Origin of the sequence: Enterococcus florum, from assembly GCF_004309355.1 — a bacterium.
GTDB classification, from domain to species: Bacteria; Bacillota; Bacilli; order Lactobacillales; family Enterococcaceae; genus Enterococcus_A; species Enterococcus_A florum.
In genome coordinates this window covers 1-115,343 of sequence record NZ_BJCC01000034.1, presented here as the reverse complement: position 1 = coordinate 115,343, position 115,343 = coordinate 1, and the positions used below count along the sequence as shown (strand labels likewise).

Below are 115,343 nucleotides of genomic sequence, written 5' to 3'. Positions count from 1 at the left end.
CCCTGGGAAATACCGGGTCAAAGAAGTGGCTGCGCCAAATGGTTATTTCGTGAATAATCAAGAATTCAACTTTACCATTCAAGGTGACGCCAGTGATCAAGCACCTGTCCCCCTTCAGTTGAATACCCAAGACGATCCGCTGATCGATTATTTAGGCAATGCTCGTTTTAGAAAAATCGATGGAACCGTCAGCGATGTCGTCGGATTAGCGGGTGCTAAATTCCAGTTGTATGAAGCGGATGGAAGCACTACGATCGGCAATCCTGTTACCACAGATGTCGACGGGTATTTTGGTTTTGAAGATTTAAAGGCCGGAGAAACATATGCCATCAGAGAGACCCAGGCACCAGGCGATTTCATTATCAATGATACATTGATTCGCTTTACGATGCCGACTTCGATCAGCAGTAATCCAACCTTTATCACGGATGAAACCGAAAAGCTGGTGTACGATGAACAAACGCCAGTGAAAAATTACAGAGAACATGTTCGCTTCCAAAAGCTTGGACAATCTGATCCAAGAGATAATCAACGAGAAGCTTTAGCAGGAGCGAAATACCAGTTGTTTACAGCAGACGGAGAGGATTGGAAGCCAGTTGACGATCCGCAGCAGTATGGCGCGGATGCGGATGGCAATTTTGTTTCTGAACTGGACGGCTACGTTCGGGCAGGTGACTTAGGACCGGGTTCTTACAAGTTTGTAGAGGCGGATGCACCAGCAGGCTTTATCAAGAATACTCAGGAAATTCCGTTTGCAGTTCCGAACAGTGGAATCGGTGATCCGGGCATTTTAGATATCGATATCTCTGGGGATGCCAACGTCAACTACCAAGGGGCCGCCGAGCTGACGAAGACGATAGAAAATGGCGATCCGCTTGAAGACGCCGTTTTCGGAGTCTATACTCAGGACGATCAGAAAGTCTCTGAAGTGAAGAGCGATTCGAATGGAATAGTCTATGCCAGCGGGTTAGCTCCAGGAAATTACTATTTCAAGGAGTTAAGTACTGAAGGAGATACCTATATCCTAAACAGTCAAACAATTCCATTCACGATCATTTCCGAAACTAGCAGCAAACCGGCAGTAGTGACTGCGAATAACGCCGGACCTTTGGCCATGACCAATTATTTGGGCGCAGCTGAACTGAAAAAGGTTGATCAAGACGGCAATGGTCTTCCGGGTGCAGTCTTCAAGATTTACGATGAGGACAATCGCTCGGTCCAAGATGACACCACATTTACCACGAACCCGCAAGGAACCGTTCGGATTGATGAGTTGTCACCAGGACGCTATACCTTTGAAGAGGTGCAGGCACCTGCAGGCTATATTTTGAACAGCACGCCAGTAGCCTTCACAATCGAAAAGACAGCAGACGGCGAACCTGCTATGGTTACTGCGAACAGCGAAGGCGATCTGCAATTGACCAACTATCAAGGCTCTGCTCGTATGACCAAGCAAGATGAAGCCGGCAATGGATTGGCTGGTGCCAAGTATAGCTTAGAACAACGAAATGGCAATCAGGACTGGGCGACAGTTCCAGCCTATCAGGATGATGCGGATTGGATGACCTCCCAATCAAATGGCGAGGTCACTGCGGAAAATCTGGCGCCTGGCACCTATCGTTTTGTTGAAAAGGCTGCACCAGCAGGTTATCTTATGAACACGACCAATCTGCCCGCTTTTGAAATCACGGCTACGAACAGCGGAGCATTGCCTGTTGTTACGACCGATACAATGAACCAACCATTAGCTGCGATCAATTACCAAGGGACTGCTCATTTAAAGAAAACCAATGCGGACAATCAGCCATTGGCAGAAGCGACCTTCAAGTTGATTTATGCCTCAGGAGAGAATCAAGGGGCGACCGTTTCTGGACAAGAAAAGCTAACGAGCAATCAGGATGGAATCGTCACTGCGGTCGGCTTAGCACCGGGAGAATACCGATTTGCAGAAACGGCCGCTGCACCTGGCTACGTGTTAAATACTAAACCATCATCAGTCTTTACCATTGAAGCAGAAAATGCAGGCAAGCCGCAGCCTGTCGACGCAGGCCGCTTCCTGAACTATAAGGGAAGTGCCCGTTTAGAGAAGACCACTCAAGCAGGAGACCCATTAGCCAATGCAGTCTTTACTATTTATACTAGCGACGATCAGAAGGTGGCGGACGCACAAAGTGATAAAGATGGAAGTGTGTTGGTTGAAGACTTAGCACCTGGGAGCTATTACTTCCAGGAAGTCAGTACTGAAAATGACGAATATCTTGTCAATCAACAGAGAGTGACGTTTACGATCGCTGCAGAAGCCAGCGGCAAGCCGACAGTCGTCGCATCGAACGAACAAGGGCCGTTGATGCTGACTAATTACCTTGGCTCGGCTCAGCTGAAAAAAGTTAATCCAGAGGGACAAGGTTTAGAAGGCGCGATCTTTGAGATTCGTGATGCACAAGGCGAACTAGTCCAAGCAGATCAAACCTTTGAAACCACTGATGAAGGAATCGTAACCGTGGATCAACTAGCACCTGGTGATTACACCTTCGTAGAAGTTCATGCACCAGGCGGCTACTTGATCAATACGACACCGGTTCCGTTCACGATTGTGAAAACGGCGGATGGAGAGCCGACAGTCGTCGATGCTGGAACTCTGACCGATTACCAAGGTTCGGCAAAATTGATCAAACAAAATGAAGCGGGCGATCAGCTGTTAGCCGGAGCAAGCTTTAACCTGGAAGTACAGGATGCTGATGGTGACTGGGGACCAGTCGCTGGACAAGCAGATCGGACAACTGAAGAAGATGGTGCGGTGACCTTTGATCGATTGGCTCCTGGTACCTACCGTTTTGTTGAAAAAGCGGCACCAGAAAACTATATTTTAAACACAGAAGACCTGCCAGCCTTTGTAATTCCAGCAGCCCATGAAGGCAGCTTGGACACCGTAACGCAATTCATTGATGCCAGCGGGGAGGAGCAAGTCTTGACCGCAACCAATTATCAAGGGACTGCCTTACTGCAAAAGACTGACGATAACCAAGAACCAAATCCATTGGAAGGCGCGACCTTCAAGGTGGTCTATGCAGACGGCGATCAGGCTGGGAATTCTGTCGTTGAAGGGCTAGTCAGCGATGCAAATGGAATTGTTACAGCTTCAAACTTGGCACCAGGCGAGTATCGATTTGTTGAGACTGAGTCAGCACCGGGGTACATGTTGAATGAAACACCGTCCACGGTCTTTACGATCGAAGCGGAAGCTTCAGGTAAGCCAGAAGCTGTGAAAGTCGGCACCTTTGTCAACTTTAAAGGTACTGTCAAGATGGAGAAAGTCGGCGAAACCAAGGGCAAACAAACTCCGCTGGCCGGCGCTGAATTTGAACTGTACGATGTGACGGATGATTCTGAAGGCCAGCTTGTGACGACAAGTACACCGTTGATCTCTGATGAGGACGGAGGTATTACGATCACCGGATTGTCTCCAGCCGATTACGAGCTGAGAGAAGTTTCGACCTCCGATGGATTTATCGTGAATACCGAACCGATCGATTTTGAGATCAAATCTTCTGCACCGCAACAAGAAGTCAAGGATCTTGGCAAGTTCGTCAATTACAAGCAGCAGATCACCTTGACCAAGCAGGATCAAGAAGGGAAAGCGTTGGCTGGCGCCGAGTTTGAACTATTGAGTCAGCAAGGCAATCCAGTGCCAGGCTTTGCAAAAGTCACAGCGGACGAACAAGGAATCGTCAGTATCACAGACATTCCTCAAGGAAACTATCGTTTGAAAGAAACCAAAGCACCGGAAGGATATCTAATCAATACACAGCCTGTTGACTTTGAGATTTCCAGGCAGCACCAAGGCCAGCCGGATGTGATTGATCTTGGGACCTTCGTCAATTACCAAGGCCAGCTGCGTTTGACGAAAGAAAATCAAGAAGGCGACAAGCTGCGAGATGCGATTTTCCAATTGCTGGATAAAGAAAGCAATGTGCTGGAAATGGCTGTCGGTACCGACCGTAACGGTGTGATTGAGTTAGACAAGCTGGCACCGGGCACGTACTATTTCAAAGAAACGATCGCACCAAACGGCTATCAAAAAGAAGACAAACGCTATGAAGTAACGATCCCGGAAAAAGCTGCAGGAGAACCAAAAGAGGTAGAGATTCAGGTCGTGAATAAGCGGATTCCGCCAAATTCGTCTCATACACCAAACACACCGAATGCTCAAACACCAGGTTCCTTTGGCAGCAGGTACCCGAGGACCAATGACCGTCCGCAGCCATGGTTGATGGGACTAGGTACATTGATGCTCGTTGGGGCCGGCTGGATCGTTTGGAAACGCAAGAAGCACCAAGAATAAGAAAGAAAAACTGATCTGCAATGCTGCAGGTCAGTTTTTTTTATAAGCTTTTAAAAAAACTTGCTTTTGAGTGTACTTCAACGGGTACAATAGAAGCGAGGTGAAGAAAATGAAAAAGACACTTTATTTGATGCGGCACGGGGAAACCCTGTTCAATCAGCTGCATAAGATTCAAGGCTGGTGCGATTCGCCGCTGACGGAACGCGGGATTCGACAGGCGAAGATTGCTGGAGAGTATTTCCGGGAACAGGAGATCTTGATCGAAGCGGCCTATTGCTCCACTTCCGAGCGGACTTCAGATACATTGGAGCTGATCACTGAGCTGCCTTACCAGCGATTGAAGGGCCTGAAGGAATGGAACTTTGGAACGTTGGAGGGAGAAAGTGAAGAAAACAATCCGCCTTTGCCTTATGGAGATTATTTTGCGGATTTTGGCGGGGAAAAGGAGCTGGAGCTGCGCCATCGAGTAGCTTCAACTTTGCAGCGTGTGATGGAGGAGACTACTGCGCAAACTGTTTTGGCGGTTTCCCATGGGGCGTCTTGCCGTCAGTTTATGCGTCATTGGGAACATACTAGTGAGATAACCCACGAAGGCCGCCTGCAAAATTGCGGAATATTGATCTTTCATTACGAAAACCAAGCGTTTTCTTTGCAGGAAATCGTGCTTCACGATTTTCAAGCATTGGTGTAAAAGAAAAGAGGAAAGGCTATGAACATTGCGGCAGTTAGTAAAAAATACGGGATTCCTTCCGACACGCTGCGCTATTATGAACGCGTCGGAATTATCCCGCCGGTCACTCGGGATGAAAAAGGCTATCGGACATTTACAGAGTATGATCAAAATTGGGTCTTTTTTGCCAAAGTGATGCGCAAAGCTGGAGTTTCCGTGGAAGCATTGATCGAGTATGGAACGCTGTTTCGTCAAGGGAGAGAAGAATCACAAGAGGCGCGGACCACACTTCTAGTGGAGCAGCGGGAGTTGCTGACGGAGCGGATCAAGGAGATGCAGCAGACTTTAGAATATTTGAATTATAAAATCGAAGGCAACCCAGAACACTTAAAGGAATTTGAGAAAAAGCTGGAGCAGCAACAAGACAGAAAAGAGGTTCGTTGATGGAGATACGATTGTTGCGCTATTTTTGGACTGTTGCCCAAGAAGGCACTATTACGAGAGCGGCAAACGTCTTGAACATCACGCAGCCGACCTTGAGCCGTCAGATCAAAGAGCTGGAGGAAAGCTTAGGCACGGCACTGTTTGAGCGGAAGAACAATCGGCTGCAGTTGACTCAGGCGGGGCTTTTCTTAAAGGAACGGGCAGAAGAAATGCTGCAGCTGGAAGAGGCCTTTCTAGCGAAGAAGCATCAGCAGATCAGCGGCAACTTCTTGATCAGCTGGAAAAGGGATTATTGGATCTGGCGATGTTGATCGAGCCTTTTGCTTTGACCGATGTGACGTGTTTGAAACTGCCGAGAAAGGAACGTTGGGGGTTTCTGCTGTCACGAGAATGGTTTCTGTCACAAAAAGAGCAGATTACGCCGGCTGATTTGACTGGCTTTCCGATCCTAAGCTCCAGTCGGTCTGAAGTACAGCAGCTCTTGGCGGATTGGGCAGGAACATCTTTGGAGGGATTGAATATCATCGGTCATTACAACTTGATTTTCAATGTCTTCTCTCTGGTAGAAAGCAAAGTTGGGGCAGCTTTTGCGATTGAAGGAGCGCTCAGAGGGAGGCGCTTGGAGGACTTGATCTTCCTGCCTTTGTCACCAGCAATCAGTACTCACTGTGTGCTGGTTTGGAAAAATCGGGTGCATACGCCGGTTGTAGAAGAATTGATTCGACGATTTAAACATGCCTTTCAGGCATAGAACTATGACAGAATAGGTATTAGACATAAAAGGAATCGAGTTGTAGGATGGGCTTATCAGCAATCCTGCAGCTTTTTTTGTTGCAGAGAAGGAGGACGAGTGATGAAACAGGCAGTCATTTATTTTTCACGGAGCGGCGAAAACTTTTTAAACGGTCGACTGACGGAGCTTGAAAAGGGAAATACTGAAGTGATAGCAGAACAAATCGCCGCTAAATTGAATGCGTCGTTGTTCGAACTGATGCCGCAGCAGGCGTATCCCGAACAGTACCAAGCGGCAGTCGATGTGGCAAAACAGGAGAAGGAACAAGCGGCTTTGGTTCCTTATACGCTCGAGGATCTAAAACTTTCTGATTATCAAACGATCTTTTTGGGTTTTCCAAATTGGTGGGGCAGTTTTCCACGGGTCGTCGCCAGCTTTTTAACGGAACAGGATTGGCAGAATATAACCATTTATCCGTTTTGTACCCATGAGGGCAGTGCGTTTGGCAGTAGTTTGGAAGAGTTGAGACAGACCTGTCAAGGCGCGAGAATCATGAAAGGATTGCCCGTGAGAGGGTCACGGGTAACGAAGGCCGCAACAGCGATCGACAATTGGCTTTTACAACACACAATGGAGGAGTAGCATGTGGCAAAATTTGAAGAAGTAAAACACGGCATCATCTTTTCAGCAGGAGAAAAAAATGAAGCTTTTGCGGATTTTTTTATCGGACATAGCTACCTGAATACCTTAGTATCAGACCCTGAGATCTCAGTAGGTGTCAGCAACGTCACCTTTGAGCCAGGCTGCCGCAACAATTGGCACATCCATCATGACGGATTTCAATTATTGCTGGTGACTGGCGGTGCAGGCTGGTATCAAGAAGAAGGACAAGCGGCTCAGTCATTGAAAGCTGGTGATGTGATCGTCACTCATGATGGGGTTAAGCATTGGCATGGTGCCGCAAAGGACAGCTGGTTTGAACACATTGCCATTACTGCTGGCACGCCTGAATGGCTGGAGCCAGTATCGGGTGATGTATATGATCGATTGGAGGAAAAATAATCATGGTAAAACAAACAGCAGGTCGAGACAATTTAGGAGAATTTGCGCCACAATTTGCAGTGTTAAATGATGATGTTTTGTTTGGGGAGGTCTGGGGCCGTGAAGGTGAAATGTCCGCACATAACCGCAGCTTGATCACTTGTTCGGCACTTTTAGCGATGGGGGCGCCGCAATTGGAGGCCCATTTGAAGATCGCCAAAGCCAATGGTGTGACCAAGGAAGAAATCGTTGAATTGATCACACATTTAGCCTTTTACGCAGGTTGGCCGAAAGCATGGTCGGCCTTTACCTTAGCGAAAGAAACTTTTGAGGATGCTTAGTGTTAAAAGTGGCATGAAGATTTAAGTCTTTCATAAAAAGTCTGGTTACCTTTCTAATAAGGTAGCCAGACTTTTTACGTCTACTCACGTAATTTTTGAGTGCACTCATAAAGACAGTTTATTTGGTTTCCATAAATCTCACTAAACATGCTTCAGCAAATTCGTTTCTTCTTTCTTTACATAGTCGATGAATTTTTTTACTGCGGGTGATTTGTAGCGCAGCGGGTTTTGAGCTAGATAGATGGTTTGGCTCAAAAAGGTCTCTTTGATATAGATCTCGCGAACACCAAAATTTTTCATGATACTGGATTTAGGGAAGATCCCAATGCCTAAATTTTTACTGGTTAAGCTGAGTAAGGTCAAATCGTCCAGCACTTCGTAGGTAATTTTTGGAGACAAATTTTTTCCTGCAAAGAAGTGATTAATGAGCGGCCGCAGCGTGCTTGGCTCGTGAAAGGTTATAAAGTCATAGGCTAACAGCTCCTCGATTGAATAATACTTTTCGCTGGAAAGCGGTGAGAGCTGGCTGACAATAAATACCACAGGTTGAGTATGAAATGTTGAAACGGCCAGATCAGAAAACTGCTCAAGGTCAGGGTGTTTGTTGTTGCCTGTAAAAAAGACGACGTCGTATTTTCCTTCCTGCAACTGAAGCAGCAAATTCATCGTATTATTTTGATTTCCCCGAACTTTTAAATGGCTGATCTGTGAGTATTCTGCCAGCAGATTAGGAATAAAGATAGGTCCTAATGAATACACGAAGCCAAGATCGATACGGCCATTTTCCGCATTTGTAAGTGAATAAAGCTCTTCTTTTCCAATATCTAATTCATTGATGGCGCGATGAACGCGTTTTCTATAGAGGACACCAAATTTGTTTAATTGTATATTCCGACCGACACGGTCAAAAAGTTTCGTTTCTAAGCGCTCCTCTAAATTACTGATAGATTTGCTTAGCGCGGGCTGGCTGATAAATAGTTCGTCCGCGGATTGCTGCATGTTTTGAGTATTGGATAAGTGGAGAAAATAGCGCAACTGCTGTACATTCATCGTGGTCGCTCCTTTTTTGTTTTCAGTATAGCTTATTTCAATAACTAAAAGTTATTAAAAATAAAAAAAACGGTATTATCTTCTATAAAGTGATCGAGCTATGATAAAGAAAAAGGAGGCGACGTTTTGGATAAGAAACAGTCTAAACTAATGTCTGCAGAAGAGGCAGTCATGCTGATCAAAGACAACGACACCGTTGGGTTTTGCGGCGCTGGCGGAGGCATCACGGAACCAACAAAGGTCATACTTTCATTAGCAGAGCGATTTAAAGAGGAGCAGCACCCAGCGGATCTGACATTGATTCATGCGACAGGTCTGGGGGATAGAAATGACCGCGGCATGTCCCCGTTGGCACAACGCGGAATGGTGAAGCGAGTGATCGGTGGTCATTGGGCGCAATCTCCAAGGTTGGCAGAAATGGCGGAGCGAAATGAAATCGAAGCCTACAACTTTCCGCAAGGCGTCATTAGTCATTTGACACGGGCCGCTGCCTCGAAGCAGCCAGGAATCTTCACACATGTTGGCTTAGGGTCGTTTATTGATCCTGACCAGAGTGGTGGTAGATTAAATGAAAAAACTGTGGAAGAATTAGTGAAAAAAAGCACAATCGATGGGAAGGAGTATCTTTTTTATAAAACGACACCGATCGATGTGGCGGTTATTCGCGGGACCACTGCGGATACAGACGGCTATATCTCGATGGAGGATGAAATCATTTATGGCGATGCGTTGGTCTTCGCTCAAGCGGCACATAACAATGGAGGAAAAGTCATCGTGCAAGTGCAAAAAGTTGTGAAGGCTGGTACGCTGCATCCGAGACAGGTAAAAATTCCCGGGTTTTATGTTGATGCAATCGTGGTGGATGAGGACCAATCACAACTGTATGTTGGTGGAAATAATCGATTCCTTTCAGGAGATTATACCTCTTACTTGGACTCTACGGAGTTAATTCCCTTAGATCAACGAAAAGTCGTTGGTCGCAGAGCGCTGTTTGAGATCTCTTCTGGAAATGTCGGCAACGTTGGTGTCGGGATCGCAGATGGGATCGGGATCATCGCCAGAGAGGAAGGGATACAGGACGCCTTCACACTCACGGTTGAAACAGGAGCTGTCGGCGGTGAGTCGGCTCAAGGGATTTTCTTTGGGGCTACGTTGAATAGTCGGGCGTTGATGGATATGCCTGCTCAATTTGATTTTTATGACGGCGGAGGCTTAGATGTCTGCTTCTTAAGCTTTGCGGAAGTGGATGCAGCAGGCAATGTCAATGTTCATCGCTTCAACGGAAAGATCGTCGGAACTGGCGGCTTCATCGACATTTGTCAAAATACCCAAAAAGTCGTTTTCTGCGGCACGCTAACGGCGGGCGGCTTGAAGACGGCAATTCATGATCAGAAGATCACGATCCAGAAAGAAGGGCGCTTTAAGAAATTTATTGAGAAGGTCCCGGAGATTACCTTTAATGGCAAAGAGGCCATCGCACGCGGCCAAGAGGTCTATTACGTAACGGAACGCGCCGTTTTCAAATTGACAGCGCAAGGGCTGGAACTGATCGAGATCGCACCCGATATGGCTATTGAAGAAGACATTGTACAGCAAATGGGTTTTCGCCCGATTATTTCAGACAAGCTTCAGGTGATGGACGCGCGTTTATTCAGTGAAGCGATCATGGGCATCAAAGAAGAATGGTTAGATAACCAATTAGGAGGAAAATAAAATGAAAGAATTGCCTTTAAAAGTTAACGATACGTGTTCTTACACCAAAACAATCAGTGAATCGGATGTGTATTTGTACGCAGGGATTACAGGAGACTTTAGTCAAATGCATATGAACGCAGAATTCATGAAGACGACGCCATACAAAGAACGGATCGTCCATGGGGTCTTGACCTTCTCCTTCGGGTGTACGGCATCGACATTGATCCAGCAGCAAGCAAAAGCAGAGATCCCGAGTGTATCCTACGGGTATGATAAATTACGCTTTATCAAACCCGTCTTCTTCGGAGATACAGTGACGGCGAAATATACCGTAAAAAAAGTAGATGTAGACGCGATGAAAACCTACTCGGATGTGGAGATTTTTAATCAGAAAGGGGACATCTGTGTGTATGCACAGCACATTTTAAAATTTATTCCTGAAGAGGAGATGACCGAATGAAAATCTGTTTCTTAGGCGCGGGGGCTCTAGGAAGCTCCATCGGAGGGACGTTGGCGTTGCATGGTAAGGAAGTTTACTTGGTGGATCAGTGGCAGGAGCATGTCGATGCCATCAATCAAAACGGACTGATCTTTATAGAAGTGGACAAAGAAATCCGTGTGCCTATCAAAGCCGTCACGAGTCCAGCCGAATTAGATAAAATGGATCTGATCATCGTATTGGTCAAGTCCTTCGCAACAGAGGCAGCCATTCGACAGGCACTCCCGTTGATTGGAGAAGAAACCGTCGTACTATCCTTGCAAAATGGGCTAGGTAACGAAGAGATCATCGAAGAACAAATCGGATCCGAAAAGATCATTGGCGGAAAAGCCTACGTTGGCGGGGTAATTCAGGCTCCGGGGAAAGTCATTCCTGGTGTGAAGGGCAAAGAAATATGTATCGGCGAGATGGATGGCAGCAGTACCAAACGAATCACAGCCATTGCAAGAGAATTGAATGATGGCGGTATCATTACAAAGGTCAGCAAGAACATCAAGGGAATGATCTGGGATAAACTGCTGATCAATGTCGCTACAGGTGCACTGGCAGGGATTACTGGACTTGGCTACGGAGACCTGTACAAGATCAAAGAAATCGAAGAAACAGCCTTTGCGGCGATCGAAGAAGGCATTGCGATCGCCAAAGCCAACAACATTTCTTTAACAACCGAAATTCCTCTTCAAGTATGGACAAAAGCGGCTGTTGGCTTGCCCTATGAATTCAAGACATCGATCCTGCAAAGCCTAGAGAAAAAGCAAAAAACGGAAGTTGATTTTATCAACGGTGCGGTCGTTCGCTGGGGTGCGAAAATGGGAATTCCTACCCCCGTAAATAGCGCATTAACTGCGTGTGTGAAGGGCATCGAACTGAAAAACGAGGTGATGAAAAATGACTAAAGCCTATGTTGAACATGTTGCTCTTTTCGTTACTGACATTGAGTGGTACATCGATTTTTTCCAAACGACCTTAAACTGCACCGAACGCATGAGAAAAGAAGAACCCGGTCAGCCGCGGCAAGTTTGGTTGTATGGAGGCATTCAATTAATTGAAAACACGGACCCGCAGCCAACAGGAAAACTTGGCCATTTAGGAATCATGGCCGACAATCAAAAAGCGGCATTGGAAAAAATCAAAACCTACGATGTCAAACCGCTGCCTCAGGGTGAGAACTGGTGGCAATTGCCAGACGGTCTTTGTATTGAAATTTTACAAGCAAATCCGGGCACCGTAAAAGACGTTTTAGACATTGTGCCTTGGCAATAGTAAAGGAGAACCCAGTCATGAAAAAAATACTAATGCTTCACGGAGTCAATCATAATATGTTTGGTCACCGCAACCCAACGCACTATGGAACGGTGACGTTAGACGAGATCAATGCCAACATGGCGGCACTCGCAAAAGAATTAAACGTGGAAATTGAAAGCTATCAAACCAATGATGAAGGCAAAATGGTCGACCGTATTCATCAAGGCTACAAAGACCAGGTGGACGCGGTGATCATCAATGCAGGAGCATGGACCCATTATAGTTACGCCATTCGAGATGCGTTGGAAATTCTGGAAGTTCCCTTTATTGAGATGCACATGTCCAATGTTCACGCACGGGAGGATTTTCGCCACCATTCTGTCTTATCAGAAAAAGCCCGTGGTGTCATGGCAGGATTTGGATTTGAAACCTACCAATTAGCCCTGCGCGCAGCCGCAACGATGACAAAATAGGAGGCCAGCGATGCGATTTGGTGCCTGTTTTAATTTTATTGCTCTTGGAAAAGAAGCGATCAGCCTAGAAAATATCAGAACCATTGCCGAATGCGGGTATGACTACCTTGAACTCCCTTTATCAACGGTCATGGAGCTGTCAGAAGAAGCATTCGATGCGCTGCAACAAGAAATCGCCAAAACAGGGATTCACTGTGAAGGCTGTAATGGCTTCTTGCCAGCAAGCCAGCGAATCACTGGAGATACAGTCGATGAAGCAGCTGTTTTACACTATGTCGAGAAAGCCTTTCAACGTGCAAACCGTTTAGGAGCCACATTCGTTGTCTTCGGCAGTCCAGATGCGAAAACAGTCCCAGCAGAATTTCCGCCAGAAAAAGGTCGTCAGCAGGTCGTCGATTTTTGCAAAAAAATCGCCCCCTTGGCCCAAAAGCACGCGCTAACACTCGTGATCGAGCCGTTGAATAAAGGGGAATGCAACATCATCAATACCTTTGAAGAAGGCTGTCTGATTGCTGATCACGTCCGCCACGAATCAGTCAAAGTATTGGTAGATTACTACCATCTGATGCTGGAAAAAGAACCCCTAACGCATCTGAAGGCGTACGGACCAGAACACTTGGCGCACGTCCATTTTGCAAAAATCCAAGGACGCAGATTTCCTGTATCAATGGCGGAAGATACCCATTACGCACCTTTTATCCAAACATTAAAGGCAATCAACTATCAAGGAAGAGTCAGCATTGAAGCCTTTACAGACGATCTTTCTAACGATGCTGCTCAGACGTTGACGTTTTTCAAGGAGGCTTTTGTATAGTTTCGAGAAAGTTTATCGATTATGTGCAGGAAACATAGTTTTCGTTTACGAGAAATCAAAAGAATCATTCAAAAAACCCAATCATCTATTCATGATGATTGGGTTTTTTGCTATCAAATGGACGATAAAGGCACCTTACTAGTTGAATAAGACGATATAAAGCTGTTGAATGTATTGAAAATAGTGTATACTTGTAAAAATAAGTATATACAATATTTTGTGGCAATCATTGAGTGTGCTGATGTAAGATCAACTACCCTAAACAGTAAATGAATAAAACAGAAAAAGGTGAATAAAATGAATGTAAGATTTCCAAAAAACTTTTGGTGGGGAGCAGCGACATCTGGACCACAGAGTGAAGGGCGTTTTAAGAAAAGACATGCAAATGTCTTTGACTATTGGTATGAAGTAGAGCCAGAGAAATTTCACGATCACGTAGGTCCGACTACAGCTTCCAATTTTTATAACAGCTACAAAGAAGATATTCAATTAATGAAAAAAATTGGTCTAAATTCTGTAAGAACCTCCATTCAATGGACGCGTCTAATGGACGATTTCGAGAAAGGTACGGTGAATAATGGCGCAGTCACTTTTTATAATCAAGTTATTGACGAATTTTTAAAAAACGGTATTCGGCCAGTTATCAATTTGCATCATTTTGATCTTCCGATTGACCTGTATCACAAATATGGCGGCTGGGAATCAAAATATGTTGGGGAGTTATTTGTAAAATTTGCGGAAAAGTGTTTTGAATTGTTCTCAGATCGTGTGACCGACTGGTTTACCTTTAATGAACCGATGGTCATCGTGGAAGGAGAATACCTTCACCAATTCCATTATCCGAATGTCATTGACGGACCCAAAGCTGTTCAGGTCGCTTATAACTTACAGCTTGCGTCTGCTAAAACAGTGAAAAAATTTAGACAAAACAACCGTAACCCAAAAGGAAAAATAGGGATTATTTTAAATTTGACACCACCCTATCCCGCATCAAATTCAGTGGAAGATCTAGCCGCTTCCAACTACGCAGATAGATGGTTAAACCAATTTTTTATGAAGGCTTCTACAAACGGCCACTTCCCAGAAAAACTCATCGAAGTATTTAAGAAAGATGGTGTGATGTTTGATTGTTCCTCTGACGAATTAACACTCATTAATGAAAATACCGTTGACTATTTAGGATTGAATTATTACCATCCTCACCGGGTAAAAGCCCCGGAAATTTCTCCCAACAGTTTAACGGTCGACTGGATGCCAGACAAGTATTATGATGAGTATGAGATGCCGGGTCGAAGAATGAACGTAGATAAAGGGTGGGAAATATACCCGAAAGCCATTTACGATATAGCCATGGATGTGAAGAATAATTATGGCAATATTGAATGGTTCGTTTCAGAAAACGGCATGGGCGTATCGAGAGAAGAACGGTATATGAATCCTCAAGGAAGAATCGAGGACGATTATCGCATCCAATTTATTCAAGAACACTTGTATTGGCTGCACAAAGCCATTGCAGAAGGGGCGAATTGTTTCGGCTATCATTTATGGACACCAATCGATTGTTGGTCTTGGGGGAATGCTTATCGGAATCGGTACGGATTTATCTCAAACAATATTCATACACAAGTGAAAACGATCAAAAAATCAGGCTATTGGTTCGCCGAGGTGTCAAAAACGAATAGGGTAGAAATTGAGGAAAGAATACTTCAAATGTATAAATAAATGAAAGAATGGAAAGGTTTTATGCTGCTATTTGTATAGTGCATTTACAAATCATGTTCAATCTATTAGTATATAAGTATATACTAATTTTGGAGGAAGACAGTAATGCCCAAATATAAAGAAATCGCGATTGCTTTAAAGAAAAAAATCGTGGAAGGCGACTTTAAAGAAAGTGAGCTATTGCCCGATCAAGAAACATTAGCAAAAATGTATAGCACGAGTCGAGTAACCATTAGAAAAGCCATTCAATTATTGATCGATGAAGGGTTGGTATACACTAGACGAGGGTCAGGAACATATGTCAGAAGCAATATCAAAAAGAATGATACGAACGTGACACAAATCAATAGCGTTTTTGGGACATCTTTGCAAGAAGGTGCAGAAGTAACCAGTAAAATTATTCGGTTTGATGTTCGTTTTCCGACGGTCTCTGAATCTGAGGAATTGAAGATAAAACACATTGATCCTGTTTATGATATCAAGCGTGTCAGATATGTGAATGAAGAAGCCAGGAGTATTGAAACCTCCATTATGCCACTGAAGTACATTAAAGATTTAGATGAAACAATTTTAATGGGCTCTATTTACAATTATATAAGAGAAGAACTAGGCTATGTGATCAGTGCAGCACAGCGTGTGATTCTCGCTTCGAAAGCCAATGAATTAGACAGTGAGGAATTCGGTATCGAGGTGGGCGACCCGATTCTGGAGACGAATCAGGTGGTCTTCTTTGATGATGGAACGCCATTTGATCTATCTAAGACAAGATACCCGTACACGTCGGGAAAAATCGTGGCAGATATAAACTAAAACCGATAAGTAGAAAGAATGTACAAGACCGTTTCGTACATTCTTTTTTTCTTCTAATTATTAGTATATACAAATTTTATTTAAGTGTTTACAAAATTTATTTCAAGTGCTATCATATATGAAAAGTTAGCGCGCAGCTGTAAAAAATTTGGAGGTACAATGAATGAGTGAGGATAAGAAGCAAAAAAGAGAAGCTTTGATGGGGAAATTTGTTTTAACGGCTCAAAAGATCGGAAATCAGATTTATTTAAGAACTTTGCGAGATTCATTTGCGACGATCATGCCATTATTTATTTTAGCAGGTATTGCGATTTTAATTAATTCGGTCGTACTCGATCCCTCAGGATGGTTTAGAAACATCATTAGTGCCAATACGATGTCAACTTGGCAAGGTTGGGGAAATATCATCACAAACGCGACATTAAATATTACTGGCATCATCTTAGTTATTGCAATCGGCTATTTCTTAGCCAAAAACAGAGAGTATGACAATCCAATTGGCGTAGTGATTGCTGTTGTTCCGGCCTTTTTGACATTGCTTCCGATGATGATCGAAGTCACACCGATTGACACAGAGACGGCTGTCAAAATCAATGGTGTGATCAGTTATGGAAATATCGGGTCAAAGGGTGTCTTTGCTGCAATCATTACTGGATTATTAGCAACGGAGTTGTATATTCGCCTCACGCGTTCCACACGATTGAAAATCAATTTAGGGGATAGTGTTCCGCCAGCAGTAGGAAAATCATTTAATACAATGATCCCATTGATTCTTGTCGTGTCATTATTTGCCTTCGCTTCCTTTTTGATCCAATTAACTGGAAATGATTTCATGACGATGATCGAACGATTTATTCAAGAACCTTTGCGAGGAGTGGGGACATCATTAATTGGCTATCTATTCTTGGTTTGCCTTGGAAACTTGCTCTTCTCGTTTGGAATTCATCAGTCGGTGATTACAGGGCCGATTCTAGATCCATTATTGATGGTAAACATGAACGAAAATATGGATGCGGCAGCGGCGGGCCAGCACGCGCCCCACATCATCAACTCCGCTTTTCACCAAGTATACGGTGCTTTAATGGGAGGAACGGGATCAACGATTGCTTTGGTCATAGCGATTCTTCTTTTCAGCCGGTATAGAGCTTACAGAGATTTATCAAAACTAGCTTTGGGACCTAATATTTTTAACATCAATGAGCCAGTGATCTTTGGCTTGCCAATTGTGTTCAACTTACCAATGATCATTCCATTTGTATTATCTCCGATCGTCGGGACTGTTATTGGGTATGTTGCTACAGCAGGAGGTCTTGTTGATCCCTGCATTGTAACGATTCCCTGGACAACACCACCATTTTTGAGCGGCTTTTTAGCAACAGCGGGAGACTGGCGCGCTATTATTGTCCAGGCGATCATCATTGTTGCGTTGGTATTTTTCTACTTGCCATTTTTAAAAATCAGTGAACGCGTTGCTCGAGCGAGTGTTGAGAATAGGGTCTCCTAGTTCGCAAAGTGACCGTCTATAGTTTGTAAACAGAAGAAATAAGATTGGAATGAGACAATGGTAGATAAAACGTTTTTTTGGGGAGATTCGTCATCGAGCATGCAAACAGAAGGTGCATGGAATGAAGGTGGAAAGGGAGCATCTGTCTACGACATTCGCGAGGCTACTGAGACGACTTCCGATTGGAAAGATGGGATCGATCGTTATCATCGATATGAAGAGGATCTCGATTTGCTGCAAGAAATGGGCATGAATTTCTATCGCTTTCAGACTTCGTGGGCGCGAATCAATCCCTTGGGAAATGGTGCATTTAATGAAGAAGGGTTTCTCTTTTATGACCGTTATATTGATGCGATGCTGGCACGAAACATCGAGCCTATGCTATGTCTCTATCATTTCGACATGCCCCTTCATTTAGCGCAAAAATATGAAGGGTTTATGAGTAAACACGTGGTTGATGCCTTTGTGGAATATGGCAAGAAAGTGGTGGATCGATACAAAGACAAGGTTAAGTATTGGGTCACGTTCAATGAGCAGAATTTATATTCCACCCCACTGGCGTTAATTTACGGTGGGACATTAGAGACAGAAGATACCGTAGAAAATATTCATCAAATTGCTCACAATATCATGGTGGCACATGCTAAGATCGCGAATTATATTCATGAGACGACGAATGGTAAAATCGGCGGAATGTTGGCCTATTCGAAGATCTATCCTGAAACAAATGATCCTAAAGATGTCTTAGTCGCAAGGGAATGGGATGAGTTCGTGAATCAGAATCTATTGGACGCTTTTTGCGGTCGAGGATATTCTAAGCAAGTCCGTACTTTTGAAGAGCGCCATTTGAACTTAGAGGTATCGGAAGCAGAGCTTACGGAAATTGAAAAAGTAACCAGCGATTATCTGGCTTTTAGTTATTACTGTACGGGGTCTATCAGTCATAAAGGGATTCCAGCAGGGACTGCGCCGAATTATTATTTAACCTTTGGCGAGGTCGAAAATCCATACGTCTTAAAAAATAAATGGCATCTTGGAATCGACCCTTTAGGTTTTAGAGACATTATCAACAGTATGTATCAAAAGTACCGTGTGCCGATTTTCCCGGTAGAAAATGGGATAGGGACAAACGAAGAGTGGGATGGCGTTAATCAAATCCAAGACGATTACCGTATTTTTTACCATAAGCAACACATCCAAGCGATGGAAGATGCGATGACTATCGATGGGTGTGAGGTATTAGGATATCTTGGATGGGGGTTGATTGATCTGCCAAGTTCAAAAGGTGACATGGAAAAAAGATATGGCATGATCTATGTAAATAGAGGAAATCATGATCTTAGGGACATGAGACGTATTCCTAAGAAAAGTTTTTATTGGTTCAAAGATTTTTTGAAAAAAAAGGATAAATGACGGGGATGAATGACATGAGAAAACTGCTGGTGATAGATATCGGAGGAACATCCGTCAAGTATGGTATTTGGAAGAAAGACACATTGGAGAAAACAGCTTCAGCAGCAACTCCAAAATCTTGGATAGAAATGAAAGAGCTTATTTTACAGTTAAGTAAACAAATAGATGAAGAAATCGAAGGGGTTGCGATTTCCTGTCCAGGCGCGGTGGACACGAAGAGCGGTACTATTTATGGTGCAAGTGCCATTGACTACATCCATCGATTTCCGATACGTGAGGAATTGTCAAAATGGGTTGGACTTCCGGTTTCTATTCAAAATGATGCGAATTGCGCCGCGTTAGCAGAAGTTTGGTGCGGAAACGCGAAGGAGGCAACGAGCTCGGCCTTTCTGATCATTGGTTCTGGCATCGGAGGAGCGATTGTCATAGACAATGAACTGAAATCAGGAGCGCACTTATTTGGCGGAGAATTTGGATTTATGATCATTGATAGTAAAACCAATCAAACGCTAAGTGAAGCTGGATCTCCAGTAACAATGAGCAGCCACTTTTCCGAAGAGAAAAAGGATGGCCGATCATATAGCGGTTTAGATGTCTTTGCGCTTGCTGAAAAAGGCGACGAATTAGCGAAAGAGTCTGTTGATCGCCTGCTTCAAGCCATTGCGATTGGTGCATTCAACTTGTCGGTAACATTTGATCCAGAAGTTCTTTTGATTGGCGGCGCTATTTCGCAAAATACCCATGTGATTACAGAGATTACCGCTCGACTCAAACAATTGACCAAAGATAAAGGGGCGGATGGACTGTCTCCGTGCGTAAAGCCGTGCCAATATTTAGATAAAGCAAACATGATAGGAGCAGTTTATCAGTTCAATTTAGAGCATTAGCTCCAAAAAATCTTTTTATAAAACACCCTATCAGTTCAACTGTGATAGGGTGTTCGCTTCGTTTAAACGTGAGAACAAATAACACAAAAAGTACTCGATTTCACGAGATAATTGCTCCTCGGAATAGGCGGTCAGTAAATGACTCTTCTACGTTACTGGGATCCAGCAGCCAAAAGCCATAATCACTGACATGGATCAAAACGAGAGTATGACCGATCGTAGTGAATATCCCGGGTCTCGCTGCGACAAGAATCGGAATATTCTTCTCTACATAAGACACCACAGTCGCTTGAATGTTTGTGCCTAAGCCCTTGTAGCGATCGTCGTTGGCTTCCGCAAAATCCTTGTAGCTCCTCAGAAAACAGCCGTCCAAAGCCCTTTTCCAGGAAAGGAGGACAGCTGTAAAAGAGTTAGTCGGCTAGTTCGATCTGCTGGTCAGCCACCCGATCGAGAAACCGCCGATCATGCTCGATGATCAGCATGGCAGGCTTGATTCGCAGCAGCAGTTCTTCCAACTGTTCTTGATTGAAGACGTCCAAATAATTCAATGGTTCGTCCCACAGATACAGCTCAGCTTCTTGAGAGAGCGATTTCGCAAGCTCCACTTTTTTGCGTTGGCCCATGCTCATTTCCTCGATCCGGTTCTCAAACACATTCCGTTCCATCCCGAGCTTGCGCAGGTTATTCAAAAAGGCAGAATAGTCTAAGTGATTCTTTTCAGCGAAGCCTCGCAAATCCCCGCGGTTGTCTTCATAATTTTGGCGGACGTAGCTGACGGTCAAGATTTTCGGCTGCAATCGAGTTCCTTGTGATATCCCTTCAAATTGCTCCAGCAGGAAAGCAAACAAACTGGATTTTCCCGAACCGTTGGCGCCGCGGATGGCGATGATCTCGCCTTTATTGACTTCCAAAGACAAAGGCGAGAACAAGGGTGTCTGATAACTAAGCTGCACGTCTTCAAGCTTTAACAGCTGCTGGTGGTGGGTCGGTCGATAGTTCATGGTCAGCTGATCGACTTCTTCAATGTCCTTTAACAATTGTTCTTTGGCTCGTACTTGATCCTGCATGCGCCCTTCGATCTGTTTGGAGCGTTTCATGACCCGCGCAGCTCGTGCGCCGATAAAGCCAGTATCGTTGATGGCTCCGCTGCCTTTTTCTGAAGGTCGGCCATATTTATCTTTTTCTCTGGATCGCGACCATTCAGCCTTTTCAGCTGCGGTCTGCTTCAAGCGGCTGACCTCTTTTTTCAGCTTAGCATTTTGAGCTTGTTCAGTGGCATCGCGCAATTTTTTTTGTTCTTCGTAAATCGTAAAATTCCCTTGATAGAGAACCAGCTGGCTCCTCTCAATCGCCAAGATATGATCGACAACATCATCGACAAATTGCCGGTCGTGACTGACGACGATAAAGCCGGTCTTTTTTTGCAAATAACTGGCGACATGCTTGCGCGCTTTTACGTCCAAATGATTTGTGGGTTCGTCCAAGAGCGGGTAACGATTTTCTTGTGTAAACAATAAGGCCAGCAACGCTTTCGTTTGTTCTCCGCCAGATAGGGTAGAAAACGGCTGCCACAAAAGCTCTGGATTTAACCGAATCAAGTTCATTTCCCGCTCCAGCTGCCACAGCTCAAAAATCTCGACATCGGACAAAACCTCATAGGTCAGCCGATCAGTCTTTCTGACCTTGGATGGGAAATAGACCAGCTCAAGTGGGGAGTCAATCGTTCCCCGATGAGGGTAAGTGCCCAACAACAGCTGCAATAGGGTCGTTTTGCCTCGTCCGTTACGTCCGATCAATCCTAGTTTCCAATGTGTATCTATAGACAAATCAGCATTTTCAAATAAATAGGTGCCTTGTTTATCAAAGCCAAAGCTCAACTGTTCGATTTTTATTGTTGACATAAAAATCCTCCTCTATAAAAAGACCTTTCCTATTTTCAGGAAAGGTCTGGATTCGATTGGCAAGACACAAAAAGAGACCTCGCCATGAACACCAAGTCAATCCTGAAAATCTGCCTACTGAGCCCTTCTGTTTCTTAGAAGTGTTCAGGATAAAAGACAGCTTTCCAACATTCACTTAGTTTTTCAATGGCAGGATCCCTCGTTTCTTATCATAAAATAGGTTATCATCAAAAAGGTGGACGTAGCTGCTTCCCCTACAGACTACGCCCAGGAGTGATCCTCGCTAAATCAGCGAGTAGAAGATTGAGCATCCTCTACTATTATAATAGCACAAAAAAGCAGAATCTTCTTGTGAAAACGTACGAATTGTGAATGGTGGATTTTTGAAAGCCTTTTTTGGTAGAATAGAATGGAAAAGAGGTGGTTATGTGAATCAAGCAGCGGTTTATCATCGGCCGGAAAGTGAGTACGCTTTTTTGTACACGCCGGAAACGATGCGGATACGCTTGAGAACAGCAAGGAATGACATCAAGAAGGTCGAATTGATCAGCGGTGATCCATACTTGTTGACGAAGGAAAAATGGTATTTAAATCGGCAACCAATGAAAAAAATCACAGCGACCCTTGATCATGATTATTGGCAGATCGAGGTATCGGCGGACTATCGTCGACTCGCTTATGGCTTTTATTTGACCGATCAGGAGGGAAGAGAAGCTTTCTATTGTGATCAGGGCCTTTTAGAGGATCAGCAAATGGATGTGACGCAGGACAACATCTATTTTCGGATGCCTTACTTCCATGAAATTGATCGTTTCAAAGTGCCGGACTGGGTACATAAAACGGTATGGTATCAAATTTTTCCAGAACGTTTTTCCAATGGCGATTCTACCAATGATCCGGAAGACTGTCTGCCGTGGGAAAGCAAGCTGCCAGACCGAGAGGACTTTTTCGGCGGAGATCTGCAAGGGATCATTGACCGGTTGGATTACTTGGAAGAGCTGGGAATTAACGGTCTCTATCTTTGTCCGATCTTTTCGGCTCCTTCAAATCATAAATATGACACGGTGGACTATTATGAGGTGGATCCGCACTTTGGAGACAAAAGGGTCTTCAAGGAGCTGGTACAAAAGGCGCATGAAAGAGGCATTAAAGTAATGCTGGATGCTGTCTTTAATCATTTAGGCAAAGATTCGAGACAATGGCGGGATGTTTTGAAAAATGGTCAAGATTCAAAATATGCAGATTGGTTTCATATTCATTCTTTCCCAGCGACCTATCAGCCCATCCCGGACTCGGAGTTTGGCGATGCGATCACTTATGAGACCTTCAGCTTTGTTCCGACTATGCCGAAGCTGAATACAGCCAATCGAGAGGTGCAGGAGTATTTGCTGGATGTGGCCGCCTATTGGATCCGCGAGTTTGACATCGATGGCTGGCGGCTAGACGTTGCCAACGAGGTGGATCATCATTTTTGGAAAAAATTCCATGAAACAGTTTTAGAAGAAAAATCGGAACTGTATATTTTGGGTGAGATTTGGCACTCTTCCCAGCGCTGGCTGCAAGGAGACGAGTTTCATGCCGTGATGAACTATGCGTTCACGGAGAGTCTGAAGGATTTTTATTTGGATCAGTCGATGGATGCGAAAGAAATGATCGACCGCATGAATCGGCAGCAGATGCTGTATTGCGATCAGGCCAATGAAGTCAGCTTCAATCTGCTGGATTCTCATGATACTCCACGGATGATGACCTTATGCAACAACGATCAGCAGTTGTTGAAAAGCGCTTTTGCTTTCATGTTTCTGCAAAAAGGCACACCTTGTCTTTATTATGGAACAGAAGTTGGCTTGGCAGGTGGTCCTGACCCAGATTGCCGACGCTGCATGCCATGGGAAAAACAAGATGAAGCCTTGAAAGAGTTTTTTAAAAAACTGATCGCTTTGCGAAAGCGGTATGCGAGTCTTTTGACCTTTAGCGAAGATGATTGGGTCGTGCTGGAGGAACGAGTGATGATTTTCCAGCGGACGTATCAAGGGGTCACCTTACGCTGTACCTTTAATGGAAGTGACGAGTCTTTGCGTGTTGCTCAAACAGGCGTCGAACTGCTTGGCGCAGGAGTAGAGCGAGACCAACAGTTATCTGTTGGACCGAGTGGCTTCTTGATCGAGCAAGTAGCAGAGAACTAAAAACAATTCAATAGATGCAATGAGGGGCAATCGAGAAATCGACTGCCTCTTTTTGATATGCGATGCAAAAAGGCATACGATCTTTAATTAATTGAATAATAAGTAGATCATTTCTTTTATAATACACATATTGACATTATATATGTATCGTATTACACTATTATCAGATTAAATAAAAATTTAAAGGAGAAGCACATGACAAAATGGGTATATCTTTTTTCAGAGGGGTCAAAGGAACAAAAGGGATTACTAGGAGGAAAGGGTGCCAATCTGGCCGAAATGACCAAACTGGGACTTCCTGTACCGACAGGTTTTACAGTAACGACGGAGGCCTGTCTGGACTATTTGAGCCATCAGAATCAACTGACCGATGAAATGAAAGAGCAGGTGACCCAAGCTGTAGAAACCTTGTCTGAAAAGACCGGCAAACGTTTTGGCGATTTGGATCAGCCTTTGCTGGTGTCTGTGCGCAGCGGATCAAAATTTTCAATGCCGGGCATGATGGACACGGTTTTGAACCTCGGGTTGAATGACCAGACCGTCGCAGCGATCGCAAAGAACAGTCAGGACGAACGGTTTGCTTATGATTGCTACCGCCGTCTGCTGCAAATGTTTGGTGATGTGGTGATGGGCATCGACAACCAGAAGTTCGAATCACGCATCACGGCGTTGAAAAAGCTTCACCAATTGAATTATGACAATGAACTAACTGCTGAGCATTGGAAGACCATTGTAAGCGAATACAAAGAAATCTATCGTCAGGCGATCCAGCGTGAGTTTCCGCAGAATCCAATCGAACAGCTGCATCTAGCGATCGAAGCCGTCTTCGGCAGCTGGAACAATGCACGAGCCAAGACATATCGACGCTTGCATGACATTAGTGACGATCTGGGGACCGCCGTAAACATTCAGGAGATGGTCTTCGGCAATTTTGGGGATTCATCGGGGACTGGGGTGGTCTTTTCAAGAAACCCTTCTACCGGAGAGCCCGGATTATTTGGAGAATACTTGATCAATGCACAAGGAGAAGATGTCGTAGCTGGTGTCCGCACACCGAAGCCGATCCAAGTGTTGGCCGAAGAGCTGCCAGAGCAATTCCAGCAGCTACAATCGATCTTAGAGAATTTAGAGAAGCACTATCGAGACATGCAGGATGTCGAGTTTACGATTGAAAACGGCAAGCTGTTTATTCTTCAGACCCGTAATGGAAAACGAACCTCCAAGGCGGCCTTAACGATTTTGTTGGATTTCTTCAGAGAAGGGATTATCACCGAAGAGGAGCTGATTGAACGAATCGAGGCCAAGGATCTGGAAGCCTCGCTGCATCCAAGCTTTGACGAAACAGTGATCAGTAATCGGGTACCATTCCTATCTGGCTTGGCAGCCAGCCCTGGTGCGGCGGTTGGTGCAGCTTACTTTACTGCAGAGGCTGCAACTGAGGCCAAAGCCAGAGGTGAAAAAGTAATTCTAGTGAGAGAAGAGACTTCTCCAGAAGATATTGAAGGGATCGCTGTCAGTGAAGCAGTCGTGACGGCTCGTGGCGGGATGACTTCTCATGCGGCGGTGGTAGCCCGCGGCATGGGTATCTGTTCAGTCGTCGGCTGTGAGGCATTGACCATGGAAGAAGACGGCGGTGTTGTTGGAAAAGAGACCATCAAAGAAGGAACGATTCTATCTGTAGATGGCACGTTAGGCAATGTGTATTTCGGTGAAATTCCGTTAGAAGAGTTGACCAATACAGTCGCACTAGATGAGCTGCAAAGTATTTGGGATCAACACGCAAAATTCCAAGTTCGTGCCAATGCCGAGACACCGAAGGACATCGAGACGGCGATGGCTCTAGGTGCAACAGGAATCGGCTTGGCAAGAACGGAGCACATGTTCTTTGAAAGAACACGGCTGCTGCAATTTAGACGATTGATCTTAGCAGATACATTGGACGAACGTCTGGAGGTACTGAAGGACTTGAAGGACGTTCAAAAGCAAGACTTCAAATCCATCTATCAAGCAGCTGGAGGCAAAGCGACCACCATTCGCCTGCTGGATCCGCCGCTGCATGAATTTTTACCGAAAAACAACGACGAATGTCGCGAAGTAGCCAAAGCATTGAACAAATCCTTTAATGAAGTCAAACGGAAATCCGACAATCTGGCTGAAGTCAATCCAATGTTGGGCTTTAGAGGGCTGCGTTTAGGAGTGGCTTATCCAGAAATATACCGTATGCAGGGAGAAGCAATCGTTGAAGCAGCAAGTGAGGTAATCAAGGAACGCGGGTATGAAATCCAACCGGAGATCATGATTCCTTTTACAATCGATGCGCAGGAATTTGCCAAAGTCCGTTGTTCGATCGAGACAGCGATTCAAGATTTCTTAGCAGTCTCTAATCAAAAAATAACCTATCAGATCGGAACCATGATCGAGATTCCGCGAGCGTGTCTGGTGGCAGATGAAATTGCAAAATATGCTGATTTCTTCAGCTTTGGAACTAACGACTTAACTCAGATGGTGTTGGGGCTCTCTCGTGATGACTCTCCGCGAATCATCAATCAGTATGGAGAAGCAGGGATATTTGAAGACGATCCGTTCCAAGTACTGGATGAACACGGTGTAGGCGCAATGATGAAGATCGCCATCGAAAAAGGCCGTCAGACGAAGCCTAACCTGAAAATCGGTATCTGTGGAGAGGCCGCCGCGCATCCGAAATCACTGGTATTTCTGAATACACTGCCGATCAATTATATCTCTTGCTCGCCGTTCAGGATCCCTCAAGCCAAGATGACTTTGGCGCAATATGGCGTTACCGGTCTAAAAAAATAATAACAAAAAAATTGAATTTTCTAAAAATTTAATAAGCTTTAAACCATGGGTCTGATAATAAGAATCAGATTCATGGTTTCTTTTTGTGAAAAATGAGTTAGCAGAGAATCATTGATTTATGATAACAAAATGATGAGAATGAAGGACGCTGGATGATAGACTTATTATTTGTAAACGGATTCAGTATTCGTTATAATTTCTTGTGAGATTCCCGAAAGTGATTCTCGGCCTTTGAAAACCCTGGTTTTCCAAGGATAACATTTTTTTGTTCAGAAAGTATAAATATTTTTACTAAATTTTCAGACAATTCACAATTAACGCTGGAAAGTTTTGAGGTATAATGTCTGATTAGGAGGTGGAAAAGATTGTTTGGCATTTGGGATAGAATAACGAATTTCTGCTTGAAAAATTTTCACTTATTCGATGTTTATAAGTCGTTTCATTACTATTTTAAAAAAAAATCGGGTATCCTTTTACTAGGTAGAAATGAGTGTTCTAACGTCGAAAGCCCAATGTTTAGACATGAACTTTCTAATGGTATCTAACAGATTCGTCTGTTAAGAAAATAAGGAAGCAGGGAGATAGACATGACAATTGATTGGCAGAAAGAAGTCGAAGCACGCAAAGACGATTTGATGAACGATTTGAAAGAATTGCTTCGTATCGACAGCGTGCGTGATGTGGAACATGGAACGAAGGAAGAACCTTTAGGACCTGGACCTGCAAACGCATTGCGCAAAGTCTTGGAAATCGGCGAACGCGACGGCTTTGTTACGAAAAACATCGAAAACGTTGCTGGACACATCGAGTACGGCGACGGCGAGGAAATGTTTGGACTGTTAGGCCATGTTGACGTGGTTCCAGTGGATGATAACTGGGATACCGATCCTTTCGAACCAGTGATCAAAGATGGCAAATTGTATGCTCGCGGCTCAGCAGATGACAAAGGGCCATCGATTGCGGCTTACTATGCAATGAAGATCATTAAGGAATTGGAATTACCAATCTCTAAAAAAATTCGTTTCATTTTCGGAACAGACGAAGAAAGCGAATGGGTAGGGATCCATCGTTACATGGAAGTCGAAGAAATGCCAAAGGTGGGATTCTCGCCAGACGCAAACTTCCCAATTATCAATGGTGAAAAAGGGATTCTTTCTTATGAAGTAACCTTCAAGGATCAAGGTGCTGAAGCAGGCGATTTCACGTTGGTAAGCTTCAAAGCCGGCTTGCGTACCAACATGGTGCCTGGCGATGCTGCAGCTGTACTTGACGTACACGATCAAGACAAGGCGGCAGAGCTAAAAGCAGCGTTTGAATCATTTATTGCTGAGCAAGACGTGGACGGCGAAGTCAAAGAAGAAAACGGCCAAATCATCCTGACAACGATCGGTAAAGGAGCGCATGCGCAAGAACCTAAATTCGGAATCAATGCAGGAACTTATCTGGTAACCTTCCTAGTGGATCACAACTTGGACGCAAATGGTATGAACTACGTGACGACTATTGCGAAATACATGCATTTGGATTACAACGGCAAGAAATTGAATGCTTACACCAAACACGATGTGATGGGAGAAACCACTTCATCAGCGAACTTGTATGACTACTCCAAAGATGGCGACAAGAAAGTAACCTTAAATATCCGCCATCCAGAAGGTATCACCAAAGACGATATTTTAGCGAACATGCAAGAAGTCTTAAAAGATGCTGGAGTGAGCATCGAGATCATCGGTGATGTGAAGACCCCTCATTATGTCCCTGGAGACGATCCATTGGTGAAAACCTTGCTGGATGTTTATGAAGAACATACGGGCAACAAAGGCGAAGAAATGTCTATCGGGGGCGGTACGTACGGACGGATCTTAGAAAGCGGCGTTGCGTATGGCGCAATGTTCCCTGGAGAAGAAAACGTCATGCATCAGCCAAACGAATTTATGCCGATCGACAGCTTGTATAAAGCGACAGCGATTTACGCTGACGCGATCTATCGTTTAGTGAAATAGTCTAGAGGGGATGAAGGGGTCCTTTCTAGGATCCTTTCATCCTTATGCTTTAGGGAAAAGAAGGTAAGAGAGGAATTACACTATGAAAAAACTGTCGAAAGATGCTTTTGGCGGAATATCTGGGAGAGACTACGTACCATACGTAGCAGATAAGCCGAAAAAGTCTGGATCTGGAATTATTCTGACGTTAGGGATCATCCTAGCAGCGGTCTTTGCTGCATCTACTGCTTATTCAGGGATGAAAGCCGGTCTGACCGTTGCCGCAGGGATCCCAGGAGCAATTATTGGTTCTGGTTTAGTTAGCATTTTTGTCAAGCCGCGCACGATTTTAGGGAAGAACTTGCTGCAATTGATGTCATCCGGCGGGGAATCAGTCGCCAGCGGAATGATTTTCGTGCTGCCTGCTGTAGTATTGGTCGGCGGAAAAATTAACTTTTTTGAGGGCGTTGCCTTAGGGATCGGTGCAGTACTTTTGGGAGTTGGCGTATTCTCACTGGTACAAGATTATATGTTGATCGATGAACATGGTAAACTGGTTTATCCAGAAGCAATGGCCATCTCAGAAACCTTAGTGGCTTCTGATACCGGCGGGCAATCCTTGAAATACATGGGGATTGGATTCGGTATTGGTGGAATCATCACAGTGTTGACCGGTTCTGTCTTAGGAATCTTGAACAATGTGATTAGTTATGTAAACGAAAGCTTTTACAAATGGAAATTTGAAACCGAAGTAAACCCATTGTTGGCCGGAATCGGCTTTATCGTGGGGATGGATGTATCTTTGCTGATGTTTGCCGGATCAATCTTGGCAAACTTTGCGATTGCTCCGTTGCTGGGCTACTTTATGGGTATGGCCGGCAGTGATGCGTCTGTTTGGGACAATGCTGGGCAGCTGTTGAACACTGCAGACTTTTCCGTGATTTCAGGCTCTTATGTACGTTATATCGGTGCCGGGATGATGATCTCAGGTGGATTGATTGGTGCAATCAAATTGATTCCAACCATTATTTCTTCCATTTCTGCAACCTTAAAAGGCCGTAAAACGGAAGGGGCTGACAGTGAAGGGGGCGGTGCGATCTTGCCATTGCTCATTGGTGCGGTCGTAGCGATCGTGATGGGCTTCATCATCACTGGCAGTGTCGCAATGGCGCTGGTTGGCGGTATCTTGTCGATCGTATTAAGCTTGCTGTTTGTTATCGTGGCTGGTCGTTTGACTGGTACGATCGGGACCTCAAATTTGCCGGTATCCGGGATGACGATCGCTTCTATGGTGATCTTGACCTTGGTGTTTGTGATGATGGGCTGGACTTCTGCTGAAAACACACAACAGCTGTTGATGTTTGGTACATTTATCGTCTTGGCGATCTCTGTTGCTGGCGGATATTCGCAATCACAAAAAGTAACGTTTGTCATGGGCGGTAATTTCAATGAAGGTCGTCGTTACTTTATTATCTCAAACATCATCGGTGTGGTGATCGTTACAGGGATGATGGTAATCTTGACGCCGCAACTGCAGATCACTGGCTCAAATCCTCCATTTGGTTTGCCGCAAGCAAACTTAATGGCGACTTTAACTTCAGGGATTACCTCAGGCAGCTTGCCATGGCATATGATTATTGCCGGTATCGTGATGGGGATCGTGCTTCAATTGCAAGGCGTATCAATTATGACCTTTGCGATCGGATTCTACTTGCCGATCTCTACAACATCGATCATTTTAGTCGGTGCGTTGATTCGTTTGTTCATTGAAAAAATGAACCAAAAAGAAACAGAAGAAGTGGCAGAAGAACGGATTACGTTAGGTGTCAGCTTGTCCTCTGGCTTGATTGCCGGCGGGTCGATCATTGGCTTGATTGGGATCATTCTTCAAGTTTCCGGCATCGTCACACCAGGTACTCCAACTGGATTCCTAGGCAGCAATACCATCGCCTGGATCTTGCTTGCCGTCCTAGTGGTAGCAATCGTTGTGCCATTGTTAAGTGTAAAGAATGTGAAATCAAATGATAAATAAAACCACAACGAATGAGGAAACCGCTCGTCTTCTGCAGCGTGTTTACCGACTGAAGGCTGGGCTTTTGTATGAGGTCCGCGACGGAATCGTGTTCGTGATCAAGAAACAAGATGCGTGGGTCCAACGGGTCCTTCGCAAAATTCGCTACCACATTCCTGAAAAAAGTGAAATGGAATTGGACGAATACGGCAGTTTCATTTTCCAACAGATCGATGGCAGGCAAACCGTTGAAGAAATCGGTGAAAAGCTGGCAGAGGCTCACGAAGAGGCAAGCAATCAATTGTATGATCGCCTGCTGCTGTACCTCAACCATCTAGAAAAAAATGAACACTATATCGAATTGATTCAAGAATAGATCGGAGAGGATACTTCACGGTATCCTCTTTTTTGTGCGGTGAGACAATCCCTTAAGTAGTCAATCAAGGAGTTATAAAGCAAGATATCTAAAACGACAACCATTCTCATCACGGCGGCTAGGACGTGTCTGAAAAGTAAAAGGAAATATGTTATGCTCTGAAAAAACGAATGATTCAAGATGACAAATGCATGATGCTGTTCCAGCGATACCGCTGTTAGAACAAATTGAAGTTGTAAGGAGCAATATTTTAAATGATCAGGCGTACGAACCAGAGCCGATTCGTGAATGGTTTTCTGACCAAAGTGGTACCGATAAAATGCCAGCAAGAGAGAATGCCAAAAGGGCAAGGAAAGTCGATTGGGTTTTATATAAAGAGCGCCATCTAGCAGAGTGCTTCTTCAACATGATCAACCGCTTCCCTCGTGTCGCTACACGATATGACAAAGTAGCAAGGTCTTTTTTTTCGGGTTCAAATCATCTAGCTACAACAATCATCCGGCCGCTAGTCTCTTCATAAGGCGTTCGCTGATAGTCCCCAAAAATCTGTACCTCTTCGAAGCCAGCCTGCTGGAGCAGTCGCCGGTAATCCTCGTCTAGCAGGATGCGGTAAACAATGTCGTACTGATTATTTTCTGACCGCTGCGGAGAATGAAACAAATCCAGTACGTGGATCGTTTGAAACTGGTCATCGTGTTCTTTGACGAAAATGCGTGAGAAGTCTTCGCGATTTACTACCACCTCAATCGCCGGCAGTGACAAGGTATAAGGGGTCGTTCCTTGTGTCAGAACCAACAATCCGCCCGGGTTCAAGCGATTCTTCATCGAGGTCAGGGCAGTGAGTAGGTCTTCATCACTGTGCAGGTGGGGCAAAGAAGTAGACAAACAAACGATCGCATCAAATGTTTCAGAATGTGCCTGCTCTAAAAAACGAAAATCTGCGTGACGTAAAGGAAGCTCCAGCTGATGTTTTGCCAAATGGCTGGCAGCAACCTCCAGCATGGACTCAGAAAAATCTGAACCGGTCGCTTGAAAGCCTATTCGAGAAAACATGAACAGATGCTGTCCGGTTCCGCAGGCACAATCCAGCACAGTTTTAACTGAATGCTCGTCAAATAATTCCTTAAAAAAAACTTCTTCTTCGCCCAAATAGCTTTCGATTGGTCCAAATTCATCATAATCATGAGCAAACTTGCTGTAATAATCCTTCATCCTCATCACCCTTTCTTGAATGTTCTTACTAGTATACCAAAGTCGGGGAGAGAGGTCAGCTTTTTATAGAGACTGATCCTTCTAAATGTAACGTGAGACAAAAGAAGCTTAATGCTGCAGCATTAAGCTTCTTCGTCCTCCTCTTCCATCATTGGTTCAGGGATTTCTTCCTCGCCAGAATCGGATTGGATATTTCCTAAACTGATTCCAAAGGTCAGATGCGCATTCATCGGCACATATTCACCATAACGGCTCATCTCGATCACGGTTCCTTTTGGTTTCGAGGAATCTACATAATAAACATCGTAAGTAATGCTGGCGCCCTTGGCCGCATAAGTCTCAAAGAACAATTTCGGCAGGTCGCCCTCCATCATGCTGTTTCGAAGATCCTTCAAATAAGGACGACCTTCGGAATAAATAACTTCGACCGTTGGCGGTTCACCATTTTCATCGAATTCGGTTCCCGGAGTGACGTTTTGGCTGATGAAACGACCGTAGGGAACGGTTTCGGAATAGACGCTTTTGATCACCGCCGAAAGTTTAGTAGACAGTTCTTGTGCTTGTTCTAGTGTGTAGTTTTTGTAATCAGGAACCACTAAGGCCTTGCCTTTAGACACTCGAATCGTGAAGCTGTCTTGTTTAGCGATCTTTGCTCCAGCAGCGGTGCCTTGAGAGATGACACCTTCTGCGTTGACGGATTGTGAGAAGACTTTTTCGGTCACCAGTTTGATATCATTGGTTTTGGCCCACTCAGTGACATCTGTCAAGGTCTTGTTTTTGAAATCTGGCACATCAATGTTTTTTTCAAAGGTTTCTTTGCCCTTGGAATAATAGACCATCATGCGATCTTTACGCTTATAGTTTTTAGCCGTCAGTTCTTTGTCCGCAAATTCTTGCTTGACGAAGCCGCCTTTTTCAACTTTGTTATCGTATTGCTCAATCAAAGAAAGATTTTCAGCCTTATTGGCTTCGATCCAGTCACGGGCTTCGGTCAAACTAAGGCTTTTGAAATCCGGAAGGTCCAGCTGTTCGTCAGGGTCAGGGCCTAGACTGACGGTTAAGGTCAGTGTTTTGCCTTTTTTGATCTTGTCTCCTGCTTTAATGCTTTGCTTAGTGACTTGATTGACCTCGGTATCAAAATCAAAGGAACTGTTGGTTTTCAAAACCACGCCTTCTTCAACAGCCCACTCGCGGGCTTCGGCGATCTCCTGCTTGAGAAAATCGGGAACGGCCACATGACTGAACTGGTAATAGGCGAAAAAGAGAACTGCGACCAAAAGCACGCCCGTGATTGAAAACAACAGGAGCTTGCGTTGCCGTCTTTTCTTGTACGTTGGATCAATCTCGACCTCGTGTTCGCCTGTTGATTCGACGACAGGAGGTGGCGCTTTTTTCTGGCTTTGCCGAGGTGCTTCAGCAGGCGCTGGCCTTTTCTCGGCCGCTGGTTTTCGAATTGGCGGCTCGATTTCCTCCTTTGGTTCGTGCTTGCTGGTTTCCTGGCTTGGTTTTTTCTCTGGATCGGTATAATTGTTGTTCGTAAAATTAGACAAAAAATCACTCATAGTAACTCAACACACCTTTGCGTAATTCCAGAACTTCATCGGCTTGGCGGGCGATCTCGCTAGAGTGGGTGACCAGAATGACACATTTTTGGTGTTGATGCGCCAGTTCTTTGAAGATGTCCACAATTTCTTGTTCCAACTCTTCATCCAGATTCCCAGTAGGTTCATCCGCTAGAATAATGTCGCCGTTCATTGCCAGCGCACGGGCGATCGCCACGCGTTGCTGTTCGCCCCCGGAAAGCTGGTTGACCTGACGATTGGCCTTGTCCTCAGTAATGCCGATGTAGCTTAGCAGGTTGTAGGCAACCTCCTTTTTCTCCTTCGGCAGCTCGTTTTCCGTGATCGCCATAGGAACCAGCACATTTTCCACCGCAGAAAGGTAAGGGATCAGATTGTAGCTTTGGAACACGATGCTGATGTCGTTGCGGCGAAATTTTTCGTGACCGATTGCTGCGATATCCTTGCCATTAAACAGAATCTGTCCTTCTTTCGGCGTATCCAAGGCGCTGATCAGCGAAAGAAAAGTCGTTTTTCCTGACCCGGAACGCCCTAAAATACTGTACAGTCGGCCTTTATCAAAGCTGACAGACACATTTTTTAAAATAAAGCGGCGTTGATCGCCATCTTGAAAGTAGTAATCAATGTTTTTTGCTTCTAAGATTGTCATCCTCTGTCCCTCCTTACATCATGATCTTCTTCGGATTCAAGCGAAGAATATATACCAGCGGCAAAATTGCGGAGACGAGTACAGTCCCAATGCCTACCAATAAATAAGTCACTATATAACCGAGACTAAAGCTTACTTTATAAGCTTCCTGTATGTCGGTAAAGGACAGGTCGCTTTGCATCAAATGACTGGCAGAGTAAAAGCTCTCTATTTGATTGGTGTTGGTGATCCAATCGGATTGAATCAGGGAACGAGACAAGGCACCGCCTAATAAATTCCCAGTTATCAGTGAAAGTACCAGTGCAACGACACTGATCATCAAAAGCTCCAGTACGATCTGAGTGATGACCTTGCCGCGGCTTTCTCCAAAGGACAAATAGATACCCAACTCGTGTTTGCGATCTCTCAAGAATAAAAGCACGACCAAAGATAAAATTAGCAGGGTGGCAGCTACTGCGATGATCACGACGTATTTTGAGATCGTGTTCAATTTAGTCAGACCGCCGGCGATGGTCTCGTATTGATCCGTCGAAGCCACTACATGGTAGTATTCCGGCAGCAGTGCATTTGCATCTTCACGGAAAGCCTCGATCTCATCAGGAGACTTCAACACATAGGTCGCCTGGTACATCAAGTCATCTTCAAACGGCTCATCACTCATGTCGGAATAAAATTCTTCCTGCATCTTTTTCAGCAGATCTTTGGCTGCACCCTCGGTAGTATAAATCGTGTTTAGCTGCTCAGAGGCCCGCCATTCTGCTTCCGGATCAGCTTCATCAGGATTTTTCCGGGCATCCGGATCTTTTTGTACCACTTTAAAGATCCCCGCAACCTTCATTGGAAAGTTGAAGGACTTCGGCTTGGAGGAATTGCTGGCGTCTTCTTCAGAGTCAGCGGGTTCTGCCGGCATGTCCGAGACGGCATCAACGACAAAGGTGTCACCGACAGACAAGCTGTTGGCTTCAGCAACGCCCTGACTGATGATCGCGGCATTTGTTCCGTTTTTAATATCCTTGTCGGTAAAGCCCTTGCCTTGATCAATCTTGACCAGGCCTTCTGTCAGATCCAAAAAGTCTTTTTGATTGAAGCCTTTAACATAGAAAAACGAGTTATAGTGGCCGCCATAGCTGACGCTGTCTTCTCCTGTGGCAGCGTTCTTCAATTTGGTGGTGCCGGTGGTGGCATTGATAAACAGATCATAGCGCTTAACTGAGCTGAGTTTGCTGATCTTCTCGTAATCCTTGCCAGTAGGGTGTTTGAGGGTCTCCAAAATATCCGGTGAATCAGTCATCGCCTTTTCGTACTTTTCGTAGTCCATATCGATGCTGGCAACGGCGCCCATTTTTCGTTTGGTTTCCTTTTCGACGTTGACTGTCGACTGCTGGATCGACACGGCTCCAGCGATCACATTGCCTAAAATAAAAATCCCGAGGAACAAGATGAGCGTTTTTCCCTTGCGCCTAGTGATACTTTTAAGTGCTCGTTGTTTGAAATCCATCTATTATAACACCTTCTCATTTTTATCTAATTATTCCACAATCATCAAACGTTGACAACACAATCTTTTCTATTAAATGCTTGTCAAATCGGGTATTTATTGTCAGATAAAGGGTGAGAGCGTTTTGTCAAAATTTAGATATTTTTATTGAATAATTGGGTTTTATAAATAATAATCGTAATCACCGTTTTTTCGATAAAATGGCGTCAGATATGGCTTTTTTTCTTTTAAAAGTGAAATTTCGAACAAAAATTTTAACAAAATGAATAAAATGCTGTGATTTGAAGTATTTTGGTTATTTTATAGTTGTTTATCCCGTTTTTAGTTCGCTTTGACAAAATAACTTTTTCACATGAATGAATAAACATATATTTTGAAGCTCAAAATGATTGCAGTTATTTATCAGAGACATACTTATCATTTAGAGGTTATTTTTTAAATTTTGAGCAATTTCATGATTGCATAAATTCAGACAATTTTGATAATTCAATCAAATTATCGAGTTATTTAAGTGGATTGCGAGACAAATAAATTGATTTTTAAACGAAAACTCATTAAACTGCTCTTCATATTCAGAAAACGCTAATTAATCTGAAAATTTAGATAAAGGGGAAGTTCGAATGAGGAAATTAGCTACATTTGGTGTTATTGCATTCAGTGCTGTATTACTGGCAGGATGCTATGGGGGAAACGACGATCAAACGGGTGACAGTGGTTCTTCGTCAGGCGGCGAAAACAGTCAAGCAGGCGTGTTCAATGTCATCGTCCCTCAGGAAATCCCTAGTGCGGATCTTTCACAGGCCACAGATACAATCAGTTTTACTGCCTTGAACAATGTCTACGAAGGTATTTATCGTCTTGATGGGAACAGCGAACCAAAACCAGCAGGTGCTGCTGAGATGGCGAAGGTCAGTGAAGACGGGTTGACTTATACCATTAAATTACGTGATGACGCTGTCTGGTCCAATGGCGATCCAGTTACCGCCGAGGATTATGTTTATGGCTGGCAGCGAACAGTTCGACCAGAAACCGCTTCACAATATGCGTATCTATATGAACCTGTTGAAAATGCCGCAGCGATTACTTCTGGCGAACAGGAACCAGACACGTTAGGCATCACCGCAGTCAATGAGCATGAATTAGAGATCAAGCTGGCAAAACCAACCCCATATTTTCAGTATTTACTGGCCTTTCCATCGTTCTTTCCGCAAAAACAGGAAGTGGTCGAAGAATATGGCGATGCGTATGCCACTAATAGCGACAATGCAGTATACAATGGCCCATTCACTTTAGAAGACTTTGACGGTCCGGGAACGGATACGGAGTGGACTTACAAAAAAAATGAGGATTACTGGGATAGTGACGCAGTTGAACTTTCTGCCATCAATGTCAGTGTCGTTAAAGAAGCTTCAACAGCCTTGAACCTGTTCAATGATGGACAAGCAGACGATGTCATTTTGACTGGAGAGCTGGCACAGCAAAATGCCAATGATCCGAATTATCAATCATTTAAAGAAGCTACTACCAGCTATTTAGAATTAAATCAACGCGATGCAGATTCGCCGTTTCGCAATGAGAACCTGCGCAAAGCAATCGCGTATGCGATTAACCGAGAAGCATTAGTGACCCAGATCCTAGGTGATGGCTCCGTCGCAGCCACGAACTTGGTGCCTTCTGAATTGTCCAAAAACCCAGAAACTGATGAGGATTTTGTTAAGGAAGCCGGCGAACAGATCGCCTACGACCCTGAGCAGGCCAAAGAATTTTGGGACAAGGCCAAAGAAGAACTGAACATTGATACATTGAACATGAGTATTCTGTCTTCTGACACCGACTCTTCCAGAAGAGCAGTGGAATACTTGCAAAACAGCATTCAGGAAAACCTGGAAGGTGTCACGGTCTCACCAACGCCGGTTCCATTTTCTGTGCGCCTGGATCGTTCGATCTCTGGTGATTTCGACTTAGTATTAGGCGGCTGGGGTGCCGATTATGCGGACCCAAGCAGCTTCACCGATTTATTCACCAGCGACAATTCCCAAAATAATGGGCGCTGGAGCAATTCGGATTACGACAAGGCGGTTGAAGAATCTGCAACCACCAATGCCAATGACGAAGAAGCCCGTTGGAAAAACTTGCAGGATGCTAACCGGATTATCGCAGACGATGCAGGGATCATCCCGATCTACCAAAAGGCTGAAGGACACCTGATCAGCGATCAAATGGAAGGAATCATCCATCATGCTGCTGGAGCTGCCTGGGATTACAAGTGGGCTAGCAAAAAATAAAAAGCCCGGTATGTACCGGACTTCTTAAATCAGATCGATCAGCAGAAAAAGGATCGAGGTTCCGATCAGTTCCGACGCTACGGTCAACCAGAGAAATTTGCTGGTACCCACGGAGGAAAGCGGGACAAACGACTTTTTCTGCTGTTTGCTTCTTGCACGAAAGGAAGCTTGAAAGTGGTCGAAGAAGCCGGAGGAAAAGACCCAGAACCATCCGCCAATGATTAAAAACGGCAGACCGATCATAAACAGGCGATTCGACAACTGCAACCAGCTTACACTGCCATCAAGTAGCGAGAAGAACAGGACCGCTACAACGATCAGCAGTGCGATCGCATGCGGTAACAGATTTTTTTTCATAAAAGAGAGACTCCTTTTTTGTTTTAGCTATACATAGAATGATGGATATTCCAGGCAGCAGTGCTACGGGAAGCAACGAGTACTGCGATCTTTCTTATTCAATGTAGCGAAATCAGCGAAAGATGTCAAAGAACACGGAGGCGACCGAATTGAACAATTATGTAAAGTATTTATTGAACCGCGTTTTTTTCATGTTGATCACACTTTGGCTGATTGCCACAGTGACCTTCTTTTTAATGCAATTATTGCCCGGGACACCCTATACCAATCAGCAGCAGCTGAGTCCTGAAACGATCGAGCAGCTAAACCGCCAATTGGGGCTGGATCAGCCAGTCTTAGTCCAATACGGTCTCTATCTATCCAACCTCGTTCAAGGTGATTTCGGGATTTCCTTCCAATTTAGAAACCAGCCGGTTGCTGCCCTGTTGGCAGGACGTATTGGACCCTCGCTGCAATTAGGCTTGCAGGCGATCATTTTCGGGACCCTTGTCGGCATTTTGCTAGGCACGATCTCAGCAATGAAGCAAAATACTTGGGTCGATACTTCGTCGACCTTAGTGGCGATCCTAGGACGATCAATCCCGAACTTTGTCTTTGCGGTGCTACTGCAATATGTATTTGCTATCCAGCTAAAGGTCTTGCCGATCGCGCGCTGGGATGGTTTTTTGTACACGATCTTGCCGACGATCGCTTTGGCGATGTCGCCGTTGGCCGACTCCGCCCGTTTTATCCGAACGGAAATGGTGGAGGTCCTACACAGTGATTATGTCGAATTGGCTCGGGCAAAAGGATTGAGCCGCGCACAGGTCGCGTTTCGCCATGGCCTGCGTAACAGCTTGATTCCCTTGATGACCTTATTAGGACCCTTGGCCGTAGCATTGATGACCGGTTCACTGGTGGTGGAGAACATTTTCGCCATTCCGGGGATCGGAGAGCAATTCGTCCGTTCGATCACCACCAATGATTACCCGACGATTATGGCTGTCACAATCCTGTATTCATTCATGCTGGTCGTCATCATTTTAGTGGTCGATCTTTTGTACGGTCTGGTCGATCCACGCATTCGTTTATCAGAAGGGAGCCGCAGCTAATGGAATGGCCCAATGAAAACCACAACATCAGTCAAATTCCAGCCAGTGACTTTTTACCGCTGGAAAAAGCAACGGAAGAAAAAAGAGAAGAAATCGCTGCACCTTCACTGAATTTTTTCCAAGATTCTTGGCGTCGATTGAAGAAAAACAAAGCCGCGGTGATCTCGATTAGTCTGCTGGGGATCATTATTTTGGTCTCGATCGTGACGATCTTTGTTTCGCCTCACGATCCAACTGCTCAAAACATCAACTATATCAACTTGCCGCCACGAATTCCCGGCATTAATATCGATGGGTTGAACGGGACTGCAGCGGTCGGTGGACAAATGGTCGATCGCTACAACCAAGCCAACGTTCCCAGCGACGTAAACTTTCTTTTAGGAACAGATGGGTTGGGACGAGATGTATTGAGCCGTCTCTTCATGGGGACTCGAATCTCTTTGTTAATCGCTTTTATCGCCGCTTTATTTGATATCACAATTGGTGTGATTTACGGCTTGATCTCCGGCATGATCGGCGGCAGAGTCGATAATGGCATGCAGCGTTTTTTGGAAATCTTATCCGGTGTTCCGAATCTAGTCGTTATGATTCTGATGCTAGTGGTATTCGAACCAGGGATCTTCTCGATCGTCGCTGCAATGGCGATCACCAACTGGATCCCAATGGCTCGAATCGTACGAGCCCAAACTTTGAAGCTGAAGGACCAAGAGTACGTCCTTGCCAGCAAGACCATGGGGGAACCACGCTGGCGAATCGCTATGAAGCACATTTTGCCGAACATCAGCAGTGTGATCATTATCCAAATGATGTTCAGTATTCCGACAGCGATTTTCTTCGAAGCTTTTTTAAGCTTTATCGGATTAGGGCTAATCCCGCCGAATGCTTCTTTAGGAACTTTGCTGAATGAGGGCTACCGCACCTTCTTGTATTTGCCGTATCTGATGTGGGTTCCAGCGGTCACAATCTCTGTGATCATGATCTGTTTCAATCTTCTGGCAGACGGCTTGCGTGATGCCTTTGACCCTAAAATGAAAGAGTGACGACAAATGAACAATTTACTTGAAATCAAAGACCTAACCATCTCATTTGATACCTTTGCCGGCAAAGTTCAAGCAATCCGCGGTGTTGATCTAGAACTGGCAAAAGGGGAGACTTTGGCGATCGTCGGCGAATCCGGCAGCGGAAAATCAGTGACCAGCCGTTCGATCATGAAGCTGCTTTCCAGTAATGCCAGCATCGAAAAAGGCCAAATATTGTTTAAAGGTCAAGATTTAGTCCAGCATTCTGAACGTGAGATGCAGAACATCCGCGGCAAGGAAATAGCTATGATCTTTCAAGATCCGATGACTTCTCTCGACCCGACGATGACCATCGGCAAGCAGGTAGCAGAATCACTGCGAAAGCATCAAAAAATCAGCAAACAGGCTGCCATGAAAGAAGCACTGAATCTGCTAGAACTGGTCGAAATCCCTGAAGCAGAAAAACGTCTGAAAAGCTATCCTCATCAGTTTTCCGGTGGACAACGACAACGAATCGTGATCGCTATCGCGCTGATCTGTTATCCGGAAATATTGATCGCCGATGAACCAACAACTGCATTGGATGTCACGATCCAGGCTCAAATCTTAGAACTGTTAAAAGAAATCCAAACCAAGGTAAAAACGTCGATCATTTTTATTACCCATGACTTAGGTGTGGTGGCCAATGTCGCTGACCGTGTTGCTGTGATGTACGCCGGTAAAATTGTCGAAGTCGGTACCGCTGAGGAAATCTTTTTTAATCCGCAGCATCCTTATACCTGGGGACTTCTAAGCTCGATGCCGACACTAGATGATGCCAATGATCGACTTTATGCGATTCCGGGCTCGCCGCCAGATCTGCTAAATCCGCCAAAGGGCGATGCCTTTTATCCTAGAAACAGCTATGCGATGAAAATCGATGCCGAGCAGGAGCCGCCGTTTTTCGCCTTGTCAGAGACTCACAAAGCAGCGACTTGGTTATTGGCGCCACAAGCTCCAGCTGTTACCCCGCCGCAGGAGATCCTGCGAAGATGGGAACAATTTAACCAGCACAATCTTTCTTCTAATGATATAAGCACCTCATTAGGCAACTAAAGGACGAAGCAAAACGAATCAGGAGGAACCCAAATGGCAGAGGTCTTACTAGAAGTCAAAGGACTCAAGCAATATTTTAATGTCGGCAGCAAGAACCAAGTCAAGGCAGTCGACGACATCAGTTTTACTATTCATCAAGGCGAGACCTTTGGATTGGTGGGCGAATCCGGCAGTGGGAAATCCACTACCGGTCGTTCGATCCTGCGCCTGACCCAGCCTACAGGAGGCCAAATCCTCTTTGAAGGCCAAGATATTATGACTATCAAGGACAAAGCAGACAACACTCGCTTTCGCCGAGACGTGCAAATGATTTTTCAAGACCCTTATGCTTCTTTAAATCCCAGAATGAAGGTCAAGGATATCATTGCAGAAGGACTGGACGTCAATCACTTAACAAAATCCAGTCAGAAGCGCAGCGAGCGGGTTAATCAGTTGTTAAAAACTGTTGGACTAAATCCCAATCATGGTACCCGTTACCCCCATGAATTCTCCGGGGGGCAGCGGCAGCGGATCGGTATAGCCAGAGCCTTGGCCGTTGATCCACGATTCATCGTCTGTGATGAACCCATTTCCGCACTGGATGTCTCGATTCAGGCACAAGTGGTGAACCTGCTGCAGGATCTCCAAAAGGAACGCCAGTTGACCTATCTGTTTATCGCCCACGATCTCTCGATGGTCAAACACATCAGCGACCGTATCGGGGTGATGCACAATGGCCGATTGCTGGAGATCGGCACTAGCGATGGCATTTATTATTCCGGCGTTCATCCCTACACCGAAAGCCTGCTGTCGGCCATCCCGATGCCCGATCCCATTTACGAACGCCAACGCAAACGAATCAAATACCAAGTCGAACCCAACGACGGGCAGCACCGTCAGCTGCAAGAGATCGCTCCTGGCCATTTTGTCTATGCGACAAAAGGAGAAGCGGCTTATTATGCCAAGAAGCTGGAGCGGAAGAAGCAGGTGGGAGTGCTTGGGTAGGTAAAGATTTATTTTATGATTGAGGAGCATTCAAAGCAGGTATGATTTCTGTTTTGGATGTTTTTTTGTTTGGAAAAAGGCGGAACAGCAGTGTATGCTGTGAATCAAGAGAACTATTACAAACTAAAATGGATTTAGACAGTAGTGGGACTTAAACCAATCGGGCGGAAGGCACTTTATGTTCCAAGAATCTGTATCAAGAATTTGATCGCAGCAAACGTCTGATCGAGGATCAGGTAGGTTATCGAAGCCAGTAGGATGATTATTGAAGGTGCAGCATCTTCGTGTCAGGGAGTATGGCACTACTACCGGACGCTTTATCCAGCAAGCACAAGACGAAAGAGAGTCAACGCTCACCTTCATCGGTTCTGTCTTAGTTGCTTTTGCTTTAGGTTCAGGCATTTATGCCTTCCATACGTAGTTAACTGTTAGGTTGATCCATGCGGCATCCTTTTCTGATCATGAGATTGCTTTTTCTAAAGTGTGAGTAAAACACGGCATTCGGCTTTATCGATTGCTGTTTTTTGCTATTTTTGATACCGTAGCTAACAAATAGTATTTTTGAACAATGAGGAGGCTTTTTTATGAGTCTATTAATTAAGGATGTCGATGAAACAAACTGGCGTAAGATCGTTGCCCTCTCCGTCTCAAAAAATCAGCAGGATTTTATCGAAAGCAACGCACAATCGTTATTGGAGGCCGCTTATGATGTATCACTCCAATGGCGTCCACTCGCGTTATATGATGACGCTCAGTTAGTGGGGTTTTCCATGGTTGGTGCTAAACGAGGCAAAGAGATGTGGCTGGATCGAATCATGATCGGTACGGACTTTCAAGGAAAAGGATACGGCACTAAATTTATTTCTTTATTAATGGACTTTATGAAGGAGCATTATGGGATCAATCGCATCTATTTAAGTGTGCATGACAAGAATAAAAAAATCATTCCCTATTACCAACGATTTGGTTTTATTGATAGTCAAAGATATGATCCAGCAAACGGCGAACGACTCATGTATTTTGATTTTTAAAAAAGTGTGGTTGCCTTTTCATGCGTTTGTTGCTAGAATGGAGAGAAATTATGAAGAACTTTTAGCAAAATCGCCGGGTTTTGTTTTTAGTAGCAGTCTACCCCATAGGCCATAGGAGGGTAGGATGCTATTTTTTTGTGGAGGGAATATCAAATGAATGAGATCAAAGGGTATGTAACACGCAGCGTTTTAAGCACACTAGGGTTGTCACTGTATATTTTAGCGGATACGTTCTTTATCGCAAATGGGGTGGGTGTACTAGGCTTAGCGGCTTTAAATATTGCGTTGCCTTTATTTAATCTGCTGACGGGTCTGGGTTTGCTGCTGGGAATGGGTGGCGCGACGCTTTTTGCATTAAAGGGGAGAAGCGGCAATTATTTCTCTCAACTACTGATCGTTGGGGGACTCATTGGGCTTTTTTTTACAATAGTCGGGATCTGTTTCAGCCGTCAATTAGCGCTATTATTAGGTGCCAGCGGCGCAACTGTGGATTTGACGACGATGTACATGCGCTTTATTTTAGTGATGGCGCCGTTTTTCATTTTGAACAATTTATGCTTGGCGTTCATTCGAAATGATCAGAATCCGCAACTGGCAATGAAGGCGATGATTTTCTCAAGTGTATTCAATATGATCTTTGACTATATTTTCGTTTTTCCAATGAACATGGGCATGGCCGGTGCGGCATTGGCTACAGTGTTGTCTCCAGTAATCAGTCTGGCTATTTTGAGTACGCATCGCAATTTTTCAAAGCGTCGGCTCTCATTAAGCTGGGCAATCCCTGAATTCGGAACGATTACTAAAAGTATCCAGCTTGGACTTTCTTCTTTTCTTGCAGAAATGAGTACTGGTGTCAGTATTTTAGTGTTTAATCAAGTATTGATCGGGTTAGGTGGGGATATCGCGATTGCTGCTTATGGAGTCTTGGCGAACGTTCTGGTTGTCGCCCTTTCCTTGTTTACGGGGGTTGCCCAAGGAATACAGCCATTAATCAGCCGTGCGGTGAATAGAAAAGAAATCCAGACGATTCAAAAAACGTTGTCCTTCGGCTTAAAAACTAGCTTTATTATGGCGATCGGGTTGTATCTGATTCTGTTTTTCCTAAAATATCCGATCATCTCAGCCTTTAACCGGGAAAACGATCCCCTGTTGATTCAGTTAGCCGCTGCTGGAATACCGATTTTCTTTTTATCGTTATTCGGCTCCTCGTTGAATATGGTTTTTAGTATTTTCTTTTCCGCGATTGGACAGGCCAAGCAAGCTTTTGCGTTAGCGTTGTTCCGCGGGTATATTTTCTTGATTCCATTCGTAATCATCTTGGCAAGGATTTGTGGGATAACGGGGGCATGGGTGAGCCTCCCAGTCACAGAAGGGCTCACTTTGCTGTTTTCCCTTTTCTTTTTGCGGCAGTATTACAAAAAAAGCAAGAAAAATATGAAGTTGAAATCTGCTGTGTAACAGCTCAACAACTGAACAAGTATCAAACTTTGAGAAAAATAGGAGATTAAAGGCTGATAAGTTCAGTTTTTTGATCTTCTATTTTCTTAGTCACGACCTAAAAAATATCAAAATATGTGCTTTTTCGTCATTTTAAAACAGACTTAAATTTCAAGTGCAAGTTAGCCACTTATTGAAATTTAGGTGTTATTCAATTTTATTCGCTTTTTAGTAGTTAACGATCACTTTGTCAATGCGGCTAATAAAGACTGACGAGGAAAAAGTTACTCTTGAGGTAGGAAAAGCCAAGGAAGCATACAAGGGACACGATATAAAAACAGCCACGACGTGCTGATCCGTTTTATGAATGGCAGCTGCTCTTGATCCATTGGATCGAAGTAAATCTGGTAAAGAAAAACCATTTTTGAAAGAGGCTATAACTGGAAAACCATTGGAGCCGTGAATGCGGTCTTTTAAGAAGCTCATCAAAAAACCTTCTATGGCGAAGCAGTCATCAAAAGTAATTTCTCTGGTCGACCCCTTTACAAATGAGGAACTGTTTTTTTGAAGGTGTTTAGTCTTGGGTCAGAGACAGTCCGCTGGCAGTTCCTTTGTTTCTGCCATCTCTAGTCATTACGAATGGCCAATAAAAAGCTGCGCAGGTTTATGAAATCGTTATTGAATTAGAAACGATACGGGACAAAGTCATGGAATTTAGTGACTTTGTCCCGTATTTTTGTGTCTGAATAGAAAAATGAGGTGATCGAAATAGAATGTATTCATCCTGCCCTATTTTTTGAATCGTTGGAGTGTCATCCATGGATAGGTACATAGAATCATTTAAGTTCTTTCCTTAAAAGCAGGAAAGGGGAAGCTGCTGTTTTTTTCAAATGTATGATCATCTTTGCGGTAAAGTGTGTTGCGGCCAAGGTCAGGAAAAATAATGGCAGACCTTGAAATGAAACAATTCCGCATTTGTACAGCAGTGTTTTGCTGCCTTCTAAAAAGAGCGGATGCAAAAAAAACATCAGCTGTCCGAGAGGACGTAAATGCGCCAAATTAACGGATAGAAAGTTTTCTGACTGCAACAGCCAGGACAGCAAAAACAAGGAGACCGGCAGCAACATGAACAAAAAGTTTTTGTCGTCACCTTCTTTTTGACAAACTAGAAACAGCTCTAATGCCAACAGTCCTAAACTGATGATTAATTTGGTTAGAAGGAATTTATGCAAAAAGCGGTGTTTCGGATGATCCGCAATGAAAAAGCCGATCAATAGAAACACTGGCGTATAAAACAATCCATTTCGAGTAGTAAAAAACAGACGCTGATATGTTTCGTACATTGTTTTTAACCAGCCGTCTGTTAGAAAGCCGCTGTAGGTTTCAATAGAACCGATGGTATACAAAAGAAAGCAGATACCAAAGCAGAACAGCCAAGAATAATGTCTTTTTAATCGATTAACCAGTATCAATCCAAAAAATAAAGCTGGAAAATACCACAAATGATAGCAAAAACCTAAATATCCCAATCCGACTGGAACCGCGAATGGATAAAAAGCCGCTGGCAGGCTCAACCCTTGAAGAAACCAAACACCATAGGGCAGGTAAATCGCACTCCAGAATAGGTAAGTACGGCATTGTTTGGAAAAATAGGCTCTAGCATACCCCATGTTCTCTTTTTGTTTTTGGCGAAAAAAATAACCGCTGGATATGAGAAAAAGCGGAACAGCCATTCTGCCTAAATAGGCTTTGAGAAGAAAATGCCAAAAATCACTTTCTGCCAATCGACCGCAATGAACCAAAATGACCAACAAGGCTGCCAAATATTGAGCGGCATCTAAAAGTGGATAATGTTGCTTGAGTTTTGTGGGGGTGGACATCTTATCACTTCCGTTCTTAATCTAAATTCAGTTTGCAAGAGCAGCAAATAAATAACGAGAAACAATTTGAAACATCCGCAGAACGAAGAGGCAATAAAACCTAACATTCAAATAGAGTATTGTAAAAACGCGTGTTACCTTCTGTTGCGGCCTCGATTTATTAATAAAAGATGTCACTTTCTGCTGAGATATATTACAATAAGTGCAGAAAGGGCATGTGAATGAATGGATATTGGTAAAATCATCAAAGAAAAACGTATCGAAAAAAATATGACGCAAGAGGATCTGGCCCAAAAGTTTTTCGTCACACGGCAGCTGATATCGAAGTGGGAAAATGGCAAAAGCTACCCTGACCTTGAGCAAGTCGTTCAGCTAAGTGATCTTTTCGAGATTTCGTTGGAGAGTCTTTTGCGTGAAGACACAGAGATGGTTCAGGAATTGAGTTTTGACAGCAAACGCAAAAAATGGTTTAAAGTCCTGATCGCTTCATTAGTAGGAGTGCTGTTGGTTGGAATCGTCGGCTTTTTTGGTGTAGTTTGGTGGATCGACGATGTGTCACTTGCTAAAGACGATATCGAGGTAACGAAGATCTCTAAAACAGTTCTGCCGGAAAAACAAGTGACGATCCCACGTACTGGAGAAGTCATTACGCTTCCGGAGGATGTTGAGTACACGATCTACTTTGAGAGCAAACGCTGGCTGATTCATCTGCCCAAGAGTATCGTTGCTGAAAAATGGCGGGGCGATGATGACAACCTGCTGATCTTTTTACGAGGAGAACATCATTTGTATAGTTTCAATCGAAAAAGCAAATTGATGATCAAGAGTGAACGAGAACAAAATGTTTTGGATCCAGATCTGAATATCGGAAAATCAATTTATCTCGAGAACGTTGAAAAACTGAAGAAATTTCGAGCTTCCGATGGATTTCCCAGTGTTTCTGATCATGGAGACAAGTTGTATGATCGGCAAGATTTGGAAAACTTGCCCAATAGCTCAGCCAACAACCCCTAGTAAGAAAGCTCTTGCTAGGTTTTTTGCGTTCCACAAAACTTAATGGCAGTGTTGCTTAGAGTAAGGTAAAATCAGGAGTAGAGAAACAAGGGATAATTATGGAGGGAAATAAACGATGCAATCATTAGCAGAAAAAATCCAAGCAACACTTGACTGGCTGTCTTCCTTTGGCGCCGACGAGGCTGGGGGCGTCAGCCGGTTCTTGTATGACAAAAACTGGCAGGCCGCGCAACAGGGGTTGAAACAAAAATTTGAAGAAGCAGGGATGACGGCTTCCTTTGATGAAGTAGGCAATCTGTTTGGTCGAATCGAAGGCAGCAAATACCCGCAGGAAACGATCATGTCCGGCTCTCACGTGGATACGGTCAATCAGGGTGGAACACTTGATGGACAATATGGCGTAGCCGCTGCTTATCTGGCGATCAGCTTTTTAGTGGAGACGTATGGACAGCCGCTGCGCAACTTAGAGGTGGTGTCGATGGCCGAGGAAGAGGGCAGCCGCTTTCCTTATGTTTTCTGGGGCAGCAAAAATATCTGGGGCTTGGCAGAACGCAAGGATGTCGAACACACCCATGATTTGAATGGGGTTTCGTTTGTTGAGGCGATGCACCAAGCGGGATTCGATTTCCGAAAATCGCAAACGATTCGTAAAGACATCAAAGCCTTTCTCGAGATCCATATTGAACAAGGACAGATTTTAGAACAGCAGCAGCTTCCCATCGGCATTATTAAGAATATTGTCGGCCAAACCTGTTATACGATTACACTAAAAGGCCAGGCTAACCATGCGGGAACCACTCCGATGGCCTATCGAAAAGACGCGGTATACGGCTATGCTAAGATCGTTACTCATGGGATCGAAAAAGCGCGAGAAGTTGGAGCACCTTTGGTTTTGACCTTTGGCCAAGCTGAGGTCACTCCGAATACGGTAAATGTCGTTCCTGGACAAGTGACCTTTTCGATCGATTGTCGTCATCCGGATGGTCAAGTATTGAAAAATTTCCGGGAGGAGCTTGAGAAAGACATGCGGCAGATCGCCGAAGAAAACGGTCTGACGATTGAGTTGGATCTTTTCATGGATGAGCCTCCAGTACCGATGGATCGCGAGATGGTTCGGGTGCTGGAAAAGGCCTGCAGTGAAAAAGGGATCGCGTATCAGCTAATGGATAGCGGCGGTGGTCACGATTCGCAGATTTTTGCGGCCTTTGTTCCTACCGCTATGCTGTTTGTCCCAAGTATTGACGGCATCAGCCACAATCCAGCAGAAGCTACGAAGCTGGAAGACTTGACGACAGGCGTCGAAGCGTTGATTTCATCTTTATACAAGTTAGCTTACCAAGAATAACTCAGAGACTGTCTGTTTTTCTAAGAAACAGATGGTCTTTTTTTCTTAGAGACACCTCGACCAAAGCCTAGATTTCATTGAACTCTAACCAACACTTAATCTCGGGTTTGTTATAATGAAATTGTTCGTGATGATCGTCCATCAAGTAGTTTTTCTTAAAAATATGCCTGTCTATAAGGTAGAATCAAGTGACAAATTTTGGAATAAAAGGAGCGACTTACATGAAAATCAACCAGTTCGGCCGAATCACTGTTTCCATCAAAACAGCCAAAAAAGAACTTCGGGCAATTGGCTATCCAGCTAGCAAAAACGTGGGCGACAGTACCGCCCTTTATTTTGATTTTTTACGCAGAAGCCTTGTGACGGTCAAAGACGAAGCCGGTTTTTTAGCTAAAATCGGCAATTTGTTAGCCAATCCAACGACGGATCTAGCTGACTTTTACCAAGTAAAGCAGCCGATCAGCCGTGAGACCTTTTACACCGTGGCCTTGCAGCTGCTGGAGTTTGAGGCGGGAGTCGATTTTGATCCAACGAAGCTCGAGGAAGGCCTGAGCGCCATTAATCTCCCGACAGTCGATGGTGATTTTTCAGAGGTAGATACCATCATCGAAGCGTGGTATACCTTGTTGAACACACATACAAAAAATGGCTTGTGTCTGATCGATCAGCTGGCAAACCAGGGATTTTTCTTAGACAAGGAAGTCAGCAAACCTTTCTTTTTCAATGGCAAGGCCCAGGCAGTGTTTGACACGTCCAAATTAATCCGCGAGGTGGTCTATGTGGAAGCTCCACTGGACACGGATCAAGATGGCAAACGCGATCTATTGAAGTTGGAAATTTTACGGCCTGCTGAAACGGAACAAGGAATCAAAGTACCAACCTTGTTTACCGCCAGTCCTTACAGCCAAGGGGTCAATGGTCCTGCAGGCGAAGAGCTGACCTACGATGTCAATGTACCATTGGAACGAAAAGAACCAAATGAGATGACGTATGAGGACATTCGCTATCAGCCTGTCGAACCAATCCTGCCGCCAGAACGCCCAGTGGAGGGCAAGGCGACTCATGCAACGGAAAGCTTTACTAAGGAAAACAATCATACATTGAATGACTATTTCTTGGCGCGCGGGTTCGCGGTCGTCTATGGTGCAGGTATCGGTACCATAGACTCGGACGGCATCCAGACTTGTGGATCAGTCGAACAAACCACCGCAATGGTTGCTTACATTGAATGGCTTGCAGGCAATCGCCGGGCCTTCACCAATCGAACAGACAATGTTCGGATCAAAGCGTGGTGGAGCAACAAAAAAGTGGCGATGACAGGAAAATCGTATTTAGGAACTTTGGCAACGGCTTGTGCCACGCGTCAGGTGGAAGGGCTGGAAACGATCATCTCTGAAGCGGCGATCTCTAACTGGTACCAGTATTATCGGGACAACGGGTTGGTGATCGCACCCGGCGGATTTCCGGGAGAAGACGCAGATGTGTTAGCGATCGAGACCTTCAGTAAAATGAAAAATGCTGGGGATTATCTCCACAGCAAAGAATTTTTCATGAACTATCTTAAAGAAATGGCCGAGCTGCAGGACCGCAAGACAGGCAATTACAACACGTTTTGGGATGAGCGCAATTATCTGCCGTTCATCAAGGATATCCAATGTGACGTCGTGATGGTTCATGGATTGAATGACTGGAACGTCAAGCCAAGACAGGTCGCTGATCTATGGGATGCGTTGAAAGAGGTTCCTGTTGCCAAGAAATTGATCCTGCATCAGGGTCAGCACATTTACATCAACAATGTGCCTTCGATCGACTTTCAGGATATGATGAATCTCTGGTTGAGCCATAAGCTGTACGGGATCGAAAATGGCGCCAAGGAAATCCTGCCGGATATCGTGTATCAAAAAAATACAGAGGCAGAAACTTGGGAGACATTGACGGATTGGCAAGGAGAAGAGAAGAAGACGTATTTCTTTGGAGAGGATCGTTTGGCTGAAATGGCGCAGGAGGGCACAGTCACCTTTTCCGATCAGCTGCCAAATGAACAATTTACTAGCTATACCAAGAACATCGAGCGTTGGGAAAAAGAAGTAAAAGAGGCAGGTCCAATGGACGGCCATCGCTATTTGGCCAAGACGGCTGTGCTTTCTGACGAGCTCTTTATCAATGGCCGCCCAACGGTAAAAATCAGAGTGGCATCGAGTCAGGATGTGGGGATGCTGAGTGTGGAGTTGATCGACTTTGGTCCAGCCAAACGTTTGAAGCCAGTGCCGGATGTATTGGTTTTAAAAGGCCTGCAACTGGGGTACAATTGGCGTGAAGACAATTTAGTGGAACTGAAATTAGCTGGAGAAAGCGACCACAAGCTGATCACCCGAGGACATATGAATCTGCAGAATCGCCACTATCCGTGGAAAAATGATGACTTGAAGGCTGGAGAATTCGTGGAGATCGAATTGGAATTGCATCCAACGATCTACCATTTGCCGGCAGGACGTCAGATCGGAGTAGCGGTGTTCGGAACAGATTTTGAAAAAACGGTTCGCGGCAATCAAGACATTCAGTATACGATCGACTTAGCGGCATCGCAGCTAACGGTGCCCCTCACTCAGGAGGCTTGCAGGTGATAAAGAAGGAAAAGGATGCCGCGAAGCATTCCGTAAAGGTTTCGGATCTTTTACTGGAAACGACCGCTTTGTTGATCCTTATCTCATTAACGATCTACGCCGTAAAGACAGGAAAGCTTTTTTAGCGCGTTAGTACATGAAGTGACTGTACGGCTTTAACCAAACGCATAACGTCAACAAGGGATAAGCGGAAACGATCTTTCGATCGTGACCGCTTATTTTTTACTGAATTATTCGGCGGCGGACCGGATCATTCCAAGAGCTTCCCGAAGTTTTAGGCGCGACATGTTACGCCTTCAGCCTTTCCAATTGCTTCATTGCAGCTACTACCACTTCGGAAGTGATCGTTTGTTTCATAAAATGGATATTTTCATTTGGTTCGGCAGCACGAGCACCGACCGTTTGAAACTCTGCTTCTGTTAGGTTCAATCCCATCTCTTCTAAGCTAGCTGGCAGCTGCAGTTCCCGGTAAAAAGGCAGCAAACGGTGGATCTCTTCAGTTTTTCCCTCGATCATTAATTGGACCAATATGCCATAGGCGACCTTATTGCCATGGAGCAAATGGTGGCTTTGCGGAAGCTCGGTCAACGCATCATGGATCGAATGGGCTCCAGAAGTCCGACCGTATTCGTCTCCAAACCCGCCGACCATCCCAGCCAACAGAATATTCGTTTCTACGACATCAATAAAGGCCTGATTCAAGGTTTTATTTTTCATTGCCTGCAAGGCGGACCGGCTTTCGGCCAACAGCAGGTCACGGCATTTTTTAGCAGCAAATTCAGCGACTTGGATCTCGATTGCTTTGACTGTCAGCTGTGAGATCACCGCATCGGCCTCATACCATTTCGCTAAAGTGTCCCCGATCCCGGCGACCATCAGTTCATAAGGGGAATGCAGAATAATTTCCGGGTCGATCAAGACTAAATCCGTTGCCTTGTGGAAAATATCGTAACGCAGCATTACGCCCTCTTCATTGTATACCACGCTCAAAGGGGTGTAGGCAGCACAGGTCGCGGCTAATGTCGGCAGAATAATGATCGGCAGGTGAAGACGGAAGGCCGTCAATTTAGCTAAATCCGCAACCTTCCCTCCACCCACAGCAATAATGGCTTCTGCTTGTTTCTCTTGGGCAATACCGGCAAAATGATCCGCCGCGACATCAGTACATTGCCCGCCATAATAGCAGAACGTAGCAGCAAAATCTGATACATCAGGGAAGTACTGCTGGACAGCTCGCCAAGAAGCATCGCCATGTAAAATCAGCAGCTTCGCAAGCTTGCGTTTGTTTAAGTGCGCTGGCAGCAGCTGCCAAGCGTGTTGGTTTATTTCATATTCTTGGGGAGCACCCCGTACGATCAATGGTTGGCTCATCTTTTCCTCTTCTTTCATTGAATATTCATTTTCATCTTTCCATATTATAACGAGTATGATAGTATAAATGCAATCGAATAAAATGTATATTTATACTTATTATCGATTTTATTGAATTTATTATTCATAAAATGGGAGTGGATGAAATGAAACAGAAATTAGGTGTGATCGTTGCACTGCTTTTACTGGTCGTCGGCCTGTTGCCTGCAGCAGCCAGTGCAGAAGAAACCGATCCGGTGTACGAAAGAATTCAAAAAAATGGTGAACTGGTCGTCGGGCTTTCTGCCGACTATGCGCCTTATGAATTTCACGCAGAAGTAGACGGCAAAGATACAGTAGTGGGATTTGATGTTTCCATTGCTGAGAAGGTCGCCAAAGATTTAGGGGTGAAGCTGCGTGTGGAAGAACTGGGGTTTGATGCCTTGTTGGGGTCATTGAAGACCGGCAAAGTCGATTTGGTCATTTCTGGAATGGTGATCACTGAAGAACGCTTGAAGGAAGTCGATTTTTCTGATCCTTATTACACTGTGAGTCAACGAGTGCTGGTCAGAAAAGACGATGTCAATCAATATAATTCGACGGCTGACTTTGATGGTGTGCCTGTCGGAGCACAAAAGCAAACCCTGCAGGAAGAATTAGCCCACAATGAGCTGGTCGGCTCTGAGGTGACCTCTTTGCAGAAGGTTCCTGATCTGGTTAATAACCTAATTAACCGTAAAGTGGATGGTGTGATCGTGGAAAAAGCGATCGCTGAAGCCTATGTTCAAACCAATGAAACCCTAGCGATTGCGCCAGTCGAGTTTGAGAACGGCGATAATGTCACCGCGATCGCCATGTCGAAAAATACGCCCGCTTTGATGCAGGCGGTCAATCAATCGATCCAAGAAATCGAAGAAGAAAATCTAGTGGACCAATACAAAAAAGAAGCTAATGATTTGATGTTCCAAGAAGAGGAGTCCTTCTTCCAAAAATACATTCCCTTCTATATTAATGGAGCAAAATACACGATCCTGCTTGCTTTTGTCGGAGTTTTGTTCGGCATGATCATCGGCAGTTTGCTGGCTCTGATGAAGCTCAGCAAAAACAAGCTGTTAAAGTATTTGGCTGTCGCTTATATTGAATATGTAAGGGGAACACCATTGCTGGTTCAAATCTTTATCGTTTATTTTGGAACTGGAGTACTCGGATTAGATTTATCTAAGCTGGTGGCTGGGTGTATCGCAGTCTCCTTAAACAGCGGAGCCTATGTAGCAGAAATCGTGCGGGCCGGGATCAATGCTGTCAATAAAGGTCAGACTGAAGCGGCCCGTTCATTGGGAATGAACCAAAAAGAAGCGATGCGCTACATCGTATTCCCACAGGCGATCAAGAATATCCTGCCTGCATTAGGAAATGAGTTCGTTACGATCATCAAAGAATCCTCCGTGGTCTCTGTCATCGGGGTCTCGGAATTGATCTTCCAGACAGGTGTGGTTCAAGGAGCCAGCTTCAAGCCGTTTCTGCCATATGTGATCGTTTCCTTGATCTACTTTGTGTTGACCTTCTGTATTTCAAGATTGCTTGGTTTCGCCGAAAGGAGATTAGGTGTTAATGATTAATGTAAAACAATTATCGAAGTCATTTGGAGACAATCAGGTCTTAAAATCGATCGATGTATCTGTCAAAGCCGGTGAGGTAGTCGTGATCATCGGACCCTCCGGCAGCGGAAAAAGTACGATCCTGCGTTGTCTGAATTTATTGGAAGAACCAACTTCCGGAGAAATTTTCTTTGAGGGACAAAACATCACCTCGCCGGATGTCAATATTGATCAATTGCGTCAAAAAATGGGGATGGTGTTCCAAAGCTTTAATTTGTTCCCACATATGAGTGTAGTGGAAAATTTAACTATCACACCTGTTAAAATCAAAAAAGAAGACCCAGAACAAGCAAAAAAACGTGCGCTGGCCCTACTAGATCAGGTCGGATTGGGCGACAAGGCGGAAGCTTACCCCAGCAGTTTGTCTGGTGGTCAGCAGCAACGGGTAGCAATCGCTCGCGCCTTAGCGATGAATCCGGATGTGATGCTGTTTGATGAGCCTACGTCGGCATTAGACCCAGAGATGGTAGGCGAGGTGCTAGCGGTTATGAAGGATTTGGCCGAAAAAGGCATGACCATGGTCGTAGTGACCCACGAAATGGGCTTTGCCAAAGAAGTGGCTGATCGGGTGATCTTCATGGCCGATGGGGTGATTCAGGAAGAAGGCACACCAGAGCAGATCTTTGAACAGCCGAAGAATCTGCGAACCCAAGACTTTTTGAACAAGGTCTTGTAGGAAAGAGGGAGTAAGGATGGACAAACGAAAATTGGCAAAAAAATTTCAACAACCGGCAGATAATTTGTTGATGAAAATTGCCGTTTTAGCTAAAGAAAAGGAAGAAATCATCGATTTATCGATCGGTGATCCAGATATCATCACCGATCAAGCGATCACAGAAGCTGCTTTTCAAGCCGCCAAAGCAGGAGCAACAAAGTATACTTCTCCAGCAGGACAAAAAGAACTTCTTCAGACGATCATTGCTCATTACCAGCAAAAATACGACCTGGCATTCAGGCTCGACCAGGTGCGCGTCACCGTAGGCGCTCTTCACGGGATGTATTTGATTATGCAAGCTATACTAGATCCAGGGGATGAAGTGATTATCCACGAGCCGTTCTTTTCTCCCTATAAAGAGCAGGTCTTGCTGGCAGGCGGCACGCCGGTGATCGTTCCCACCTATGAGGAAAATCAATTTCAGTTGGATGTGGCAGACTTGAAAAAGGCGATCACTCCCAATACCAAAGCGATCTTGATCAATTCTCCGAATAATCCGACAGGGGCGGTTTTTTCTGAAGAAACGCTTAAAGGGATCGCGAAGGTGGCGATCGACCATGATCTGTTCGTCATTTCCGATGAAATCTATGAAGATTTTGCATTTAAAGAAACGTTTGTCCCGATGGCGCGCTTAGCACCGGAGCATACGATCACCATCAGCGGTCTGTCAAAAGGGTATGCTATGACAGGCTGGCGATTGGGCTATGTGATCGCACCTGATTACGTCAATCATACGGCAGGTGTGATCAACGAAAGTGTGACCTATTCGGCGCCTAGTATCTCGCAGCAGGCCGCTATTTACGCTTTGCAGCACGCCGATGAGATCGTTCCTAAAACTACAGCGCTGTTCAAGGAACGCTTGGATTACATCGAAGAGCGTATAGCAAAGATTCCTTACATGAGTTTAGCACCTGTTGGCGGCAGCATCTATGCTTTCGTCAACATCAGCAGGTCGGGACTAGGCTCGGTAGCATTTGTTGAAGAAGTATTGGAACAAACGGGCGTACTTTTTGTGCCCGGAAAAGCTTTCGGTGAAACGGTCGGCGATGCCTATGTACGCCTAGCAGCAACCCAATCGCTGGAGCTGTTGGCGGAAGCCTTTGATCGACTGGAAAAACTGACGTTTGAATGATGAGACCTTTCACGGCTCCTGTGTTTCTGCAAAGAGCAAAACGGTCTTTATGCTCTTTATCGACAGCGCTTTATGAAATGTTTAGTGAAAAACTCTTTCAATTGTGCAAAAATGAAGAGGAAAGAAAAAACCGAATCCTTTAGACTGAAGGTGTCAGAAGGAGACTGACAGGAGGAACAACCTATTGGAATGGATCGATCAGTTTAATGATAGCTTGGCGTACATTGAAGCAAATTTGACAGGAGAAATCTCAGTCGAAGAAGCAGCACGATTGGCCTGCTGTTCAACCTATCATTATCAGCGGATGTTCGCCTACATCGCCAGCGCAACGATGGGGGAATACATTCGGCGAAGAAAAATGAGCTTGGCAGGAGTGGATCTGCAACAGGGAATGAAGGTCATCGACGTGGCTGGGAAATATGGCTATGACTCGCCGACCTCCTTCAACCGAGTGTTTAAGTCTGTGCACGGTGTGACCCCTCAAGAGGCCAAAAAATCAGGAACTACATTGACCAGCTATCCAATGTTGACCTTCACACTTACAGTAAAAGGAGTGGAAGCAATGGAATATCGTTTAGAAGACAAAGCAGCCTTCAAGGTGACGGGAGTATCGATCCCGCTTGATCAGGACATGGAAACCTCACAGAAGAAAATTCCACAGTTCTGGAACGACACGGCTCAAAGCGGAAAGGTCCAACAGCTAGTGCCTTTGATGGACCCTAATACGCCAGGAGTCATGGGAGTCAGCATGATGACGCGGGAGATTCAAGAGGAGTGGGAATACGTGATCGGTGTTGCCGCAGAGCAGGTGCCGGAAGGATTCCATCAATTTGAAGTGCCAGAAGCTAAATGGGCGATCTTTTCTGGGACAGGGCCTATGCCTCATGCGATCCAAGACATGCAACAGGCGATTTTCACCGAATGGCTGCCGACTTCGGGCTTTGAATATGCTGAAAAACCAGATATTGAAGTGTATCTGAATATGGACCCAGCCGCCGCAAGCTTTGAAATCTGGCTGCCAGTCAGAACAAAATAATCAAAAATTATAGCAATCCAAGAAATTTTGGGTTGCTGTTTTTTTGTCTGCAAGTGAAGGCTCAGATTCTTCGTGTTATAATTTAGGAGAAAAGATGCGAAAATCAGCCGGAAAGATTGAGTATTCATTCACAATCGTAGCGAATTATCAAAACTGACAATTTTTAAATATTTTTTTTATGAACTTTTTGGATTTTTCACTTTGTTATCTTATGGTGGAGATCACGCTTTTATAAAGTGCCAGATCCATTGCCTATTAAAAAACAGCAGCCAAACGAGGAGGACTTTTTATGTCACGAAAAGCAGACAGTCAAATCACCAAAAAACACCTATTAAAAGCCGCATTTAAAAATTTTTATGAGGTCGGCTTCGAGAACACCTCATTAGATAAAATATCAAAAGATGCTAAGCTCAGTCGGGGCGCAGCTTACTGGCATTTTGCCAATAAATCCGAGCTGTTTAGCCATTTGATCGAATTGATTTTAGAAGAAGTCTATGAAGAAAAGCAGCAGATCATCCAGGATGAACGACTCTCTTTTCAAGAAAAAGTGGTCCGGATCATTTTTGTATCCTACCAAGACAGCAGTAATTTTAAGTTCCTGCAGCGCTCGATCCAAACGATTGAGCAGCACCCGGAATTCACGGTATTGCTGGAAAAAATTAAGGATTCAAAAGCCAAATTATACTACTTCTTTTTAGATGGGTTGGTGGAGCAGCAAGTTCCTCTGGCGGAGGCCAATGCTCTGGCAAGTCTCTTTTATAGTTACTTCGAAGGAATGTATGCCTCTGGCACTCCTCAAGAGGTCGTAGAGAATTATACACTGGAAATTATTGAAAAGAATATTTTCTCTATTTTTAAAACGATTGAATAAACAAATTTGTGCATTTTGAAAACGAAGATCGACAAGTTACCTTTTTCACTAAATTGACAGCGCTTTCATACGTGGTATTATTAAATCGTTAAAACATACATCGGTGTATGTAAAAATATGAAAGGAGCTTTATCACTATGACAATTGAGGAAATGGTACAACAGGCACGTGTTGCAATGGAGGAAATCAGTGAGTATGATCAAGCGCAAGTAGACAAGATGCTGTATGCAATGTCCAAAGCAGTTTTTGAGCAGGCTGAACCACTTGCAAAATTAGCGATCGAAGAAACTCGTTTAGGAAGATTGGATCACAAAATCGGAAAAAACCAGGGAATGGCTACCAATATTTTTGCCGCATTGAAGAACAAACCATCTGTTGGGGTGTTGCGCGAGATTCCAGAAGAAGGACTTATTGAAATGGGTCATCCAGTTGGTGTTATTGGTTCCGTTACTCCTACGACAAATCCGACAATCACGCCGTTAGGCAATGGATTGATGGCATTGAAAGGAAGAAATGCCATGATCGTATCGCCGCATCCTCGTTCGAAAAAAACCACAAAAGAAACCATTGAATTAATGAGAGAAGCACTTGTCAGTGTTGGCGCACCAAGAGACCTGCTGCAAGTGATTGAAGAACCTAGTATTGAAATGTCGCAAGAATTGATGAAATCCGTAGATGTGATCGTTGCAACTGGCGGACCAGGACTAGTAAAATCCGCGTATTCCAGCGGCAAACCAGCTTATGGCGTTGGACCGGGAAATGTGCAAGCGATCTTAGATGACGATTTTGAGGTGGAGGCTGCAGCTGAACTGACTGTGATTGGTCGTTCCTTTGATAATGGAATCGTTTGTGCGTGTCAGCAAAGCTTGATTTATCCAAGAAGTAAGGAAGCAGAAGTCTTCAAGGCATTGGAAGACAAGCAGGCAGCTGTAATTACAGACGAGAGCGACTTGCAAAAACTAAGAGATACGGTGTTCCCAGAAGGCCGTGCAAATCCGGATATGATCGGACAAGATCCGGGTGTGATCGCAGAAGCAGCGGGCGTAGCTATTCCAGAAGGTGCACAAATCATTGCGGTCAAAGTAGACAAAGCAGGCAAAGAAGAACTATTCTGCAAAGAAAAAATGGTACCAGTATTAGCATTATTGGCTTACGACGAGTTTGAAGAAGCTGTTGCTTATGCTAAAGAAAATCTTCTATTAGAAGGAGCGGGACATTCAGCAGGATTGTTCACACACAATAAAGACCATATGGTATATGCTGGAAATGAACTGCCAGTCAGCCGTCTGGTCATCAATCAACCAACCATTGATGCAGGGGGATCACCAGCTAACGGCTTGAGCCCAACTGTTTCCTTAGGGTGCGGTTCTTGGGGCAACAACATCATCTCAGAAAATCTTAGCTACAAGCATTTGATCAACACGTTGCGGATCGCAATGCCGATCGAACCAAAGCACGATGGCTCTCCTTGGGATTAGGTGATAAATGATGAAAAAGTTTGAGGAACTATTGGCAAATTTCAGCAGTGAGAAAAAAATTCGGATCGGCGTGGTTTGTGCCAACGACAAAGTCACGATTCAATCTGTATTTAACGAAAAAGTGAGAGCGTTTTTAGACCCGGTCCTGATTGGTGAGGCAGCTACGATCATCACTCTATTGGGAGAGTTGGGAGAAACTGCCACAGTTGTTGAAGCAGCCTCTGAGGAAGAGTGCGCAGCAATCGGTGTCCAGATGGTCAAAAACCGGGAAATTGATTTTCTGATGAAAGGACATATTCAAACACGGACTTTCTTGAAAGCGGTTGTAAACAAAGAAGACGGAATCGCAAAAAGCGGTTTGCTGAGCCATGTGGCGTTAAATGAGATTCCGGCGTACCATAAGCTGTTGCTGACGACGGATGGTGGAATGGTTCTGGCTCCTTCGAAAGAAGAAAAGAAAATTTTAATTGATCATGGTGTTCAAGTAATGAATAAGATTGGGATTGCAAAACCGAAAGTCGGACTTTTGGCCGCGGCTGAAAATGTCAATCCGAAAGTTGCTTCAACGATCGAAGCAGAAGAACTCATGAAGGAGATCCAGGCAGAAACACCTGACAAATGCTTTATTGATGGTCCAATCTCATTAGACCTTTCATTGAGCCCAGTGGTGGCTGAGCTGAAGCATTACAACAGTCCAGTAGCTGGTGATGCAGATATCGTGGTGGGTCCAGATATTACAACAATGAATGTGCTGGGCAAAAGCCTGACGATCCTCGCTGGAGCAAAAATGGCTGGGATCATTATGGGAGCCGCTGTACCAATCGTGATGACCTCAAGAGGGTCAACCGAAGAAGAAAAAGCCTATTCGATCCTCGTTGCCATGTATTGCAGCAAAGAGGACTAATCAGCCTCTTTCCTCTCTAGCTACTCTACAGGATGATGGGGAGGAAAGAGTTGTCAAAATGAATAGGCAAGAATGATTGGATTCATATTCATCAATGGAGAAAGGCGTGAGCGAATGAAGATTTTAGCCATCAATCCGGGATCGACTTCCACCAAGGTGTCGTATTACAATGACGGCTCAATCGTTGAAGAGCAGAGCATTTCGCATGCGACAGAAGACCTGCAGCATTTTCAGCGAACCATCGATCAGATTGATTTTAGACGGGACATTATTTTGAGTTTTATGGAGGAAAAAGGCATTTCACCGCAAGAATTAGATGCCGTAGTGGGCCGCGGAGGCATTTTGCCGCCAGTCTCTTCGGGGGCTTTTGAGGTCAACGAATCTATGATTCACTATTTAAAGCACGTAACGACGATCGACCACCCATCAAATTTAGGTGCGATTTTGGCTCATGAGATCAAGGAAAACGGCAACGAACAGACGATTGCTTTGATTTATGATCCGGTGTCAGTCGATGAGTTCGACGATGTGGCCCGCGTCTCTGGGTTGAAAGGCATCGAGCGAAAAAGCATTGGTCATGCACTCAACATGCGTGCGGTGGCTATGAAGGTAGCCAGAGAGGCAGGGATTCCATATAACGAAGCAACCTTGATCGTGGCTCATTTGGGTGGTGGAAATTCCATCAGTATCCACCATAAAGGACGGATGATCGATTCGATTTCTGACGATGAAGGCCCATTTTCGACCGAGCGAACAGGCGGATTGCCGCTGAAATATATTATGCCGTTGTGTTACGAGCATAGTTTAAAAGATATGATGCGGATCTACAAGCGGGAAGGTGGATTAAAATCCTACGCTGGGACCAGCGACGCCCGGGAGATCGAATCTCGAATCGAAGCAGGCGATGAAGAATTAAGAGTGGTCTATGAGGCCTTCATCTATCAGATCGCCAAGGGCATCGGTGAATTATCCACGGTGGCGTGCGGTCAAGTCGACCGAATCGCCCTGACTGGCGGTGTCGCACATTCCAAAGCAGTAGTCAGCGGATTGAAAAAAAGGGTCGAATTTATTGCGCCTGTTGTGGTTGAAGCAGGCGAACATGAAATGATTGCACTTTCCAAAGGCGCAGAACGAGTTGTTTTAGGGGAAGAGCAAGCACAACAATTTGAATACAAGTAGAGGAGGATTTATTGAATGAAAATCAAAGCGGCGTTAGTCAAAGAAAAAGGTGCACCATACGAAATTACTGAATTGGAATTAGCAGAAGTTGGAGCAAAGGATGTCTTAGTTAAAATCGTGGCTTCTGGTCTATGCCGTTCCGATTATGGCGAACGAAATGGAAACAGCTTAAACTTTCCTAATGTATTGGGTCATGAAGGCTCTGGGATTGTTGAAAGAGTTGGCGATGCAGTGACGTCAGTTGAAGTCGGCGATCATGTGATCTTGTCTTATGCCTACTGTGGCGAGTGCAAACATTGTGCAGAAGGTCACCCATCTTCATGTGAAAAATGGTTTACTGTTAATAATTTAGGGAAAAATCCGCGTGGAGAATTCATTTTGCACACAGAGGATGGGGAAGAGGTCAACAACTTCTTCAATCAATCTTCCTTCTCGACTTACAGTTTAACGGACGAATCCAACATCGTGAAAATCTCCAAAGACGTAGATTTACGTTTGATGGGACCTTTAGGCTGTGGATTAGGAACAGGCAGCGGGGCCGTCTTAAGTGTCCTGCAGCCAAAGGTTGGGGAAGGCATCGCTGTATTTGGGACTGGTGCAGTTGGTTTTGCGGCAGTTATGGCAGCAAAAATTGCCGGCTGCTACCCAATCATTGCGATCGACATCAATAACAAACGCTTAGAAACAGCCAAAGAATTAGGAGCCAGCCATATCTTCAACAGCAAAGAGGCGGACCCGCAAGAATTTATCATGGGATTGACCGAAGGCAGGGGCTTAGATTATGTGCTTGATTCTACTGGGGTACAGCCGGTAATGAAACAAGCGCTGGGGTCATTGAGCAATTCGGGAACTTTTGTACCATTAGCCGTTACGAAAGGCAATTTTGAAGTCAATACGTTCTTTGAATTAGTTTTCGGCAACAAAAAAATTCAAGGTGTACTGATTGGGGATACGATCGCTAAGTTCCACTTGCCGAACTTGATCGATTTTTATCAACGCGGAGAGTTTCCATTCGATCAATTCGTTAAATTCTATGACTTTGAAGACATCAACCAAGCTGAAGCGGATTCATTAGGCGGAGAAGTGATTAAACCAGTCGTGGTGATGGATAAATCCTATCAGCCACCAAACTAGGGGGAAAACCAATGAAAAAAGGAGACATCATTTGGGCCCTGATGCTGCTGGTCTGTGTATTGCTGTTCGTAGTTCCGACGACACGAGATGCGATCTTGAGTGCAAGCAACGCCCACCACTATATTGGCGGATTCATCAAGTTTGCGATTCTAGCTACAATGGGAGACGTACTTGGGAAACGAATCGTTTCAGGGGAGTACACCCTATCTTCACAGGTGCTGCTGCGCGCACTTGTTTGGGGAACGATCGGACTGATGGTTACTTTGGTTTTCCCCGTCTACATGGGGGGCGCCGGATTAGCTCAAGCTGGCCATTATCTGCCATTTTTTGAAGTACCTGTGGCACAAGCGATTTTTGGCAGCAGCATTATGAATTTGACCTTCGCACCAGCAATGAACACGTTCCACCGGTTGATGGATCTTTGGATCGAAAGTGCCCACAATAACGAAAAGGTCAGTTTTAAGGGACTCGTGAACAAAATCGACTGGGGAACCTTCGTGACCTTTAATTGGCTGAAGGTAGGGATCTTTTTCTGGATTCCTGTACACAGTATCGTCTTTTTGCTTCCAGCAGAGATACAGGTCGTAGTAGCCGCCTTTTCTTCAATCGCACTGGGAATTATCTTGTCCTTTGCCGCAAAGCAAGGCAGCGGCCCGGCGAAAATGACAGAAGAGGAAGAAATGGCTTAATCAGTGATAAAAGAAAACGCTCAAGCTTGAGGGTTTTCTTTTTTTTTGAGATACGGCACATTATACATAGGTTTTCAACTAAAAGGCATTGTTCCAGACAAAGTCCGAACAGGGGTGAATAGTTTCGGGCAAATTTGGTGTCTTTTAGAGATGTTCAGTACGAATAAACTTTGCTATACTTGTGAAATAATCCGTTGTTTCATTCTTTGAATCGGTGGGAAGAGGAAGAGAATCGCTGAACTGAAATTTCAGGAAAACGGGAGGTATATCGTTGATTTTTCAACGAGCTATTTGCAAGAGAGATGGAGGAAGCAAAGTGAAAAAGAAGTGGTTGATCCTTGGGATGTTCGTGGTAGCGGGTATGTTTCTCTTTTTTGTACTCGGCAAAGAGGATGCCGGAACGACAGAGAATAATCCGTTAAGTTCGGAAGAAAAGGCTGAGACGTCAGCGGGATCAGTTAAAGAAATTCCGAAAACAAAGGTCGTTGACTTCCAAGCAAAAAACGGAGAGAAGTTCCAATGTGCAATGCCTAAAAAATGGCGTCGAAAAGAAGAGCCAGAGTCGGATTTTATGATTTTCGGCAGTCGAGAAGGAATCGATGTGCTAATAGAGGCCAAGGAGGATTTTATCGATTTTTCGAGTTATCAAAGCAGTATCATCAACGGATATGAATCTCGCGGTGATCAGATTTTGGAGCAAGGAAACCCCATTGAGGTGAACGGCATGCACGGAACAGAAGTAATTCTGACCGGTGAAAGTGAGGGGAAGCGATTCAAATGCCTGGTGTATTTGTTGGAATCAGAGCAGAATTATTTGCAGGTCTTTGCTTCCAGTGCCCAAAGTCATTTTGATTCTGCTAAAGCGGAAATGGCAACTATTGCTCAGTCGGTACAGCGAGTAACTGAATAAACATGAAGCCAGCCGTTAACTGTTTGTAAAAAACAGTTGGCGGCTGGTATTCATTTTTAAAACAGACATGCTATTGGAACTTATAAAAGACTCTTATTGCCAGAATTTTTCTTCCCTTACTTCTGAACGTGAATCCGCAGTCAAAGTTTGAAGCCGCGCCTCCATCAGGTGCTTGCGGCCTGCCAAATTTTTAGTATAAATCAATTCAAAATGGGGATGTTCACGAGAAAGGGTTTCTAAAAACCGTTGTGCCTCTTGCCTATTTTTACTGTATCGACTGGGCACGGCTGCGTAAAATTTATCGATTTTCAATACGTACCGCGGCGTATCAACTTCATTTAAAATCTCCGCTACCTGCTCATTAAACAGCTTCTTCAACTGATAAGGAGCAGCCAACTCACAAGTAAAGACAGTTTCATTCCAATCCACCGACAGACACTGCTCGTTATTGATCAAATGATCTTCTCGCATCAGCTGATAAAGAGTCACTATCAGATGCTTTTGCAGGATACAGCGTTTTTGCCACGACCTTCGCCGTTTTCGATCTGTAAAATAAAGGCCTAACTGACCTTGAAGCAAGGATTGGATAAATCCGGGTACGTGCCCCTTTTGCTTCGTAAAGGCACCCTCTTGGGGAGGTTGACCGGCTTTGGTTGGTACTGCTCGAACGAATACAGGCATCGCTAGCCGCGACCCTTTCGCTAAGGCTTCCTCCCAGAGTCGTAGATAAGTCCGCCGTTGCTTGGCTTGATCTAAATTCGTTTGAGTGAAGCTGAAGATTTCCGTCAATCCTGGCTGTGGGGGTAGCTGAAAGCGCTCGATTCCCGTTGAGATCACTGGTTCTTCGATCAAATTTAGGCCTTCAATGAAGCTCAATCTGCGTAAAAGAGGCGCCAAAGCTGGCTGTTCGTCCAGTGGAACATGAGGAAAAACCGAACCAATATGCCAGATATTCGTGAGCTTAGTCTCGTCTGTTCTCCGCAATCCGCGGCCACGGATCTGCTGAGTCTGCACATACGAACCGGCGCGATTGCCTAAAATCACTGTGTTGACTGCTGGACAATTCCAGCCTTCTCCCAGCAAACTGACAGTTCCGATCAGCAAATGGATCTCGCCACGATTCAACAAGTCGGTAATCAATGCCAGCAGTGAGCTGCGCGTCTGATCCGTTAACTTCAAATAGCGGTACCCAGCAAGTTCTTTTTCTCTCATCGAGTCTGCATAGTCAAGCAAGTATTTCTCATACAACTGTTGATGGATTAGCACAAATTCTCCGCAAATCGCTGCTAAGGAAGTGTCGGGGCGCAGCAGTTCTTTCAACTCCAAAAATGCTGGAGCCACCCCATAAGCTAGAAAATCCTCCTGACCATCCAAAACGTCTTTCTTGATCTGATCAAATAGCAAAACACCGCATAATTGTTTGCCCATCGCACGTTCTTCCTTGATGACGATATGAGCGATTGCTTCTTTTAGCTGCGGCACTTCTTGCTGCCATTCAGCTCTCTGGTAATCTGGAAATAAATCAAGTTTGTTCTCGTAAAGCCAATGATTTTTTGCCAAATCGTGAAAAATTGCCAGCTCGGGAGCAGCTTCATATAAATACTGATAAAGTACAGTCAGGCTTTTGCGATTTTGTGGCGGAACAGGTCGTTTCTTTTTCTTCATACCTAACACTTGCCAGTGGTCATCAGACAAAGAATACGCTTGGTTGTTTAAATAGAAGAGAGCACTTAAATAAAGATCAAAATGCTGATAAATAAACTGCAAATCCTCCAGAGGCGAGGTGATAAATTTCTGTGACAGCAAATAATCAGTGACCTCTTGGTTGCTGGAGAGCCGCTCTGCGATTTGTTCCTGTGATCGTTGGAACTGTTCAAAAGCCAGCTGAGTTTCTTGCGTATATGGAGTCAAATACACATAATCTTGATAAGGGGCCAAGACACCAGCTTTGATCAATTCTGAAACGGCAATCTCTTCATCGATTGTTCCTGTCAGCTCCATATAGTTTTTCCATTCTCGCTGATTCGCATCAAAAGGCGGTGTCGCTGTCAACGCCAAGGTTTGAATCCGATCCGTTTGCACTTTAAGCGACAGCAAGTGATCTGACCAGCTTTTTTTAAGATGGTGGGATTCATCCAGCACTAGAAATCCAATTTGATGATCGAGTAAATAAGTCGCTTCGGTATCCTTTTTGCTGTAAAGATCCTGATAGGTAGCGATCGTGATATCTTTAGGCTCCATCAGCTGATCCGACAGCTGTCCTTCTAGTTTGTAAGCCGTCAAAGCCTCGATCCATTGCTTTTTCAATAGCAGAGAAGGGACGAGGATCAAGGTTTTTCGTTGGATCCTTTCAATGATTGAAATGCCTAAAAGGGTTTTTCCCGAGCCCGGCGGTGCCACAATATGAATGCTGTCATTGCTTAAATAATCGGCTAATTGATCCAAAACTCGTTGCTGGTAATCCCGCAGTTGAATGTCTCGCTTCACGTACTTCACCTCGTATCTATTGTATCGCACTCTTTGCTGGAAGACTGAAAAAAGCAGATTTTTTAAAAGTAATTTTTTCTGTTGTATTCAGAAAATTTCATGGGAAAAACAAGAAGTTCAGATTGTCAGCCTTTCCAATTTCACGTATAGTAAGTATCAAAGGAGCTGGTAAAAGTGATCGAATTAATCAATGTGACAAAAAAATATGGCAAAAAGACTGCTTTAAATAACCTATCATTAACGATTAGCAACGGTGAGATTTTTGGGTTTCTCGGCCACAACGGAGCGGGAAAATCAACGACGATCAAAAGCTTGGTCAGTATCATCGAACCGTCAGGAGGCACGATTCGTTTTGATGGCAAGGATTTGACAGAGAATCGCTTGGAGATCAAGAAGAAAATCGCCTATGTTCCTGACACACCGGATCTTTTTTTGCAATTGACCGCCAATGAATATTGGGATTTAATCAAAGCAGCCTATGGACTGAACAATGAAGCCGCTCGTCTGCAGGAGCTGATCAGTTTGTTCGATATGCAGCCCCATGTAGACGAAACAATTGAAAGTTTTTCTCATGGCATGCGGCAAAAAACCATCATCATCGGTGCTCTGCTGCCGGATCCGGACATTTGGATCTTGGATGAACCTTTGCAAGGACTAGATCCGCAAGCCGCATTTGACTTAAAGGAATTGATGAAAAAGCATGCTGAAAAAGGCAATACTGTCATCTTTTCCACTCATGTGTTAGATACTGCACAGCAACTATGCGATGAACTAGCTATTTTGAAAAAGGGCGAATTGATCTACAACGGCTCTGTTGATTCACTGCTGGAGGACTATCCGAACGAATCATTGGAGAGCGTCTACTTGAAAATGGCCGGTCGCAAGTCGGAAGAATTGGAGGAATTGGAAGAACAGGAGGGAACGGAATGAAGCTGCAGCAATTAAAAGCACTGATGCGGATCAATCTGCTGTACGTCAATCCTTCCGCAACCACCCAATCTCGCAAAAAAGGCAAAAAGGGTGCCGCTCTGACTCGAAACATTTTTTTATCCTATTTACTATCCGGGGTTGTTTTCTTAGCTGTCTATACGGCAACGATGTTTGCGATTGATTTTTCAAAATTTCCTGGTTTTTTCACTTATTATCTTGCCTTATTTGGTCTGATCGGCTTTTCGCAGGCAATGTCCTCGATTTTTAATGTGTTTTTTGAAAGCAAGGACCTAGAAAACTATCTGCCGCTGCCGTTTCGACAGGGCGAAGTATTTTTGGCAAAATTCCTGGTCGTCGGGTTGACGATCGTTCCGTTTTTGCTCCCGCTGGTAGTCCTGTTTTATTTAGCAGCCTGGCGGGGCGGTATGATGATCGTGTTGGCCGTTCTGGCTGGTTTGATCATTTTCGTCGGATTCGTGCTGTTGCTGTTTGGGTTGTGCAGCTTGGTGATTTTCGGGCTTACACAAACTAAAATTTTTTACCGCCACAAGAAGACCTTTATGACGGGGATGATGGGATTGTCAATGGTTTTGGTAATCGGCGGCATTTTGATTATCAATTTCACCCAGACAGATATTCAGCACTCCACGACAATGGTGGATCGTCCGGTGTTGACACCATTCTTGCCATTTTACTATGTGTTGACCAATCCGTTCTCGTTGCCAGGGTTCCTGAGCCTACTGGGAATTTTGATTTGCCTGACGGTCGTCTTCTTTATTATTCAACAAAAAATCGTACCGAAATTATATGACCAGTTCAGTGACGAGAATCAGCAAACGGTCTCCAAGAAAAGAAAACGCAAAGAAAATCAAAATCTGGTCCAGCTGTTGCGCAGCTACAATCTGCAGCTGATTAAGAATCCGAATTTGATTACACAAATGCTGTCTTCTTCCTTGATCATGCCAGTCGTTTTCTTTATCACATTCATGGTGACTGGACAATTTTCATTCCAACATTTAAGCCCGGCTTTTTTCGGTGTTTTCTTTTGTGCCGGTATTTTCTTGGCTGCCATGACAATCAATCAAACGTCTCTAATCAGTTCGATCATTTCTTTGGATCGGGAGAATTTCTTGTTTATTCGGTCACTGCCGCTGTCTTTTCGAGAATATTTGCGGATTAAAATGATCACGGGGACGCTGATCCAGTTCGTTATCACGGGCGGTGTTGCGTTGTTGGCCGGAGTATTTTCACGGATGCCTCTGCTGCTGCTGCTGTTCTTTGTGATCGGCGCGTTGTGCGGAACTTACTTGTTCTGTGTGCACTTCTTCATTCGCGATTACGATTTATTGAACCTGAATTGGAACAATGTCGGGGAGCTGTTTACACGGGGCAATGGGAATTTTGCGATCGTTTTTTGGATGTTTGGAGTGATGATCGTTGGTGGCATATTGCTGACGCTGTATGTCGTTGCTGTGTTGTTCAAAGTCAATCCATTTTTACTCAATGGTGCAGTTTTCCTTGTATTGGCAACAATAGCCTTTTTGTATTTGAACAATCAGAAAAAGTATTTCTGGCAAAAATTAATGGATTAAACGAGTCCGCTTCCTAGTTGGGGAGCGGCTTTTTTGATAAAAAAAATCAAATCTTCCTCCGATTATTTAGTATAATGGAAAAAATGAGGGTAGGAGTGTGACCATGATGAAGCTTTTTTTAGTAGAGGATGATCCCACGATCGTCGAGATCGTTCAAAAGCATTTGGAGCAATGGGATTATGAATGCCTTATCCCTGCTGATTTTCAACGCGTAGATGAGGAAATCAAACAGGAGAAGCCAGATCTGGTGATTCTGGACATCTCCCTGCCATTTTTCAACGGGTTTCACTGGTGTCAAAAGATTCGAGAGTTCTCAGAGGTCCCGATCCTCTTTTTATCATCAGCTGAAGACAAAATGAATCAGGTGATGGCGATGACTATGGGGGCAGATGATTTTATCCCTAAACCTTTTGATTTGACTCTGCTGCTGGCCAAAATTCAAGCGATCCTGCGGAGAAGCTATCAGTATGGTCATCATGAGACGACGTATGAATTGGGGGAGTTCACCTTTTTTCCAACAGAAAATTTACTGCGGAATGCGCAGACTACTGTGCCGATTTCACCGAACGAAGCGCGGATCCTGCAATTGCTTTGCCAGTATAAAGGCAGTATCGTCCCGCGGGAGTCCATCATTGAGATGCTGTGGCAGAACGATGAATTTATTGATAATAATACTTTGGCGGTCAATCTGACCCGATTAAGAAAAAAATTGGCGGCAGGCGGGTTGCCGGATCTTATTCACACCGTTAAAAATAAAGGCTATTTGATCGAGGGTGATTACTGATGAAGCGAATCAAGGGATTTCTTTGGGAACAGCGGGTTCTCTACCTGATGTATCTGATCTTGATGGGCCTGTTTTTGTTTACTTTCTATCTCTATGATTTTCCATTGCTGGCGTTTTGGGACAGCATCTTATTCACTTTTTTTGCTCTGTTGGTCTATTCGATTATAGGGTGTTACCGATATTACCGTAAACAGTTGCAATTACAACTGTTTAGCAGACAGGTTTTACAATCCTCGATCCAAACGCTGCTGCCAAAACCAAGTACCCAAGCGGAGAAAAGCTACCAGCATATGCTGGATCAGCTGATCAAGGAAAAAGGATATTACATTTCCCAAGCCAATCAGGATAAACAAGAAGTCTTCGAAGATTTTGGAATGTGGATGCATCAAATCAAAACACCGGTAGCGGCCTTGGATCTGATGATCCAATCAGGCGACAGCTCCCCTGGTTTGATGAAGGCAGAGCTGTTCAAAATTAATGAATATTTACAAATGATGCTGAATTATTTACGCCAAAATCTTGACCATCAGGACATGGTAATCGAAAATGTATCACTGGATATGCTAGTCAAAAAGGTCTTAAAAAAATATGCCTTTTTCTTCTCTCAAAAGAATCTGCAGCTGGAACTAAAAGAGCTTGATGGAATGGTGTACACCGATCAAAAATGGGCTGGCTTCATCTTGGAACAACTCTTGTTCAATGCCATCAAATATACCCGCGAAGGCAAAATCACGATTGCCTTTAGTGAAAACCAGCTGACGATCCAAGACACGGGGATCGGTATTCGAGCGGAGGACCTGCCGCGGGTGTTTGAAAAGGGCTACACGGGATACAACGGAAGAAAAGAACAACGGGCCAGCGGGTTAGGACTGTATTTGAGCCGTCTGGTTGCTCAAAAGATCGGCTGCCGTTTGGCGATCGAGTCAAAGATCGGTATCGGTACGACCGTCATGATGTTTTTTCCTAAAGAATATAGCGGCTTTGATTAGTGAAGCCGACAACATTCCCAAACTTCCAAAACTGTAAGTTTGGGTCTCTTTTTGTAAGTAGTACCGTTCTCTTTAACTAGCTAAGATATAAGGAGAGGAGGGGGAATTCAACAATGAATGAACTATTAAGCGTAACGAGTGTTAAAAAAGTGTATCAAAGCAAATTAAGCGGCGTGTCCGTTGAAGCATTAAAATCGATCAATTTAGGAATCGATCAAGGAGAGTATGTCGCTATCATGGGGGAGTCAGGCTCAGGAAAAAGTACGCTGCTGAACCTGGTTGCCACCTTGGACAAGCCAACTGCTGGGACAATGTACTTAAACGGGATGGACCTGACCAGCATCCCGGAAAAACATGCGGCGGCCTTTCGCCGGGACCATCTGGGTTTTGTTTTTCAGGACTTTAACTTGCTGGATACGTTCTCTACCAAGGACAATATTTTGCTGCCTTTGGTGCTTTCGCAGTACAAAGTGAAGGAAATGGAACGAAAACTTATGCCGGTTGCCAAAGCTCTCGGCATTGAGGGATTGCTAGAAAAATATCCTTACGAGCTTTCTGGTGGACAAAAACAACGTGTGGCGGTGGCTCGGGCGATCATCACCGAACCCGAATTGCTCTTAGCCGATGAACCAACAGGGGCTTTGGATTCAAAAACTTCTGAGCAGCTGCTGCAGATATTCCAGCAATTGAAGCAGCGGGGGCAAACGATCCTGATGGTGACTCACAGCTCGATTGCAGCCAGCCATGCGGATCGGGTCCTATTTATCAAAGATGGACAGGTCTTTCATCAGCTGTACCGCGGACAAAAAGAAAACTATCAATTCCTTGAGACGATTACAGAGACCATGACGGCTCTTTTATCGAAGGAGGGGTAAGATGTTTTATATGAAACTAGCTTTTACCAATTTAAAGAAAAACCATCGAGCCTACTTACCATTTTTGATCTCAATGCTCTTTTTGGTCGCAGCCATTACCATGACACAGGTGATCGTAAAAAATCCTGGAATGAAACAATTGCCTGACAGCTATAGTGCAATCACGATGTTTAGCTTTGGAAATATTATTTTGATGATCTTTTCAGGCATTTTTTCAATCTATACGAACAGCTTTTTATTAAAGCAGCGAAAAAAGGAATTTGGACTTTACAATGTATTAGGTTTGGGCAAAAGAGAACTGTACATCATGATGTTTTGGGAAAATTTTTTCAGCTTTTGGATCGTCCTGGCCGCTGGGATCATCTCCGGCACGATTCTAGGCAAGCTGGGTTTTCTAGTTTTGCAAAAAATGATCGGTATAGGAGAGCGTTTCGTTTTTTCTTTAACGTTCGAAACATTGGGGATCGTCGTACTGCTGTTTCTGGGCATCTTCTTGTTTCTCTTCTTATTGAACTGTCTTCAAATCAAGCGGACCAAACCGATCGAGTTGCTGTATGGCGACAAACGAGGAGAGATCGAGCCAAAGAGCAAATGGATCGCTACTGTGATCGGGATCGGCTGTCTTGCAGGCGGCTACAGCCTGGCCTTGTTGATTGAATCACCCGTTGATGCATTGACGTTTTTCTTTGTTGCGGTGGTTTTAGTCATTTTTGGAACCTATAATTTGTTTATTTCAGGCAGCATCACATTGTTGAAGACGCTGAAGAACCGAAAGAGATTTTATTACAAGACCAATCATTTTATCTCCGTCTCCAGCATGATCTATCGCATGAAGCAAAATGCGGCCGGCCTGGCGAGTATTTGCATTTTGTCGACAATGGTTCTAGTCACGATGGGAACGACAGGCAGTCTGTTTTTCGGGCAACAGGAATTATTGAATTCCCGTTATTCTCATTCAGTCAGTATCTCCAGCTACCAAAACGTACCGGAAATTAGACAATCTGCGGAACAGTTGGCTCAAAAGAAAGGGATTGAGTTGACGAATATGCAAGAAGTTGAAACGACGAAAAGCTTATTTTTCAAGCGTACGGGGGATACGTTTCAATTTCGCAGTGAAGCGCAGATCAGTGAATTAAATGATGCCGCGATGATCAGTCTGATGACAATGGCGGAGTACAACAAGCATGCAGAACGATCTGTCGAACTGAAAGACAATCAGATCGCTGTTTTTACAGCCAGTGGCGACATTTCTCAAGAGGCAATCACGATAAACGGCACTAAGTATCGCGTAAAGGAAAAGGTGGATCATTTTATTGGGCTGCACCAGCAAAACAATCTATCGGATGTTTTCATCATTGCAGTCAAGGATCAGCAGATGATTGATCAATTGTTAAAAGAGTGGCGGGTTCCTGAAGAAGATCGGCAGCCACAGTACTCTTTAGGCTTTGATATCAACGCAGATGAAAGTGAACGGTATCACTTTGCGCAGGACCTAAAGACGATGTACAGCAGCCAATTTTCCGATGAGGCGCTCGGATTTAGTTTTGATTCAAAAGATATCTACGCTCGATCCAATAAAACCTTTACTAGCGGCTTTTTCTTCCTGGGCATGATTTTTGGCGTGATCTTTACACTAGCGACGGCCTTGATCATTTACTACAAACAGATTTCTGAGGGGATCGATGATCAACAGCGCTTTGAGATTTTGCAAAAGGTCGGCATGAGTCACGAGGAGGTTCGCAAGGTGATTCACAGTCAAGTGCTGCTGGTCTTTCTCTTTCCACTGCTAGTCGCGGTTGTCCATTTGGGATTTGCATTTCCGTTGATCAATAAGCTATTGATCCTGTTTGGTTTAGTCAACTGGCATGTCATTTTAATCACCACGATTGCGGTCGTCCTGATCTTCAGCCTTTTGTACTTTATCGTTTATCAGCTGACAGCTCGCAGTTATTATAAGATCGTGGAACGTGAAGCATAATAGTGTTCATCCTGTTCAATCGCAGCTCAGCTGTTGAACAGGATTTTTTGTCTTTCTAAAGAATAGAGAGTGAAGGTAAAAAAACATTCACATTATACGATTTTCAGGGTATAATGACTATATAGAAATTATTGGTCATTATAGTTCGAAAGGAGTGTCATTATGCCAAGAGGTTTAACAGAGCAGGAAAAAGAAAGTCAACGCCAGCTGCTAATCAGTCATGGAAGAAAACTGATCATTCGATATGGAATCAGTCGGGTCAGTGTAGATGATATCGTAAAGGAGGCCGGGATGGCGAAGGGAAGCTTTTACAATTTTTTCTCTTCGAAGGATGATTTTCTCTATCATTTGGTGTTTCAGCTCCATGAACAAGGATTTGCGCGCATCAAGACGGTTTTGCGTGACATTTCTCAATTGCCTTCTGCAGAAAAAAGAGTCAAAATCAAGCGCTTTTTTATGGAGATGATGAAGGATCCCGAACAACGCTTTTTTATTGAGGAGCACAATGAAGTTGAACGCTTTATGCTGCGTTACGCAAAGGATGGACTAGCAGAGCTGGAAGCGATGGAACAGCGGAATTATCAAGAAATGTTCAACAGTATGAATCTAAAAGGCAAACAACCAGAGATTTTGCAAAACTATATCCATATTATCTTTTTCGGTGTCAGCCATGGAGAGATTTTGATCAAGGAATTTATTGATCCTACGATTGAAGTGATGATCGATGGCCTGTTAGATTATTTGGAGGTGTAAATGATGACCCTATTTTCGATTCGTGATCTGACGAAGATCTATGGAAAAGATTCATCCGCGGTTACTGCACTAAACAAGATTTCTTTAGAGATTCCGGCCCACAAGTTCGTCGTGATATTAGGGGAAAGCGGGTCTGGAAAATCGACATTGCTGAACATGATCGGCTGCATGGACAAGCCCACAAGCGGCGAGATCATTTGTCAGGGAACGCCAATCACAAACCTGAATAAGGCTGAGATGACAGAGTTTCGTAAGGAGAAGATCGGCTTTGTTTTTCAAAGCTACAATTTACTGCCGGACCTAAATGCGGTTGAAAATGTCGAATTTTCAACCGAGGTAGTGGGCTTAAGCCAAGATTATGCGCAGCAGGCAGTCGCGGCGGTGGGACTTGCTGATCGAGGGGCGCATTTTCCAGCCCAACTGTCTGGCGGAGAGCAGCAGCGGATTTCGATTGCCAGAGCGTTGGCCAAACAACCGGAGATTTTGCTTTGTGATGAGCCGACGGGGGCATTGGATTTTGAAACAGGGATCCATATTCTTGAAGTATTGAAAGCTATACAATCCGAAAACCACAGTTCGATCCTGCTTATCACCCACAGCAAGGAAATTGCAAAAATCGCTGATGTCGTGATTCGGATGCGCAGCGGGCAGATCATAGAATACACAGAAAATCCACGACCTCTTCTGCCAACGGAGGTGGAATGGTAATGAAAACCTCTACACGTTTTATCTTTCGAAAAATGAAAAAACAACGCGGGCAAATGCTCGGCATGGGGCTGTTGATTTTTGTCGCTGCGTTGTTTTTTACCACAATCTACTCCTTTAAAAACACTTATCAGGTTTTTACAGAAGATTATTTTCAACAGCAGCACTATGCAGACATTACCCTCACCGGTTCCTTTACAAAAGAAGAGGTTGCCAAGCTTGAAAAAGAGCAGGGGATTACGAAGGTAGAGGCACGAAGCCTGATGGAAGTGAAGGATCAAGAAATCACGTATCGTTTCATCTCCCTTACCTCGAAAATGAATCAGCTTTCTATCACCAAGGGGCGTTTGCCAAAAAATACAAAGGAATGTGCCGTCATCAGTCAGTTCGCCCGCAAACATCAGATAACTGTTGGCGATCCGCTGACGATTTCTAATCAAGAGCGAAAGGTCGTCGGGATCGTTAGTTCTCCAGAATACGTCTACTATGTGCAAAATGCGCGAACGATGTTTGCTGATCTTGATAAATTTGCAGTGGTATTTGTGGATCAGCTGCCCGGTCCGTACAATCAAATTCTTTTGGAGACCTCTGATGCGCTCTCAGAAAAAAGGCTGGCCTCCAAGATTAAATTCAACCAATACACGAAGGTTGATGATCAAATCAATTACCAGATGTATGAGGGAGACCTAGGACAATTTGAATCCTTTGCCTTCATTTTTCCGACGATTTTTTGGTTGATTTCCTTCTGTATTATTTTTATTTTGCTGCGCCGAACGATTCTGAAGGAGCATAAACAGCTGGGAATCATGAAAGCACTGGGACATAGCAATACAACGATCATGAAGATCTACCTGATGCAGTTCGGGCTGTTAGGGATCATTGCCTCTAGTCTTGGCTGTCTTGCTTCGATCCCACTTTCCAATTGGCTGCTGTCCATGATCAGAATCATGATTGAACTTCCGACGCTGGCTTTGCGCATGTATCCGAAGGTTTGGTCGGTTGCAGTCGGGGTTTCGGTGCTCGGTTGTCTATTGGCAGGCAGTCTAGCGATGTTGTCTGTTTTAAAAGAACTTCCAGCAGTTTCTATGAAACCGCGAATGCCTCGTGCGACGAAGCGAAGTCTTTTTGAGAAATTGACCTTTATTTGGTCCAAATGGTCCTTTAATACTCGGTATGCCATGAAAAGCAGCGTCCGCAACAAAGGACGTTTTTTCGTGATGGTGTTGGGAATTGCTGCATCTACAGCATTGATGTGCTTTTCCTTAGGCTTCAATGATTCGCTGCATCAAATCACTCACCAATACTTTGATGAATTTGCTAGTTATGATCTGGTGGTGGAAGGTGAGCCGCTGCCTTTAGGAAACAATCCTTTCGCAGGCTACTCGAAGATCGATCAGCACAGTCCTGCTTTGCAGATGCCCACGAAGGTTCGCGGGGAGGAGTATCTGCTGACTGTCTTAGAGAGTGACACTACAATGTTGAACTTGAATCAGCAGGAGCTGAAAGAGGGAATCGTCATCCCTGAGTATTATGCAGAAAAGTGGGGGGTCCGTGTTGGCGATACTGTTAAAATCGACGATCACCGCGTCTCAATCTCTGGAATCATTCGCTTGGGTATGGGATTGAGCATGTTTACTTCCTATCACTATGCCAAGGACGTTCTACCAGACGTGCCGCAAGTCTACAACACAACCTACATGAAAAGTGAGCGACTTGATTCGCTAGAAACTGCTTTACTAGAAGACGAGTATGTTTTCTCTACTGTGAAAGACGATATTTCCTCCTTCAACAGTTTGCTGGAAAATTTACAGATCTTGATTTGGCTATTGATCGCATGTGGAGTCATCTTGGGGATCACGGTGGTTCTATGCATCAATTTGATGAACTTGACAGTTCGAGAATTTGAGTACATGTTTATGAATATCATGGGCTATTCGAAGAGAAAAATTCTTTCTGCCATCTTTAAAGAAAGTATCGTGCAGCTTTGCTTAGCGATTCCGACTGGATTTTTCTGCGGGTATCTGCTGCTGCAGATGATCAAGGGAGAATTTTCTCAAAACAGCTTTGCTTTATACCCAGCGATTCGTCCAATCAGCTTTATTCTTTCAGGTACCGTGATTCTGATCATGAGCAGTCTTCGGATCATTGCGGCCAATCGTTTTATTAACAAGCTGGACATTGTTGAAGGTTTGAAGATTCAAGAGGATTGATTAATAGAAAACGAACCGCTGTCAGTGAGTTGGCGGTTCGTTTGGCAACATAGATTTATAGAGACAAATAGGATAAGAGAATTATCAAAAGCTGAGACAAGCCTTATCGAGATGTCTTTTCTTCGATCGAAGAGGAGGCTGACGTAGATGATCTGCGTAATCAAGCGAAAAAGTAAATCGTGTAAATTTTCAGAAAAATTATACTATGAGAATAAATTCGTGAGCTGAAAAAAATATTTTGGCAATAGAGCACTAAAATTATTCACTTTAGATCACAATGTTTGGGCAGGGCAAAAAGACTTTTAAAAGTTTTTATATATTTCAACAGGCTAGTTGAATGAATAAAATGTAAACGAAATGATTTTTTTAAAATTTTGGTGAAAAAGTGAAATGTTTTATTTAGGTTGATTTTACTCTACAGTGTGCTCAATCAAGTGTTCGACCCGAAGAGTCTTTAAAAAAACACTTTTATTTGTATTGTAAAGTCCGAATTTATCATTATTTTGACATTTTATCACTGAATATTCATTTCAAAATACTTGTTTAAAATAAAGTGAAAACGAGAAGATCTATCCCAATCACTCTTGTTGCGAGGGGACAGTTTTCATTGTAAAGTCAGGTCAGGAAAGGTCGATATCCTAACCTGTACTTGTTCAATCAATAACGAGTATGAAAATTGAATTGGAGTGATTGAATTGTCTAAAGCGGAAAAAGGCATGACGCTCGGCGCTCTGGTAATGATGATCTTTACCTCAGTGTTTGGTTTCGCAAATGGCCCGGTAGCATTCTACCTGATGGGCTATGGTTCGATCGTTTTCTACATCATTGCAGCTATTTTATTCTTTATCCCATTTGCGCTGATGATGGCGGAATTCGGTTCGACCATTAAAGGAGAAAACAGCGGGATGTACAAATGGCTGGAGGTCAGTGTGGGGCCGAAATTTGCCTTTATAGGTACATTTATGTGGTTTGCCTCCTATGTTGTTTGGATGGTTTCTACTTCTTCGAAAGTATGGATTCCTTTTACGACGGCATTTGCCGGAAGTGACCAGACGCAAAAATTGAGTTTGTTTGGGTTGAATTCGACTCAAATGGTTGGTTTACTGGCTTGTTTATGGATGGTGATCGTCACAGTGGTCTCGATCAAAGGAGTCAAAGGAATCGTTAAGATCACCAGTATCGGCGGCTTGGCTGTCACAAGCTTGAATGTTGTTTTGATCGTTATCTCAGGGATTATTTTGGTGGCAAAAGGCGGACAGCTGGCTCAGCCCTTTGACCACATTCTGCATTCACCAAATCCTTCTTATCAAAGTCCGATCGGATTGCTTGGGTTTGCGGTATTTGCGATCTTTGCCTACGGCGGTATCGAGGCTGTCGGCGGAATGGTCGATAAGACTCAAAACCCAGAAAAAACTTTCCCTAGAGGGGTTGTCTTCTCTGCATTAGTGATTTCGATCGGCTATGCGTTGGGGATCTTCTTGTGGGGCGTAAGTACTAATTGGGACGCGGTATTATCCAGTGATTCAACCAACTTGGGTAATATCAGCTATGTCATGATGAATAATCTAGGGGTCGAATTTGCCAATGCGATCGGTATGAGCCATTCTGCTGCAGCAAGCATGGGAAACTGGTTTGCTCGCTACACCGGCTTGGGTATGTTTTTAGCATATAGTGGCGCGTTCTTTACCTTGACCTACTCTCCATTGAAAACCTTGATCATGGGAACTCCGAAAAAAATATGGCCGAAAAAATTTACAGAGTTAAATGAACATGGTATGCCAAGTTACGCGATGTGGGCACAATGTGCGATCGTTGTTTTGATTATTTTAATCGCCTCGTTTGCTACACCTGATCCATCCGCCTTCTATAACATCTTGACTTTGATGGCGAATGTTTCGATGACCTTGCCTTACTTGTTCTTGATCTTTGCTTTTCCGAAATTTAAACAAAAAGGCATGCCGCAGACCTTCGAGGTTTATAAATCGAAGGGGATGACGATGACCATCAGTACCTTGGTCTTTATCCTTGTGTTGGGAGCCAACATCTTTACGATTTTCCAGCCAATCATCGAAGGAGCGGGAGTCGGCGATACGCTATGGATGATTGCTGGGCCAGTTGGCTTTACGGTCTTAGGGATGGTCTTGTATCAAAATTACTTGAAGCGTGAAAAAAAGGATACCTTGTCTAAGTAAAAAGCTGTGTCCCGCTACTAGTGCGGGACGCAGTTTTTTTTGCGATGGTTCAAAAAACATTTTTGCCTTCGTTTATGAAAGTGAAAGGAGGGGGAAAGATGCAGCAGCATCCCTTTACTGCAGAACAATTGTTTCGCTTGTCTCGCAAAACGCTGGAACGGCGCATTGGTGATTACTATTTTCGTACACAGAATCAGACGATCACCTTGAAATTGTTGCTGGCGATCCAAATTCGAGACCGTCTGGGAACAGAAGACTTCACATTCTTCATGAAGGGCTTAGCAAGACATCTGTATTTGAACACCCGGGTGACTAGGGCGATGAAGCGCTATTTGTTTTACTTCAAATCGTATTTTTCCGAGCAGGAATGGGCATTGCTGCTGTTAAAATGCTTTCCCCTCAGAACGTATCTTCTATTGATCGAGAAACTGACTCGCGGCTTCGACCAGAAACGTCCGCAACAGTTCGGAATTCCTTGACGAAAGAACGATAACAAAAATGCTATCAATATTTACTGCTGGCGTAGTAGATTCCACTGTGCGTTTTCTCTAGAATAAATCTAAGAGGAATCAAAAAGGAGAGAAGTCTGATGGAGTATTGCCAGATCAAAGGATTAGACACGAAAGTCGCTCGTATTGCTTTAGGTACCGGCTGGTTCGGACCAGAAAATGAAGCGGTGATTTTCGATTTGTTGGATCAATATGTCGCTGAAGGTGGAAATGTGATCGACACAGGCCGATTTTACAATGGGGGAAAATCAGAGCAGGTCATCACAAAGTGGCTGCAGCAGCGAGGCAATCGTGACCAGCTGCTGTTAGTCAACAAGGCTTGCCATCATTATGTGGACGAAAACAATGTTCAGTACCCGGATCAAAGTCGTGTAGGGGCAGATTACATCACTGAGGATTTAGAATACAGCCTGAAAAATATGGGGGTGTCGCACTTTGATATCTACATTATGCATCGAGACAACGAAAACGTGCCGGTAGAAGAGTTGATGGATCGGTTTGAACAGCATCGCAAGGAAGGAAAGATCACTGTTTACGGAGTCAGCAATTGGTCGTTGGAGCGGATTGCGGCTGCGAATGCCTACTGTAAGAAAAAAGGATACGCAGGAATCACTTTGAACAGTCCCTCGTACACGCTGGCTACTGTCAAGAAACCACGCTGGTACAAGGCGGTTTATGTGGATGCTGATTACGTCAAACAAAACAATGACTTGGGGATCACGGTGATGAGCTGGGGGGCCCAAGGCGCTGGATTTTTTGTTCCCCTGTGGGAAAACATGGAGGCTGAAGCGCCTGAGGATATCAAAGGAGCCTTTTTCACGGAAGAAAACTTCCAAAAATTAGCTCGTGTCCAAGAATTGGCTAAGGAAAAAGGAGTCGAACCGGTAAACATTGCGTTAGCCTATGTATTGGCTGATCGTTTTGATGTGTTTGCCTCGATCGGGCCGCGGAATAAGTATGAGCTGCTTTCCAGTTTGAAAACCCAGCACGTCAAATTGACGAATGAAGAGATTACTTATTTAGAATTGAAATAAGACGAACACAGAGGCCAAAAATCGGTCATTTGCCGATTTTTGGTTTTTTTCTTTTATTTTTTTGTGTTATTTATTAGGCTGGATGTCGATCGATAAACAAGATTTATCATTTTGATAAAATATTGATATATATAGCTTTTTCCATTTCCTCTGCACTTATTTTCAGAAAAAGCTGCCTAACTTTCTCTTGTGATTTAAACTACAAAAGGGCAAAATGACGCTTGACATTCCATGAACAAGTCTCTAGAATAAACACCATCTTAAACAAAGAAAAACAAAAACGTTTGGAGTGGAGACCATGAATACAAGGACAACTTCACAACTGAATAACTATTACTTTAGCTATTTTAGATAGGTTTGTGTTCATGAAATCATGGATGCAAACGACACGCAGTTTGTATCTATGATGGCTAAAGAGTTTTAAGATGACTTTTGCCACATAGATGAAAATCTATAGTGGCTTTTAATTTTCCTTTGCAGAGGTAGGCTCATTGTAGATTTTTCATCTATGATGAGCCTTTTGTATGTGGAGGGAGTGTTATGGAAAACACGGATTCGGGAAAAGACAGCGCGTTTTATCACAGGGTTATACGCAGCACGACCTCCAGATCTTTTGGAGGCAGCCAAGCAGTGCAAGCATCTGAGACGTCAGAATAGGCACTGAGAAAAATCAATTAGTCGTCACTTATGATCAATTAAAAAATTAGGAGGAATTATCATGATCGTTATTATGAAACCAGAAGTAAGTACAGAGGAATTGTCTCCCATTATCAATAGAATCAAGCGTGCAGGCTTGGACGTTCAGATCAACCATGGCGAGAATCGGATTGTGTTAGGGCTCTTGGGAGATCCTGAGATTTTACGTTCCGTTTCTTTCCAGCAGTACCCGATCGTCGACAAAGTCGTCCCAATCTCAAACAGCTACAAGCTGACTTCAAGAGAATTTCATCCGCAAGACACGGTTGTAGATGTTGACGGTGTTAAAATCGGCGATGGCAGCTTCGTTACGATGGCCGGTCCTTGTTCAGTAGAGGGAGAAGAACAAATCATGGAAGCTGCTAGAATGGCGCACGCCGGCGGAGCCAAAATTTTACGAGGCGGGGCCTACAAACCTAGAACTTCTCCCTACGCTTTCCAAGGATTAGGGGAGACGGGATTGAAGATCATGCGGGCAGCAGCAGACGCTTACGAGCTAAAAGTCATTACTGAAGTGATGGATGAAGCCCACATTGATGTGGTTGCGGAATACGCCGACATTATTCAGATCGGTGCCCGCAACATGCAAAATTTCCGTTTGTTGGAGGCTGTTGGAAAAACAGGAAAACCAATTGGCCTCAAACGCGGGATCTCTGGCACGATCGAGGAATGGCTAAACGCAGCGGAATACATCGCGGTTCAGCAAAATTCTAATATCCTATTCATCGAACGCGGCATTCGTACCTACGAACGAGCGACGCGCAACACGTTGGATCTGAGTGCAGTCCCATTGATGAAGAAGCTGAGTCATTTCCCAGTGATCGTTGACCCAAGTCATGGAACTGGTATTTGGGATCTGGTGTCGCCGATGGCACGTGCAGGGGTTGCCAGCGGGGCCGACGGCATGATCGTCGAGATCCATCCTGATCCGTTGAATGCTTGGTCGGATGGCGATCAGTCATTGAATGAAAAGAATTACCTGCAAATGATGAAAGAAGTGGAAGTACTTGTCGAAGCGATGCAAAAGATCAAAAGCTTAACCAAGGGGGAAATCGTATGTTAACCATTCATTTAGCCAATAAAAGTTACGACATCATCGTGAAGAAGGGGGCACTGGAAACGGTCGGTGCCTGGGTCTCTGAGATTTGGAGCAAACGCAAGATCGCTTTGATCAGTGATGAAAATGTGTTCCCGATTTACGGTCGCACGGTCACTCAATACCTTGAATGGCACGGATTTGAAGTTGTTTCTCATGTCGTACCTGCCGGCGAAAAAAGCAAATCCCTGGGGACGGCCGAAGAGATCTATGATTTTTTGACTGATGAAGGCTTCTCCCGCAGTGATTCACTCATTGGGTTAGGCGGTGGTGTGATTGGAGATTTAACCGGCTTTGTGGCATCGACCTACATGCGGGGATTGTCCTTTATTCAAATTCCTACTTCGCTTTTGGCACAGGTGGATTCCAGCATCGGCGGCAAGACCGGCGTCAATTGTGAAAAGGCCAAAAATTTGATAGGTACCTTCGCTCAGCCGGACGGAGTATTGATCGATCCTTTAACCTTAGAATCTTTGCCAGAAAAACGTCTATCTGAAGGCATGGCTGAAGTCATTAAATGTGCGATGATCCGTGATGCCGATCTGTGGCAAGAGCTGCAAAAAACCAATCGTCTGGAGATTCTTCTAGGATACAGTGAGAATATTATTTTGAGGGCTTTAAAGGTCAAAAAAGCATTGGTCGAGGAAGATGAATTCGATCAGGGACAGCGTTTGCTGCTGAATTTCGGACACACGATCGGTCATGGGCTAGAGGCGAGTCAAAACTATGAAATGATCAGCCATGGCGAGGCAGTGGCCTTAGGCATGGTCCAAATGACCGGGGTGACTGAAAAAAAGCACTAAGCCGAAGGAACCTGACCCAAGAGCTGATTGAGATGGTCGAGGCCTTTGGTTTGCCTGCACGGTATCAACCGTGGGACGAAGAAAAGATTTTTCAAGCGATGACCCATGATAAAAAGGTTCGAGGAGACAAGATCAGAATCGTGATTGTTGAAGACATCGGAAAAAGCCGGATCATGTCTGTCCCTTTGAATGAATTGCGAGAGTATGTCACGCTAGAATAACTGGGGATTCTTTCTGCTGTTTGGTGCTTCATGGCATCGACAGCATTTGCTCCGCTCTGTGGGCAGCAGAACCGCAACGATTCGTTTGATGAAATTTTTTTAAATCTTTTACAAAATAATAGTTGACAAATCAAAAGACAATCTCTAGAATGAGAATAACATTAGAGAACAATCAGTTTGGAGCGAGATCAATGATGAATAAAATGACTGCACAACTGAATAATTTTTACTTTAGCTATTTTAGATAGGTTTGTATTCATGCAATCATGGGTACAGACGACACGTTTGTATCTATGATGGCTAGAGAAATTTCTTTTGACTTCTGCCACATAGATGAAAATCTATAGTGGCTTTTTATTTTTCCTTTTTAGGCGAAGGCTCATTGTAGATTTTCAATCTATGATGAGTCTTTTTGTATCCAAGGAGGGAATCACGTGACACAAGATCGTATACAAGCGAAGCGAGTGGACCATAAAAAGAAGGGGATCCATACGCGTTGGCGAAAGGATGACGGGGCTGGATGAGCCGACAGTTCAGGTGTATCAGATAGAATCAAAACAGAATTCGGGATAAAACAGAGAATAGGAGAATGTATGATGAAATCAATTATTTTAATCGGCTTTATGGGTGCCGGAAAAACCACGATCAGTAAACAGGTAGCAGAAATCTTAGATTGCCAACGCGTTGACATGGATGATGTGCTGGTAGAACGGATCGGCTCCATCAGCGAATACTTTGAAAAATACGGAGAAGCCTCTTTCCGCCAGCATGAAACAGCCTTGCTGAAAGAAGCCGTTCACCAAAAATCCGTGATCGCTACTGGCGGCGGAGTCATTATGCAGGAGGAAAACCAGAAGGTGTTGTCTGATAAGATGGTGGTTTACTTGAAGGCTGACCCAGAAATCTTGATCGATCGCATTCGCAAAGACAAAGAAAACATTCGGCCAAACGCGACCCATAAGAAAGACAGCGAAATCAAAAATCTTTTTTACGCACGCGAAAAAATGTACGAAAAATTGGCTCGTTTGACTGTAGATACATCGAACCGCTGCCCGAAAGAAATTGCAGCTGAAATTATCCAACACGTGGCCTCATAAAAACAGGAAGCGGAAAAGTCGAAGGAGAAATCTTTCGACTTTCTTCTTATTAAACAAGAGCAAAAATCCGAGGAATGAAAATTGAGATGTAAAAAATATTGAAAATTTATGCAAAAAAATCAAATTACAGCCGAATGGTACTAAAATTAGACTTTTATCATTTTAAAACTTCTGTTATAATTGTCATCACATCTTAGTGAAGGAGCGAACAAATATGACAATTTACAATTTTTCTGCTGGACCAGCCGTACTACCTAAAGCGGTGTTGGAGAAAGCACAGTCCGAGCTGCTGGACTATAAGGGCAGCGGCATGTCGGTGATGGAGTTGAGTCATCGTTCCTCCTGGTTTGAAGCGATCATTCAAGACGCTGAACAGCTGTTAAGAGAGCTCATGGCGATTCCAGATCATTATCAGGTGCTTTTCCTGCAAGGCGGAGCAAGCCTGCAATTCACGATGGTGCCGATGAATTTGGCTCAAGGGAAGAAAGCATTGTATGTAAATACCGGCTCATGGTCGAAAAAAGCGATTAGCGGGGCGAAGGCTCTTGGTGTTGAGGTTGAAGTGATCGCCTCAAGCGAAGACAAACAATTCACGTATATTCCAGAGCTTCCAGAAACGATCGATCAAGAGGCAGCGTATGTCCATATCACAACAAACAATACAATTGAAGGAACGGCTTTTGCAAAGATTCCAGATTGCGGTGCTGTACCGATCGTCGCTGATATGTCTTCGAATATTTTAGCAAATGATTACAAGGTTGAGGATTTTGGATTGATCTATGCAGGGGCGCAAAAAAATATTGGTCCTGCCGGGTTGACAGTCGTCATCGTGCGAGAAGACTTGCTGGGCCAAACTGAGATCGCTGCGCCGATGCTGGATTACAAGCTTCAGGCCGACAATCATTCGTTGTACAATACACCTCCAACCTTTGCCATTTATATCGCGAAGCTGGTGTTTGAGTGGGTCAAGGAACAAGGCGGCGTTGCCGGCATCACCGAACAAGATCGAGTAAAAGCGGGTCGTTTGTATCAAGCAATTGAAGAATCTGGATTGTTCCAAAGTCCGGTCGAAAAAGACAGCCGTTCTTTGACCAATGTACCGTTCATCACTGGCGATGCAGAGCTGGACAAGCAGTTTAATGCAGAGGCTTTGGCTGCCGGGTTCGAGAACCTGAAAGGGCACCGATCCGTTGGCGGCATGCGGGCAAGCTTATACAATGCCTTTCCGATTGAAGGCGTGGATGCACTCATCGCGTTCATGAAAAAATTTGAACAGGACAATGGGGGAAAATAAATGTTTCATATCAAAACATTCAATGCGATCGCTCCAGAGGGAATGACGCGTTTCGATAAAGAAAACTATAAAATCAATGAAAGCGAAACACCTGATGGGATCATTTTACGTAGTCAAAAACTGCACGATTACGCATTTCCTGATTCTGTTTTAGCTGTTGCCAGAGCCGGCGCGGGAACCAACAATATTCCCGTTAGTGAGTGTACAGAAAAAGGGATCGTGGTGTTCAACACACCAGGTGCCAATGCCAATGCTGTCAAAGAGCTGGTATTAGCAAGTCTGCTGCTTTCTGTTCGTCCGATGGTGCAAGGGATCCAATGGGTTCAAACACTCACCGGCGAGGATGTCGAAGAGCAGGCAGAAGCAAACAAAAAGCAATTTGCCGGGACTGAGCTGGAAGGCAAAAAACTAGGCGTGATCGGACTTGGGGCGATCGGAGCAATGATTGCCAACGATGCCTATCGTCTAGGCATGGAGGTCACTGGCTACGATCCTTATGTTTCAGTTGACACCGCTTGGAGCATTTCTCGCCGTGTAAAACGGGCGATGGATATCAAAGAAGTGTTGACCAATTGTGACTTTATCACGATCCATGTACCGTTGACTGATGCAACACATCATTTGATCAGCACCGAAGAGCTTGCTCAAATGAAATCGACTGCAAAGCTCTTCAACTTTGCTCGTGGAGAGATCGTTGACACAGATGCTATATTAGAGGCAGTTATTAATGACAAAATTGGCGGATATACAACGGATTTTGCTGAAGAAAAACTGCTAAACGTCGACAAGATTACGGTTCTTCCACATTTAGGCGCTTCAACGGAAGAGGCTGAGATTAATTGTGCCAAGATGGCAGCTCGCGGATTGAAGCGTTTCTTAGAAACCGGAATCATCAAACGTTCTGTCAATTTTCCAACGGTTGAAATGGCCTTCGATGCACCTTACCGAATCACAGTGATCAATAAAAACGTACCCAATATGTTAGGACAGATTGCTTCAGATATCGCTTCATTGGATGTGAATATCGCGAACATGGTCAATCGAGGGAGGGATGATCATGCCTATACCCTAGTGGATGTCGACGAGACTGACCCTGAAAAAATTCAGGCAATCGCTGACAAATTGGCTCAGAATGAGGGAGTCATTCGGGTTCGCACGATCAAAAATACGGAGGTGGGCTATTAATGGTCTATGTACGCCCCTTTAAGGCGATTCGTCCAGCAGAGGAGAAGGCAGAACAAGTCGCAGCATTGCCTTACGATGTAGTGAACTCTAAGGAAGCGAAGGAACTGGCTGCCGATAATCCCTACAGTTTTTTCCACATCGACAAAGCAGAAATCGATCTTCCAGAGGATATTTCCCCATATGATCCGCAGGTCTATCAAAAGGCAGCTGATCACCTAGCGGATTTTCTGCAGCAGGGCTGGTTGAAAAAAGAAACAACAGAATGTTATTACTTGTATGAATTGACCATGAACGGCCGCAGTCAGACCGGATTGACCGCATGTACCTCGATTGACGACTATACAGCGGGGAAGATCAAGAAGCATGAGTTTACTCGCCCAGAAAAAGAAATAGACCGAATCAATCATATCAAGGCCTGTGATGCCAATACCAGTCCAATTTTTTTGAGTTATCGTTCGAATGACTTGATTCAGCGATTGATGGATGACTGGAAAGCTACCCATAAAGCCGTTTACCAATTTACCAGCTTCCATGACGTGACCCACAAGGTATGGGTAATGGATGATCCAGCCGTGATCCAGCAGCTGCAGCAAGCGTTTGATCAAGTGGATGCCTTATATATCGCCGATGGCCACCATCGGACCGAATCAGCGGTCAAAGTGGGTCTGGAAAAACGCAAAAACGGACAGGAAAGTCCGGAAAGCAGTCGCTTTCTTTCCATTATTTTTCCGGATGAGGAGTTGGCGATCTGGGAATACAACCGAGTGTTGAAGATTGCGCCGCCAGCGAATTTTTGGGAGGGCTTAGCCAAGCACTATCAAGTCGAAAAAAGCGGAGTCAAAACCCCTGCAGCAGCAGGCCAGGTTCAGCTTTACGATGGGAATGCTTGGTACACCTTGACGATCAAGCCCGAAAGTGTTTCTGATGACCCTGTGGAACGGTTGGATGTGGCGTTACTGCAACGCTACGTTTTCGATCAGCTATTTGGGATCAAGGATATTCGGACAGACAAGCGAATCGATTTCGTCGGAGGCATTCGAGGAACAGCCGAGTTGGAAAAATTAGTGGATTCCGGGGAATGGACACTGGCATTTTCAATGTACCCAACTGCGATGTCTGACTTATTATCTGTTGCCGATGCGGGCAAAATCATGCCGCCAAAATCGACTTGGTTCGAACCAAAACTATTAAGCGGCTTGTTTTTACATGATTTAGAAACAACATAACACCGAAGCCTTGAGACGCCCGCGGATGGAGCTCAAGGCTTTTTTGATGCAGTGAGCCTTTAAGTAATAGTCGACTAAAAATCTGCTAAAAACCTCTCCATAATGGAAGAAAACGGTTTCTTTTAATGGTAGAATCAGATTGACTGAAGGGGAGGGACTTAAATGAGAGACAACACAAGACTGATTCATGGATACGAGGTTTTCGATGAACAAACTGGGGCATCATCGATTCCTATCTATCAATGTTCAACCTTTAAGCAAACATCGATCAGGCAGGATCAGCCCTACACCTATTCTCGCTTTGGCAATCCGACAAGGCGAGCATTGGAAGAAGGGATCGCTTCGATTGAGGGCGGGCGCTTTGCATCTGCTTTTTCTTCTGGCATGGGGGCGATATCGGCTGTATTGCTAAGCTTCAGCCGGGGAGACCATCTTGTGATGGGCAAAAGTATTTATGGCGGGACTTTTCAGCTGGTCAACGAGGTGCTGCAGCGTTTTGGTATCAAGGTAAGCTTTGTCGATGAGACCGACCTTGACCAATGGCGGCAGGCAATTAGACCAAATACAAAGGCACTGTATTTAGAAACCCCCTCCAATCCTCTGCTGCAGATCACCGATATAACTTCGGTCGTGTCGATCGCTAAGGAAAGCCAGCTGACCACGATTATCGACAATACGTTTATGACGCCGCTGCTGCAAAAACCGTTGGAGCTAGGAGTCGATCTTGTGATCCACAGTGCTACTAAATTTATCAACGGTCATAGTGATGTGGTGGCAGGTTTAGTCGTGACTGATGATCCAGAATGGGCGGAGCAAATCAAGTTGCAGCAGAAAGTGCTCGGCAGCATGTTAGGGGTGGAGGATTGTTGGCTAATTATGCGAGGAATGAAGACATTAGGTCTGCGAATGCAGCAAAGTTGTCAGAGCGCTGAAGCAATCAGTCATTTCTTGGCAAAGCAACCACAGGTGAGAAACGTGTATTATCCCGGGCTGCCGAGTCATCCTGGATACGCGATCCATCAAAAGCAAGCGAAAAATGGTGGCGCTGTTCTGTCATTTGAGTTGGCCAATCAACAGGCTGTTTACTCGTTTGCGGATGCAGTGAAGCTGCCCATTGCTGCAGTCAGTTTAGGTGGTGTAGAATCGATTCTTTCTTATCCAGTCACCATGAGTCACGCGTGTGTACCAAAGGAAGAACGGGAGAAGCAGGGCGTCACAGAAGGGCTGCTTCGCTTATCCGTAGGGATTGAAGAGACAGAAGATTTGCTTGGCGACTTAGCGCAGGCATTAGAGAAAATCGATCAATAAAAAGAATACAATCGTTCGTGAGGTGAGTAGATGAAAATAGACCGTCTAATCGGAATTATTACAATTCTGTTGCAAAAGGAGAAAGTTACAACATCACAATTAGCAGAGCGGTTTGAGGTTTCAAAGCGGACGATCCAACGGGATATTGAAACGATCTGTAAAGCTGGCATTCCTGTTGTATCCATGCAAGGATATGGGGGAGGACTATCCATTGCCGAAGGGTACAAAATTGATAAAACATTATTGACAGAAAAAGAAGTGAGTGCCATTTTTATGGGGCTTAAAAGCATCGATACTATTTCAAAATACAGTGTTACTCAACGTTTGATGGAAAAGCTCACGAGTGAAAAGGGGAGTATCCTGGACGATCGAAATAGAGTGGTGATTGATTTAACTTCATTTTATCAAGAGAGCTTGTCAGAAAAATTTGACGTGATAAAAATGGCGATTACCCATCGGGAACTCATTTCATTCCACTATTATTCTGAAAAGGGAGAAAGCGAACGCATTATTGAGCCTTATTTTATTATGTTTAGGTGGTTTGCCTGGTACGTTTATGGCTACTGTCTTGCCAAACAAGATTTTAGACTTTTCAAACTGAATCGTCTAAGTGAGTTGCAAAAGCTAAAAACCAGTTATGAGGAAAGGTATATTTCAGAAAAGGCACTTGATTTTGACGCATCTATTTGGCGCGACGATATCAAGCTAGTCGCGCTTTTTGACATGCACGTAAAATATCGACTGATTGATGAGTATGGGCTTGAATGTGTAACCTTTGATGATCAATCCGGCAAATTACGGTTTGAAAACGTGTTTACTAATTACAGCTACTTACTGCAATGGGTACTAAGTTATGGTGATGCCGTAAAGGTTATAGAGCCGCAAGACTTAGTTGATAGCATCCGCCAACATGCAAAAAATATGTTCGCTCACTATGAGTAATAGGACATACAGGTGTCGTCTTCCTCATGCTAAGCTAAAACTACCTAAAATCGAAGGGGGCTTTTGTTATGAAAAAAGAAATTTCAATGTTTGATAGACCTGAGCAGCTTGCTGGATATGAGATTGAACAATACGCAGCATGTTGCGGCAACTTGTCTTGGTATGATTTTGTTACATCCATGCCGCAATTGGTTTTTGTAGTGACTGGTTGGAAATCCAATGGCAAGGAAAATGCTTGTCTGCACTCTTGGTCTAGTTTTATGGGAAGTGGCTTGGAAAACTTTATCTGTATATTGGGAAAAGTCAATAAAGACGGGCATATGTATCAATCCCTGAAAGAAACGAAAGCCTGCGTATTGAACTTTCCTTCAATCGATAGGTATGATCGCTGTGTTAAAACGATTGGGAATAACCAGTTTGAAACAGACGAAATCACCGCTTCGGGGCTTACGGTAGAGAAAGCTGCCAAGGTTCATGCGCCGCAAATCAAAGAGTGCTTTTTGAATATTGAGTGTGAATATTTATGGGAACAGGCACTTTTTGAGGGCAGTAATGAAGTAGCAATTGCCGTAAGAGCGGTCAATATTTGCATGGATAGTGACTACTACGACCAAACCAAACTGGGAAGGTATGGAAAGAAGGGGTATATGTACTACATTGATCAGCCGACCAATCCGGAAACAGGAGACATTACTCCTGTTGGCCCCGGAACAATAGAAGCAGGCAAACCCATTGAATGGGTTACGAAATAAGCCTTTAATTGTTGCCTAGACCAAATAATGACGCATCGATCCTGTGTTCTGTATGCCAGAATAAAAATGCAGGATGAACCTAAACTTCAAAACTTTCCATTGTTCTATGCGGAGCGCAAAAAGAAATACTCGACAATGTACCAAAAAATGAATTTAGTCCTCTATTACAGGCCTAGATGTTAAGAAGCAGAGCCGATAACTTGTGAGATGACTCAGAGTTATCGGCTTTTGATTGTGACGATACGCCCGGATGATCCACTTGGACAGGGAGACTTAAAGATGATGTTCAAATTACTGCGTGAGGAAGTCAAGTGAAGAGGCGGTACGATTTTCTATTGACTCACCAGTCAATCGGGAGTACACTTATATTGACTGATGAGTCAATGGAGGCGGTAAAATGGAAGAAGCAGTGATCGTATTAAACCAGGTAAAGAAGCGATTTGGTAAGTTTGAGGCGTTGAAGGATGTCAGTTTTACTGTGAACAAAGGTGAAATCTTAGGATTTATCGGTCCGAACGGTGCTGGGAAGTCCACGACGATCCGAGTGCTGTTGGGCATGCTCAAGATCAACAGTGGAGAAGCCAAAATTTTCGGTCAGGACGTATGGAAAGAAGATGTGGCGATTCACAAAGGGATTGCTTACGTACCTGGAGATGTCTTTCTTTGGCCTAATTTGACTGGAGGAGAAATCATTGACCTGCTGCTGCGTCTAAACCAGCAACAGCGGAGCCCAGAAACTGAACGTTTGATCAAACTGTTTCAGCTGGACACAAGTAAAAAGGCACGCACCTATTCAAAGGGCAATCGGCAAAAGGTCGCGCTGATCGCTGCCTTGTCCCAAGAGGCTGACGTGTATATTTTCGATGAACCGACGTCAGGCTTAGACCCTCTAAATGAACAAGCCTTTCAAACAGAGGTTCTGCGTTTGAAGGAAAGCGGGAAAAGTGTGTTGCTTTCCAGCCACATCCTTTCGGAGGTCGAAAAAATGTGCGATCGAATCGTCGTTATTCGCGAGGGAAGCATCATCGAACAGGGCAATCTGACAGAGATGCGTCATCTAACGCGGTTGGAAATCACGGTGGAAACGCAAGAGGCGCTGCGGGATCTTGAAGAATGTTCTTGGATTCATCAGCTTGTTCTTGAGACGGATCATCGGGCTCATTTTTTTGTTGAACAGGACAGATTAGCTGAAACGATGACGTTGTTGTCGAAAAAAATGATTCTTTCCTTGCAAAGCACACCACCGACACTTGAAGATCTTTTCTTGAGCTACTACAAAGATGGGAGTGCACAGCATGAATAAAGGAGCAGGCATCCTGTTGAAGGCCAATCTGAAGCAAAACCGAGTATTGATTTTGATTTGGCTGGTTTTATTGGTAGGGCTGTTTGCCGGAATCGCACTGTATTTCAATGACCTTTTTGGTACGGCAGATGAAATTGCAGCAATCAAGGAAATGATGCGCTCGCCGGCGATGGTGACCCTATTTGGTGCTTTCAGCGATCAGCAATTGTCTACAACGGCTGGCTTGTTGGCCGCAATGATGCTGATATTCATGGGCATCTTTGTAGTTATCCTGAATATTCAACTGGCGATCGGCAGTACCCGAAAGCAGGAAGACAGCGGGATTTTAGAGCTGGTTCGTTCGAAGGCTGTCGGGAAACATGCGCCGTTGACTGCGGGAATCTTGGAATTAGTGATCGTCAATGGATTACTGGGAGGCTTCTATTTTCTTTCGCTGCGGGTTGCTGACTTGCAGGACAGCAGTTTAGCTGGTGACAGTCTGTTTGCGGTATTGCTGGTCGTTATAGGAATATTGTATGGCTTTGTAGGTCTGCTGGCAGCTCAGATCGGCAATGACAGTCGTCAAAGTTATCTGCTCAGCTATTTGGTTTTCGCTGTCACCTATGTCGTTCGAATGATTACTGATGTGACTGATCCGGATTATTCCTGGCTTTCTCCCTTTGGTTGGCTGACGAAGGCAGGGGTGTACCAAGAAAATGACTGGCGGTCAGTCGCTTTACTTGGAGCGAGCAGCCTGCTGCTTTTCGTCGGCATGTTTGTAACCATTCGTTCTCGTGATTTAGGCAGCGGTCTGTTGCCGATTCGCAGCGGCAGGAAAACAGCACGCGGCTGGCTGCGGAGTACGCTAGCGTTGCAGGTTCGTATCGAACGAAATGGATTGATCGGTTGGATCGTTGGTTCACTGGTATTAGGCGCGGGCTATGGCTCCGTCTTTAACAGTGTAGGTGATATATTGAAGGTCAATCCAACCTATGAGGCCGTTTTAGGTGTCAGTGCCGTCAACAATGCCAACCGAACGATCGTTTTAAATTATATCAACATTTTAGGTGTCATCTTCAGTCTGATGGCAGTCCTATGCGGGGCGATGATTATTTTTTCTCTCAAAAAGAATGAAGAAAAAGGATACTTGGAGCTGCTTCATGTTAAAGCTGTCTCAAGGACTCAGCTTTTTTTAAGTCATTATATCGTAGCTGCCGTGGGTGCTTTGCTAGTGCTTGGTGCTTCAATACTAGGCATGGCGTTGGCGGGAGAACAAGCATTAGCGTACTCGCTGGACATTGGCTATTACTGGCAAACTTTTGGGGTCAATTGCTTGGTTGTGTTGTCTTTCTTAGGGCTGGCCGCCTTTTTGGTAGGGATTTTGCCAAGAGGAACGATGCTCTTTTGGGGGTATTTAGCGATTGGCTTTGCAGGCCGCTATTTTTCGCCGTTGCTGAATCTTTCAGATGACTGGCAAAAACTTTCTCCATTAGGTTGGACAGACAAAGTGCCTGTCGGTTCTTTATCCTTGCATTGGTTAGTGGCAATGATCGCTCTTTCGATTGTTCTGACATCCCTAGGAATTTTTGGGTATAATCAAAGAGACGTATAGGAGGGGTACGATTGAGAAAAATAGTCAAAGATCCCGAGAAGGAAAAAGCCATTTTACAGGCGAGCATCGTTTTGTTTGGCGAAAAGGGGATTCAAGCGGCTAAAACCGAGGATATTGCGAAAGCAGCAGGTGTTTCCAAAGGCTTAATTTTTCATTATTATTCAAGCAAAAAGGGCTTGTTTCTAGCCGCTTATGAATATGTCCTGAATTTTTTTAACGGACTGTTGGATCATGCTGTCTGGTTGAATTCGACGGATCTAAAAGACATGGTGGTCAACGCCATGAAATACAAACTGACGATCCAAATAGAGTATCCGATTGAAACGAAATTTGTTTTTCGCACGATGCAGGATCGCAACGGACTGCCGAAGGAATTCCAGGAAGAGCTGAATCAAAAAGAGTGGCTTGAATACGATGTGACTCGCCAATTGCTGGATTCCTGGCTGGACAACGTGGCAATCAAAGCAGCCTTTACTAAAGAAGAAGTGCTGCGAGCGATCACTATGGTTTTGCGCGGCGAGCAAGCATCGCTTCAAGAGGAAATGGCTAAACATCCTGAATGGACGACGATGGAGGATCTGGATCCTTGGATAAAAAAGCTGAAGACAACATTGGCGATCATGGAGCAAGGTTTTTTGGAGGAGGATTAAATGAAACAGGCAACGGAGCAAGAAGTGTATCCACTATTGGAAGAACTAAACATCCCTTATGAGAAGGTGGCGCATCAAGCTGTTTACACAGTAGCGGAGATCGATTTTAGCATTAACGGCACAGAGGTCAAAAATCTTTTGATGAAATCCAAAAAGAGCGGCCGGTTTTATTTTGTCATCTGTCCTAGTGAAAAGCGGTTGAATATCAAGGCTTTAGCACAGGCTTTGGGTGAAAAACAACTGTCTTTCGCTTCAGCAGATGAGCTGATGGCGCTGCTGGGATTGACGCCAGGTTCGGTCACTCCTTTAGCGTTGCCTCATGACGATAAGAGAAAGGTCACTGTTGTTATCGACCTGTCGATTGACCAGCAGGCCAATATTGGCTTTCATCCCAATACAAATACGGCAACCTTGGTCCTGGCCTTTGGAGATTTTCAGCGTTATTTAACAGCATTAAATAGAACACCCATTTATGCGATGATTTCAGACTAAAAAAGTGGCACTGCGAGGTTGTTTGCAGTGCCACTTTTTTGGGGTCAAACGTTTTAGCGAATTCGCAATTTGCGGCGCAGACCTTCTACTCGAGCCCCCAGCAGCTGATCGGCGATTCGGGTTTTTAAAGCTAAGAACATGTAGGTCAGTCCGCCAAAGACAGCTACGATCAAAATGATCACCAATGATTGCGTTTTGGAATCAGGGCTCAAAACGATTTGAGCAGCAAGTTTTACAAGAAAAGCGACGACGCCCATCACAAGCGACATCCCGGTGATCTTGCCGATCGAAAGAAGGGTCTTACGCATCGGAAAACCTGTGATGTTGTGAATGCGATCTAGGATAAAGAGATTGGAGCACAACAGACCAATAAACGTAGATAGCAATGGTCCATAAGCTTTAAAGATAAATGTCAATGGCACTTGAGCGACCAATTTGACGACCATCCCAATAGCTAAAAGCCCCACTGTCAAACGGTTGCCATCCAACCCTTGAAGCATCATCGAACAAACCATGAATAACCCCATCATGATCCCTACGACACAGGAAAAGGCCAGCAGCTGAGAAGCCTCTGCATTCGGCCGATAAAACAATGTGTTCAACGGGTAAGACAAAACGATCATCCCAATGGTTGCCGGCATCATCGCAAAGAAAAACAGCTGGAAATTGTTAGAAGCCAAACTAGCCAAACCAGCAAAATCCTTTTTCGTAAATCGCTCAGTGATCAAAGGCAGACCAGCAGTTGCCATCGCTGTTCCTAAAGCAATCACCACCATCGTTAATTTATCCGGATTGGGTGAAATGAAGGCAAACAGTTCAGCATTGCGTTCAGGCGAATTATTTGTTATCCATTGCATGATCGGTTCAAAGGTGTACTGGTCGATCAGTTTATAAATGCTGATCCCGCTACCCACAACAATAAACGGGATGGCCTGCATAACCATTTGCATGACCAGCTGACCTCCGGAAAAGGAGACTTGGTTATTGCTGTGGTTTTCTAAAACACGAAAACGTTCTTTTTGTTTGAATAAAGAGTACAGCAGCACAGCCATAGCTACAGCCACGCCCACAAAGGCTGCAAATGTCGAATGAACGACGGCGGTTTTGTAGCTGCCATTGTTGATACGCATGATGATGAACGCCGAAGCCAGCATGTAAAACACTCGCGCGACCTGTTCTAAAATTTGCGACATCGCGTAAGGCTTCATTTCGCTGTTTCCTTGGAAGAAGCCGCGGATCACACTCATCATTGGAAAAATCAGCAAAACTACACTTAATGAACGCATCACCGGCACAAGATCGGGATTGCCCTGGGACAACAGCGGCGCACCGAAAAACATAATGGCTGCGCAGAGGATCCCGCCCGCCAGCATGATCCGCAAGGTATAAAACAGCAGCTTTTTGCTTAAGCCATATTCGTTCATCGAGTTATAGCGCGCGGTCTGCTTGGCTACTGCTGCAGGAATCCCTGCAGTAGAGATCATCAAAAACAAGGCGTACACATTGTAGCCCTTGCCGTACAAAACATTGGCGGCCTCTCCATGAGGCTGCATCCACATGTACCATGGAATGATATAAACAGCCCCCAGCAAGCGTGAAAAAATATTGCCGACTGTCAGCCAAACCGTACTTTGCACCATCTTTTCCTGCGCGGAGGCTTCTTTTTTTACTGAAGTTTCCGGGGCATGTTTTTGCAGTTGTTCTTTTTTATGGTATAAACTCATTCGGGAAAGCGGAGGCTCGCCCTTGTAAATTTTTGTCTCAAAATCATTGTTCTCAGTCATACAAACCAGCTTTCTCAAAAAGATTCTCCCATATTTTACCTGTTATTTCCCACAGATACAATCCGTAGTTTGAATCTTAATGAAAACCCTATCGTTTTTCAGGGACGAAAGGGGTGATTTGATTGGCAAAATTTTCCAGATTTCTAGTTTGAAGATAGATAGTACCGACACCATGAAACTCGTTGACGATGCCTTCCCCGGTAGTAAATCCAAAGATGCCGGAAGCGACCTTGATGTCATAATCCAGTGAACTCGACCAAGCAATCACATGTTGGTTGTCAACAACGACGGGAGCTGAACCATCCAAGGTAAGCTTTTCGATGTCGCCAAAGGCAGAGGCTAAAAGAGTCCCGCTTCCAGAGGTTTCCATGACAAACAATCCGCCGGTACCACCGAACAAAGCGCCCGATAATTTTTGACGGACCATGTTATAGGCCACGCTTGATTCACAGGCCAAGAAGGCTCCTGTATTCAACCGCCAATGCTCTTGTCCAATATCAAGTGAAAAGATCTTGCCTAAAGTTGGCGGAGCCACTGCAAGAACAGCATTTTGTGACAGGGCGGTTGCGGAGCTGATAAAAAAGCTTTCACCGCTGGTCATGGACCGGCCTAATGCACTTAATGCGCCGCCTAAACCTTTCTTACCATTCGCATTCATATGCCCTTCAAGGTTGATCTCCCCTTGTTCATAAACCATCGCTCCCGGCTCAAGTCGAATCTGTTCGTTTTGCTGCAGCGTGATCTTTGCGATTGGTGCAAAGGTACTGCTGGAAATGTCTACATTCATTCTTATCATTCCTTTCTCTGAGATAAATTATATCAGAGTTTCTGTCCACAACCTCGTCAAACTTTGGTATGATAACAAAAATGATTGTTTATTTACGAAGGAGGAACAGTGATGGCCATTTTAACATTTGAAGAGGTTTCCTTGATTCGCCAAAAAAAGAAATTGCTGGATTCGATCAATTGGCAGATCGAGGAAGGGGAAGATTGGGCGCTGCTCGGCTTGAACGGCGCAGGAAAGACGCTGTTGTTACAATTGATCTCTGGCAACATGTGGCCAACAAGGGGCAAACTGACGGTTTTAAACCAGATTTTCGGCAAAACCTCCATTCCCGATTTGACCAAACGCATCGGCTGGGTCAGCAATTTGCTGCAATATCGTTTTCAGCAAACGGAAGAAGCTGAACGAATCGTCCTTTCCGGTAAATTCGCCAGTATCGGGATCTATCAGCAATATCAAAAAGAAGACATGGAAGAGGCTAAGCAGCTTTTGTCCTCTTTAAGCGGCAAAGATTTGATCGGAAAGCCGTATCAAGTACTGTCGCAAGGGGAACGGCAGGTCGTTTTGATTGCTAGAGCTTTGATGGCTAAGCCGGAATTGCTGATACTTGACGAGCCCTGCACGGGATTGGATTTGTTTGCACGCGAGGATCTGCTGGAACGAATCCAACAGATCAAGCAAGGAAAAGGAGCACCAAGCCTGCTTTATGTCACGCATCATACCGAAGAAATCTTGCCATTGATCACGCACGTGCTGATGGTCAAGGATGGAAAAATTTTCAAAAAAGGAACTAGAGAAGCATTGATCACCGAAGAAAATTTGACCAGCTTTTATTCTCGACCAATCACGATTCGTGCACTTACGAAAGATCGGTTGATTGTCATGCCCAAAAAATAATTAAGTGACTCCTGGATTCAGGAGTTTTTTTACATTGTAAAATACATAATAAAAATATCGCAAAAGAAATAAGTGGGATTGTCAAAGTTTTAAAAGCACGGCAAAAAGGCTGCTCCCTAGAAGAAGCAACCAATTTATCTAAGAAGTTCCTCCTCAGATTGCTGATTCAAATAATTCATGACTTGCTGAATCACAGCCTTCATCGCTTGGGTATCAAAAGGAGAATCCAGATGAGCCAATCGGACCGTCTCTAAAAAGGTCGCTGTTCCGCCGATCTGACAAATTGCTAAATAATCCTCCCAATAAGCAGAATCCTTCTGAATAATGGCCCGATCCCAAAATTGAAAGGCACAAACCTGGGCCAACGTATAATCGATGTAATAAAACGGCACTTCAAAAATATGTCCCTGTCTAAACCAATAAATACCTCTTTCTAATGCTGGAGATTGCCGATAGCATTTTTCTGGACAATATTGTTTTTCTAAGCTGCGCCAGCAGGCTTTGCGTTGTCGCGGAGTCCATTCTGGATGTGTGTAAACCTCTTCTTGAAAATGATCGACTAGCGCGCCGTAAGGCAAAAATTGCAGCGCACTGCTCAGGTGCGCAAAGCGGTATTGCTGTTCCTTTTCACCAAAAAATTCATTCATCCAAGGCCAGGTCAAAAATTCCATACTCATGGAATGAATCTCTGCAGTATCTGACGTTGGAAAGGTCAGTTCAGGCTCATTAATCCAGCGAGAAAGATAAACTTGGAAAGCGTGACCGGTTTCGTGAGTCAGTACATCCACATCATCCGAAGTCTGGTTGAAATTGGCGAAGATGAACGGTACACGATAGGCATCGATAAACTCGCAGTAGCCGCCGCTCTGTTTTCCAGGACGACTTTTTAAATCCATCAACTGATCTTCTTTTAAAATCTCAAAGAATTGTCCTGTTTGCTCAGACAGTTGGTGGTACATGTCAGCAGCTTTTTGAACCAATTCTTCGGCGTTACCCGTAGGGCGAGGATTGCCTTCAGAGAAAAACACTGGTAGGTCGTAATAGGTGAAATCCTTCACCCCTAACCGTTCGGCTTGCCGCTTATAAAGCCGCTGAGTCTGTGGAACGACTTCATCTAAAATGAACTGGCGAAACCTGCGAATCTGCTCCCGATTGTAGCTCCAGCGGTTCATCGCGATATCGCCGTAAGCGACATAGTTTTCAAAGCCTAATTTTCTGGCCATTTTGGTTCGAACAGTTACTAAGTGGTCGAAGATCTCGTCAAAGCGTTGCTCATGTTTGATAAAAAAACCCTCGTATACTTTTTGGGCTTTGCGTCTGGTGAAGCGATCGGGTGAGGTGAAATAGGCCATCAACTCTGAAAGTGTATGTTTACGTCCATTGAACAATAAGTCTGCAGAGGCGACTAATTGAATGTATTGACTGATCCACTCATTTTCCTCCTGTTTATAAGCCAAAACGGAGTCATCTAACAAACGTAATTGGTCTTTTGCCAGCAGAAAAAGTGTTTCAGGAAATATTTTTCTCAGCTCCGTTTGAAAAGGGGAATCCAATAACGCTCGATAGAACTGGTTGTGTAAATGGTCATATAAAGGCTGTTGGTTGTCCCAATATGCATTCTCTTTTTTATAAAAGGCATCTTTTGTATTGATAGAATGACGGATGTAACTAAGCTTGGCCATCGTATCCGCGTTGCGTCTCAGATGATTCAACTTTTCAAGCGGTATTTTAGTTTCTTCAATAGATTCTGCTGCTTCAAATTGATGCAGCGCTGTTTGAAAATCAGTTTGATAAGATTCAAAATTTGGACGCTGGTATTGGTAGTCTTTAAATTTCATAAATAACCTCCATTCCGTAGTATTATTATACCTCAGCTAACCAAGCAACGTGAGTACATTTCAACGAACAGGGGCTCAACTACCGAAGATTTAGCTAAATAAAAAAACTGCCAGTCTTTCAACTGACAGAAATTTTTTAGTGAAGACACTCTTCAATCGGCGTGTGCGGCATCTCCAGGTCTTTTGCCACTGCCTCAAGTGTTAGATGACCACTGAAGGTATTCACTCCTCGGCGTAAAGCTAAATTGTTTTTAAGCACCTCGTCTAGCGGATGGTTTGCCAAGAGACTTGCATAGGCTAAAGTACTGTTGCTTAATGCGTAGGTTGCAGTCTGAGGGACAGCTCCTGGCATGTTGGCTACCGCATAATGGACGACACCTTCTTTTACATAAGTAGGGTCATCGTGGGTAGTTACCTTGTCAACTGTTTCAAAGATTCCTCCTTGGTCGATCGCTACATCCACGATCACGGAATGATCAGGCATGCCTTTGACCATTTCTTTCGTTACAAGGGTCGGAGCTTTATGTCCAGGGATTAACACAGCACCGACAACTAAATCCGCCGTCTTCAAGGCTTCTTGAATGTTGTAACGGTTGGATAGCATCGTTTGGATCGAGTTGCCAAACATCACGTCCAGCTCTTTTAATCGAGGAACGCTGACATCCAAAATCGTGACATTGGCTCCAAGTCCGATAGCGATACTTGCTGCATTGGCCCCAACGACACCGCCACCAATAACGACAACATTTCCACGACGTACGCCAGGGACACCAGAAAGCAGGATGCCTTTTCCGCCGTTGACGCGTTCTAGGTAGTTTGCACCAATTTGCGAAGCCATCCGGCCGGCAATTTCACTCATTGGTGCCAGTAACGGCAAGGAATGATCAGCTGGCTGCACATTTTCATAAGCGATGGCATTTACGCCGCTTTTGACTAACGCTTCTGTCAGAGGTTTGTTCGCCGCTAGATGCAGGTAGGTAAACAAAAGCAGATCTTTTCTAAAATAGCGATATTCTTCTGGCAAGGGCTCTTTGACCTTCATAACCATGTCGGCGGCCCAGACAGAAGAGGCGTCTGGAACGATTGTTGCCCCTGCTTCAGCATATTCCTCGTCCGGGATTGCAGAGCCGGCTCCGGCTTGTGTTTCAACGTGCACTTGATGGCCTTGACTGACTAGATCAAACACGCCCGAGGGTGGAAGTGCCACCCGATTCTCGTTGTTTTTAATTTCTTTTGCAATTCCAATAATCATTTGATGTGCTCCTTCTTTAAACGCCGGGAAGCGCTTTCTAAATTCATTGTACAAGATTATTCGTTCCTGACAATTAAAAATCGTTAAGAAAAAATAAGTTTTTTGCCAGTACCTGTGATTTGTGAATGAATGAACAATACGATTTTACCACAAGAAATAAAGATTCTCTTTTGATGAATAAAAAATAATTGCGTAATTCCCTCAAAGTAGCGATAATAAAATGAGAAAGAGGAGAGACCGTTATGCCCAAGTCTAAACAAATCGATACATTAAAAGAACAAATCAGTTTTTTAGAGGCTCGTATCACACGATATGAGGAACTAAGAGACGGGACTACATTTCGACGGATTCTATTTGGCGGCGGCAGACATGGTTTGCTTTCAGTGTCGGGGTTTCTGATCGGAGCGTTTATTTTTATTTATGCGATTACCAGAGGTCAGTTCAATCTGATCCTTGGGGTACTGAGTCTATTGTCGCTAGGTGTCTTAGCTTATTGCTTTATTCAATTGAATCTGATGCGTAAAAAAAACCCGCCCGAAAAATACGAGCGGATGGTAAAAAGCTTAAAACAAGAAAAACGATCAATGGACACAGAACTACTTCGTATGATCGATGAACAGAATAAAATGAAAAAACAATAAGAATTGTGTTCCTTTTCATGAATATGTGAACATTTGATAAAAAAGAACTTTTTTAGTAAAGTTCTTTTTTCAATGGAAAAAAGTTTTTCTCACGTTCGATCTGGTCAACCATGGACTGAATCTTGTTTAAAGAATGGATACTTGGACAGAGTTCAACACCGATGAAGGGAGTCTTTAAATCAGGAAGATCGAAGGTCGAAGTCGAAATCACCAAATCATAATCTGGAAAAAAATCTTGGTAGTTCTTTTTCTGTAATTTCTTAAAATCAATGCGGTGGATCTTATAATTTCCTCGGATAGAAAAGCGAATCAGCTCAACAAGCAAAGATTCTTGCGTCGTAGAATCTGAGGCAATGATTAGGATATTCACAGGCTTAGTTACTTTTTTCATGCCGTTTAAGAAAGCAGGGATTGCCGCGATGATCTGATAGACATAATTGTCAATGAATTCATCGCCTTGAAAACACTGATATTCATCCATAAATTTTTCGACGACCTGACGGATACGTAAAACATAATTGGCATGAAAATATTCCAATAATGCCAAGCAATCGCGTTTGCGGTCTTGCAGCATACTGACAAATTCTTTGGTGCCGACATGAAAAAGGTGCTGATTGATTAAGATAGAGGTCAGCATATGCTTTTTTTCATCCGTCAAGGGTTTAACGAGCATCAGACTCAATTCATCGACTAACTCCATGTGTGATTCATAGTGATAAGCTAAAGAAAAATTTGTCGTTAATGCCCGTTGGGTCTGTTCTCTGCTTAACAACAGCATGTCAGAATAAAGCAGCCAAAAACTTTCTTTCATGACATCCTCCGTATAGACCACGCCCAATTCTTGGTAAAGCAGTGCGGAAAAAATGAGACACAACTCTTCATCCGGCGGATCGATGGCGGTAGAATTTAAAAAGCGTTGTGAAAAACGATGACGATGTTTGACTCGTATCAAACTTGTATAAAACAGGGTATGGATTCGACAATATTGAGCAAATGAACAGGAGAACCCATTGTTTTTTAACAAAGAATGGATGAGTGCATCACCCGCTTTGAATAATTCCGGGCTTAAACCAGATTCTTCATAAGTCATTTTTTTCTCAGATATCAGCAAAAAGTACAAGTGTCTTACCGTTGCTTCGTCTCCAGTAATTCGAAAAGGTCTGCGGTGGATCGTCATTTTCCAGTGCTTTAACACCGATTCTAGATCCTTAAAGTGGGTCTGGGCGGCGGAAAGACTACAATATAGGCGTTTTGCCATCTCATCTAAGGACATACAATCCTCTTGAAAAACCATCTCCAACACTTTAAAGGCGAATGAATTTCTGATCAGCGAAGCATAGAGCTCATCTAAACTAGCATTATCCGATATTTCCAAGGAACAATATCCACCGTCTCGATGAATATGATAGTGGGATTCGTGTGTGTTGATCAATCGAATATCGCTTGCCAAAACAGGCGCTGTACAATCCAGCATTTTCAGCAGTTCGGCGGTCGATTTTGGATTTTTTGATTGGTAAAAGGATTCAATCAACAGCAGCTTTCGTTGACTGTCTCGTTTTAATAGACATCGCAGATTCATCTTATGCATACCTCTCTAGCTGGCACTGCTCAACCGGAGCAATATTGTCAAAAAACTGTTGGATCGCGACCAGATCCTGGGGCGTCGGGCACGAGTTGACTGCAATGATTGCAGTGTTGGTATCCAGTTTAGGCATCGTGACATCTGTGATTATCAGATCGTATTTATTGGCTACAGCAGCTAATTTTTCAGGTTCTAAAAAGGGTGTTTCAAAATATTCGTAATGCAAAGGAGCTTTAATAAAATTTTCTAAAATACTCCCCCAAAGAACCTCATGCTTCGGCGATGCGTCAGAAAGCAGCAGCACCTTCAACGGCTTTTCTCGGACGGTCAACCGTTCCAATAGATGTGGAATGCCAATAATCAAGCTGCAGCAATAAATGTCTTTCCTCTCTTGCGTGTAAGGGAGGTGGCTTGTATCTAAAAAGGTTTGAACGATTCTTTCGATTTTTGAGATCGCTCGCGAGTACTTCATACGAAGCAGTGTGATCATATACTTTTTCGGGGCTGCCAGAATCGAGATGGGCTCCCGATTTGGATAAAAGAAATAAATATCGTTTCCTAAGATGCGTAAAGCCTCAGAGACTTCACTTTCCGACAAAGTATAGCCCAATTCCTCATTCACCCGACTAACAAGTTCACGGTGAGTGTGGTAAAAGGCAGCCAAATACAAATTTTTGTTGCGTTGAGTATTCTGCTGCTCCGCATTCAATACGATTTTGTCCGATAGCAATGGCCACAAACATTCCTTCATCAGTTGATCTGTGAAGGGGATTTTTAGTTCTCGCTCTATCAAACATCGAAGGTTGAATTGATCGATTTCGGATCCCAGCTTGACTGCACTTGAATTCGGCAAATGGGTGTCCAAATGATGCTCTTTTGTGATGCGGTGCAGAGCAATCAAAAAGTGATGCAGCAACTGGAAATGCGTGTTCATATTATTGGTGACATTGTTTTCCTGCATCAATAAATGGATGAATTTGTCTACGCCTTGCAGCAATCTCTCAGAAAATCCGTAATTTTTAAAGGGCATGCGTTTTTCTTTGAAAAAAAGATAGTAAAATTGTCGAATCATCTCTTCATTGCCTTCAATACGCAACGGACGGTGGTATATGTGAAAATCCCACTGTTGAATCCCTGAATCGATTTTCTTCAAATAGCGTTGCAAATTTGAAAAGCTGCAGTTTAATTGAGCTGAAAATTTTTGAATGCAAGTCAAGCGTTCAAAAAAAAGTCCTTCTAGGATTTGAAACTCCAAAACTTTATTCAAGACACCTGCATAATAGGTGTCGATGGAGGAGCCAGGATCAAAATCCAAATGATACAAGCCCTTATGTTTACGAATTTGTAATGGTGTATCATCATTATTTAGATAACGAATATCGTTGATCAGTGCTGGCAGTGAACAATCAAGCTGATCTATTAGTTGATCAGAAGATAGAAAGCTTTCCGAATAGTATAAACTTTCAATGATTGTCACTCTTCTAATCGTTTCTTTTTTCATTAATCCTTGTAAATTCATACTCTTCCCCCGGTATTTTTTTTATTTAATATAATGCGAAAGAATTGATAAAACAACTATCTCTTTATGAGAATAGGCAACATTGCGTTATTTTATTAAGTGGTAGTGATAATTATTATAAATAAAAACTTGTGATAATAAGGAATAACAGAAGTGTTTTAAAAAAACTTAGAAATTTTTATTTTATTTTTGTTCCTAAATAAAATAAAAAAGAAAAAAAGTGAGAAATTAGCCATATTATGATTTAACAGTTGCCTTTCAATAAGAGAACGAATACAATATACTTTGGAATAAACTTTAATTAATAACGGAGGCTATATCATGATCAATAAGCAAAGTTTAGTTGAACAAGTAGCAGAAAAAACTGGTTTGGCAAAAAAAGACGCTCTTGCAGCGGTTGACGCACTGTTTGGCGGCATCCAATCTTCATTAAAAGATGGCGAGAAAGTACAAGTCATTGGTTTTGGTAACTTTGAAGTACGTGAGCGTGCAGCACGTAAAGGACGCAACCCGCAAACTGGGGAAGAAATCACGATTGCAGCAAGCAAATCACCTGCTTTTAAAGCCGGTAAACAATTAAAAGACGCTGTAAAATAATGATTCAAAACTCGTTGGTCGTTGATCAACGAGTTTTTTTGTAAAAAAAATTTCACAATCTTTTTTCATGCGGCATTTTTTCTCGATTTTTAGCGTTGAAATGCGGTATTTTTGTATTAAGCGAAAAAATTTATTTATGTAAGAATCGATGAATCGAAAGTTTAGTCTACCTGCTGGAACACAGAATGAGATTGCGGCATTTTTCTCGTTTGATTTTCACAATTGAGATAAAACGAAAAATTCAATTATTCCGGAAAAATAAAGTAAACTTCAATTAAAAAAGTTTACTTTATTTTTTTGTGTTTAAGGATTCTAAAACAACAAGTGTTTTTTTTATTTTCAAATGATAAAAACTTTTTAAATTTTTTTTCGTTGTTTTAAAAGCAGCTTGTCTGAAAAGGGGTCTAGCGATATAGTAAACAAGCAAAAAGGAGGACTGTTATGTTTCAATTGCTTCCCAGCTCTGTTTTACAGCTTAGTACAATCTTTTTATCCATCGTGATCGAAGCCATTCCTTTTGTCTTATTGGGCTGCCTGATTTCAGGTGCATTACACGTTTTTTTGACGGCTGAGCGAGTAAAAAAAATAATTCCCAAAAATAGTTTTTTGGCGGTGATCGTGGGGTCATTATTAGGATTTTTCTTTCCGTCTTGTGAATGCGGAATCGTCCCGATCGTGAGTCAATTTATCAAAAAGGGTGTGCCTAATCATACTGCTTTTGCTTTTATGGTTACCGCACCGATTATTAATCCAATCGTTTTTTTTTCTACATTTGTAGCGTTAGGCAATAGTATGAAACTCGCTTTGCTGCGAGTGGGCGGCAGTTTGCTGGTGGCCTTGGTCATTGGCACATGGATCGCTTATCTTCATCAAGGTCCCATTCTTAAAGAAAGTGATCGTAAAAGGCATTCGCATACTCATGCCCATGCCGAAAAGTCACCTATTATGTCTGTCTTTATTCACAGCATCGATGAATTTTTTGATACGGGACGTTACTTGATCCTGGGGGCGCTGATTGCTGCGGGTATGCAGGTTTATTTTCCTACGCAGTGGATGGTGGGGCTGGCTTCTTCAAAAATTTTATCGATCCTCGTCATGCTGATGCTGGCTTTTACCATGTCGCTTTGTTCTGAAGCAGATGCGTTTGTCGGTTCCTCGCTGCTTTCTCTGTTTGGAATGAATTCGGTCGTTGGATTTTTGGTTTTCGGTCCGATGGTTGACATCAAGAATTTAATGATGATGAAGCACCATTTTGAAGCAGCATTCATTCTTCAATTGCTAACAATCATTTTGCTTGTGGTGGCGTTTTACGCATACCTAATTTAGTTTCGGATTCATTCTGTTAGAAGGGCAGGTGCAGATCAATGGTTCGTTTTTTGATCGTATCAGGGTATTTTGAATTAATGATGTTTTTACAGGTAACGAATAGATTGGATCAATACATCAATACTCATTACCGCTATCTGACTTATTTAACGATGGGCCTTTCCTTATTAATGGCGCTGGTCCAGTTAAAAACGTGGTCAAGTGCAGATAAGGTGAGCGAACACAGTGATCATGGATTGACAAAAAAGCATCAGCGCGTGATTTCTTATGTCTTGTTGAGTCTGCCGTTGATCATTGGGATGTTTTTCCCAACGATCAGCTTGGATACCACAATCGTAGAGGCAAAGGGATTTAGTTTTCCTGTAAGTCAGGAATCTATCGGCGATCCGGAAATGAACACGCAATATTTAAAACCAGATACCAGCATCTATTACAATCAAACCGATTATGCGCATCAGATGGATCAATTGATGGAAAAATATCAAAAGGATCAAGTTCTGACGATCACAGATGAGAATTATTTAGAGGTTATGGAATTGATTTACACGTACCCCAATACATTTGTAGGGAAGAAGGTTATTTACGAGGGATTTGTTTACGAAACCATCAACGATCAGCAGACCTATGACTTTCTATTTCGTTTTGGGATCATTCATTGTGTAGCAGATTCTGGCGTCTTTGGTCTTCAAGTCAAATTGCCAGAACCGAGCAGGAATAATCAGTGGCTAAGGGTGGAGGGCACAATCGAAACGGAATATTTTACGCCTTTCCATCGAATGCTGCCTACGGTAGAAGTAGAAAACGTACAGAAAATTGCAGCGCCTAAAAACCAATATGTCTATCGCTCATTTTAAAAAGCATGCCATTTTCAGGCATGCTTGTTTAGAGTAAGTACGTTCGGTCAAAAGTAATTTTGAACTGTACCGGTCCATTCAGTTGTTGGTATCCTTGAACGATACGGTCGTAGATTTCTTGATCAGACTGTTTTAGTTCCTCAGGAATCACTAAATCGAATTCCAAAGTTTCTGGCTTTGTGCTTGTATCGATCCGCAAGTCGTGCATTCGCAAATGAGGGTGGATCTCACGCAGCAGGCCCTTCAGCCTAGGTGAAACTCGCTTGAATTCTTCATCATCTATAGGGTAAGGATCTAGATGACAGACTAGATCGACCCCCAGATTTTCTTTCACGTCTTGTTCGATTCGATCGATCACCTCATGGGCGTAAGACAAGCTCCAAGCTTCATTCACTTCAATGTGTACCGAGGCAAAAACGCTGTTCGGTCCATAGCTGTGAATCAGCAAATCATGGTACCCGATAATATTGGGGTAGTGGCGCAGCAAGTGCTTAATGGCGAGGATTTCCTCTTCTGGAGCACGCATTCCCATCAATTCATCAACAAATTCTTTGATCATTTTAATACCGGAATAGATGATGTACAACGCAATCAAAAAGCCAATGTATCCATCGATCCGCCATCCGGTCAACCATTCAACGATCGCTGAAAACAATACAGCGATCGTAGTATATACATCGTTCATGCTATCTTGAGCCGTAGCAAACAAAGTATTCGAATGAATCGCTTCCCCTAAACGTTTATACATACTGCCTTGCCAAAATTTCATTAAAATCGATAACACCAGCACGATGTACACGATCGAAGAGAGTCGAACATTGGCAGGGTGAAGGATTTTATCAAATGAGCTGTCTAAAAAGCGAAATCCAACATACGTAATCAAAATCGATACAACAAATCCGCTAACATATTCAAATCGTTCGTGTCCGTAGGGGTGGTCTTTGTCAGCAGGTTTTCCAGCAATCTTAAAACCAGCTAAAGTAATAATAGACGAGGCTGTATCAGAGAGGTTGTTCATCGCGTCTGCCATAATCGACACACTGCCGGAAAAAGTTCCTATAAAAAATTTTGAAAGAAACAAAACTAAGTTTGAGAGCAGCCCGAGCACTCCAGCCAGAAATCCGATAGTCGTTCGCTGATTGGTCTTGCTTTTTTTTGTTGCATAATGGATTAATCTAGTTAACATACGGCACTTCCCTTATCAAATACTAATAATTTCGAGTATAGCGAAAATAGTGTTAGAAAAAAAGGATTAAGGATGACCTAAATAATAATAATTAAATCACAAGATCATTGGTTTAGGTTGGTGGTCTGTTGAAATATTCCGGACCTTTTAATAGAAATTTTCGGGGACTCTCAGGGGATTGCTAACAAATGTATTTATACTATATGTAAACGAATACAAAAAAGGCGGGGTAATATGTTGAACAAAGCGGCCACAGTAAAGCTGTGGGATATCGAAACCAAGGACTTAGTCGACGCATTAAATGATTTTGTAGAGGACTGGAAAATTTCAAAAAACAGCGATCTTGCAGAATTTTTAAGGTCTTGTCCTGCTTATTTTCGAAGCGACAGACCGACCAAGGAGGCGATTGAACTGGTTCTCGGTTATGCCAAAGAAGTAATGGATCACCAGCGTGACACGATCGAACTGGGAAAAAATAAAATTTGGCAGACGATGGAACAAGGAACCGTTCGATTGACACATTACTATGAAAGAGAAGCCGCAAAAAAGATGAAAGAAATTTTAATCAATCGGTAAAGCTGTGATGTTTCTCAAAAAAAACGAAAAAAAAGAGAATTCTTGATGCGACTTTCTTTAGACAAGCAAAATGAAACGTGTTATTATTAGATTGATATCTGTGATTAAAATTATGATAAACTATCACGAAACGAGGGATCAATTTTGAAATATAACCAACTGGCGAGATTGATGACCGTTGGAGCGCTGATCGCCCCAGCCGTGCTGTCGACTCATCAGGCTTTTGCGGCAGGTGCCCAGGAAAACTCAACAGGTTCAGAAAGCGCCATCTCAACGACGACAACGCAACCTTCATTGCCGTTTGCAGAGTCATCAAAACGCACTTCTTCTGATTCAGATACGAGAACAAGCGAAACCAGCAGTTCGTCTACAGGACAGCAGGAGTCTAGCACCGATACGACTGACTCATCGAGTTCTAGCGAGCCAGAGGAAAAGACCTATTCTTTGCTTGTTGATGATGAAGTGATGGATGATAAGATCTATAAAGACAAAGAAGGCAACCAGCTGATCTTTAAAGAGAAGGTCACTGATATTGAAGCAGGGGAAGAGGTAGCCTTTACGGTTAAGCCTGCTAAACAATATAAGCTGAAAAAACTAACTTTTGTGGATACTGTGACGGATGAAGAAGTGCCTAACGACGGCAAATCTTTCGAGATGCCGGAAGGGGACGTTTCCTTTAAAGCAGTATTTGAAAAAGATAAGACACCAGTCAAACCAGATCCAAAACCGGAACCTGAGCCGAAACCAAAACCAAAGCCAGATAAACCCAAAGAAGACAACAAAAATGACAGCAAACCGTCTACGACGATCCCAAATAATGATACCAATCGTCAACCAGCGGGCACCCCTTCTGATGTACGTGAGCCTTCTAACCAAAAGACGCCGACCGTTAGCAGTGATGTTCAAACGGCCATCGTAAAAGAAGCCTACGAGCATTTGGGCAAGCCGTATGTTTGGGGAGCAAAAGGACCTAATGCTTTCGATTGTTCAGGCTTGGCTTACTATGTCTACGCACGAGCAACAGGTCATTACATTGGCGGATGGACAGGAACCCAGCAATACGCAGGGACACAGATTCCATTAAGCGCGGCACAGCCAGGAGACTTGCTGTTCTGGGGCGCACCAACGAGCATCACTACTCATGTGGCAATCTATATTGGAAATGGGCAATATATCCATGCACCTCAACCAGGAGACGTTGTAAAGATCGGCAGCATCGGTTCTTTCAGTCCGACCTTTGCATTGCGTGTAGGAATTTCTGGATTGCCAGCAGCTTCTGCATCCCTGTCTAATGCATTTGGGAAATACAGTACTGACCAGCCTTTTATTGTCAATCGAAACCAGTCGACAGACAAGTTCATTGAGAAAATCGCGGAACAATCAAGAGAAATTGGGCAAAAAAATGATATTTATGCCTCAGTCATGATTGCGCAGGCAATTTTAGAAAGCAGCTCAGGCAACAGTTCGTTAGCAGCTGAACCAAATTATAATTTGTTTGGGATCAAAGGGAAATATAAGAATCAAAGTGTTTCCTTTACTACGACTGAACAAGACAAGGATGGCAAGGGGTACAAGATCAAAGCGGAATTTCGCAAGTACCCATCTTACAAAGAGTCTCTAGAAGATTATGCGAAGTTGATGAAGGATGGGATTAAGGGCAAGAAGGACTTCTACAAAGCAGCCTGGAAGTCGGAAGCTGATTCGTACAAAGATGCAACCAAGCACTTGCAAGGTCGTTATGCGACGGACAAAAAATACGCAGAAAAACTAAATGCGATCATTGAAGCCTACAAATTGACGACATACGATGAAGCGAAAAAGACCGAAAACAAGCGTCCGGAATTGACGGATCTGCAAACGTCTTTCACATTGAACGACGTGTTAAAAACAAAATTGATCACCAGCTTGGAATTGGGACCAGAGATTCCAACAGTGATGTCTACACAACATTTTGTAAGCTTGTTCAAGGCAGACAGCCTGATAGCTTTGGCAGCTAATTCTTCTCGATCAAGAAAACCAATCGAAGAGATTCCGCCGACTTCGCCAATCTATATTGCGTTGAGCAAAGGATTGATGGCGATTTTGCCGCCAGTTGAATAAATTGAAGAGAAACTGCAGAGATCATTTGATCCCTGCAGTTTTTTTAGATAGCGTCGATTTTGATCTCGAATTCAGGGGTATTGACGATTGTATCTTTAACCGGACAGGTTTGTTCGATAAAAGAGATGAAGGCTTGAATTTCCTCCGCGGTGTTGTCTGCTTTGATCGTGTAATGAGTGGTGATTTTCGAGAAACCAACTTTTATCCCTTCCAGTCCTTTTAAACGCTCGGAATCGATTTCTCCAAGCATTTCGACTTTCATCGAATGAAGGTTAATCTGCTGCGCCTGATAGAAGAAACGAGCTACCATCATTTTGCAGGCACCTAACGAACAAAGCAGGGCTTCTAAAGGATTCATCGCCTGGTTGCTGCCGCCGACGTTTTCCGGTTCGTCAATCAAAAAATCAAATCCGCGAGCTGAGCATTTCAACTGCAACCCCCCTAACGACTCCACTTCTGCTTTCAATACTTGTTTCACCATGTAAGCTCCTCCTCACTTATTCATACGTCTATGGTAACTCTTCTTACCATCATTCTCAAAGAAATCTCTAAGAAAATTATCTGTGAAAAAATATTGAAAATGTTTTGAAAATACTGTATGATACGAGTAATTATGACCTACTATCAGGAGAAGGAAGGAAACAAATGAAGTCGAATTTGGCGATGGAAATAACAGAAGAGGTAACGGAGGCTTCCCAAAAGATGGAAAAAGAAGACGTGCAAGGAAAGTATTTTCCATTGATGAGTCAATTGGATAAATCGATCATGAAAAAGAAACAATTGATCGAAAGCAGTTTTGCCCGCTACGCAGTTCGTTCTGTATTTGCCTGCTTATTTTTATCATTAGGTACAGCGATCGCGTTTTATATTGCGATTCGCACCCAAGAGGCGATTCCTGGACTGGAAAAAATGGCCTATGCATTTATGTTCAGCTGGTCACTGGTCATGATTCTTTTTATGAATGCAGAGCTGGGAACTTCGAATATGTTGTACATGACAGTAGGCGTATATCGGAAAAAGGTCTCTCTTTCATTCGGTGTTAAATTATTATTCACTTGTATATTCTTTAATTTGATTGGCGGAGTAATCTGCGGATACCTCCTTTCATTAACAGCACCTTTTGGACATCTTGAGCCGGGAAATTATATGTTTACTGGGATCGCAAGCAAGCTTACGAAATCAACGCTGCAGATTTTAGTAGAAGGCATGTTTGCCAATATCGTAGTAAATATTGCAGTGCTGATCAGCATGCGCATGAAAGATGACGCTGCGAAAGTGATGGCTATCATTTTTATCATCTTTATCTTTGCTTTCTTGGGCTATGAGCACGTTATCGCGAACTTCCCAGCATTTTCACTCGCTTATTTTGCTTCCCATGGGACGATCGCTGAAATGACTTCAGCCAATATTCTTCATAATCTGTTCTTCACATTGATCGGAAACTTTATCGGTGGAGGGTTGGTAATGGGCTTGGGCTATGCTTGGTTGAACAAAACAGAAACAGACTATGTCGATTAACCAGAAAAACAGCTCGTCATGAGCTGTTTCAGACTGTAGACAAAAGACGTTCAAAACTCGTAATTTGAGTATTGAACGTCTT

At 44.0% G+C, this 115,343-nt stretch carries 98 protein-coding genes and 1 pseudogene (1 of these 99 running past the window's edge); 80 read left to right on the top strand and 19 right to left on the bottom strand.

Annotation, left to right across the window (positions count from 1 at the left end):
* From NRIC_RS17385 to NRIC_RS17355, 8 genes are all read left to right on the top strand, one after another.
* A protein-coding gene (locus NRIC_RS17385) for an LPXTG cell wall anchor domain-containing protein (protein WP_146623983.1) crosses the window boundary here: on the top strand, window positions 1-4,342 show its 3' end. It extends 4,424 nt beyond the left edge of the window; 4,342 of the gene's 8,766 nt are visible here — the last part of the coding sequence; the start codon falls outside the window, past its left edge; it ends in the stop codon at window positions 4,340-4,342.
* Window positions 4,343-4,451: 109 nt separating this feature from the next.
* Window positions 4,452-5,033, top strand: a complete 582-nt coding sequence (locus NRIC_RS17380; protein WP_175580144.1) for a histidine phosphatase family protein — start codon at window positions 4,452-4,454, stop codon at window positions 5,031-5,033.
* Window positions 5,034-5,051: 18 nt separating this feature from the next.
* Window positions 5,052-5,456, top strand: coding sequence for a MerR family transcriptional regulator (locus NRIC_RS17375; protein ID WP_146623982.1), 405 nt, complete (start codon window positions 5,052-5,054; stop codon window positions 5,454-5,456).
* Window positions 5,456-5,767, top strand: coding sequence for a LysR family transcriptional regulator (locus NRIC_RS19940; protein ID WP_444979474.1), 312 nt, complete (start codon window positions 5,456-5,458; stop codon window positions 5,765-5,767). The genes NRIC_RS17375 and NRIC_RS19940 overlap by 1 nt, the downstream gene beginning before the upstream one ends.
* Window positions 5,749-6,207, top strand: coding sequence for a LysR family transcriptional regulator substrate-binding protein (locus NRIC_RS19935; RefSeq protein WP_444979473.1), 459 nt, complete (start codon window positions 5,749-5,751; stop codon window positions 6,205-6,207). Before NRIC_RS19940 ends, NRIC_RS19935 begins: the two co-directional genes overlap by 19 nt.
* A gap of 102 nt (window positions 6,208-6,309) precedes the next feature.
* Complete coding sequence (locus tag NRIC_RS17365) at window positions 6,310-6,831, top strand: flavodoxin family protein (RefSeq protein ID WP_146623981.1); 522 nt, start codon at window positions 6,310-6,312, stop codon at window positions 6,829-6,831.
* A gap of 3 nt (window positions 6,832-6,834) precedes the next feature.
* A complete protein-coding gene (locus NRIC_RS17360) occupies window positions 6,835-7,251 on the top strand; it encodes a cupin domain-containing protein (RefSeq protein WP_146623980.1) in 417 nt (138 codons plus the stop codon).
* A 2-nt stretch (window positions 7,252-7,253) separates the two neighbouring features.
* A complete protein-coding gene (locus tag NRIC_RS17355; RefSeq protein ID WP_146623979.1) occupies window positions 7,254-7,571 on the top strand; it encodes a carboxymuconolactone decarboxylase family protein in 318 nt (105 codons plus the stop codon).
* A 141-nt stretch (window positions 7,572-7,712) separates the two neighbouring features.
* On the opposite strand, the gene NRIC_RS17350 is transcribed toward NRIC_RS17355, so the two are convergent.
* Window positions 7,713-8,621: a LysR family transcriptional regulator gene (locus NRIC_RS17350; RefSeq protein ID WP_146623978.1), complete on the bottom strand. Its 909-nt coding sequence runs from the start codon at window positions 8,619-8,621 to the stop codon at window positions 7,713-7,715.
* A gap of 126 nt (window positions 8,622-8,747) precedes the next feature.
* On the opposite strand from NRIC_RS17350, the gene NRIC_RS17345 reads away from it, so the two are divergent.
* The 11 genes from NRIC_RS17345 (at window position 8,748) to NRIC_RS17295 (ending at window position 19,683) form a co-directional block, all read left to right on the top strand.
* The gene (locus NRIC_RS17345) at window positions 8,748-10,334 is read left to right on the top strand and encodes an acyl CoA:acetate/3-ketoacid CoA transferase (protein ID WP_227873847.1); all 1,587 of its coding nucleotides are present in this window, start codon (window positions 8,748-8,750) and stop codon (window positions 10,332-10,334) included.
* Window position 10,335: 1 nt separating this feature from the next.
* Complete coding sequence (locus tag NRIC_RS17340; RefSeq protein WP_146623977.1) at window positions 10,336-10,776, top strand: MaoC/PaaZ C-terminal domain-containing protein; 441 nt, start codon at window positions 10,336-10,338, stop codon at window positions 10,774-10,776.
* Window positions 10,773-11,711, top strand: a complete 939-nt coding sequence (locus tag NRIC_RS17335) for a ketopantoate reductase family protein (protein ID WP_146623976.1) — start codon at window positions 10,773-10,775, stop codon at window positions 11,709-11,711. The genes NRIC_RS17340 and NRIC_RS17335 overlap by 4 nt, the downstream gene beginning before the upstream one ends.
* Window positions 11,704-12,078, top strand: coding sequence for a VOC family protein (locus NRIC_RS17330; RefSeq protein ID WP_146623975.1), 375 nt, complete (start codon window positions 11,704-11,706; stop codon window positions 12,076-12,078). Before NRIC_RS17335 ends, NRIC_RS17330 begins: the two co-directional genes overlap by 8 nt.
* A 17-nt stretch (window positions 12,079-12,095) precedes the next feature.
* A complete protein-coding gene (gene aroQ / locus NRIC_RS17325) occupies window positions 12,096-12,533 on the top strand; it encodes a type II 3-dehydroquinate dehydratase (protein WP_146623974.1) in 438 nt (145 codons plus the stop codon).
* Window positions 12,534-12,543: 10 nt separating this feature from the next.
* Window positions 12,544-13,347, top strand: coding sequence for a sugar phosphate isomerase/epimerase family protein (locus NRIC_RS17320; protein WP_146623973.1), 804 nt, complete (start codon window positions 12,544-12,546; stop codon window positions 13,345-13,347).
* Window positions 13,348-13,644: 297 nt separating this feature from the next.
* On the top strand, window positions 13,645-15,069 hold the full coding sequence (locus NRIC_RS17315; protein WP_146623972.1) for a glycoside hydrolase family 1 protein: 1,425 nt from the start codon (window positions 13,645-13,647) through the stop codon (window positions 15,067-15,069).
* A gap of 105 nt (window positions 15,070-15,174) precedes the next feature.
* The gene (locus NRIC_RS17310) at window positions 15,175-15,879 is read left to right on the top strand and encodes a GntR family transcriptional regulator (RefSeq protein WP_146623971.1); all 705 of its coding nucleotides are present in this window, start codon (window positions 15,175-15,177) and stop codon (window positions 15,877-15,879) included.
* A 163-nt stretch (window positions 15,880-16,042) separates the two neighbouring features.
* Window positions 16,043-17,383 (top strand): PTS sugar transporter subunit IIC, encoded by a 1,341-nt coding sequence (locus NRIC_RS17305; protein WP_146623970.1) that lies wholly within the window; start codon window positions 16,043-16,045, stop codon window positions 17,381-17,383.
* Between the two features lie 57 nt (window positions 17,384-17,440).
* Window positions 17,441-18,796 (top strand): glycoside hydrolase family 1 protein, encoded by a 1,356-nt coding sequence (locus tag NRIC_RS17300; protein ID WP_146623969.1) that lies wholly within the window; start codon window positions 17,441-17,443, stop codon window positions 18,794-18,796.
* Window positions 18,797-18,810: 14 nt separating this feature from the next.
* Window positions 18,811-19,683, top strand: coding sequence for an ROK family protein (locus NRIC_RS17295; protein ID WP_146623968.1), 873 nt, complete (start codon window positions 18,811-18,813; stop codon window positions 19,681-19,683).
* Window positions 19,684-19,783: 100 nt separating this feature from the next.
* On the opposite strand, the gene NRIC_RS17290 is transcribed toward NRIC_RS17295, so the two are convergent.
* Window positions 19,784-20,056, bottom strand: a complete 273-nt coding sequence (locus NRIC_RS17290) for a hypothetical protein (protein ID WP_146623967.1) — start codon at window positions 20,054-20,056, stop codon at window positions 19,784-19,786.
* A gap of 37 nt (window positions 20,057-20,093) precedes the next feature.
* On the bottom strand, window positions 20,094-21,584 hold the full coding sequence (abc-f, locus tag NRIC_RS17285) for a ribosomal protection-like ABC-F family protein (RefSeq protein ID WP_146623966.1): 1,491 nt from the start codon (window positions 21,582-21,584) through the stop codon (window positions 20,094-20,096).
* Window positions 21,585-22,012: 428 nt separating this feature from the next.
* Between abc-f and NRIC_RS17280 the strand changes: the two genes are divergently transcribed.
* The 5 genes from NRIC_RS17280 (at window position 22,013) to NRIC_RS17260 (ending at window position 30,956) form a co-directional block, all read left to right on the top strand.
* Window positions 22,013-23,770 (top strand): glycoside hydrolase family 13 protein, encoded by a 1,758-nt coding sequence (locus tag NRIC_RS17280; protein ID WP_146623965.1) that lies wholly within the window; start codon window positions 22,013-22,015, stop codon window positions 23,768-23,770.
* 195 nt (window positions 23,771-23,965) lie between these two features.
* Entirely contained in the window at window positions 23,966-26,587 is a 2,622-nt protein-coding gene (gene ppdK / locus NRIC_RS17275) for a pyruvate, phosphate dikinase (protein WP_146623964.1), read from the top strand.
* 587 nt (window positions 26,588-27,174) lie between these two features.
* The gene (gene pepV, locus NRIC_RS17270; protein ID WP_146623963.1) at window positions 27,175-28,590 is read left to right on the top strand and encodes a dipeptidase PepV; all 1,416 of its coding nucleotides are present in this window, start codon (window positions 27,175-27,177) and stop codon (window positions 28,588-28,590) included.
* A gap of 82 nt (window positions 28,591-28,672) precedes the next feature.
* Complete coding sequence (locus NRIC_RS17265; protein WP_146623962.1) at window positions 28,673-30,601, top strand: OPT/YSL family transporter; 1,929 nt, start codon at window positions 28,673-28,675, stop codon at window positions 30,599-30,601.
* The gene (locus tag NRIC_RS17260) at window positions 30,591-30,956 is read left to right on the top strand and encodes a PqqD family protein (protein WP_146623961.1); all 366 of its coding nucleotides are present in this window, start codon (window positions 30,591-30,593) and stop codon (window positions 30,954-30,956) included. The genes NRIC_RS17265 and NRIC_RS17260 overlap by 11 nt, the downstream gene beginning before the upstream one ends.
* A 477-nt stretch (window positions 30,957-31,433) precedes the next feature.
* Here the strand turns inward: NRIC_RS17260 and NRIC_RS17250 are convergent, their stop codons facing one another.
* From NRIC_RS17250 to NRIC_RS17235, 4 genes are all read right to left on the bottom strand, one after another.
* The gene (locus NRIC_RS17250) at window positions 31,434-32,168 is read right to left on the bottom strand and encodes a class I SAM-dependent methyltransferase (RefSeq protein WP_146623959.1); all 735 of its coding nucleotides are present in this window, start codon (window positions 32,166-32,168) and stop codon (window positions 31,434-31,436) included.
* A gap of 122 nt (window positions 32,169-32,290) precedes the next feature.
* The gene (locus NRIC_RS17245; RefSeq protein WP_146623958.1) at window positions 32,291-33,730 is read right to left on the bottom strand and encodes a PASTA domain-containing protein; all 1,440 of its coding nucleotides are present in this window, start codon (window positions 33,728-33,730) and stop codon (window positions 32,291-32,293) included.
* Entirely contained in the window at window positions 33,723-34,397 is a 675-nt protein-coding gene (locus NRIC_RS17240) for an ABC transporter ATP-binding protein (RefSeq protein WP_146623957.1), read from the bottom strand. Before NRIC_RS17240 ends, NRIC_RS17245 begins: the two co-directional genes overlap by 8 nt.
* A gap of 13 nt (window positions 34,398-34,410) precedes the next feature.
* Window positions 34,411-35,895, bottom strand: coding sequence for an ABC transporter permease (locus NRIC_RS17235; RefSeq protein WP_146623956.1), 1,485 nt, complete (start codon window positions 35,893-35,895; stop codon window positions 34,411-34,413).
* A gap of 620 nt (window positions 35,896-36,515) precedes the next feature.
* Here NRIC_RS17235 and NRIC_RS17230 point away from each other — a divergent pair.
* Window positions 36,516-38,180, top strand: coding sequence for a peptide ABC transporter substrate-binding protein (locus NRIC_RS17230; RefSeq protein ID WP_146623955.1), 1,665 nt, complete (start codon window positions 36,516-36,518; stop codon window positions 38,178-38,180).
* 24 nt (window positions 38,181-38,204) lie between these two features.
* Here NRIC_RS17230 and NRIC_RS17225 read toward each other — a convergent pair whose 3' ends face one another.
* Window positions 38,205-38,537, bottom strand: coding sequence for a DUF3899 domain-containing protein (locus tag NRIC_RS17225; RefSeq protein WP_146623954.1), 333 nt, complete (start codon window positions 38,535-38,537; stop codon window positions 38,205-38,207).
* Window positions 38,538-38,686: 149 nt separating this feature from the next.
* On the opposite strand from NRIC_RS17225, the gene opp3b reads away from it, so the two are divergent.
* The 7 genes from opp3b to NRIC_RS17195 all read left to right on the top strand — a co-directional run bounded on the left by opp3b (window position 38,687) and on the right by NRIC_RS17195 (window position 45,215).
* Window positions 38,687-39,628: an oligopeptide ABC transporter permease gene (gene opp3b / locus NRIC_RS17220; RefSeq protein ID WP_146623953.1), complete on the top strand. Its 942-nt coding sequence runs from the start codon at window positions 38,687-38,689 to the stop codon at window positions 39,626-39,628.
* Window positions 39,628-40,668: an ABC transporter permease gene (locus NRIC_RS17215; protein WP_146623952.1), complete on the top strand. Its 1,041-nt coding sequence runs from the start codon at window positions 39,628-39,630 to the stop codon at window positions 40,666-40,668. The genes opp3b and NRIC_RS17215 overlap by 1 nt, the downstream gene beginning before the upstream one ends.
* A gap of 6 nt (window positions 40,669-40,674) precedes the next feature.
* The gene (locus NRIC_RS17210) at window positions 40,675-41,742 is read left to right on the top strand and encodes an ABC transporter ATP-binding protein (protein ID WP_146623951.1); all 1,068 of its coding nucleotides are present in this window, start codon (window positions 40,675-40,677) and stop codon (window positions 41,740-41,742) included.
* A 33-nt stretch (window positions 41,743-41,775) separates the two neighbouring features.
* Window positions 41,776-42,726 carry an ABC transporter ATP-binding protein gene (locus NRIC_RS17205; RefSeq protein WP_146623950.1) on the top strand — a complete coding sequence of 317 codons (951 nt, stop codon included), beginning with the start codon at window positions 41,776-41,778 and terminating at the stop codon, window positions 42,724-42,726.
* 271 nt (window positions 42,727-42,997) lie between these two features.
* Window positions 42,998-43,147 (top strand): hypothetical protein, encoded by a 150-nt coding sequence (locus NRIC_RS19360; RefSeq protein ID WP_175580141.1) that lies wholly within the window; start codon window positions 42,998-43,000, stop codon window positions 43,145-43,147.
* Window positions 43,148-43,310: 163 nt separating this feature from the next.
* Window positions 43,311-43,757 (top strand): GNAT family N-acetyltransferase, encoded by a 447-nt coding sequence (locus NRIC_RS17200; RefSeq protein WP_146623949.1) that lies wholly within the window; start codon window positions 43,311-43,313, stop codon window positions 43,755-43,757.
* Between the two features lie 153 nt (window positions 43,758-43,910).
* Window positions 43,911-45,215: an MATE family efflux transporter gene (locus NRIC_RS17195; protein ID WP_146623948.1), complete on the top strand. Its 1,305-nt coding sequence runs from the start codon at window positions 43,911-43,913 to the stop codon at window positions 45,213-45,215.
* A gap of 815 nt (window positions 45,216-46,030) precedes the next feature.
* Here the strand turns inward: NRIC_RS17195 and NRIC_RS17190 are convergent.
* Window positions 46,031-47,074 carry an acyltransferase family protein gene (locus NRIC_RS17190; RefSeq protein ID WP_146623947.1) on the bottom strand — a complete coding sequence of 348 codons (1,044 nt, stop codon included), beginning with the start codon at window positions 47,072-47,074 and terminating at the stop codon, window positions 46,031-46,033.
* A 225-nt stretch (window positions 47,075-47,299) separates the two neighbouring features.
* On the opposite strand from NRIC_RS17190, the gene NRIC_RS17185 reads away from it, so the two are divergent.
* The 4 genes from NRIC_RS17185 to NRIC_RS19760 all read left to right on the top strand — a co-directional run bounded on the left by NRIC_RS17185 (window position 47,300) and on the right by NRIC_RS19760 (window position 52,182).
* Complete coding sequence (locus tag NRIC_RS17185) at window positions 47,300-48,088, top strand: helix-turn-helix domain-containing protein (protein WP_146623946.1); 789 nt, start codon at window positions 47,300-47,302, stop codon at window positions 48,086-48,088.
* Window positions 48,089-48,203: 115 nt separating this feature from the next.
* Complete coding sequence (allC, locus tag NRIC_RS17180; RefSeq protein WP_146623945.1) at window positions 48,204-49,433, top strand: allantoate deiminase; 1,230 nt, start codon at window positions 48,204-48,206, stop codon at window positions 49,431-49,433.
* A 221-nt stretch (window positions 49,434-49,654) separates the two neighbouring features.
* Window positions 49,655-52,057: a Xaa-Pro dipeptidyl-peptidase gene (locus NRIC_RS17175; protein ID WP_146623944.1), complete on the top strand. Its 2,403-nt coding sequence runs from the start codon at window positions 49,655-49,657 to the stop codon at window positions 52,055-52,057.
* Entirely contained in the window at window positions 52,054-52,182 is a 129-nt protein-coding gene (locus tag NRIC_RS19760; protein ID WP_265416123.1) for a hypothetical protein, read from the top strand. Before NRIC_RS17175 ends, NRIC_RS19760 begins: the two co-directional genes overlap by 4 nt.
* A gap of 163 nt (window positions 52,183-52,345) precedes the next feature.
* Here NRIC_RS19760 and NRIC_RS17170 read toward each other — a convergent pair whose 3' ends face one another.
* Window positions 52,346-53,428, bottom strand: coding sequence for an iron-containing alcohol dehydrogenase family protein (locus tag NRIC_RS17170; RefSeq protein WP_146623943.1), 1,083 nt, complete (start codon window positions 53,426-53,428; stop codon window positions 52,346-52,348).
* Between the two features lie 146 nt (window positions 53,429-53,574).
* On the opposite strand from NRIC_RS17170, the gene NRIC_RS17165 reads away from it, so the two are divergent.
* The 11 genes from NRIC_RS17165 (at window position 53,575) to NRIC_RS17115 (ending at window position 65,113) form a co-directional block, all read left to right on the top strand.
* Window positions 53,575-55,026 (top strand): ABC transporter substrate-binding protein/permease, encoded by a 1,452-nt coding sequence (locus NRIC_RS17165; RefSeq protein ID WP_146623942.1) that lies wholly within the window; start codon window positions 53,575-53,577, stop codon window positions 55,024-55,026.
* The gene (locus NRIC_RS17160; protein ID WP_146623941.1) at window positions 55,019-55,741 is read left to right on the top strand and encodes an amino acid ABC transporter ATP-binding protein; all 723 of its coding nucleotides are present in this window, start codon (window positions 55,019-55,021) and stop codon (window positions 55,739-55,741) included. The genes NRIC_RS17165 and NRIC_RS17160 overlap by 8 nt, the downstream gene beginning before the upstream one ends.
* A 16-nt stretch (window positions 55,742-55,757) precedes the next feature.
* Window positions 55,758-56,912: a pyridoxal phosphate-dependent aminotransferase gene (locus NRIC_RS17155; protein ID WP_146623940.1), complete on the top strand. Its 1,155-nt coding sequence runs from the start codon at window positions 55,758-55,760 to the stop codon at window positions 56,910-56,912.
* A gap of 184 nt (window positions 56,913-57,096) precedes the next feature.
* Complete coding sequence (locus NRIC_RS17150) at window positions 57,097-57,948, top strand: AraC family transcriptional regulator (protein ID WP_146623939.1); 852 nt, start codon at window positions 57,097-57,099, stop codon at window positions 57,946-57,948.
* Between the two features lie 289 nt (window positions 57,949-58,237).
* On the top strand, window positions 58,238-58,819 hold the full coding sequence (locus NRIC_RS17145; RefSeq protein WP_146623938.1) for a TetR/AcrR family transcriptional regulator: 582 nt from the start codon (window positions 58,238-58,240) through the stop codon (window positions 58,817-58,819).
* Between the two features lie 137 nt (window positions 58,820-58,956).
* On the top strand, window positions 58,957-60,297 hold the full coding sequence (locus NRIC_RS17140; protein WP_146623937.1) for an aldehyde dehydrogenase family protein: 1,341 nt from the start codon (window positions 58,957-58,959) through the stop codon (window positions 60,295-60,297).
* Window positions 60,298-60,307: 10 nt separating this feature from the next.
* Window positions 60,308-61,201, top strand: a complete 894-nt coding sequence (locus NRIC_RS17135) for a phosphate acyltransferase (RefSeq protein WP_146623936.1) — start codon at window positions 60,308-60,310, stop codon at window positions 61,199-61,201.
* A 114-nt stretch (window positions 61,202-61,315) separates the two neighbouring features.
* Entirely contained in the window at window positions 61,316-62,380 is a 1,065-nt protein-coding gene (gene buk / locus NRIC_RS17130; protein WP_146623935.1) for a butyrate kinase, read from the top strand.
* Between the two features lie 15 nt (window positions 62,381-62,395).
* The gene (locus tag NRIC_RS17125) at window positions 62,396-63,514 is read left to right on the top strand and encodes an NAD(P)-dependent alcohol dehydrogenase (RefSeq protein WP_146623934.1); all 1,119 of its coding nucleotides are present in this window, start codon (window positions 62,396-62,398) and stop codon (window positions 63,512-63,514) included.
* Between the two features lie 11 nt (window positions 63,515-63,525).
* Window positions 63,526-64,203: a hypothetical protein gene (locus tag NRIC_RS17120; protein WP_146623933.1), complete on the top strand. Its 678-nt coding sequence runs from the start codon at window positions 63,526-63,528 to the stop codon at window positions 64,201-64,203.
* Between the two features lie 316 nt (window positions 64,204-64,519).
* Window positions 64,520-65,113: a hypothetical protein gene (locus NRIC_RS17115; protein WP_146623932.1), complete on the top strand. Its 594-nt coding sequence runs from the start codon at window positions 64,520-64,522 to the stop codon at window positions 65,111-65,113.
* 93 nt (window positions 65,114-65,206) lie between these two features.
* Here the strand turns inward: NRIC_RS17115 and NRIC_RS17110 are convergent, their stop codons facing one another.
* Window positions 65,207-67,600 carry a DEAD/DEAH box helicase family protein gene (locus NRIC_RS17110; protein ID WP_227873845.1) on the bottom strand — a complete coding sequence of 798 codons (2,394 nt, stop codon included), beginning with the start codon at window positions 67,598-67,600 and terminating at the stop codon, window positions 65,207-65,209.
* A gap of 174 nt (window positions 67,601-67,774) precedes the next feature.
* Here NRIC_RS17110 and NRIC_RS17105 point away from each other — a divergent pair, with 174 nt between their 5' ends.
* The 25 genes and pseudogenes from NRIC_RS17105 (at window position 67,775) to NRIC_RS16985 (ending at window position 96,807) form a co-directional block, all read left to right on the top strand.
* Complete coding sequence (locus NRIC_RS17105; RefSeq protein ID WP_146623931.1) at window positions 67,775-68,530, top strand: ABC transporter ATP-binding protein; 756 nt, start codon at window positions 67,775-67,777, stop codon at window positions 68,528-68,530.
* Window positions 68,527-70,122 carry a permease-like membrane multi-spanning protein gene (locus NRIC_RS17100; RefSeq protein WP_146623930.1) on the top strand — a complete coding sequence of 532 codons (1,596 nt, stop codon included), beginning with the start codon at window positions 68,527-68,529 and terminating at the stop codon, window positions 70,120-70,122. Before NRIC_RS17105 ends, NRIC_RS17100 begins: the two co-directional genes overlap by 4 nt.
* A 103-nt stretch (window positions 70,123-70,225) precedes the next feature.
* Window positions 70,226-70,906, top strand: coding sequence for a response regulator transcription factor (locus NRIC_RS17095; protein WP_146623929.1), 681 nt, complete (start codon window positions 70,226-70,228; stop codon window positions 70,904-70,906).
* Window positions 70,906-71,895: a sensor histidine kinase gene (locus NRIC_RS17090; protein ID WP_146623928.1), complete on the top strand. Its 990-nt coding sequence runs from the start codon at window positions 70,906-70,908 to the stop codon at window positions 71,893-71,895. The genes NRIC_RS17095 and NRIC_RS17090 overlap by 1 nt, the downstream gene beginning before the upstream one ends.
* A gap of 113 nt (window positions 71,896-72,008) precedes the next feature.
* Window positions 72,009-72,770 (top strand): ABC transporter ATP-binding protein, encoded by a 762-nt coding sequence (locus NRIC_RS17085; RefSeq protein ID WP_146623927.1) that lies wholly within the window; start codon window positions 72,009-72,011, stop codon window positions 72,768-72,770.
* A 1-nt stretch (window position 72,771) separates the two neighbouring features.
* Window positions 72,772-74,748 carry an FtsX-like permease family protein gene (locus tag NRIC_RS17080; protein ID WP_146623926.1) on the top strand — a complete coding sequence of 659 codons (1,977 nt, stop codon included), beginning with the start codon at window positions 72,772-72,774 and terminating at the stop codon, window positions 74,746-74,748.
* Between the two features lie 162 nt (window positions 74,749-74,910).
* On the top strand, window positions 74,911-75,501 hold the full coding sequence (locus NRIC_RS17075; RefSeq protein ID WP_146623925.1) for a TetR/AcrR family transcriptional regulator: 591 nt from the start codon (window positions 74,911-74,913) through the stop codon (window positions 75,499-75,501).
* Window positions 75,502-76,209 (top strand): ABC transporter ATP-binding protein, encoded by a 708-nt coding sequence (locus NRIC_RS17070; RefSeq protein ID WP_146623924.1) that lies wholly within the window; start codon window positions 75,502-75,504, stop codon window positions 76,207-76,209. It begins immediately after the preceding gene.
* The gene (locus tag NRIC_RS17065) at window positions 76,209-78,416 is read left to right on the top strand and encodes an ABC transporter permease (RefSeq protein ID WP_175580143.1); all 2,208 of its coding nucleotides are present in this window, start codon (window positions 76,209-76,211) and stop codon (window positions 78,414-78,416) included. The genes NRIC_RS17070 and NRIC_RS17065 overlap by 1 nt, the downstream gene beginning before the upstream one ends.
* A 695-nt stretch (window positions 78,417-79,111) precedes the next feature.
* Window positions 79,112-80,608, top strand: coding sequence for a glutamate/gamma-aminobutyrate family transporter YjeM (gene yjeM / locus NRIC_RS17060; protein ID WP_146623922.1), 1,497 nt, complete (start codon window positions 79,112-79,114; stop codon window positions 80,606-80,608).
* Between the two features lie 98 nt (window positions 80,609-80,706).
* Window positions 80,707-81,087, top strand: a complete 381-nt coding sequence (locus NRIC_RS17055; RefSeq protein ID WP_146623921.1) for a hypothetical protein — start codon at window positions 80,707-80,709, stop codon at window positions 81,085-81,087.
* 110 nt (window positions 81,088-81,197) lie between these two features.
* Window positions 81,198-82,151 (top strand): aldo/keto reductase, encoded by a 954-nt coding sequence (locus tag NRIC_RS17050; RefSeq protein ID WP_146623920.1) that lies wholly within the window; start codon window positions 81,198-81,200, stop codon window positions 82,149-82,151.
* Window positions 82,152-82,869: 718 nt separating this feature from the next.
* Window positions 82,870-83,910 (top strand): 3-deoxy-7-phosphoheptulonate synthase, encoded by a 1,041-nt coding sequence (gene aroF / locus NRIC_RS17045; protein WP_146623919.1) that lies wholly within the window; start codon window positions 82,870-82,872, stop codon window positions 83,908-83,910.
* Window positions 83,904-84,967: pseudogene (aroB, locus tag NRIC_RS17040) on the top strand (3-dehydroquinate synthase). Before aroF ends, aroB begins: the two are co-directional and overlap by 7 nt.
* Window positions 84,968-85,563: 596 nt before the next feature.
* Window positions 85,564-86,064, top strand: a complete 501-nt coding sequence (locus NRIC_RS17035; protein ID WP_146623918.1) for a shikimate kinase — start codon at window positions 85,564-85,566, stop codon at window positions 86,062-86,064.
* 214 nt (window positions 86,065-86,278) lie between these two features.
* A complete protein-coding gene (gene serC / locus NRIC_RS17030) occupies window positions 86,279-87,358 on the top strand; it encodes a 3-phosphoserine/phosphohydroxythreonine transaminase (protein WP_146623917.1) in 1,080 nt (359 codons plus the stop codon).
* Window positions 87,359-88,543 carry a phosphoglycerate dehydrogenase gene (locus NRIC_RS17025; protein WP_146623916.1) on the top strand — a complete coding sequence of 395 codons (1,185 nt, stop codon included), beginning with the start codon at window positions 87,359-87,361 and terminating at the stop codon, window positions 88,541-88,543.
* Window positions 88,543-89,769, top strand: coding sequence for a DUF1015 domain-containing protein (locus NRIC_RS17020; protein ID WP_146623915.1), 1,227 nt, complete (start codon window positions 88,543-88,545; stop codon window positions 89,767-89,769). The genes NRIC_RS17025 and NRIC_RS17020 overlap by 1 nt, the downstream gene beginning before the upstream one ends.
* A gap of 162 nt (window positions 89,770-89,931) precedes the next feature.
* On the top strand, window positions 89,932-91,077 hold the full coding sequence (locus NRIC_RS17015) for a trans-sulfuration enzyme family protein (RefSeq protein WP_146623914.1): 1,146 nt from the start codon (window positions 89,932-89,934) through the stop codon (window positions 91,075-91,077).
* A gap of 30 nt (window positions 91,078-91,107) precedes the next feature.
* Entirely contained in the window at window positions 91,108-92,019 is a 912-nt protein-coding gene (locus NRIC_RS17010; RefSeq protein WP_146623913.1) for a helix-turn-helix transcriptional regulator, read from the top strand.
* Window positions 92,020-92,087: 68 nt separating this feature from the next.
* Window positions 92,088-92,771: a flavin reductase family protein gene (locus tag NRIC_RS17005; RefSeq protein ID WP_146623912.1), complete on the top strand. Its 684-nt coding sequence runs from the start codon at window positions 92,088-92,090 to the stop codon at window positions 92,769-92,771.
* Window positions 92,772-93,168: 397 nt separating this feature from the next.
* A complete protein-coding gene (locus tag NRIC_RS17000) occupies window positions 93,169-94,074 on the top strand; it encodes an ABC transporter ATP-binding protein (RefSeq protein WP_146623911.1) in 906 nt (301 codons plus the stop codon).
* Window positions 94,067-95,665 (top strand): ABC transporter permease, encoded by a 1,599-nt coding sequence (locus NRIC_RS16995; RefSeq protein WP_146623910.1) that lies wholly within the window; start codon window positions 94,067-94,069, stop codon window positions 95,663-95,665. The genes NRIC_RS17000 and NRIC_RS16995 overlap by 8 nt, the downstream gene beginning before the upstream one ends.
* 11 nt (window positions 95,666-95,676) lie before the next feature.
* On the top strand, window positions 95,677-96,315 hold the full coding sequence (locus tag NRIC_RS16990; RefSeq protein WP_175580142.1) for a TetR/AcrR family transcriptional regulator: 639 nt from the start codon (window positions 95,677-95,679) through the stop codon (window positions 96,313-96,315).
* Window positions 96,316-96,807, top strand: coding sequence for a prolyl-tRNA synthetase associated domain-containing protein (locus NRIC_RS16985; protein WP_146623908.1), 492 nt, complete (start codon window positions 96,316-96,318; stop codon window positions 96,805-96,807).
* Window positions 96,808-96,860: 53 nt separating this feature from the next.
* Here the strand turns inward: NRIC_RS16985 and NRIC_RS16980 are convergent, their stop codons facing one another.
* A complete protein-coding gene (locus NRIC_RS16980) occupies window positions 96,861-98,447 on the bottom strand; it encodes a putative polysaccharide biosynthesis protein (RefSeq protein WP_307720550.1) in 1,587 nt (528 codons plus the stop codon).
* Between the two features lie 232 nt (window positions 98,448-98,679).
* Window positions 98,680-99,378, bottom strand: a complete 699-nt coding sequence (locus NRIC_RS16975; RefSeq protein ID WP_146623907.1) for a TIGR00266 family protein — start codon at window positions 99,376-99,378, stop codon at window positions 98,680-98,682.
* Between the two features lie 111 nt (window positions 99,379-99,489).
* Here NRIC_RS16975 and NRIC_RS16970 point away from each other — a divergent pair, with 111 nt between their 5' ends.
* Window positions 99,490-100,272, top strand: a complete 783-nt coding sequence (locus NRIC_RS16970) for an ABC transporter ATP-binding protein (protein WP_146623906.1) — start codon at window positions 99,490-99,492, stop codon at window positions 100,270-100,272.
* Window positions 100,273-100,406: 134 nt separating this feature from the next.
* Here the strand turns inward: NRIC_RS16970 and NRIC_RS16965 are convergent, their stop codons facing one another.
* Together NRIC_RS16965 and ald are read right to left on the bottom strand one after the other, a co-directional pair.
* Window positions 100,407-102,110 carry a M3 family oligoendopeptidase gene (locus NRIC_RS16965; RefSeq protein WP_146623905.1) on the bottom strand — a complete coding sequence of 568 codons (1,704 nt, stop codon included), beginning with the start codon at window positions 102,108-102,110 and terminating at the stop codon, window positions 100,407-100,409.
* A gap of 136 nt (window positions 102,111-102,246) precedes the next feature.
* Window positions 102,247-103,362: an alanine dehydrogenase gene (ald, locus tag NRIC_RS16960; RefSeq protein ID WP_146623904.1), complete on the bottom strand. Its 1,116-nt coding sequence runs from the start codon at window positions 103,360-103,362 to the stop codon at window positions 102,247-102,249.
* A 242-nt stretch (window positions 103,363-103,604) separates the two neighbouring features.
* Between ald and NRIC_RS16955 the strand changes: the two genes are divergently transcribed.
* A complete protein-coding gene (locus NRIC_RS16955) occupies window positions 103,605-104,003 on the top strand; it encodes a hypothetical protein (protein ID WP_146623903.1) in 399 nt (132 codons plus the stop codon).
* 52 nt (window positions 104,004-104,055) lie between these two features.
* On the opposite strand, the gene NRIC_RS16950 is transcribed toward NRIC_RS16955, so the two are convergent.
* Entirely contained in the window at window positions 104,056-105,582 is a 1,527-nt protein-coding gene (locus tag NRIC_RS16950) for an AcpB/EbpR/MafR family transcriptional regulator (RefSeq protein ID WP_146623902.1), read from the bottom strand.
* A gap of 1 nt (window position 105,583) precedes the next feature.
* Entirely contained in the window at window positions 105,584-107,104 is a 1,521-nt protein-coding gene (locus tag NRIC_RS16945; RefSeq protein ID WP_146623901.1) for an AcpB/EbpR/MafR family transcriptional regulator, read from the bottom strand.
* Window positions 107,105-107,425: 321 nt separating this feature from the next.
* Here NRIC_RS16945 and hbs point away from each other — a divergent pair, with 321 nt between their 5' ends.
* From hbs to NRIC_RS16930, 3 genes are all read left to right on the top strand, one after another.
* A complete protein-coding gene (hbs, locus tag NRIC_RS16940; RefSeq protein WP_146623900.1) occupies window positions 107,426-107,701 on the top strand; it encodes a non-specific DNA-binding protein Hbs in 276 nt (91 codons plus the stop codon).
* A gap of 441 nt (window positions 107,702-108,142) precedes the next feature.
* Window positions 108,143-109,027 carry a permease gene (locus tag NRIC_RS16935; protein WP_146623899.1) on the top strand — a complete coding sequence of 295 codons (885 nt, stop codon included), beginning with the start codon at window positions 108,143-108,145 and terminating at the stop codon, window positions 109,025-109,027.
* A 38-nt stretch (window positions 109,028-109,065) separates the two neighbouring features.
* Window positions 109,066-109,881, top strand: a complete 816-nt coding sequence (locus tag NRIC_RS16930; RefSeq protein WP_146623898.1) for a TIGR03943 family putative permease subunit — start codon at window positions 109,066-109,068, stop codon at window positions 109,879-109,881.
* A gap of 28 nt (window positions 109,882-109,909) precedes the next feature.
* Here the strand turns inward: NRIC_RS16930 and NRIC_RS16925 are convergent, their stop codons facing one another.
* Complete coding sequence (locus tag NRIC_RS16925; protein ID WP_146623897.1) at window positions 109,910-111,067, bottom strand: cation diffusion facilitator family transporter; 1,158 nt, start codon at window positions 111,065-111,067, stop codon at window positions 109,910-109,912.
* A gap of 234 nt (window positions 111,068-111,301) precedes the next feature.
* On the opposite strand from NRIC_RS16925, the gene NRIC_RS16920 reads away from it, so the two are divergent.
* Entirely contained in the window at window positions 111,302-111,643 is a 342-nt protein-coding gene (locus NRIC_RS16920) for a hypothetical protein (protein ID WP_146623896.1), read from the top strand.
* A gap of 144 nt (window positions 111,644-111,787) precedes the next feature.
* On the top strand, window positions 111,788-113,743 hold the full coding sequence (locus NRIC_RS16915) for a glucosaminidase domain-containing protein (RefSeq protein WP_146623895.1): 1,956 nt from the start codon (window positions 111,788-111,790) through the stop codon (window positions 113,741-113,743).
* 43 nt (window positions 113,744-113,786) lie between these two features.
* On the opposite strand, the gene NRIC_RS16910 is transcribed toward NRIC_RS16915, so the two are convergent.
* A complete protein-coding gene (locus NRIC_RS16910) occupies window positions 113,787-114,224 on the bottom strand; it encodes an OsmC family protein (protein ID WP_146623894.1) in 438 nt (145 codons plus the stop codon).
* Window positions 114,225-114,388: 164 nt separating this feature from the next.
* Here NRIC_RS16910 and NRIC_RS16905 point away from each other — a divergent pair, with 164 nt between their 5' ends.
* Complete coding sequence (locus tag NRIC_RS16905; RefSeq protein WP_146623893.1) at window positions 114,389-115,261, top strand: formate/nitrite transporter family protein; 873 nt, start codon at window positions 114,389-114,391, stop codon at window positions 115,259-115,261.
* Window positions 115,262-115,343: the final 82 nt, after the last annotated feature.

What these genes read in the sequence shown, in the direction of transcription:
- NRIC_RS17380 (WP_175580144.1), top strand. Translation starts at nt 4,452, where the DNA reads ATGAAAAAGACACTTTATTTGATGCGGCACGGGGAAACCCTGTTCAAT.
- NRIC_RS17375 (WP_146623982.1), top strand. Translation starts at nt 5,052, where the DNA reads ATGAACATTGCGGCAGTTAGTAAAAAATACGGGATTCCTTCCGACACG.
- NRIC_RS19940 (WP_444979474.1), top strand. Translation starts at nt 5,456, where the DNA reads ATGGAGATACGATTGTTGCGCTATTTTTGGACTGTTGCCCAAGAAGGC.
- NRIC_RS17365 (WP_146623981.1), top strand. Translation starts at nt 6,310, where the DNA reads ATGAAACAGGCAGTCATTTATTTTTCACGGAGCGGCGAAAACTTTTTA.
- NRIC_RS17355 (WP_146623979.1), top strand. Translation starts at nt 7,254, where the DNA reads ATGGTAAAACAAACAGCAGGTCGAGACAATTTAGGAGAATTTGCGCCA.
- NRIC_RS17350 (WP_146623978.1), bottom strand. Translation starts at nt 8,621, where the DNA reads ATGAATGTACAGCAGTTGCGCTATTTTCTCCACTTATCCAATACTCAA.
- NRIC_RS17340 (WP_146623977.1), top strand. Translation starts at nt 10,336, where the DNA reads ATGAAAGAATTGCCTTTAAAAGTTAACGATACGTGTTCTTACACCAAA.
- NRIC_RS17335 (WP_146623976.1), top strand. Translation starts at nt 10,773, where the DNA reads ATGAAAATCTGTTTCTTAGGCGCGGGGGCTCTAGGAAGCTCCATCGGA.
- NRIC_RS17330 (WP_146623975.1), top strand. Translation starts at nt 11,704, where the DNA reads ATGACTAAAGCCTATGTTGAACATGTTGCTCTTTTCGTTACTGACATT.
- aroQ (WP_146623974.1), top strand. Translation starts at nt 12,096, where the DNA reads ATGAAAAAAATACTAATGCTTCACGGAGTCAATCATAATATGTTTGGT.
- NRIC_RS17320 (WP_146623973.1), top strand. Translation starts at nt 12,544, where the DNA reads ATGCGATTTGGTGCCTGTTTTAATTTTATTGCTCTTGGAAAAGAAGCG.
- NRIC_RS17315 (WP_146623972.1), top strand. Translation starts at nt 13,645, where the DNA reads ATGAATGTAAGATTTCCAAAAAACTTTTGGTGGGGAGCAGCGACATCT.
- NRIC_RS17310 (WP_146623971.1), top strand. Translation starts at nt 15,175, where the DNA reads ATGCCCAAATATAAAGAAATCGCGATTGCTTTAAAGAAAAAAATCGTG.
- NRIC_RS17305 (WP_146623970.1), top strand. Translation starts at nt 16,043, where the DNA reads ATGAGTGAGGATAAGAAGCAAAAAAGAGAAGCTTTGATGGGGAAATTT.
- NRIC_RS17300 (WP_146623969.1), top strand. Translation starts at nt 17,441, where the DNA reads ATGGTAGATAAAACGTTTTTTTGGGGAGATTCGTCATCGAGCATGCAA.
- NRIC_RS17295 (WP_146623968.1), top strand. Translation starts at nt 18,811, where the DNA reads ATGAGAAAACTGCTGGTGATAGATATCGGAGGAACATCCGTCAAGTAT.
- abc-f (WP_146623966.1), bottom strand. Translation starts at nt 21,584, where the DNA reads ATGTCAACAATAAAAATCGAACAGTTGAGCTTTGGCTTTGATAAACAA.
- ppdK (WP_146623964.1), top strand. Translation starts at nt 23,966, where the DNA reads ATGACAAAATGGGTATATCTTTTTTCAGAGGGGTCAAAGGAACAAAAG.
- pepV (WP_146623963.1), top strand. Translation starts at nt 27,175, where the DNA reads ATGACAATTGATTGGCAGAAAGAAGTCGAAGCACGCAAAGACGATTTG.
- NRIC_RS17265 (WP_146623962.1), top strand. Translation starts at nt 28,673, where the DNA reads ATGAAAAAACTGTCGAAAGATGCTTTTGGCGGAATATCTGGGAGAGAC.
- NRIC_RS17260 (WP_146623961.1), top strand. Translation starts at nt 30,591, where the DNA reads ATGATAAATAAAACCACAACGAATGAGGAAACCGCTCGTCTTCTGCAG.
- NRIC_RS17250 (WP_146623959.1), bottom strand. Translation starts at nt 32,168, where the DNA reads ATGAAGGATTATTACAGCAAGTTTGCTCATGATTATGATGAATTTGGA.
- NRIC_RS17245 (WP_146623958.1), bottom strand. Translation starts at nt 33,730, where the DNA reads ATGAGTGATTTTTTGTCTAATTTTACGAACAACAATTATACCGATCCA.
- NRIC_RS17240 (WP_146623957.1), bottom strand. Translation starts at nt 34,397, where the DNA reads ATGACAATCTTAGAAGCAAAAAACATTGATTACTACTTTCAAGATGGC.
- NRIC_RS17235 (WP_146623956.1), bottom strand. Translation starts at nt 35,895, where the DNA reads ATGGATTTCAAACAACGAGCACTTAAAAGTATCACTAGGCGCAAGGGA.
- NRIC_RS17230 (WP_146623955.1), top strand. Translation starts at nt 36,516, where the DNA reads ATGAGGAAATTAGCTACATTTGGTGTTATTGCATTCAGTGCTGTATTA.
- NRIC_RS17225 (WP_146623954.1), bottom strand. Translation starts at nt 38,537, where the DNA reads ATGAAAAAAAATCTGTTACCGCATGCGATCGCACTGCTGATCGTTGTA.
- NRIC_RS17215 (WP_146623952.1), top strand. Translation starts at nt 39,628, where the DNA reads ATGGAATGGCCCAATGAAAACCACAACATCAGTCAAATTCCAGCCAGT.
- NRIC_RS17210 (WP_146623951.1), top strand. Translation starts at nt 40,675, where the DNA reads ATGAACAATTTACTTGAAATCAAAGACCTAACCATCTCATTTGATACC.
- NRIC_RS17205 (WP_146623950.1), top strand. Translation starts at nt 41,776, where the DNA reads ATGGCAGAGGTCTTACTAGAAGTCAAAGGACTCAAGCAATATTTTAAT.
- NRIC_RS17200 (WP_146623949.1), top strand. Translation starts at nt 43,311, where the DNA reads ATGAGTCTATTAATTAAGGATGTCGATGAAACAAACTGGCGTAAGATC.
- NRIC_RS17195 (WP_146623948.1), top strand. Translation starts at nt 43,911, where the DNA reads ATGAATGAGATCAAAGGGTATGTAACACGCAGCGTTTTAAGCACACTA.
- NRIC_RS17190 (WP_146623947.1), bottom strand. Translation starts at nt 47,074, where the DNA reads ATGTCCACCCCCACAAAACTCAAGCAACATTATCCACTTTTAGATGCC.
- NRIC_RS17185 (WP_146623946.1), top strand. Translation starts at nt 47,300, where the DNA reads ATGGATATTGGTAAAATCATCAAAGAAAAACGTATCGAAAAAAATATG.
- allC (WP_146623945.1), top strand. Translation starts at nt 48,204, where the DNA reads ATGCAATCATTAGCAGAAAAAATCCAAGCAACACTTGACTGGCTGTCT.
- NRIC_RS17175 (WP_146623944.1), top strand. Translation starts at nt 49,655, where the DNA reads ATGAAAATCAACCAGTTCGGCCGAATCACTGTTTCCATCAAAACAGCC.
- NRIC_RS17170 (WP_146623943.1), bottom strand. Translation starts at nt 53,428, where the DNA reads ATGAGCCAACCATTGATCGTACGGGGTGCTCCCCAAGAATATGAAATA.
- NRIC_RS17165 (WP_146623942.1), top strand. Translation starts at nt 53,575, where the DNA reads ATGAAACAGAAATTAGGTGTGATCGTTGCACTGCTTTTACTGGTCGTC.
- NRIC_RS17160 (WP_146623941.1), top strand. Translation starts at nt 55,019, where the DNA reads ATGATTAATGTAAAACAATTATCGAAGTCATTTGGAGACAATCAGGTC.
- NRIC_RS17155 (WP_146623940.1), top strand. Translation starts at nt 55,758, where the DNA reads ATGGACAAACGAAAATTGGCAAAAAAATTTCAACAACCGGCAGATAAT.
- NRIC_RS17145 (WP_146623938.1), top strand. Translation starts at nt 58,238, where the DNA reads ATGTCACGAAAAGCAGACAGTCAAATCACCAAAAAACACCTATTAAAA.
- NRIC_RS17140 (WP_146623937.1), top strand. Translation starts at nt 58,957, where the DNA reads ATGACAATTGAGGAAATGGTACAACAGGCACGTGTTGCAATGGAGGAA.
- NRIC_RS17135 (WP_146623936.1), top strand. Translation starts at nt 60,308, where the DNA reads ATGAAAAAGTTTGAGGAACTATTGGCAAATTTCAGCAGTGAGAAAAAA.
- buk (WP_146623935.1), top strand. Translation starts at nt 61,316, where the DNA reads ATGAAGATTTTAGCCATCAATCCGGGATCGACTTCCACCAAGGTGTCG.
- NRIC_RS17125 (WP_146623934.1), top strand. Translation starts at nt 62,396, where the DNA reads ATGAAAATCAAAGCGGCGTTAGTCAAAGAAAAAGGTGCACCATACGAA.
- NRIC_RS17120 (WP_146623933.1), top strand. Translation starts at nt 63,526, where the DNA reads ATGAAAAAAGGAGACATCATTTGGGCCCTGATGCTGCTGGTCTGTGTA.
- NRIC_RS17100 (WP_146623930.1), top strand. Translation starts at nt 68,527, where the DNA reads ATGAAGCTGCAGCAATTAAAAGCACTGATGCGGATCAATCTGCTGTAC.
- NRIC_RS17095 (WP_146623929.1), top strand. Translation starts at nt 70,226, where the DNA reads ATGATGAAGCTTTTTTTAGTAGAGGATGATCCCACGATCGTCGAGATC.
- NRIC_RS17090 (WP_146623928.1), top strand. Translation starts at nt 70,906, where the DNA reads ATGAAGCGAATCAAGGGATTTCTTTGGGAACAGCGGGTTCTCTACCTG.
- NRIC_RS17085 (WP_146623927.1), top strand. Translation starts at nt 72,009, where the DNA reads ATGAATGAACTATTAAGCGTAACGAGTGTTAAAAAAGTGTATCAAAGC.
- NRIC_RS17080 (WP_146623926.1), top strand. Translation starts at nt 72,772, where the DNA reads ATGTTTTATATGAAACTAGCTTTTACCAATTTAAAGAAAAACCATCGA.
- NRIC_RS17075 (WP_146623925.1), top strand. Translation starts at nt 74,911, where the DNA reads ATGCCAAGAGGTTTAACAGAGCAGGAAAAAGAAAGTCAACGCCAGCTG.
- NRIC_RS17070 (WP_146623924.1), top strand. Translation starts at nt 75,502, where the DNA reads ATGATGACCCTATTTTCGATTCGTGATCTGACGAAGATCTATGGAAAA.
- NRIC_RS17065 (WP_175580143.1), top strand. Translation starts at nt 76,209, where the DNA reads ATGAAAACCTCTACACGTTTTATCTTTCGAAAAATGAAAAAACAACGC.
- NRIC_RS17055 (WP_146623921.1), top strand. Translation starts at nt 80,707, where the DNA reads ATGCAGCAGCATCCCTTTACTGCAGAACAATTGTTTCGCTTGTCTCGC.
- NRIC_RS17050 (WP_146623920.1), top strand. Translation starts at nt 81,198, where the DNA reads ATGGAGTATTGCCAGATCAAAGGATTAGACACGAAAGTCGCTCGTATT.
- aroF (WP_146623919.1), top strand. Translation starts at nt 82,870, where the DNA reads ATGATCGTTATTATGAAACCAGAAGTAAGTACAGAGGAATTGTCTCCC.
- NRIC_RS17035 (WP_146623918.1), top strand. Translation starts at nt 85,564, where the DNA reads ATGAAATCAATTATTTTAATCGGCTTTATGGGTGCCGGAAAAACCACG.
- serC (WP_146623917.1), top strand. Translation starts at nt 86,279, where the DNA reads ATGACAATTTACAATTTTTCTGCTGGACCAGCCGTACTACCTAAAGCG.
- NRIC_RS17025 (WP_146623916.1), top strand. Translation starts at nt 87,359, where the DNA reads ATGTTTCATATCAAAACATTCAATGCGATCGCTCCAGAGGGAATGACG.
- NRIC_RS17020 (WP_146623915.1), top strand. Translation starts at nt 88,543, where the DNA reads ATGGTCTATGTACGCCCCTTTAAGGCGATTCGTCCAGCAGAGGAGAAG.
- NRIC_RS17015 (WP_146623914.1), top strand. Translation starts at nt 89,932, where the DNA reads ATGAGAGACAACACAAGACTGATTCATGGATACGAGGTTTTCGATGAA.
- NRIC_RS17010 (WP_146623913.1), top strand. Translation starts at nt 91,108, where the DNA reads ATGAAAATAGACCGTCTAATCGGAATTATTACAATTCTGTTGCAAAAG.
- NRIC_RS17005 (WP_146623912.1), top strand. Translation starts at nt 92,088, where the DNA reads ATGAAAAAAGAAATTTCAATGTTTGATAGACCTGAGCAGCTTGCTGGA.
- NRIC_RS17000 (WP_146623911.1), top strand. Translation starts at nt 93,169, where the DNA reads ATGGAAGAAGCAGTGATCGTATTAAACCAGGTAAAGAAGCGATTTGGT.
- NRIC_RS16995 (WP_146623910.1), top strand. Translation starts at nt 94,067, where the DNA reads ATGAATAAAGGAGCAGGCATCCTGTTGAAGGCCAATCTGAAGCAAAAC.
- NRIC_RS16985 (WP_146623908.1), top strand. Translation starts at nt 96,316, where the DNA reads ATGAAACAGGCAACGGAGCAAGAAGTGTATCCACTATTGGAAGAACTA.
- NRIC_RS16980 (WP_307720550.1), bottom strand. Translation starts at nt 98,447, where the DNA reads ATGGTGCAAAGTACGGTTTGGCTGACAGTCGGCAATATTTTTTCACGC.
- NRIC_RS16975 (WP_146623907.1), bottom strand. Translation starts at nt 99,378, where the DNA reads ATGAATGTAGACATTTCCAGCAGTACCTTTGCACCAATCGCAAAGATC.
- NRIC_RS16970 (WP_146623906.1), top strand. Translation starts at nt 99,490, where the DNA reads ATGGCCATTTTAACATTTGAAGAGGTTTCCTTGATTCGCCAAAAAAAG.
- NRIC_RS16965 (WP_146623905.1), bottom strand. Translation starts at nt 102,110, where the DNA reads ATGAAATTTAAAGACTACCAATACCAGCGTCCAAATTTTGAATCTTAT.
- ald (WP_146623904.1), bottom strand. Translation starts at nt 103,362, where the DNA reads ATGATTATTGGAATTGCAAAAGAAATTAAAAACAACGAGAATCGGGTG.
- NRIC_RS16955 (WP_146623903.1), top strand. Translation starts at nt 103,605, where the DNA reads ATGCCCAAGTCTAAACAAATCGATACATTAAAAGAACAAATCAGTTTT.
- NRIC_RS16950 (WP_146623902.1), bottom strand. Translation starts at nt 105,582, where the DNA reads ATGAATCTGCGATGTCTATTAAAACGAGACAGTCAACGAAAGCTGCTG.
- NRIC_RS16945 (WP_146623901.1), bottom strand. Translation starts at nt 107,104, where the DNA reads ATGAATTTACAAGGATTAATGAAAAAAGAAACGATTAGAAGAGTGACA.
- hbs (WP_146623900.1), top strand. Translation starts at nt 107,426, where the DNA reads ATGATCAATAAGCAAAGTTTAGTTGAACAAGTAGCAGAAAAAACTGGT.
- NRIC_RS16935 (WP_146623899.1), top strand. Translation starts at nt 108,143, where the DNA reads ATGTTTCAATTGCTTCCCAGCTCTGTTTTACAGCTTAGTACAATCTTT.
- NRIC_RS16930 (WP_146623898.1), top strand. Translation starts at nt 109,066, where the DNA reads ATGGTTCGTTTTTTGATCGTATCAGGGTATTTTGAATTAATGATGTTT.
- NRIC_RS16925 (WP_146623897.1), bottom strand. Translation starts at nt 111,067, where the DNA reads ATGTTAACTAGATTAATCCATTATGCAACAAAAAAAAGCAAGACCAAT.
- NRIC_RS16920 (WP_146623896.1), top strand. Translation starts at nt 111,302, where the DNA reads ATGTTGAACAAAGCGGCCACAGTAAAGCTGTGGGATATCGAAACCAAG.
- NRIC_RS16910 (WP_146623894.1), bottom strand. Translation starts at nt 114,224, where the DNA reads ATGGTGAAACAAGTATTGAAAGCAGAAGTGGAGTCGTTAGGGGGGTTG.
- NRIC_RS16905 (WP_146623893.1), top strand. Translation starts at nt 114,389, where the DNA reads ATGAAGTCGAATTTGGCGATGGAAATAACAGAAGAGGTAACGGAGGCT.